The following is a 94456-nucleotide window of genomic DNA, read 5'->3' as shown; positions in this document are numbered from 1 at the left end:
GGCTCGTTGGGATGGGGCCCGCAGGGCCTCGGTCTGGGTTACCCGGTGGGCGCGGCCATTCTGTCCGCGCTGCTGGTGGCCATCTTAGTGGTGTGGGGGGGGCGCGGGCGGCCCCCCCCGCGGCCGTCGCCGACCGGATCGCTTCGTCGGCGTCCCGATCGGCGCTGGTACTGCCATCGGTGCCATCGGTGCCATGGTTGCCAGCGGTGCGGGTGGTGCCAGCGTTGGCCGCTCGCGCGGCGTGGACGGCGTCCACCGTCGCCCGCACTGTCGCGGCCAGCGCCTCGCCGGCGGTCACCAGGTGCCGGGCGACCTCCGGCCGTTCGGCGACGAAGGTGGCCAGCAGCTGGCACCACGGGCAGCCGGGGCAGCTCCACGCCGCCCCGGCCGGCCCGGAGCCGGAGCCCGCCGGCCCGGTCTGGTCGTCAGCCGCTGGCGCGTCGTCGGCGGCCGCCGCGTGGCAGTCGCAGGTGCGCTCCGGCGGCGCGGACGGCTCGCCCGGGCCGCCGGCGGCCGGCGCGGTGCTCGTCCGTCCGGCTGTTCGTGGGGACGCGGGCTGCTCGGAGCCGGACTTGTCGGGCACCGGACGGCCAGGGGTGGTCGGCACCCCGATCAGGGCGCTGGCGCCCGCGGCGGCGACGTCGGCGACGACGCTCCAGAGCCGCCGGGCCGGCGTGGCCCGCGCCGGTTCGTCACCGGCGAGGGAACGCAGGGCGTCGGCGAGCAGTGCCGCCTCGACCGCCAACGACCCAGGCGCAGGTGCGCGCCCCGGCCCGGCCGAGCCCGCCGAGCCCGCCGAGCCCGCCGAGCCCGCCGAGCGACGTGCCCCGGCCTCGTCGGCGGCCCCGGCGGCGGAGCTCATGCGCGCACCCAGCGATCCGGGTCGGGAACGAACGAGACGACCAGTCGGTCACCGCGCAGCCGGGCGGCACTGACATCGCAGCGGCGCAACGCGGCGGGCAACGGCACGGCCCGGCGGAACGCGCCCACCGTCACCACCAGGTCGTCGCCCAGGCGGGCGAGATCCACCTGCGAGCCGTCGACGAACGGCAGGCCGAACGTCAGCGCGAACCCGTCCTCGGTGCGTTCGACCCGCGGCTGGTCGCCGCCCACGGCCAGGCCGGAGCCGAGCACACTGGCCGGATCCAGCTCGCCGTAGGCCGCGGCACCGAACGCGGCCAGTTCCTCCAGGCCCACGGGTTCGCCCGCGCGGTAATGGACCGGCAGGACGGGCGTCGGTGCGAAGGCGCTGGTCAGCTCGGCGAGTTCCTCGCGATGGGCGGCCGCCCAGCCGGCCCGCCAGGCATCCGCGCCGATCGGCGACAGAATCCGGTTGACGACCACACCGTCCAGGGTGAACCCGTGCAGCGCCAGTGCGGTGAGACTGCTCTGGGCGGCCCGCAGCGCGCCACCCTGTGGGGTGAGCACCAGTCGCACGCTGGTGGTGGCCTGATCGGTCAGGATCGCGCGCAGATCGATCGCGGCCCGGTGAATGCGCGAGACGGTGTCGTAGGCGGGGGCGGCGAGGCTCCCCCACCGGCCACCGAACACGGATCTGCCGAACCCGGGTCGCAGCCAGCGGGCGAAGGCGCCGTCGGGCGGCAGAAGCCGCCGGCAGTACCAGGACAGCGTCTCCGGGAAGGCGAGCAGCCGCAGCATGCCGGCCAGCGGCCCACCGTCGACGACGACGACGTCATGGTGACCGGCGGTGAGGCCGTCCCGCAGCTCGAGCAGGGTGAGCGTCTCGATGGCACCGGGCAGGAAGGCGAGCTCCTCGAGCTCCATCGGGTCGATGGCGACGCTTGGCCAGGTGTGCGCCAGCACCGCCCGGACCGCCGGCCAGCGGGCCTCCACGGCCTGGCGCAGGTCGACCTGCCGGCCGGTCAGATTGGGTTCGAGTTCGGTCTCCTGCGCGCCGACCGGATGGTCGAGCACCCCGGAGAGCCCGGCTGCGGGGTCGACGGACAGCAGCAGGGTGCGGTGCCCGCGCTGGGCGGCGAGCACCGCGGTCGCCGCCGCCACTGTCGTCGTTCCGGCCCCGCCCTTGCCGGTGACGAGCACACACCGCACGTGAGCTCAGCTCTCGACGTGCTTCTTGAGATCCTTGAGCGCGGCGTCGACGATGCCGCTCTGCACCTTGCGCCGCAGCATGCCCGGGATCTTGACCTTGGTCTCGGCGGTGAGGTCGTAGGTGACCTCGGTGCTGCCATCGCCCAGATCACGCAGCGTGTAGCTGCCGTCCTGCGACGACATCGCCTCGCCCTGCACCATCGACCAGCTGACCTGCGAGTTGTCCGTCCACGTGTACTCGTTGACGAACTCGTCCTTGATGACGATGGCGTTGATACGGAAACGGGCGCGGCGCGGGCGGCCGTCGGGGCCGATCTCGAGCACCTCCGCCTCCTCGATCTGCCCGACCCAGACCGGGTAGGCGGGGATGTCGGCGATCGCGCCCATCACCGCGGCCGGCCGGGCGTTGATGACGATCGTCGATCGGGCGTGGTCCGCCATGGCGAGTAGCACCTCCACATTCGTCTGACATGTCTTGTCGGACACGTCTGCAGGAGCACGGCGTCGCCGGCTCGCCGGTTTTCCGGGCATCCTCGCGGAGCCGGATGATTCCCCGACCGATCGCCTGAGGCTACCGGAAGCCGGACCGGCCACCACGGAGCGGCCGGCTACCACTCGAGGACGAACGGCCGGCCGGTGGCGTTGAAATGCCCCACGTTCACGCACCGCGTGCCACCGATCTCAATGCTGGCCAGCAGCGGCTGGTGCACATGCCCGAACAGCACGTAGCGAGGTCGGGTGTCGTGAATGGCGGCCAGGATCGCGGTGCTGCCGCGTTCGAACCGGCCAGCGACCACGTCGTAGACGAGCTCCGGCAGATGCGGCGGAATATGACAGCAGAGCACGTCCACGGCTCCCAGAGCGGCCACCTTGGCCGCGAAGGTCCCCTCGTCGATCTCATACGGGGTACGCATCGGACTGGACAGCCCCCCACCGACGAAACCGAAGCGCCAACCGTCGAGCTCGACGGTCTGCCCGTCCAACAGGGTGATGCCCGAACGCAGGAAGTCGGGATACAGGTGGGGCAGGTCGACATTGCCGAACGTCAGGTAGGTGGGGGTCGGGAAGGCGGCGAACAGCTGCGCGTACTGGCGGCGGACCGCGTCCTCGACGATCTGCGTGCGGTCCCCGCCCAGCTCCGCCCACAACGACTGCGACCACGCCCGGGCCTCGTCGAACCGGTTGTCGGTACGCAGTCGCACCATCCGGCGGACGGCCTCGGCGCCGAACAGGTCGCCCATGATGCCCCCGCCGGGGTTGGCATAGTCGGTGAACAGCACGAGATCACCCAGACAGATGAACGCATCGGCGCCCCGCCCCGCCGCGGCCAGCGCATCGGCCCGCCCGTGTACGTCGCTGACCACATGCACCCGCATATCCGAAGCTTAGGGCCCTGACAGTCGCCTACCCGACGCTCGACGGCTAACGTCTGATGACCCGGGACGGTCAACGCCGCCCCGGGTATCCGCATCCGCCGGGCATCTCCATGCGTCCGATCGCACGCCCGCGAACCAGTAGGAGTACCTGTGCGTGAGTACACCTCCGCCCCTGCTGTCAGCATCGCGGACGACGCGACGTTGACAGATGCCGTCCTGCGCAACGCCGGCCGCGATCCAGACCATGTCCTGCTTCGTCGCAAGGACGGCGACCGGTTCATCCCGATCACCCAGGCGCAGTTCCGGGACGCGATGCACGCGACCGCCCGGGGCCTCGTCGCCCGCGGCGTCACCCCCGGCGACCGGGTCGGCATCCTGTCCCGCAGTCGCTACGAGTGGACGGTGCTCGACTACGCGATCTGGGCGGCCGGGGCGGTCACCGTGCCGATCTACGAGACGTCCAGCCCCGACCAGATCGAGTGGATTCTCGCCGACGCCGGCGTCGAAGTGCTGGTCGTCGAGGACGCCGAACTCGCCGGCCGGGTCGCGTCGATCCGCGCGGACGTGCCGGCGCTGCGCGATGTCCTCGTCATCGAGGCCGAGCCTTCGGCGACATCGACGGACGATTCCGCCGGCTCCTCGTCCGCCGCGGGGGCGCTGGCCATCCTGGCCGAGGCGGGGGCCGCCGTCGACGAGGGCCAGCTCACCGCCGCCCGGGCCACCCAGAACGCCGACAGCCTGGCCACGATCATCTACACCTCCGGGACGACGGCTCGACCCAAGGGCTGCGAGATCACCCACCGGGCGCTGCTGTTCATCGCCGATGACACCGTCGCGATGCTGCCGAGCATGTTCACCCAGCACTCCTCCACCCTGCTGTTCCTGCCGCTGGCGCACGTGTTCGCCCGGATGCTGCAGGTCGGCGTGGTGCAGGGCGCGTTCGAACTGTCCTACTCCCCCGACACCCGTGATCTGCTGGCGGATCTGGCACACACCCGGCCGACGTTCCTGCTCGCCGTCCCCCGCGTGTTCGAGAAGGTGCACGCTGGCGCCCGCACCAAGGCCCACGGTGAGGGACGCGGGCGGATCTTCGATGCCGCCGAGCAGACCGCCGTCGACTACAGCGAGTCCCTCGACCACGGCGGTCCGGGCCTCGGACTGAAGCTGCGGCACCGGGTGTTCGACAAGCTGGTGTACGGCAAGCTGCGGGCCGCCCTCGGCGGCCGGGCCCGGATCGCGGTCAGCGGCGGGGCACCGCTGTCGCCGCGTCTGGGCCACTTCTACCGGGGCATCGGCTTCATCGTCCTCGAGGGCTACGGCCTGACCGAGACGACGGCGCCGGCCACCGCGAACCGACCCGGCGCGATCCGGATGGGCACCGTGGGCCAGCCGCTGCCCGGGGTGACCGTGCGCATCGCCGACGACGGCGAGGTGCTCATCCGCGGACCCCTGCTGTTTCGCGGCTACCGCAACAACGAGACGGCGACGAAGGAGGCGCTCGACAGCGAGGGCTTCCTGCACACCGGTGACCTCGGCGAACTCGACGACGACGGGTTCCTGCGGATCGTCGGCCGCAAGAAGGAACTGCTGGTCACCGCCGGCGGCAAGAACGTCGCACCGGCACCGCTGGAGCACATCATCACCAGCAGCCCCCTGATCAGCCAGGCGATGCTGGTCGGCGACGGCCGACCCTACATCGCGGCGCTGGTGACCCTCGAACCGGACGCGTTCGAACGCTGGCGTGACCAGGCCGGCCGGCCCGCCACCGCGAGCCTCGCCGACCTCGCCGACGACCCGCAGCTGTGCGCCGAGGTGCAGAAGGCCGTCGACACGGCGAACGCGACGGTCTCGCGGGCCGAGAGCGTCCGCCGGTTCGTGATCCTGCCGGAGGACTTCACCGTGGAGGGCGGCGAACTCACCCCGAGCCTGAAGGTCCGCCGCTCGCTCGTCCTCAAGCGCTACGCCGACGCCGTCGAGAGCCTCTACCCCACGGGCGAGCACCGCTAGGCGGCCGAGGGTGGCGGGGCGTCGTCCGGGTTCGTTCCGGTGGCGAGCAGGTGGCGTAGGCGGGCGGCGAGGACGTCCCAGCGCCAGTGCTGTTCCACCCAGGCCCGGCCGGCGGCGCCCATCGTGGCGGCGCGGTCCGGGTCGGCGAGCAGGTCACCGACCGCGGTGGTGACCGCGGCCAGATCCGTCCCGTCGATGACGGTGCCGGTGTGCCCGTCACGCACCGCGTCGGGCGCGCCACCGCTACGCCCGGCCACCACCGGCAGCCCGGCCGCCGACGCCTCCAGGTAGACGATGCCGAGCCCCTCGACCTCGAGGCCACGCAGCCTCGTCCGACATGGCATGGCGAACACATCGCCGGCCGCGTGGTGGGCGGGCAGTTCCTCCCAGGGCACGGACCCGGTGAACGTCACGTCGGCCTCGACGCCGACCGCACGGGCCAGCCGCGCGAGCTCCGCCCGGTGCGGCCCACCGCCGACCACCAGCAGCGCCGCCTGCGGTACCCGCCGGCGCAGCGCCGGCAGGGCTCTGATCAGCATGTCCTGACCCTTGCGGGGCACCAGCCGGCTCACGCAGACCACCACCCGACGCCCGGTGAGCCCGTACCGGCGGCGGATCTGCTCACGCCCCACACCCGGTCGGAACACCGTCGCGTCCACCCCGCTGGGCAGCCGGGCGAGCACCGGCCCGTCACCGACCGCCGGCGCGATCCGGGCCCGGGTGTAGTCGGTGAGGTAGGTGATGACGTCGCTCGTGGCCCCGACACGCCGCAGAGCCTGGCGGGCCGCGGGCAGCGCCGCCCAGCCGACCTCATGACCATGGGTGCTGGCCACCACCCGCTCGACCTCCGTGCCACGGCGCAGGGCCGCACCCAGCAGGCCCAGCGGCGCGGCCGCCCCGAACCACACCGTGTCGCAGCCCTCGGCCCGCGCGAGATCGCGGACCCGGCGGGCGACAGCCGGGGTCGGCAGCAGCAGCGACGTGGGATGACGCACCACTGGGAACGGCTGCGCCGCATCGAACCCGGCCGCGCCCTGCCAGCCCGACGCGTACACGACGACCTCGCCCGCCGGGAGCCGGGAGGCGAAGGAGTGCACATACGCCTGGATGCCCCCCGGCCGCGGCGGAAAGTCGTTGGTCACGACCAGTACCCGCATGCGCCCATGCTGCCGCATCCACCTCCGCACCCACCGCGCCGGGGCCGCCGCGGCGCGCACGCCGGGTCAGTCTCCCCAGGTGCGCACGGCGGGCTCAGCCCGCGCGGCGTGGCGGCGGGGCATGCCGGGACCCGCGTTCCAGGATCGACCCCGCGAGTTCCTCCAGCGGCGGCAGCAGACCCGCGGCGCCGAGCAGCCGCAGTGCCCGCCGCTCCTGCTCGTCCCACCCCCCGCTCACGGCGGGAGCCGCACGGCCCGGCATCCCACCGGCGGGAACCGGGCCGTGCCGCCGATCGCCGCCGGCGGGCGGCGACGCGTCACCCGTGTCGGCGAGCATGACGGTGACGACGCAGTCGGCGCAGCGCACGCCACGAGCCACGCAGGAATCGCAGTCGATCAACATCGCTTTCACCTTCCCGAGCTCCGGACGAGCACGGCCGCCGACGGCAGGCCTTGCGCGCCGACATCCCGACGTCACCGACGGTAGGACCCGGGTCTGACAGTTTTTTTGCCCACCGACCGGCGGGCGAGCAGTCGAGGCGGGCCAGCGGGTCGAAACGGGCTAGCGGTCGAGGCGGGCCAGCAGGGCGGCGGAGGGGACCGCGCGCGCCCCGGCGGCCGCACAGTTGTCGACCACCTCACGGTCGGAGGTGACGACGACCACCGGCCGCCCCTGCGGTTCCAGCTTCACCAGCCGGACGATCTCCTCGTCGGCCAGCCGCCCGGGCCGGCTGAACAGCACGCGCACCCCGCGGGGCATCGCCACCCCGACCGGGCGGGCCACCACCGCCGTCGCGTCGAACACGACGGTGACCTCGCTGTCGGGGTGCCGTCCGACCAGGGCCCCGAGCCCGGACAGCAGGCGTTCCCGCTGCGAATGCAGGGGAAGTTGGCCATAGCCGCGCTTGGTCACGTTGTAGCCATCGATGATCAGATGGACGCCGGGGACGGCCAGTACCTCGTCCAGCAGGGTCGGGTCGTCGTCGGGTCGGCCCCGGGCGCCGACGAACGCGTGCGGCCCATGGCTTGGCCCGTCATGCGCCCGCGCGTGCAGGTCCGCCGGGCGGCCGGCGGTGGGGGGCAGGTCGAGCTCCCGGCGCACTCCGTTCGCCGCGCCCATCAGCGTGTCGAGCAGGACCCGCAGCCGAGCGTCGCCGACGCTGCGGGACTCGCGGGTGTCGCGGCGAGCCCCCGTCAGCGCCGACTCCAGCTCCCCGATCCGGGTGCGCAGCCGGCGCGTTTCCGCTTCCGCCTCGCGGGCGGCGGCGAGGGCCTCGTCCCGCTCGGTCCGCGCGGCGCTCACCGAGGCGTCGGCTGTCTCCTGCGCCCGCCGAACCCGATCACCGGACGCGCGGAGTCGGCGCCTGACCTCGTCGGCATCGGCACGCGCGGTGGCCACCTGGGCGCGCAGCCGTTCACCCTCGGCGGCGGCGACGCGGGCGCTGGTGGCGAGCTGCTCGGTGAGCCGGAGGATGGTGCGGTCGGCCTCGTCGGCCCGGTGGCGCGCCTCGTCCTCGCTGGTCGAGGCGGCCGCCGCCTCGACCAGCTCCCGCCAGCCCGACACCCGCAACAGGTAGGCGACCGCGGCGACCTTCTCCGGTGGCGCTGCCGGCGGCGGCCCCTGCGCCGACTCGACGGCCTCGGCCAGCTCCGGCTGATGCCGCCGAATCCACTCGGCGACGCGGGCCCGGAAGGTGTCGCCGTCCACCGCGGCGGCCAGCGGCAGCGCCCCCAGCCTGACCCGCTTGGACGGAGTGAACCGCCGCACGGCGATCAGCGACGAGGGCACCTCCGCCTCGGACAGATCGGCGAGGGTGTGCGCGGCGAGCTCCACGACATGCTGACGCACCGGGGCGGGCAACGGCTCGCTCATCACGCGACCGCCGCCCGGTACCGAACCCCGGCCCAGACCGTGACCACCGTCGAATCCGACGCGCGCGTTGGCATCGGCGCCGGTGTTCGGGTCGGTGCTGATGTTCGAGTCGGTGCCGACGTCGATCCGTATGCGGTCAACCTGCGGGAACGCGTCAGAAATGCGACCATACGTACCCGGATCGGACCCGGTGGGCCAGGGTGGATCCGAACATGCGCCCCTGCCCCGGTATGCCCCGATCCGACCGCGACCGCGGCCGACCGACCGTTCGCACCGCGATACCCCACCGCTTCCGGAGCACAACGGTATGAGGACGAACCGCGCTTCCGGCGGCTCGCCCGACCGGCCAGGCAGCAGGGCACGTGGGGACTCCGGAGCCAGCGGGAACAACGAGGACGGCCCAGCCTATCGGCCTCGTCGGACAAGGTCTGCGGGGGTCGTGGGCGCGGATCACGACCGGCCACCCGTAGCTGGGCGGGCATTGTCTCATGTGATAGTCGACTTATGTAGCCTGACGTGGCGCGCACCCTACGCGGCATTATTCCGAAATACGCAGCTCCGGCTGCGCTGGAAAGGACCACCGTGACCGACCAGAACCCCCCTCACCAGCCCCCCAGCGGGGACGGGAGCCGGGAGCCGTGGGCCGGTGGGCCCGACCAGTCGGATGAGCAGACCCGGCTCGCCTGGTCGGGCTCCGCACCCCCGCCGCAGCAGACGCCCAGTGGCCCGCAGGCGCCACCACCGAACCCCGGCGGCCAACCGAACGCCGGCGGCCAGCCCACCCCCGGCCAGTGGGGCACCGGTCCGCAGTCCGGCCCAGCGCCGGGCTGGCCACCGCAGGCGGCGAGCGGCCCCGGCTGGGGCCAGCCCGGTGCGGCGAGCCAACCAGGTGCGGCCCAGCAGAACTGGCCCCAGCCCGGCGCCGAGCAGCAGAACTGGGGCCAGCCCAACGCCGACCAGCAGGGCTGGGGTCAGCCCGGTGCTGGTCAGCCCAGTGCCGAGCAGCAGGGCTGGGGTCAGCCCCATGCCGACCAGCAGAACTGGGGCGGCCCGGGCCAGGCCGGCGGTTGGCCGCAGACCAGCGGCTACCCGGCGGGCGGCAGCGGTCCCTACCAGGCCGGTACGGGCTACCAGCAGCCCGGCGGCTACCCGGCGGGAACGGACTACTACCAGCAGCAGAACCAGTATCCGCCGGGCCAGTACCAGCAGCCGGGCGCCTACCCACCGCCCGGTGGCTGGCAGCAGCCCGGGCAGCCACCGCACCAGCCGCCCAAGCGCAATCCGCTGCTCATCATCGTGCCGATCGTCGTGGTCGCCGCGATCCTGCTCGGCGTGGTGATCATCCTCGCGGTGGGCGGTGGCGACGACAAGAAGGACGACGTCACCTCCCCGATCCCCGGCCCCTCGCTCACCGCGCCGGCCGTGCCGACCGTCCCGGCGCCGTCCGCTCCGGCCACGACCGGCCCGGCCGGGGTGTCCAACTGCGTGCCGCTGAACCCGCAGGCCCCCGCCGCGGGAACCGCGGGCATCGGTGGCGCCGGGACCGTCGTCGGCGAGGCCAACTCCTCGGTCAGTGACTTCGAGGCCAAGGTGACGCTCAACAGCGTCTGCTCGACCACCGGCACGGTGACCAGCTACGGCGACCCGCCGAACCAGGGTGCCTACTACATCCTCAACGTGACCGTCGAGGTGAGCCGGGGCGACACCTCCGCCTCACCGTCGGACTTCTACATCCAGACTCCGGACGGCACGCGCTACGACGGCAGCTACGACAACGTCGAGCCGCGCCTGTCCGCCTCGACGGTCAAAGCCGGCCAGCGTGTCCGCGGCAATGTCGTGATCGACGCACCGCCCGGTCACGGGGTCCTGAACTGGGAGCCGCTGTTCGCCGTAACCCCGGCGAAGTTCCAGCTCTGATCCATCCCCAGCTGTGATCCGTTCCCGGTGCCGGTGGGATGACCGGCACCGGGAGCCGTCACGACAGTGCGGCCGTCTCAGGACAGTGCGGCGCGGATCCGGGCGGCGGCGGCGTCGAGGTCGGCGGGGTCCGGGCTGGGGTCGGCCAGCGCGAAGTCCAGCTGCGACTCGTTCTCGATCGGCAGCAGGTGGACGTGGGCGTGCGGCACCTCCAGCCCCGCGACCATCACTGCCACCCGCTGCGGCTGGTAGGCCCGCGCGATGGCCCGGCCCACCGTCGCCGCGGTGGCCCAGACGCCGGCCTGGACGTCATCGGGCAGGTCCGTCCATCGGTCGATCTCGACCCGCGGAACCACCAGGGTGTGCCCCGGACGGATCGGCGCGATCGTGAGGAGGGCCACCGTGTGCTCGTCGGAGTACACGATCCGCCCCGGCAGTTCGCCCTTGATGATCCGGGTGAAGACGCTCGCCATGACCCATGACCCTATCGACCCTGTCCCCGACGCCGTCCGCGCCGGGCCACGACGGCGACGGGCCACGACGGCGACGGGGCGTCACAGCCCCTGCCGCCCAGCCGACACCCGTGATCCACGAGCGACGGCTCAGACGAACGGACGGGAGAAGCCGGCCTGGCCCGCGGTCATGACGCGGAACTCGTTGCCCTCGGGGTCGGCCAGGACGTAGCCCCGCTCGCCGTCGTCGTCGTAGCGACCGACCCGACGCGCGCCGAGGGTGAACAGCCAGCCCAGCACCCGCTCGGCGTCGACGGCATAGAGGTCGAGGTGCAGCCGGCTCGGCCCGCCACCGTCGCGGGCGCCCGGGCGCAGCAGCAGCTTCGGGCCGGCGCCCGCGGGGTGACGCAGCACCGCCGCGTCCCCGTCCCGCCAGAGGACCTCATAGCCCAACGCGGCGGACCAGAATCGCACCATAAGATCCACATCCGCACAGTCCACTGCCACGCGCCCCACCCGGATCCCGTTGGTCTCAAACCACGCCACCCGGGCATGATTCCGCATTCCCGGCGGGTTGGCTCGCCGAGTGGGCCGCAGAGGTCCGTGTCGCGACCTCCTCGGCGCTTCCATGGACACACCAGGGACCATCAACGGACAGCGGACGGGCGATTCTGTCGGTGGCTGGTCATAGCGTGACCGCGTGCACCGAGACCCCGTTCCTGCCGCCGGTACCACCCCCGCCACCGCGTCCGCCGGCGTGACGGCGTCCGCGAAGGGTGCGCGCGCGGGAGCGGGCGGGGCGCCCAGGCAGGCGAGTCTGGAGGAGCTGGGGCGGCCGCTGTCGGACCTCACCTTCGTCGTGGTGGACCTGGAGACGACCGGTACCGCCGCAGCCACCTCGGAGATCACCGAGATCGGCGCGGTGCGGGTGCGCGGTGGTGAGGTGCTGGCGGAGATGGCGACGCTGGTCCGCCCGAGCGGGCCGATCCCGGCGCTGGTGTCGGTGCTGACCGGCATCACCGACGCGATGGTCGTCGAGGCGCCCGGCGAGGCCGAGGTCGTGCCGACGTTCCTGGAGTTCGCTCGGGGCGCGGTGCTCGTCGCCCACAACGCTCCGTTCGATCTGGGCTTTCTGCGGGCCGCACTCGAACGCTGCGGGTACCCGCCGCCGACCTGGGAGCATCTGGACACCCTGCGCATCGCGCGGCGGGTCATCAGCCGGGACGAGTCGCCGGACTGCCGGCTCGGCTCGCTGGCGCGGTTGTTCCGCAGCACCACCGAGCCGTCCCACCGGGCGCTCGCCGACGCCCGGGCCACGGTGGACGTGCTGCACGGGCTGTTCGAGCGGCTCGGTAACCTCGGCGTCCACACGATCGAGGAGCTGCACGACTTCAGCGCCCGGGTGTCCCCGGCGCAGCGGCGCAAACGCCACCTCGCCGACGGGCTGCCGACCGGGCCCGGGGTGTACGTCTTCCGCGACCCCCAGGGGCGGGCGCTCTACGTCGGGACGTCCCGCTCCGTGCGCACCCGGGTACGCAACTACTTCACCGCCAGTGAACCCCGCACCCGGATGGCCGAGATGATCGCACTCGCCGACCGGGTGGACGCGATCAGCTGCGCGCACGCGCTGGAGGCCGAGGTCCGGGAGCTGCGCCTGATCGCCGAACACAAGCCCCCGTACAACCGGCGCTCGCGCCATCCCGAACGGGCGATCTACCTACGCCTGACCGACGAGCCGTTCCCGCGGCTGTCCCGGGTGCGCGACCTGCGGGACGACGCGGTGGCGCTCGGGCCGTTCACCAGTGTGCGCGACGCCCAGGACGCCGCCGACGCCCTGCACGCCGCGGTGCCGCTTCGCCAGTGCACCGGGCGGCTGAGCCCCCGCGTGCAACGGCCCGCCTGCGCGCTGGCGGACCTCGGCCACTGCGGAGCACCGTGCGACGGCCGGGAGGACGTCGCGACCTACGCCGGTCATGTCACGGCCGCGCGGGCCGCCATCACCGGTGACCCGACCCCGGTCATCGACGCCGCGACCCGGCGGATGGACCGGCTGGCCGACCAGGGCCGCTATGAGGAGGCAGCCCACGAACGCGATCGGATGGTGAGCTTCGTGCGCGCCGCTGCCCGCGGTCAACGACTGGCCGCGCTGACCGCGATCACCGAACTCGTCGCCGCCGCCCCGACCGCGGACGCGGGCTGGGATCTCACGGTCATCCGCCGCGGCCGGCTGGTGTCGGCGGTGACGGTCGCCCCCGGCATCGACCCACGGCCCTGGGTGGACGCGGCGGTCGCCAGCGCCGAGACGGTGCTGCCCCGACCCGGTCCCGCGCCGTGCGCGTCGGTCGCCGAGACCGAGCGGCTCGCCCGCTGGCTGGCCGGGCCGGGGGTGCGGCTCGTGCGCCTCGAGGGCACCTGGAGCTGGCCGGTCATCGGCGCCGAGCGGGCCGCCGGCCGATTCGCGGCCCTCACCCGCGCGGCGACCGCCACCGCCACCACCACCACCGGCTCTCGCTGAGCTGGGCTGGGCTGGGCTGACGTCAGGCCGTCCGGGGAAAGGGCCGGGCCGGTGCCGACGCGTGGTTCGCGGTCGGCACCGGCCCGGGTACAGCCAGTCGTGCGGTGAAGCTCAGTGCTTGGTGGTGCTGTCCGGCTCGGCGCCCTTTTCCTTCTCCTCGACGAAGAAGCCGCTGACGGCCTTGCCGGCCCGTCGGGCCAGCCCGGTGCCGTGGCTGTCGCCGTGGCCGTTCGCCGCCGGCAGCGCGTACCGGTCGTTCGGCACCTGCGGGTAGTCGGGGACGGGGGCCGGCTTGGGCCGGTGGTCCTCGACGAACTCGCCGTTGGGCAACTGCCGGATGATGCCGGTCTCGATGCCGTGGTGCTCGATCTCGGTGTCCTTGTCCTGCAGGTTCAGGCAGAGCTTCTTCGTCACCGCGTAGGCGATCGGCGGGACGATCAGCAGGCCGATCCGGCCCGCCCAGGTCATCGCGTTCAGCGAGATGCTGAAGGTCTTGGCGATGACGTCGTTACCGCCGGAGATCCACAGCACCAGGTAGAAGCTGATCGCCATGGCGCCCAGCGCCGTCCTGGTCGGCGCCTCACGGGGCCGCTGCAGAAGGTTGTGCGACTTCGTGTCACCGGTGAACCGGGCCTCGAGGAACGGCCAGATCGCCAGCAGCGTGAACAGGATGCCGGGCAGTACCGCCGTCGGCCAGAACACCGCCGGAACGGTGTGGCCGAGGCCGCGGAACTCCCACGGCGGCATCAGTCGGGTCGATCCGTCCAGGAAGCCGATGTACCAGTCGGGCTGGGACGCCGAGGACACCTTGGACGGGTCGTACGGACCGAACATCCAGATCGGGTTGATCTGCGCCAGACCGCCCAGCAGCGCGATCATGGAGAAGGTCATCATGAAGAACCCGCCGGACTTCACCGCGAAGATCGGGAAGACCCGGTGGCCGACGACGTTGTGCTCGGTCTTGCCCGGCCCGGGGAAGTCCGTGTGCTTCTGCTGCCACAGGATGGCCAGGTGGGCGCCGATCAGGGCGAGCAGCACCCCCGGCACCAGCAGGATGTGCACCACGTACAGCCGGGGCAGGAAGTTCGCGCCCGGGAACTCGCCGTTGAACAGCATGAACGACGCCCACGTCCCGATGATCGGGATGGACTGGGCGATCGACGCCGCGATCCGCAGACCGGTACCGGAGAGCAGGTCGTCCGGCAGGGAGTAGCCGGCGAAGCCCTCGAGGATGCCGAGGATGAGCAGGCCGACACCGATCAGCCAGTTGACCTCACGCGGCTTGCGGTAGGCACCGGTGAAGAACACCCGCATCAGGTGCACGATGATCGACGCGACGAAGATCAGCGCGGCCCAGTGGTGGATCTGGCGGAAGACCAGGCCCGCCCGGACGTCGAAGCTGATGTCGAGGGTCGACGCGTAGGCCCGGCTCATCTCCACGCCCTTGAGGGGCACGTAGGGGCCGTTGTAGATGACCTCGGTGTTCGACGGGTCGAAGAACAGCGTGAGGTAGATGCCGGTGAGCAGCAGGATGACGAAGCTGTAGAGCGCGATCTCCCCGATCATGAACGACCAGTGGTCGGGGAAGACCTTGTTCAGGTTGCGCCGCAGCCCGGCCTGCGTGCCGAACCGTTCGTCGGCGGCCCGGTTGAGTTTGCGGACCGGACCGGGCCGCTTGACGAAGTCCGGTGGGGCTGCGGTTGTCATGAGCGCTCCCAGAAGGCGGCACCGACAGGCTCGTCATAGTCACCGTTGCGGGCGTACAGGTACCCCTCCGCGTCCGCGGCGATGGCCAGCTGCGGCAGCGACCGGCTCGCCGGGCCGAAGATCGCCCGGCAGCCGTCCAACACGTCGAAGACCGACTGGTGGCATGGGCAGAGCAGGTGGTGGGTCTGCTGCTCGTAGAGGCTCACCGGGCAACCGGCGTGCGAGCAGATCTTCGAGTAGGCGACGTGGCCGTCGACCGACCAGTTCTCCCGGCCCTTGCGCGGCCGGTCGACCCCCGGTGGCAGCCGGATGAGAATGGTGGTGCTGTCCGCCTTGGTCTGGATGTCGGTCTTCGCGTCGTAGGACACCTGACCGCTGGCACCGGTGACCGGAACGGCCGGGAAGACCGTCTCGATTCCACCGATGGACACATCGCCCAGTTTGACGTACCGGCCCTCCTCCGTCACCAGCCGGGCGCCCTTGACCCAGGACGTGTGGTCAAGCTTCTTGCCGGGCTTGGCGTTGGTGAGGTTCAGCAGTGGCACCACGACCAGTCCACCGAGCACCGTGCTCGCCCCGAGCAGGGTGCGGCGCAGCAGCGGGAAGCGGGTCAGGCCGGTGTCGGCGAAGCCGTCGGCGACCTCCGCCTCGGTGACCGCGATCTCCTCCTTGCTGGAGGTGAACTCGTGGCGCTCCTGGACGGCGTGGTCGTGCGGCATGAGCCGCTTGGCCCACAGGATCAGGCCGATGCCGAGTCCGCCGACCGCGATGCCCAGGGCGGAGCCCAGGCACGGGGTGTAGTACTCCTTGTGCTTGTCACCGACGAAGTTCGTGATGACGAAGCCGACCGTGCCGACCACCGAGACCATGAACCACAGCGCGATCACACGCTCGGCTCGCCGCTCGGCGCGGCGGTCATGGTCCTCGGCCCGCGGGCGACGGGGGGTGACCCCGCCGTCGCCGGCCCCGCCCCGCATCACCGTGTGCTGCGGGTCGCGGGTGGAGTCGGTCTGGTGCGGCGGGGTGCCCAGCGCCTCCGGACCGTCATGGGTGCCGGCGGAGACATCCGGTCCCCCGGCGGAGACGTCCGACCCCTTGGCCGGCGCACCGGAGGTGTCGACCGGGTGCTTGGCCCGGTGGAAGATGCTGCTCATCGAGTCCTGATCAGCCTTGTCCGCCGGCTCACCCTGGTAGCCGGCGTAGTGCATGCGCTCGGATGCGGAGTCCCCCGGGCCGTCGGGCTCACCCGATCCGCCCGGTCCCGGCCTGCCCGGGCCCGTCTGGTCGCTCATCGCTTCTGCCTCGCTCCGATCCACAGGCACACGGCCAGCAGACCTCCGATGCCGACCAGAATCGCCAGCAGACCCTCGGGCACCGGACCGTACTTGCCGAGGCTGAAGCCACCGGGGCTGGGCGCGTCGGTCAGGTGGCGGACGTAGGCCGCGACCGCGACCGCGTCCTCTTCGTTGATCTGACGGTCACCGAAGACGGGCATCGACTCCGGTCCGGTCCGCATCGCCTCGATGATCTGAGTCGCGGTCGACCCGTCCAGCGAGGGCGCGAACTTGCCGTAGGTCAGTGGGGCACCCTGGGCTACCGCCTGATGGCACTGCGCGCAGTTGGCCCGGTAGAGCTCGCCACCCTTGGAGAGCGCCGCGTCATCCAGTGCGGTGTCGTCGACCTTGGGGATTTCCGGACCGCCACCGAGGCTGTCGATGTACGCGGCCAGCTGGGCGATCTGCGTGTCCGAGTAGATCGGTGCCTTGCGGTCGGCCTGCGCGGCCGGGGCGGCCAGCGGCATCCGACCGGTGGAGACCTGGAAGTCCACGGCGGCGGCGCCGACCCCGATCAGGCTCGGCCCGGTGCTGGAGCCCTGGGCGCCGAGCCCGTGGCAGGTGGAGCAGCCCTGGAGGTACAGGGCCCGGCCCTGGCGGACCGCCTCGTTGGAGTCGGACGCGGACGCGGCGTTGCCGCCGGGCGCCAGCAGCGTCCACAGCACGCCGGTGGCGAGAAGGCCAAGGGCGAGCACCAGGGCGGACGAGCGACGGCGCCGCTGCGAGGTGGACACCCGACGGCGCGCACGGCGGCGGCCGAGCAGGCCGGGACGGCCGGCGACCGGCTTCGCCCCCGAGCCCGCCGTCTCCGTGTCGGCCTCTTCATCGGCGTCGGCCTCATCGGCGTCGGCTGTCACGTCGGCGTCGGTCGCCACCTCGGCGGCAGCGACATCGGCGTCGACGGGTTCGACGTCACCGGGTTGGACGTCGGCCGCGTCGGCATCTGCGTCGGCGTCGGTACTCGCGGCCGCCCTGGCCCGGGTCGACGTCCCGGTCGACTCCGGCGAGGCGGCGGCGTCCCGCGGCGGGGTGGCCGCGGTACTCGCCGGGATGACCGGGGTGGTTTCCGGCGGCGTGTCCGACGATGTGCCTGAAGATTCAGTCATGTCGCTCACTGGAGGAGGTAGATGGTCGCGAAGAGGGCGATCCAGACGACGTCGACGAAGTGCCAGTAGTACGACACGACGATTGCCGATGTCGCCTTCTCCGGCGTGAAGCGCCCATACGTCGACCGGCCCAGCACCATGACGAAGGCGACCAGTCCACCGATCACGTGCAGCCCGTGGAAACCGGTGGTCAGGTAGTAGACCGAACCGTAGGCGTGCGACGCCATCGTGAACTCGTTCTCGCCGAAGTACTCGTTCACCTGGCCGCCGATGAAGACAGCGCCCATGATCAGCGAGATCAGGTACCAGCGTCGCAGGCCGAACACATCACCCCGCTCGGCGGCGAACACGCCGAGCTGACAGGTGACGCTGGACAGCACCAGGATCACGGTGAAGAACAGCGCGTACCCGACGTGCAACTCCACGGGTCCGTGTTCGGACCCGATGGGGTCCCCGGTCGTCGGCGGCCAGTTGCCGCTGTTGACCGAACGGATCGTGAAGTACATCGCAAACAGGGACGCGAAGAACATCAGCTCCGACGACAACCACACGACCGTGCCGACCGAGACCATCGAGGGACGGTTGGCCGTCGGGTGTGGTGGTGGAGCCTTCTCGAGGACGGGGGCTGAGGCCACGTCGGTCATTCTGACACGCGCCGCCCCAAGCGCCACCGTAGGTTCGACGTTCGGTAGGACTACGACTCGTCGATGACCGGCGCCCGGCACCGACGCAGCCGGTGTGCGCCGGGTGCAAATTCCTGTGCCGCAGGGAAAACCGCAGCTCGGGAGGCTGCCCGCGAAGCCGCCCGCACCCTTGGGCCGAGTGGGAGCGTCCCGGCGGATGTTGCGTGCCTCACCCACCGCGGGTCCTCCTCAGGAGCCGGGTCGGGCGGCACGGCGACCCTGGGCCGGTTGGCACACCACCCCCGCGGGCCATACCCGTCCACTCCCAGGTGGGGCTGCCCGCAAAGCGAAGCCGGCGGCGTGGGTGGGACGTCGCGTCCCCACCCACGCCGCCGGCTGGCGACCAGACCCTGTCAGCCGAACATGACGGTTCCGGCCGGATATGACGGTCTTATCCGGACATGGCGGTTCAGCTGGACATGGCGGCCAGGGCGCGCAGCCCCTCCGCCGGCAGCGCGATGCCCGCCTCGGAGCCCGGGTCGACGGCGAGCAGGAGCTCGTCGGACGGCCAGATCCGACCGAGCGTCGCGATCTGGACCGTCCGGTAGCGATCGACCTCGGGCAGGGCCGCGGCCAGCCGCTGCTCGGAGGTGAACGTCGGGACGAACTGGGTGCCGTCCTGGCGCTGCGCGACCGGAAGCTGCAGGACGTCGCCGTCGGCATCGGACAGGTCGGTGACGTCGTCGCCGAGGTCGGGCAGCAGGACGTCGGCCAGCGCCAGATCGCCGAGCGCGGAGCGCTCGTTCTCCCCGTCGGCCAGCCGGCACAGCGCGGCCCGGGCGGCCGTGCCCCGTTCGGCCTGCGGACCGTCGGGCCCGCCCATGCTGTCCGCCCCCGTCAGGGTGTCTGCTCCGGTGCGGCCATCCGGCTCGGCTGTCGCGTCCGGCCCGGTGAATGCGTCGTGCGCGGGACGTAGCTGGTCATCGGTCATGGGTTGACTCCCTTGACGTGGACGAGCGTGCTGACGTGTCGTGCCGTAGGTCTTTCGCGTACCCCGCCACGGTCACGCCGAACGGATGCCCCCGGACAATGTGTCCGGCGTCTCGGCACCCGGCATCGCGGCGTCCGGAGTCTCGGCCGCACTGCCCCTCGGCCGTCCTGTCGTCCGTCGTCCGTTGTCGGCTCGTTACCGTCGTCCCGCAGGACCGGTGCAGCGGTTGGAGCGGATCGGCGGATCGGCGCTCAGCCGCGCAGGGCCAGGTCGGCGATGAGGGCACGGCGGGTGGCGCCGGTCAGCGGTGTTCCGTCGTTGTAGGCGGGATGGTCGATGACCAGTTCGGCGGGGACGTCCGGGTCGCGGAAGAGATCACGAACCTGCTCCCCGAGCGCGAAACGCACCATGTGCACCGAGACGGTCTCGCTGGGGACCTCCGGGTCCTCGTCCGGGCCGGGGATCTCCTGCCCGGCCACCCGCGTCCCGCCGATCTCCAGGAGGACGCTGTGTTGCAGGCCGGCGAGCCGGCGCAGTTCGTCACGCACCGTGGCGAGCACGTCGAGCTCGAGGAACAGCGTCGCCGTCAGGGCATGACTACCTGGCAACAGACGCGAGTAGGCGTCGATCTCGTGGGCGACGTCGGCGGGCGCCGTCAGTCGCTCGGTGTAGACCATCTCCTGCACCTGGTAGCGCAGCGTCTGCTCGTTCTCGAACTCGGCGACCACGATGTCCCCGACTCGGACGCGCCGTTCGGCCCGCACCGGGAGCATCTGTCGGCGCAGGTCGGGCCGCCGCTGCGCGTACGCCTGATGGTCGGTGATGATGTCGGCGACGGTCAGCGCCATGGCGCGGCCTCCGGGTATCGGTAACGGTCTGGTCCGGGCGGTGGGACGGGCGACAGACGGGCAACGGGACGGCGGACGAGACCGGCGACCGGTCAGGACGCGCGGGGCGCGGGACCGGTCGCCGGAGTGTCGCCAGGGGTGGTGCGGCCGTCGGCCTGGGGCCGATCAGGCGTCGGCGGTCTCCTCGGCCTTGAGCGCGTCGAGGGCACGCTTGAACCGACCGGCGTGGGTCTTCTCCGCCCGGGCCAGGGTGGAGAACCAGTCCGCGATCTCCTCGAAGCCCTCGTCACGAGCGGTCTTCGCGAAGCCGGGGTACATGGCGGTGAACTCGTAGGTCTCACCGGCGACGGCGCTGGCCAGGTTCTTCGTCGTGGTGCCGAGCGGCTCGCCGGTGGCCGGGTCGCCGACCTCGGCCAGGAAGTCCAGGTGCCCGAAGGCGTGCCCGGTCTCCCCCTCGGCGGTGTCGCGGAACAGCGAGGACGCGTCGGTCAGGCCCTCGATGTCGGCGCGACGGGCGAAGTAGAGGTAACGCCGGTTGGCCTGGCTCTCCCCGGCGAACGCCTCCTTGAGGTTCTCATGCGTCTTGGTGCCGTCAAGCTTGGGCATGTCACGCTCCTTTGCGATGAGTGTTCCCCGCTGAGGTCTTCCCAGCTGGGATGATCACTGTGGGCTGGCCGGACCCCCGACTCGGACCGAGCCCGCGCCCTGGGCCTGACAGTCCGGACAGATTCCCCGGAACTGCAGGTCGTACCCGGTGATGGCGAAACCCGAGCGCCGCGCGATCTCCGCCATCATCCCGTCGGGAACCGGATGGTCGAGATCGACCGCGCGGCCACAGCCTTCGCAGACCGCATGATCGTGGCGGCAGGTGTTGGCGTCGTACCGTGCCGCCGCACCGCCACCGAGGCTGAGTTCCAGCGCCTGACCGGTCGACACCAGCAGCGCCAGGGTGCGGTACACCGTAGCGCTGCCGATCCGCGGCGAGGTGCGCCGCACCCGCTCGTAGACCTCGGCCGCGGTCGGATGGTCATGCGCGGCGCGCAGCACCTCGAGGACGGCCATCCGCTGGGGGGTCAGTCGAAGATCGGTCTGGTCGGTCATGGATCACGCCCGTCGATTGAGAACGAATCTCAGTATCACTCAGTCGGCCGGCGCTGGCAATCTCGGGTCGATGGGCCGGCTCCACGGCCACGGCGGGCGTGAACGAGTAATCTTCGGACGGATCGCGCCGGTCAGCCGCACGGGAGGGCAGCACGCCATGCAGGTGGAAGCTGGGCACGACACCACCCCGAAGACCATCCTGGTGTACGCCGACCGCGCCGAGGTACGGGCCCGCGTCATCGCCGCCCTCGGCCGTCGTCCGACGCGGGATCTGGCCCCCCTCGAGTTCGTCGAGGCCGCCACCGCCGCGGAGGCGATCGGCGTGGTCGACCACCACGAGGCCGACCTGTGTGTCTTCGACGCCGAGGCCACCCCGAGCGGGGGCATGGGCCTGTGCCGGCAGCTCAAGAACGAGGTCACCGACTGCCCGCCGGCCGTCCTGCTCATCGCCCGCCCGGACGACCGGTGGCTCGCGACCTGGTCCCAGGCCGACGCCGTCGTGGCACATCCCGTGGACCCCGCCCAGCTCACCGAGGCGGTCGTGACGCTGCTGCGTGCCCGCGCCGGCGGTGCGGCGGCGCGCCGACCGCTCACCGGCGCCCAGCTCGCCGGCTGAGCGGCCCCACCATGACCCTCGAGACCGCCGTCTCCCCCACCACCGCCGCGGCCCCCTCCGCGACCCCGGCCGCCTCCGCTCCTGCCACCTCAGCCACCTCAGCCATCTCGACCGATGCGACCGCCTCGGCTTCAGGCGTCGTGAGCCCTCCCGGCGGCGCGAGGGCGGCTGCCGCGCCCACCTGGCCCGACCTGATCGGCACCCTGCTGGCGGGCACCCCGCTGGACCGGACGGGCACCGCCTGGGCAATGGACCAGATCATGGCCGGGGCGGCCTCAGCCGCGCAGATAGCCGGCTTCGTGGTGGCGCTGCGGGCCAAGGGCGAGACCCCGGCGGAGATCGACGGTCTGGTCGAGGGGATGCTCGCCCACGCCGCCCCCCTGGACGTCGCCGCCGAGCTGCGCGTACGCGCCGTCGACACCTGCGGCACCGGTGGGGACCGCTCCAACACGGTCAACATCTCCACGATGGCCGCTCTCGTGGTGGCCGGCGCCGGCGTCCCGGTGATCAAACACGGCAACCGGGCGGCGTCGTCGTCCTGCGGGTCCGCGGATCTGCTCGCCGAACTCGGGGTGGTCGTGGACCTGCCGCCCGCCGGTGTCGCCACCTGCCTGTCTGCGGCGAACATCGCGTTCTGCTTCGCCCGGACGTTCCACCCGGCCATGCGGCACGTCGGCCCGATCCGGGCCGATCTCGGCGTGCCGACCGCGTTCAACATCCTCGGCCCGCTGACAAACCCCGGCCGCCCCGGGGCCCAGTCCATCGGGGTCGCCGACGCGCGACTCGCGCCGGTCGTCGCCCGGGTGCTGGCCGACCGCGGCACCCGCGCCCTGGTCTTTCGCGGCGACGACGGGCTGGACGAGCTCAGCCCCGTGACCACCTCCACCGTCTGGGTCATCCCCGGCAACCCGGTGGCCTCGGCGGACCTCGCGGGCTCGGCGGGCTCAACGGGCTCGGCGGGCTCAACGGGCTCGGCGGAGCAGGCGCCGCCCCGACGCGAGCGCTTCGACCCACGTGAGGTCGGCATCCACGTCCCCGACATCGCCGCCCTGCGGGGTGCGGACGCCCCTCACAACGCCAGGGTCGCGCACGCGGTGCTGGCCGGTGAGCCGGGCCCGGTCCGCGACACCGTGTTGCTGGCCGCTGCCGCCGCCCTGGTCGCCGCGGACGGCCCCACCCGGGCACCGGTCGCCGAGCAGATCGCCGCGGCCCTCACCCGCGCCGCCACCGCCGTCGACTCCGGCGCCGCCCGCACCGTGCTGGACCGCTGGATCAGCACCAGCCAGGCCGCCGCGGCCGCGCCCGACCACGCCCCACAAACCACCTGAGACACCGACACGGGTAACCATTCGGGGACGTGGGGAAGCCCCCCGGCCCGACAGCAGACCGCACCGCCGCCCAGACCCGCACTTTCCCCGCCCCGCGCGGCGGCCAGCCCACCGCCCAGGCCATACGCCGAGGGATATTCGACCTCGCGCCGAGGACTCTTCGGCCTGGGACGGCCCGAATCCCGAACAAGCCTCGGCATCCCATGATCACGGCCGTGACCTGGCAGCGATTCGACCACCGTCGAGGGCCCGAACGCGGAGACGGGGCGCCGCAACGGGCCGTCGAAACAAGCGGGAACAAGCGGGAACAAGCGGAAGAGGGCAGAAAGCGGAAACGAGCGGAAACGGGTTGGGGCCGGCATCCACCAGTGGCGGATGCCGGCCCCAGCCGTCGAAAGGGTTCGGCTCAGTCCTCGGGCACGGGGGGGTGCCAGAAGTTCTCGAACACCAGGCAGGTCACGAAAGAGACCACCAGAACGGCGCCGAGCACGATCAGCCAGACCCCGAACACGAAGCCCATCGCGGCGGTGACCGCGCTGGCGCCGATGAAGAACGGGTAGTAGCTGCCGGGGGTGAAGTGACCGAGTTCGCCGGCGCCATCGGCGATCTCGGCATCGGGCAGGTCCTGCGGACGCATGCCGATGCGGCGGCCGGTGAACATCAGGTAGCCACCGACGAGGAAACCCAGACCCGTGGTGAGGGTCAGGGCCGCGGTGCCGGTCGGGTCCTTGGACCAGAACCAGTAGACCAGCGCCGCCGCTCCGGCAAACAGGCCGAAGAAGCTGAAGATGATGCCTTCCACCTTCATACGATCGCCGCTCTCCTAGCTGATCTCGGGTGTCGCATGGTAGTCGACCCGGCCGACCGCGGCCGGGAAGTGCAGGTCGAACGCTGGCCGCTCGGAGCGGATCCGGGGCAGTGAGGTGAAGTTGTGCCGCGGCGGTGGGCAGGAGGTCGCCCACTCCAGCGAGTTGCCGTAGCCCCAGGGGTCGTCCACGATGGCCAGCTGGCCCTTGCGGTACGAATGCCAGAGGTTGTACAGGAACGGCAACGTCGACAGCGCCAGCAGGAACGATCCGGCGCTGGAAAACGTGTTCAGTGTGGTGAACCCGTCGGACGCACTGTAGTCGGCGTACCGGCGCGGCATGCCCTTCAGGCCCAGCCAGTGCTGGACGAGGAAGGTGGCGTGGAAGCCGATGAACACCGTCCAGAAGTGGATCTTTCCGAGGCGGTCGTTCATCATCCGGCCGGTGACCTTCGGGAACCAGAAGTAGGTCCCGGCGTACGCCGCGAACACCACCGTGCCGAACACGACGTAGTGGAAGTGGGCGACGACGAAGTAGCTGTCGCTCACGTGGAAGTCGATCGGCGGGCTGGCCAGCAGCACACCGGTCAGACCACCGAACAGGAACGTCACCAGGAAGCCGATGCAGAACAGCATCGGCGTCTCGAAGGTGAGCTGGCCCCGCCACATCGTGCCGATCCAGTTGAAGAACTTCATCCCGGTCGGCACCGCGATGAGGAACGACAGGAAGGCGAAGAACGGCAGGAGCACCGCACCGGTGACGAACATGTGGTGCGCCCACACCGCGACCGACAGGGCGCCGATGCCGATGGTGGCGTAGACGAGGCCCTTGTAGCCGAACAGCGGCTTGCGGGAGAACACCGGCAGGATCTCACTGACGATGCCGAAGAACGGCAGCGCCAGGATGTACACCTCGGGATGCCCGAAGAACCAGAACAGGTGCTGCCAGAGCAGCGCCCCGCCGTTGGCCGCGTCGAACACGTGCGCGCCGAAGCGGCGATCGGCCTCGAGCCCCAGCAGGGCCGCGGCGAGCACCGGGAAGGCGATCAGCACGAGGATCGACGTGACCAGGAAGTTCCAGCAGAAGATCGGCAGTCGCCACATCGTCATACCGGGGGCGCGCAGGCACAGGATCGTGGTGATCATGTTGACACCACCGAGGATGGTGCCCAGACCCGACACCACCAGGCCCATGATCCACAGGTCGGATCCGGCGCCCGGGGAGTAGACGTCGTTGCTCAGTGGCGCGTAGGCGAACCAGCCGAACGACGCGGCGCCGTTCGGGGTCAGGAAGCCCGCGACCACCGTGAGGCTGCCGAACAGGAACAACCAGTACGACAGCGCGTTCAGCCGCGGGAAGGCGACGTCCGGCGAGCCGATCTGCAGCGGCACCAACAGGTTCGCGTAGGCGAACGCGATCGGTGTCGCGAACATCAGCAGCATCAGCGTGCCGTGCATGGTGAACAACTGGTTGTACTGCTCGTTGCCGAAGTACTGCAGCCCTGGCCGGGCGAGCTCGGCCCGCATCAGGACCGCGAGCACGCCTGCGAACAGGAAGAACCCGAGCGACGTCACGAAGTACATCACTGCGATGTCCTTGTGTGACGTCGTGCGCAGGTAACCAAGCAGGTTCGTCCGCTTGGGTAGGTGGGGTAGGTCGGGCTCGGCGTGGCCGACGCCCGTTTCGTGCACCAGGGTCACTGTCCGCTCCCGGAGGTGGTGGCGGTGACCGCGGTGGGCGCTCCCGCGGCCTGCGTCTGCGTGCTCGACGACGATGCCGTCGACGACGACGCGGACGACGACGAGACGGGAGCGTTCAGTCGCTCCGTGATGAACTTGTCGTACTCGGCCTGGGGCACGACCTTGACGTAGAAGTTCATCCGGTCATGGTCGGTGCCGCAGAGCTCGGCGCAGCGGCCGATGAACGTGCCGGTCTTGGTGACCGTCAGCTCGAACTGGTTGATCCGACCAGGCACGACGTCCCGCTTGAAGAGGAACTCGGGGACCCAGAAGGAGTGGATGACGTCCGGGGACGTCTCCACGAACCGGATCGAGCGGTTCTGCGGCAGCACCAGCACGGCGGGCTCGCCCGGACGGCCGGTGACCTCGATCTGGTTCTGGTTCGGGGTCTTCGGGCCGACGCCGGGGTCGAGGTACTTGAACTGCCAGTTCCACCGGAAGCCGACGACATTGACCGTCACGTCCGGGCTGGCGGAGAGCTTGGTGACCTCCGACTCGTCCCGGGCCGTGTAGTAGAACATGCCGACCACGATGACCACCGGCACGACCGTGTACAGAATTTCGACCGGCAGGTTGTAACGAATCTGCCGGGGAAGCACGTCGCTGCGCTTACGGAACGCGACGACGGCGTAAAAGATCATGCCCCAGACGATGACGCCGACGACGAGCGCCGCGATCGCCGACCCCTGCCAAAGATTGAGCAGGCGCGGCGAGTAGTTCGTCACACCATCGGGATAACCGAAGTTGGGTCGCTCGCAGGCGGTCGCCGCGACGCCCACGAGCGCAAGCGGCCCGACCATACGCAGGGTCCGGCGGCCATGCGAGCGCTGGTGCGCACGCTGCCCGCCGCCGTGCGCGCCGGGCGCCCCGCCGGATTCAGCCGGCATTGTCGGCGTGCCTCCGAGCTGCGCGGCCGGGACCTCCGCGACCGGAACATCCGCGACCGACGGCCGGGTCCGACCGAAGGATCTGCTCACCAGGTCCTGCCTCCCACGACTAGCGGCACGCGGCGACGGCGCGAACGCTGTCCTCCGCCATCCCGCGAAACCCCTGCAAACGCCATGTCACCCCGGTCGATCCCTCCGGACGACATGCTGTCTTCGACACGCTGTAGATGGTGCGGCAGCAGCGTATCTCAGCGGCCCGACAGCTTCTCGCCTCAGGCCCCATCAAGGGGCTGTGATGCACGCCCCGCCCGGCACGTCAGGGCGGTAGCGTCAGCGCCGTGCCGGCCTATCTCGACCATGCGTCGACCACGCCTCTGCACCCCGCCGCTCGACAGGCTCTGCTGGTGGCACTGGATGAGGGCTGGGCTGATCCGGCTCGGCTCTATCGGGAGGGCCGCCGCGCGCGGATGCTGCTGGACGCGGCCCGTGAGTCCGTGGCGTCGGATCTCGGGGCCCGTCCAGACGAGATCAGTTTCACCTCCAGTGGCACCGCCGCGGCCAGCGCCGCACTGCTGGGCACGGCCGCCGCCCGCCGCCGCGCCGGTGATGTGGTGGTGGTCAGCGCGGTCGAGCACTCGTGCGTCCTGCACGCCGCCGCCCACCACGAACAGGCCGGCGGACGGGTCGTCCAGGTCGGCGTGGACGCGTTCGGCCGGGTCGACCCCGCCGCCTTCACCGCCCCGCCAGGCACCGCGGTGGCGAGCCTGCAGCACGCCAACCACGAGGTCGGCGTACTGCAGCCGGTCGCCGAGGTGGCCGAGCGGCTGCACGCGGCCGGCGTCCCGCTGCACACCGACGCGGCCGTGACGGTCGGGCATATCCCGGTGGACCTGCGTGCCCTCGGGGCGGACCTGCTGACCGCGAGCGCGCACAAGTTCGGCGGTCCGGCCGGGGTGGGCCTGCTGGCGGTGCGCACCGGCACCCGCTGGCGCTCCCCCGGCCCGACGGACGAACGGGAGGGCGGCCGGGTCCCCGGCTTCCCGGACGTCCCGTCGATCGTCGCCGCCGCCGCGGCGCTGGCGGCCCGCGGCAGCGAGCTCGACGCGGAGGGTCCGCGGCTGGCCGCGCTCGGCGCCGAACTACGCGGCCGGCTCCCCACGCTGATCGACGGGGTCGAACTGCTCGGCGATCCCTCGCCCGACGGGTCCGTCCGCCACATCTGTGCCTTCTCCTGCCTGTACGTGGCGGGAGAGGCCCTGCTCGACGGGCTGGACCGGGCCGGGATCGCGGTCAGTTCCGGCTCCAGCTGCACCTCGGACGCCCTCACGCCGAGCCATGTGCTGGTGGCGATGGGCGCCCTCACCCACGGCAACCTGCGGGTCTCCTTCGGCCGGGACTCCACCCGCGCCGACGTCGACGCGCTGCTCGCCGTCCTGCCGGGCGTCGTGCGTGAGGTCCGCGCCCGTTTCGGCGCCGCGGACCTGGACCCGACGCTATGACCCCGACGGCATGACCCCCGACGGCATGACCCCCGACGCCACGGGCCCCGACGGCACGACCATGGTGGACGCGCGTGGTCGGCGCTGCCCGCTGCCGATCATCGATCTCGCCCGGGCCATCGTCACCCTCGCCGACGGCGACACGATCACGCTGTGGGCGGATGATCCCGCCGCCGGCCCGGACGTCGCCGCCTGGTGCCGGCTGCGGCGCCAGGAGCTGGTGTCCTCACGTCCCCTGCCCACCGGCGGCGAGGAGTTCGTCGTCCGCCGTCGGAGCTGAGCGGCCCCGACGGCGGACGACGACGGACCCCGCACCGGGCAGGACGTCCGGTGACCCCTGGCCGGGCCGCACGCCTGGCCGGGCAGGCAAGACCGGGCAGGCCGGGCGTGTGATCAGGCGGTGGGCAGGTGCTCGGCGATCTCGGCGGCGGCGGACTCGCCGTAGGCCTCGGCGAGGCGCTTGACCGCCTCGGCCGGGTCGACCTCGTACTCCTGCGGGCCGACGGTCTCGAGCACCAGGGTGGCGATGAGCGCGCCCACCTGGGCGGACCGCTCGAGTGGGAGACCCCAGGACAGGCCGGCGAGGAAACCGGCGCGGAAACCGTCGCCGACACCGGTCGGGTCCGGGGTGTCGCGGGCGGGGACGACGGACACCCGGATCAGGTCCTGACCCGGCGCCTCGATCACCACGCCGTCCTTGCCGTGGGTGGTGACCCATACACCGACCACGCCGCGGATGTCCTCGTCCGACCAGCCGGTCTTGCTGGCCAGCAGCGCCTTCTCGTACTCGTTGCAGAACAGGTAGGCCGCGCCGGTGATGAGCTCCCGGATCTGCGGGCCGTCGAGCAGGGCGAGCTGCTGGGACGGGTCGGCGGCGAACGCGTAGCCGCGCTCACGGGCCTCCTGCGCGTGGCGCAGCATCGCGACGGGGTTGTTGGGGCTGACAACGACCAGGTCCAGCCCGCCGAACCGCTCGGCGATCGGCGCCAGCTCGATGTCGGCGGACTCGTCCATCGCGCCCGGGTAGAAGGAGGCGATCTGGTTGAGGTCGAGGTCGGTGGTGCAGACGAACCGGGCGGTGTGCGCGCTCGAGCTCACCCGCAGCACGCTGGTGTCCACCCCGTGGCTGTCCAGCCAGGCGCGGTAGTCGCCGAAGTCGGACCCGACCGCTCCGACGAGGATCGGGCGAAGGCCGAGGCGGCCCAGGCCGATCGCGATGTTGGCGGCGACGCCGCCGCGTCGCACCACGAGTTCGTCCACCAGGAACGACAGCGAGACCTTCTCGAGCTGGTCGGCGAGCAGCTGCTCGGCGAACCGTCCCGGAAAGCGCATCAGGTGGTCGGTAGCGATCGAACCGGTAAGGGCGATATCCACGATCGTGCAGCCTACCGGTACGACGAAGCCCGCCGTGACCAGGGTTGGTCACGGCGGGCTTCGAGGCGATGCGGGGTGCGGCGGCCCGCGAGGGCCCGCCGGGTGGTGCTAGTTGAACGAGTCGCCGCAGGCGCAGGAACCCTGCGCGTTGGGGTTGTCGATCGTGAAGCCCTGCTTCTCGATCGTGTCGACGAAGTCGATCGTCGCGCCACCGAGGTACGGGGCGCTCATCCGGTCAACGGCGACCTTGACGCCGGCGAAGTCCAGGACGGTGTCGCCGTCCAGGGACCGCTCGTCGAAGAACAGCTGGTAACGCATGCCCGAGCAACCACCCGGCTGTACCGCGATGCGCAGCTTGAGGTCATCCCGGCCCTCCTGCTCCAGCAGGGTCTTCACCTTGCCAGCGGCCATCTCGGTGAGGGTGACGGCCGAGGACTGCGTCGCGGTCTCCGTCGTGTCCTGAACGGTCATAGAGACTTCTCCTGCCCATGCTGTGATGTGGCCTGGCGGGGCCGGGCCACTGGTTCCGGTCGGGTAGTGCGTTTCCGGTCGGTCGCTTTCCGGTCAGGTGTCGCTTGCGGTACTGCCCGCGACGCCTCCACTCCCGGCAGACGCCCCGGACACGGCACAGCCAGTGCGCCGACATCCATGCCCAACACCATCGGACGGGATCCGCTTCCCATGGTAGCGAGACCGAGCAGGACCGACCACGGCACGATCCGGTCCACCACGAGACCCCCGTCACCTTGGGTTACGTCCTCGGTGGTTACCCACCCGGCCCATGGCCGTGGGACACCTGGCCCACCAGCGGGGGCAGACCGGCGCCTTGACCCCTGCGACGTGGGACATCACGCGTCACAGGGGCGCGAACAGCGCCCCCGGGAGACCGGCTGGCACCCGCGCGAGCGGGGCCCCGCCGAGCCGCGACCGCCGCTCGGTGACCCCCACGACGAGTCGCCCCCGAGACACCACATCCGCGCATACGATGACACCCAGGGGAGTTAGAGTCTCATCGACCATTCGCGGACGGCCCCGGCGGGTGCGCTGGCCGGCCGGCACACATGGCAGGCGGCCAGGCTCACGGGCCGGCCGACCGGAGGAGTGTCATGACCATCAACCCGGCCCTCGAGCACAACCCGTCCCGCACGCCGTCCGCCCTCGTCCAGCCGAATCCGAACCCGGGGCCGAACCCGGGGCCGAACCCGGCGCCGAGCCCAGGGCCGAACCCGGGCCCGGATCCTGGTCTCGCGGCAGTGGGTACCGCCCCGTCACCCCTGGCGCTGCTGCTGCTGGGGCGCGGCGCGGATCCGACCAGCGAGCGCGGTGTCGACTGCCCGGGTGACCTGCCGCCGGCCGCGGACCCGGACCTCGCCGCCCGGGCCGCCGCCGCGAAGGCCACCCTCGGGGAGAGGGTGTTCATCCTCGGGCACCACTACCAGCGCGACGAGGTGATCGCGTTCGCCGACGTCACCGGCGACTCGTTCAAGCTCGCCCAGCTCGCCGCGGCCCGCCCCGAGGCCGAGGCGATCATCTTCTGCGGTGTGCACTTCATGGCCGAAAGCGCCGACATCCTCACCGGTCCGCACCAGAAGGTGATCCTGCCGGACCTGGCCGCGGGCTGCTCGATGGCCGACATGGCCACCGCCGAGCAGGTCGAACAGGCCTGGGACGACCTGGCCGACGCCGGGGTCGAGGCCACCACCGTGCCGGTGAGCTACATGAACTCCTCGGCCGCGATCAAGGCGTTCACCGGCCGTCACGACGGCACCATCTGCACGTCCTCGAACGCACGACGGGCACTGGAGTGGGCCTTCGGCGCACGCGGCGGCGAGCGGGTGCTGTTCCTGCCCGACCAGCACCTCGGGCGCAACACCGCGATCGCCGAACTCGGGATGACCGAGGCCGACTGCGTCGTCTACGACCCGCGGCGCCCCCGCGGCGGGCTCAGCCAGGCCCAGCTGCGCGACGCGAAGATGATCCTGTGGCGCGGCCACTGCTCGGTACACGGGCGCTTCACCAGGCAGAGCGTGGACGAGGTGCGCGCCCGGGTACCCGGTGTCACCGTGCTGGTGCACCCGGAGTGCCGCCGTGAGGTGGTGACCGCGGCGGATCGGGTCGGCTCGACCGAGTACATCATCGCCGCCGTCGACGCCGCGTCCCCCGGCAGCGCGTTCGCCATCGGCACCGAGCTGAACCTCGTGCGGCGGCTTTCCACCCGCCACCCCGACAAGACGATTGTCTTCCTGGACCGTACGGTGTGTTTCTGCTCCACCATGAACCGGATCGACATGCCGCATCTCGTCTGGGCGCTGGAGTCCCTCGTCCGCGGGGAGACGCCGAACCAGATCACGGTCGACCCGGACGTGGCCACCCCTGCTCGGAAGGCACTCGATCAGATGTTGGCTCTGCCCTGATGGCCCTGCTCAAGCGCCGTGGGGGCGCCGATCCCGACCTGTCCGACGCCCCGGCGGTCCTCGACGAGCAGCTGGCCGACGACGACCCGCGCCGCTCGGGTGGCAAGGGCCGTCCGACGCCCAAGCGCTCGGCCGCCCGGGCCGCCCGCACGCAGACGGTCTCGACCGCGAAGAAGCCGGCGAACAAGCAGGAGGCCCGGGCCGCCCGGCGCAAGCAGAGCCAGGACTACCGCTCGGCGATGATGTCCGGGGACGTCAGCCGGCTGCCACCGCGTGAGCGCGCCCCCGAGCGGGTGCTGGCCCGCGACTACGTCGACACCCGGATCAACGTCGGCCCGTTCTTCCTGATCGCCGCGGTCATCTACTTCGTCGGCGGGCTGATCCCCGTGGGAGCCATCCGGCTGGCCGCGACGCTGCTGATGCTGGTCGGCATCGTCGCGGTGGTGGTCGACTCGGTCCTGCTGTCCTGGCAGGCCAGCAAGCGGGTCACCGCCCGCTACCCCGACTCCCGGGTGCGGGTGCGCGCCTACGCCGCCCAGCGCGCCCTGCTGCCGCGCCGCTGGCGCCTGCCCCGCCCGCGCGTCTCCCGCGCCAACCCCACGCCGTAGCCCGCGGCCGCGCGGACGGCTACTGGTTCCAGGCTCCGTTTCGGGCCCGGTCGCAAGGCACCTCAGGCGACCGGGCCCGACCCATGGACTCGTCAGGCCAGGATTCCGACGTCGGACGGGCTCCGCTCGCCGCCACGTCGGCCATGACCTGCGGCACTAGGACCAACGGCCAAACCCGCCCTGGTCAGACATGTCTGGCTAAAAGTTGAACCGCCGCTTTCACTCCAAATAGGATACTGACAGTAGAGAGATTGCTTCGCAGCGCAATCATCCCGATCTGGAGGTAGCCGTGAGACTACTCTGCCGACAGGCGACCCTCGTGTTGATGGCCAGCCTTCTCCTCCTTGCACCCGCCCTCGTGCACTCGACGTCGTCAGCCGCCTCAGCGGCCAACGGCGCCACCATCGTCGACAGCTGGAAGGACGCCAAGGGGCGGACCATCATCCTGCGAGAGGGCACCTACAACGGCAAGAAGGGCTTCGGCTGGACAAAGATCACCAGAAGGCATGCGATCAGGTCGCTGAAGACCTTGCGCTTCATCTCCAGAAACCCGAACGGGGGCGAGCAGCAGGGAACCGCGCGCAGGTACGAGGCGTACGCGAACCGCCAGGAGTGCAAGAACGGCTACTGCCACTACACCGACAGCCTTCTCGTCACATTGATAGTCGATTTCAAGCAGGTCAAAGACTACTATGACGTCAATGTCAACGGCGTTCTTGGCGTGCAGACCGCCTATTGCGTCAACGACAACAGGGAGCTCGACTGCCCCTCATGGGTGGACCAGGCCCTGGGAAAATAGCCGGGCCGAGCCGCCCTTCAACGCTGCTGGCACGGCGCACCGGACCCCACCCGCACTGGGCGGTGGCGACGAGGAAGAGGAACAGCCATGAAGCATGATCCGAAACTCCTCCTCGAACTGGTTCGCGATCGGGTCCTGAATCCTCATCGGATACTCGGAAAGAACGTCATCTGGGTCGCCGGTCGCGTTCTTGACGCCGACAGCGTGGTGATGCTGTACCGAGAAGGACCCGGCGGCCCCGTCATCGGCCAGCGTTACGTCCTCACCGAGTTCGCTTCGATGTTCGATCCGGAACTGACCACGGATGATCTCGCCGAGATCATTTTCACCAACGAGATCACCGACCCCGGCGGGCCCGGCGAGTCGCTCAACGTCGACTGGGCGGACGGCCTGGTTCCGGACCCGACTGCCGTCACCTGGTGGACGTGAGGTCACGGCCTCCTTCCTGCGATCACCGGGCCTCACAACCGGATCGACGGCCCACCGGCAGAGTCGTGGCTGGTCGGCCGTTTGGCGAGTGGTAGCTACCTGATCTCATTGGTCATAGGTTGTTCGGGTGAGACATCGACGTCTGGGACGTACTGGCCTGTCGGTAAGCGAGATCTCCTACGGGAACTGGCTCACCCACGGGGACAAGATCGAGGCCGAGGCGGCGACCGCCTGCGTGCGCGCCGCCTTCGACGAGGGCATCACCACCTTCGACACCGCTGACGTGTACGCCGCCACCAAGGCCGAGAGTGTGCTCGGCGAGGCTCTGGACGGCGTCCGGCGTGAGTCGTACGAGCTGTTCACCAAGGTCTTCTGGCCGACCGGCCCCGGCGAGAACGACAAGGGCCTGGGCCGCAAGCACATCATCGAGTCGGCGAACGCCTCACTGCGCCGGCTGCGCACCGACCACATCGATCTCTACCAGGCACACCGCTACGACGAGACGGTGCCGCTGGAGGAGACGCTGCGGGCGTTCGACGACCTGGTCCGCGCCGGCAAGGTGCTCTACGTCGGGGTGTCCGAGTGGACCGCCGAGCAGATCAGCGACGCCGTGCGGATCGCCGGCGAACTCGGCCTGGACCGGATCATCTCCAACCAGCCGCAGTACTCGATGCTGTGGCGGGTGATCGAGTCCGACATCGTGCCCACCTGCGAGCAGGCCGGCATCTCGCAGATCGTCTGGTCGCCGATCGCCCAGGGTGTGCTCACCGGCAAGTACCTGCCCGGCCAGCCCCCGCCGAGCGGCAGCCGCGCCACCGACAAGTCCGGCGCCCAGATGATCTCCCGGCTGATCGCCGACGAGGTCCTGGCCGCGGTGCAGAACCTGCGGCCGATCGCGCAGGACGCGGGCCTGTCGATGGCCCAGCTCGCCGTCGCCTGGGTGCTGCAGAACGACAACGTCGCCTCGGCGATCATCGGCGCGTCCCGCCCGGAGCAGGTCACCGAGAACGTGAAGGCCTCGGGCGTCACGCTGGACCCGGCGATCCTCAAGCGCATCGACGACGTCCTCGCCGACGTCATCACCCGTTCCTGAGCCGCGCCCACCCCTGACAATCCGCACTTCCCTGACCGGCCGTACCCTCTGACCGGCTATGCGGCGAACGCCTCGGCGAGCGCCGCATAGGTCCGGTCGAGGTCGGAACCCGGCAGGTAACGCTCCTCGAGTTCCAGCAGGACGGCCCCATGGGTGGCCGCCCACAGGGCCTGCGCCCGGTACGGGTCACCGGTCGCCCGGTAGAACGGCTCCCCCGCCCACTGTTCGAGTCCGCTCGACAGTGCGGCGCGGGGCAGCCTGCCGGCGGTGAACATCCGATAGAGGTTCGGATGAGCCAGGGCGTAGCCGCGGTAGGCGCCGATCAGCGCCGCCGCCACCGCGCCGGCGTCAGCCTCGTCCACCGCCCTGTGCAGATGCTCGCCGACCTCGGCGAGGGCGACCTCGGCGAGCCCCGCCGCCAGCGCGTCCTTGCTGGCCAGATGCTTGTAGAGCGATGGCGCCCGGATGCCGAGCACCTCGCCTATGCGGCGCATCGTGAGCGCGTCCGCGCCCTCTCGCTCCAGGATGTCGCGGGCCGCCACGAGGATCTCCGCGACCCGCGCCGGGGGACGCGCCGGCTCCGGCCGCACCGCGATCCGCGGCAGCGGCAGCGGCAGCGGCAGCGGCAGCGGCAGCGGCAGGGTCGACGTCATCGCGGGGTGAGGGCGAAGACGGGGTGGCGGGGAGCGATCCGGCGGATCTGCTCGTCGGACGAGTTCGGCCCGACGCCCTCGAAGAACGCGCCGACCTCGGCCTTCCAGCGGGCCAGATAGGCGCGCAGCACGTCGACGCTGTCGTCGGGGGCGACCTCGCTGGCCAGGTAGCGGGTGCGGCCACGGCCGCGCAGCAGGGCGAGATCCCCACCGGCGGCCCGCACGTTGCGCACCCACTGCCCGTGCCCGCGGGCCGAGACCAGGTACTGCCGCCCGTCCAGGGTCAGCAGGTTCACCGGCGTGCGCCGCGGCTCGCCGCTGGAGCGCCCGCGCACCTCCAGCACCCGGCTGCCCAGCACGCTCACCCCGGCCCGGGTCAGACCCGCGACCGCCCGGTTGGCGACGTTACGGGTGAACCATCCCGGCGCACGGTAGTGATCAGCCATGATCGCAACACCTCCGAAGCGAAGCCCCAAGCCACGGCTAATGCCGTTAGCCACGCCTTCAGCTAACAGCGTTAGCCGCCGGGCTGTCAACTCCGTCCCGCGACCAGCGCGGCATCGTGCGATCAGGTCACGGGGCGCAGGGACATCGGGCCGTAGATGCGGCGGCCGGCGTCGAGCAGCGTCACCTGGATGACCCCGGCCTCGAACAGTTCCCGCCAGGTCTCGCCGAGCCAGGTCTCGGCGTCCCCCTGACTGGTGAACGACTCGGAGCCGGCCGCGCCACCGACCGTTGCCGTCGCGCCGTCGTCACCCTCATAGCGCCAGGTCCAGGTCATCCGCCGGCCCCTCCCCACTGCTGTGGACGCCCGTAAGGCGGGTCGCCCTCGACCATCGACCGATCGGCCGATGTGCTCATCCAACCGCGCCCCGAGCCGCCGGACGCACCGACCGACGCTGTACCAGTGCCGAACGCCACCCGCGGGCCGGTCACTGCGACCGAACGCGGGGTCCCACCCGCTACTGGCGCGGACGGGGCCCGGCAGGTCAGGATGTCTGCGACGCCGGTAACGTCGGGCCGGCCACCCCGTCCGTCAGCTTTGGGAGGAACGACCCGAGTGGGCACCACCACCATCAACGCCGCCGTCCTGGCCGCCGAAACCGCCGAGCACGAGCCGCCGCTGTCCTGGTGGGCCGCGACGATCGTCACCTTCGTCGCAATCCTCATCCTGGCCGCCGTGCTCGCGCTGATGACGCGCTGGGAGCGTAAGCGCAACCCGCACAGCCACAGCTGAGCACCGATGCGGCTGAGGCTGCTCGGCACCGGTTCCGCGGACGGCTGGCCGAACCCGTGGTGTGACTGCGCGTCCTGCGCCTGGGCGCGCGGTAGCGGCGTGGTCCGCGGTCAGACCGCGATCCTCGTCGACGACGTGCTGCTCGTCGACTGCGGGCCGGACGTGCCCCGGGCCGCGGCCCGGTCCGGGGTACGCCTGTCCGGGCTGCGCCACCTGCTGGTCGGTCACGCCCATCCGGACCATCTCGGCCCCGAGAGCCTGATGTGGCGCTCCTGGTCGACGGCGGCCGGACGACCGCTGGACGTCGTCGCGCCGCCGGCGGCGCTCGAGGTGTGCCGCGCCTTCCTGGCCCGCTGGGAGGGCAGCGACCCCGACCGCGAGGGCAACCCGCTGCGTTTCCTCGAGGCCGTGCCAGCCGGACCGGCCGAACCCGACCGGACGGGTGAGGCCGGCGGGGCTGGCGGGACGCTGTGGCTGGGTGAGGCCGGGGCGCGGTACGAGGTGCGCCCGCTCGCCGCCCACCATGGCGACGCCAGCATCGGCCCCGCCGTCCTCTACGACATCACCGCACCGGATGGCACCCGGTTGCTCTACGGCTGCGACACCGCCGTGCCCCTGCCCGTCAGCACCCTGGACGCGGTCGTGGACCGGGCGTACGACGTGGTGGCGCTCGAGGAGAACAACGGCGACCGGCCTGGTTTCGGCGAACACCTCGGCCTGGACACCTTCGGCGAGCTCGTCGGCGAACTGCGTCGCCGGGGCGCGATCCACCAGGGCACCGAGATCCTCGCCGTCCATCTGAGTCACCGCAATCCGCCCGGCGACGAACTGGCCCGCCGCCTCGCCCACGTCGGCGCCCGCGCTCCCCACGACGGCGAATCCCTCGACATCACCCCCGGTGCCCGCCCCACCGCGGCGGTGGTGCCGAGGCGGACGCTGGTGCTCGGTGGCGCCCGGTCGGGGAAGTCGGCCGAGGCCGAGCGGCGGCTGCTGGGCGAACCGGCGGTGGTGTACGTCGCGACCTCCGCACCGGCGGACGCCTCCGACGCCGAGTGGTCGGCCCGGATCGCGGCGCACCAGGCCCGCCGGCCCGCGGCCTGGACCACGGTGGAGTCCCTCGATCTGGTCGGCCTGCTGAGCACGGATGGTCCCCCGCTGCTCATCGACGGCATCGGCCTGTGGATCGCCGCCCATCTGGACCCGCCGGACGCACCGGCCTCGCCGGACGGCGACGGGCTCGAGGCACGCACGGCGGAACTGGTCGAGGCGTGGCGCAACACCGCGAGGCGGGTGGTGGCGGTCTCGGACGAGGTCGGCTCCGGCGTCGTCCCGGCGACGCCCGCCGGACGGCGTTTCCGCGATGCCCTCGGACGGGCCAACGCCGCACTCGCCGCTGCCTCCGACGAGGTGTGCCAGGTCATCGCCGGCGTCGCCGTCCCCCTGCGGCCCTAGCCAGGTCGACCTCCCCGGCGGACAGGTCGGCTGTCCCGGGAGACCCGGCTGGGATGGGTGGACCGGGTGACCCGGGTGGGACAGCTGGGACGGCTCAGGGCTCGTAGTCGTAGCGGAACAGGCCGGCGGAGCTCGCGACGATGATGCCGCGGCCGAGGTCGGCGGGCAGCCAGGCGCAGGAGCGGGCGGCGCCGTCGAAGCGCATCATGGTCACCGGCCGCCAGCTGGCCGTGTCCCAGATCCACAACGCGCCGTCGCCGCCGGCGGTGGCCAGCAGGGAGCCGTCCGGAGAGAACCGGGCGTCGCGCACGGTGTGGTTGTGGCCGGTCAGCGTCGCGACGGGATCGCCGTCGTCCAGCCGCCAGATGCGCACCGTGTGGTCGGCGCCGGCGGTCGCGAGCAGCCGGCTGTCGGGGGCGAAGTCCGCGCCGAGCACGTTGTCCAGGTGACCCGAGAGTGTCCGGTGGCAGACCAGGGCGGTGGTCCACAGCCGGACGAGGCGGTCCTCGCCGCCGGTGGCGATCCAGCGGCCGTCCGGGCTCACCGCGCAGGCCACCGCCATTCCCACATGCGCGGGCAGGGCCGCCGACAGTGGCCGTCCACTGATCGCGTCCCAGCGTTGCAGGGTTCCATCAGCGCAACTGGCGGCGATCCAGGTGCCGCTGGGAGCAACGGCGAACGCCTTGATCTCGGTGGTCGCGGTCATCGTGGAAAGCACGGCTCCGGTGGCCGGGTCGACGCGGCGCAGGGCGGCGAGGCTGCCCGGCACGACCACCCAGGACCCGTTCGGCGCGGCCCCGACACCACGGATCATGTCGACGTGACCGGCCAACGTCACCCCGGTCGGCTCGCCGGTCTCCAGATCCCAGACGGCGGTGTTGCCACCATCGGTGTAGGTCACGACCACCGGCCGGCCCCGTTCCCCGGTGGATGCGGGGTCGTCCGAGAGGTCGGAGGTCGGGGTGGGGCGGATGCGCACGACAGCGGCGCCACGCATCTGGTGCTCACGCCCGGTGGCGGACGGCCGGGGCAGGTCGACGTCGGTGGACCACAGCCGGATCGTCCCGTAGCGACCCGAGGCCGCCACCCAGCTTCCGTCCGGGGACAGGACGCAGTGGCGGCTGCCGATCGCCCCGGTCAGATCCACGCGGTGTGCTCCGCTGCGGACATCCCACAGGCGGACCGCGCCCTCCCAGCTCGTCGTGACCAGCAGGTTCCCGTCCCGTCCGACCGCGGCGGCGCGGATCGCCCCGGCCTGCTCACGGATCATCCACACCTCCCGCCAGCCCCTGGACGGCGACCGGTCACAGGACGCGGTCCGCGTGGGGTCCGGATCGTTCGTCCAGCGGCGGAAGGTGCCGTCGGCGCCGGACGAGCCGACCCAGGTGCCGTCCGGGGGCGCGGTCAGCGACAACACCGCGCCGGTGTGGCCGACCAGCCGCGCGTTCGGACGGCCGGTCCTCGGGTCGCAGATCCGCACGATGCCGTCGTCACCCGCGACCGCGATCCAGCGGCCGTGTTCGGCCGCCAGGCAGCACCGCAGCGGCGCGTCGGTGACCGCCACGGTGAACACGACCGCGCCGTCGCGCACCTGCCAGCAGCGCAGCACCCCGTCCACACCCACCGCGAGAATCCGCTGCCCGTCGGGTGTGAACGCGCAGTCGGTGACCGCCCCGGCCGGGCCCCGCAGCACCCGTGGCCCAGCGGACGAACCGTCGGCGCCAGCGGTAACAGCCACACCAGCGGCCTTGCTCTCCTCGGCCGCCTTGCTCTCCTCGGCGACGTCGGTGGCGAGGGGTGGCGCGTCGTCCCAGGTGGAGGGAGCCGGCCACAGCCGGACGGTGCCGTCGGCGCCGGCGGAGGCGACCAGAGTGCCGTCCGGGGACAGGGCACAGGCGTGGACCGCCCCGGTGTGACCGTGCAGCACCCGGCGGCCCGGACCGTCGGGGACCTGCCAGAGCCGCACGGTGCCGTCGGTACCGGCGGAGGCGAGCAGGCCGCTGTCCGCGGCGGCCGCGAGTCCCCCGATCGTGCGCCGATGGCCGACCAGGGTGCGCCGCAACGCGGGATGCGGCTGGTCGGGTCGGGGCCAGCGGCCGGTCAGCCGGGGGGTGGGCACATGGCGGGCCAGGGCGCGGCGGGCGGCGGCGAGCTCGGGGCTGCCGTCCAGGCGGCTGAGCAGGATCGCGCCAAGGAACGCCGGTGGGTCGGTGGGCGAGAGCAGATGGGCGTTCTGCCGGATCACCCGGTGCAGTGCCTCGAGCCGGGGATCGCCCGGGCGGGCGGCCGCGGCGAGGGCGAGATCGGCCTCGAGTGCCACCGGTCCCAGCTGCGGGCGTTGCAGTTTGGCCAGCGTCCAGCGCAGATCCCCCAGCAGCGCCACCGCCGCGTCAACCCGTCCCGCGCCGAGGAGATGCCCCACCAGGTACGTCCAGGCATAGCTGGCGGAGGCCGGCAGCAGCCACCACGGATCGCCGCTCTCACGCGCCAGCGGGAGGTGGGCGTCGCGCAACGCGTCGCACAGAACGGCCTCGAGTTCGGCGAGCCGGGGCGCGCCGACCCGAACCCGCAGGTAGCCGCGCAGCACATCCTGGAGCAGCAACGCGGCGGGGGCCCGCCGGTAGGTGACGACCAGGGACAGATCGGCGAGTTCCTGGCACAGATCGTCGACCTCGTCCGGATCAAGGTCTCCGGTGCGTCCCCAGTAGACGTCCAGGATCGCGCGGGGCACCTCGACGTCCTCGGGGAAGACCGCGAGCTCCAGGTAACGCTGTAGGCGATGGCCGGTGAGCAGGTCAAGGCTCGCCGCCAGGGTCACCTCGACGGCTTCGGCGCGCTGCCCCGCCCGGGTGACGTCCAGGCCGGTGGGGCCGCGGCGTTCCATCCGGCGGCGCACCCGTTCGACGGCGCGGGCCGGGCTCATGCCGTCGCGCACATAGCGCACGAGGGCCCGGTTGACGAGGCTGAGCAGCACCGGCCAGCGTCCGGTGTGGGCCAGCAGCCGTTCGGCTCCCTCGGCCAGAGCACCGTCCGCCACCGGGCCGTCCGCCACCGGGCCGTCCAGCACCACAGCGCCGCCGGTGGACGTGCCGGCGGGCAGCGATCCGGGGGGCAGGTCACGCAGCAGCAGCGCCATGGCCTCGGCCCTGCGCATCGCCGGGATCTCGATCATGCGGCAGCGGGGCAGGACGTCACGAAGCCGGGTGGTGACCAGCCGCATCGTGTTCGGGCCGCCCTGGAGGAACGGCTCCACCTGGTCGCGGCTCCACACGTCGTCGATGACGAGCAGGCGGTCGTCGCCGGCGAGCAGGGTGCCCAGGTGGAAGCCGGCCTGTTCGGGATCGGACAGGGTCGGGCGCACACCGGCCAGGGCCTCGCTGAGATCGTTGATCCGGTCGGCGAGCTGCGCCCCGCGCAGCGACTCACCCACCGTCACCCACAGCAGCCCACCCGGAAACCGGGGTGCGATCTCCACCCGCTGGCAGACCTCCCGGGCCAGGGTCGTCTTGCCGATCCCGCCGGTGCCGTGCAGCACGACCGGCCCGGCGCCCGGCCGCAGCTCGGCGAGCACGGCCGCGGCCAGGCCCGGACGGGGGACGAACCCGTCCCGCAGGACCGGCACCATCCAGGGTGCCGGTGGACGTGCGGCGACCATCGCCTCCGTGGACGCCCCGGCGCTGGTCGTGTCGGCGATGTCGGCGGTCACGGCCGCCGCGGCTCGCCGTTCGGCCTCGCGCAGCTTGACCAGCGCGTCAAGGACGGCGGTTTCCAGCTCCCCGGCGTCACGGAAACCGGCGGTGATGATGCCGGACTCCCGCAGCCGCGCGCGGAAGGCCCGTTGCCGTTCGGCGTAAGCCTCGTCGACGAAGTCACCGAAGGGAACCTCGGCGTGGTAGTCCAGCAGGAACACCAGCCGCGGTATCCCCGCCGCGGTCGCGGTGTCGAACTCGAGCTCGGTGTACGACACCTGCGCCTGCCCCGGGACGGTCGTGCCGTACCGAAAGGCGATGAGCCCCAGGTAGACGTCGGACGACCGCACCGCCCGCACGCAGAACTCGGCCGGATCGGCGTCGCGGGCACCGAAGTACTCCATGTCGATGACCTGGTCTCCGGCGAGCGCCACCGCGCGCTCGGCCGCCGCGACGAACGACCGCTCCCGCGGAAAGCCCCGCAGCTCGGCGGTGTGGCTCAGGAACACCCGCCGAGCGATCCCCTCGCCCGGCCCACCCATCGTCGCGCCGATCGGCCGCCGCGCCGGCTCGGCCGGTGACCGCGAGCCCGACCTGCGACCAGGCGACGCATCAGCCGATACCGACACAACCCGAAACGTATCCGATTCCCACCGTCACCGTCACCATCGCGCACACATCCGGCGAGCGTCCGCTCCGAGCACCACACCCCGGAGCGCCATGATCACCGTGGGCGGCCTGGCCAGCCCGGTGGCCCGGACGAACCCGCGTCGGAGCCGACCAGGTGCAGCAGCCAGTCCGGATAGGTCATCGCCATGAACAGCAGCGTCACCACGGTGGTCAGTTCGACGAGGCCGCCCAGGACATCCCCGGTCAACCCTCCGAGCCGGCGGACGAAGTAGTACCGCAGCGCCACCGAGACCGCGGCCCCGACACACACCGCGATCACCGCGCGGGCGGCCCGCTCGAGATCACCGCCGTCGTAGTCGAACCGCCCGGCGAGGGCTGCCACTCCGCACACCCCGACAAAAGCCACCAGCGCGTCGCGGGTCCGGACCGAACCGGCCACGAACGCGCCGAGACCGTTCGGGTGCGCGGCGGGCGCGGAACTGGCGCAGGCGAGGGTCACCGCGAGCCGCCCGGTCATCACCGCGACCAGCATCGACACGGTGCCCCGGTGCACCGTGATCGCCGCGCCGAGCGCGGTGACCTGCAACAGCACCACGAACAGCACGGCCACCACGCCGAAGGCGCCGATGGTCGGCTCACGCATCACCGCCAGCGCCCGCTCCCGACCACCGGCGTGCCGGGCCCCGAGCCCGTCCGCCAGATCGGCCAGACCGTCCAGGTGCAGGCCGCGGGTTGCCAGCGCCAGCACCGCGATACCCGCCACGGCGGGCAGCAGCGTCTGCGTGCGGCTGCCCGGCATGCCCGTCGAGACCCGCAGGCCGAAGACCACCAGCGCGGCGACCACTCCCAGCACGAGCCCCACCAGCGGAGCCAGGGCCATCGCCCGGCCGGCGACGCGCCGGTCGAGCCGCGCCGGCCCGCGCACCGGTGCGACGGTCAGCAGCGAGAAGGCCGTCCGCAGGGCGACCGTCACGTGGCGTCGCGCTCCTGCGGATGCTCGCCGGAGCCAGCCGCCCCATCCGACTCGGCCTTCCCGCTCACCCCCGCCTGATCGAAGGTGGCCATCTCGGCGAGCGTCGCCTGCGCCGCCCGCACCAGCGGGACGGCCAGCAGCGCGCCGGTGCCCTCACCCAGGCGCAGCCCGACGTCGAGCAGTGGGGTGAGCCCGAGCGCGCCCAACGCGTAGGCCTGGGCTGGTTCCGGCGAGCGGGTGCCGGCGACCCACCAGTTCTTCGCCCCCGGCGCGATGTGCTCGGCCGCCAGCGCCGCCGCGCAGACGATCACCCCGTCGAGCACCACCGGGGTGCGCCGCACCGCCGCCTGCACCAGCAGGCCGGCGAGCGCCATCAGATCCGCACCGCCGGTGACGCGCAGCACCGTGTGCGCGTTGTCGGCGAACGGCCGGCCGCGGCGCATCGCATCCCGGATCGCCGCGGTCTTCACCATCCACCGCGCGTCATCGATACCGGTGCCGCGCCCGACGACCTCGATCGGCTCCCGCCCCGTCAGCAGCGCGACGACCGCGGCCGCCGGCGTCGTGTTCCCGATCCCCATCTCGCCGGGCACCAGCAGATCGGCGCCGGCATCCACCTCCTCGTCAGCGATCATGCGCCCGATGTCGAAGGCCCGCTCCCCCTCCTCGACGCTGAGCGCGTCCGCGCGGTCGATCCGGTCACTCGCCCGCCGGACCCGGTAACGCCCCGGCGGCCCGCTGCCGTCGACCCCGCCCGGGGTGGCCGGCTCCGGGGTGTCGACCGCGACATCCACCACCCGCACCTCGGCACCGACCTGCCGGGCGAGCACGTTGACCGCCGCCCCGCCCGCGGCGAAGTTCGCCACCATCTGTGCGGTCACATCGCTGGGAAACGCCGACACACCCACACTGGCGATACCGTGATCGGCCGCGACGATCACGGCCCGCACCCGCGCGAACGCCCGCGGCGGGCACATCCCCTGCACCCCGGCGATCCAGACCGACAGCTCCTCGAGGCGCCCCAACGCCCCCGGCGGCTTGGTCAGCTGCCCCTGCCGGGCGACAGCGGCCGCCATCGCCACCCCATCCAGCACCGGGACAGCCGGCACGCCCCCCATCCCGCGCCCCGTGGCGCCCAGGCCGGCGAGGCCACCGCCGGGTTCGCCGCCCCTCTCACCATCAGCGGTGCTGGCCACGTCGCCGGAGACTCCGCTGTTCGCGGCTTGGGAATCCACGACTCCCTTACTACCCGATTCCTACGACAACTCCGCCACGCCCCCACCCCGGAAGCGGCGACCCCGGCCTCGGCCGGGCCGACCAGACGGTTTCGCGCGGCTCCAGGGGCCAGCGGCGGTCAGAGGTCGACGATCCGCGAGAGGCGACCTACCGCGGCGAGGAATCGACGAAAGGCGGCCGCACGACGGTCATCGGACTCGGGCGGCCACGGACGTCGACGTGGACGGTGGCGCCCTCGGTGATCCCGCGGTCGAGCAGGGCGAGGCCGATGCCCTCCCGCCGGGAGGGGGAGAAGGTTCCGCTGGTGACCTCGCCGATCGGATCGCCGGCGGGCGAGGTCACGGCCATGTGGGCGCGCGGGATCGCCCGTCCGGTCGCCCGCAGGCCCCACAGGAGCCGACCGGCGCCGGCCGCACGCTCGGCGAGCAGCGCGTCGCGCCCCCAGAAGGACGGCTTGTCCCAGCCGACCGCCCAGCCCGACCGGGCCTGCACCGGGGTGATCGACCGGGAGAGATCCTGACCGTGCAGCGGGTAGCCCATCTCGGTGCGCAGGGTGTCCCGGGCGCCGAGGCCGACGGGTGACACGTCGAACGCGGCTCCGGCGGCGAACAGGGCGTCCCACAGGGCAGGCGCGTCCGCCCAGCGGGGCAGCAGCTCGAAGCCCCGTTCACCGGTGTAACCGGAGCGGCAGACGATGACCGGCAGACCCTTCCACGATGCCTCGACGAAACTCATGTACGCGCCGTCGGTCGGCAGTTCGAGCGCGGCGACGAGCTGGGGGGCGGCGGGTCCCTGCACGGCGAGGACCGCCAGATCGGCGTGCCGGTTGGTGACCGTCACCGCGGGCGGTGCGGCGGCGGCCAGCAGGGCGGCGACCTCGGCGTTGTTCGCCGCGTTCGGGACGAGCAGCACGTGCTCGTCCGAGATCAGATAGGCGATCAGGTCGTCGACGACCCCGCCGTCCTCGGTGCAGCACAGGGTGTACTGGGCCTGACCGGGCTGGATGCGGGCGAGGTCGTTGGTCAGGCAGGCGTTGACGAACGCGGCCGCACCGGGACCGGTGACCTCCGCCTTGCCGAGATGACTGACGTCGAAGACACCGACCGCGGTGCGCACCGCCTGGTGCTCGGCGAGGACGCCGCGCCCCGCGTACTCGATCGGCATCTCCCAGCCGCCGAACTCCGCGAGCTTCGCGCCGAGCGCCACATGCCGGTCGTACAGCGGAGATCGCCGCAGCTCTGCCATGGCGCCCAGCCTAAAGGAGCCATCGCGATCCCGACCCGGTCGGCGGCCAACCCGGAGCGACCCCCCATAACGGCCAGCGCCGCTGTCGACACCGATGTCGGCACCGCGGCCGCGAGGGCATCGTCTCGTTCAATACGCTCACCGCATGACCAGCCTCGCGCCCAGCGCCACAGCCCTTGTCGATCTCGCGGTGGACGCGGTGGTGATCGCGACCACGACCGGAGCGGACGGGCTCGAGGTCACCACCGGCGCCGGCGGGCTGGACGAGGCCCTCGACGGGCGGCTCGTGGACGTGCTCACCTCGCTGGGCGCGACGGGACGGGTCGGGGAGGTGGTGCGGTTCGCGACGCTCGGGGCAGTGCGGGCGGCGACCGTCGTCGCGGTGGGCCTGGGGCCGAGCCCGACCGAGGACGCGCCCCTGGACTCCGAGGTTCTGCGCCGCGCGGCCGGAACAGCGGTGCGGGCGAGCGCCGGGCGCTCGAGTGTGGCACTCGCCCTGGCCGCCGCACCGGGGGCGGTCTCGACCGAGTCGGTGCGGGCGGTCGCCGAAGGCGCGCTGCTCGGCGCCTACACCTTCGACCAGTTGCGGACGGTCTCGGCGGCGGGGCGGCCGGCTCCCGTGCAGGAGCTCACCCTCGTCGTCGACGAGTCGAGCCTGCCGCTGGCCGCCGCCGAGGTCGACCGGGCCGTGATCACCACGGCGGCGGTCCGGCTGGTGCGGGACCTGGTGAACACACCGCCAAGCCACCTGTCCCCGGCGCTGCTCGCCGACCTCGCCCGCGAGCAGGCCGGCGCCGCCGGGATCGGGGTCGAGGTGCTGGACGAGACCGCCCTGGCCGAAGGTGGCTACGGCGGGATTCTCGGGGTCGGGCAGGGATCGGTGAACCCACCGCGGCTGATCCGCCTCGAGTGGCGCGGTGACGACGCCGTGCATCCGGCGATCGCGCTGGTCGGCAAGGGCATCACCTTCGACTCCGGCGGTCTGTCGCTCAAGCCGTCCACGGCGATGGAATGGATGAAGGCCGACATGGCGGGCGCCGCCTCGGTGCTCGCCGCGCTGATCGCGATCGCGCGGCTGCGCCTGCCGATCACCGTGGTCGGCTGGCTGCCGTGCGCGGAGAACATGCCCTCCGGGGAGGCCATCCGACCGTCCGACGTGCTGACGATGCGTGGTGGGAAGCGGGTCGAGGTGCTCAACACCGACGCCGAGGGGCGGCTCGTGCTCGCCGACGCGCTCGTGCGCGCGGCCGAGGAGTCACCGGCGATGATCGTCGACGTCGCGACGCTCACCGGCGCCCAGATCGTCGCGCTCGGCCAGCGCACCAGCGGGCTGATGGGCCGGGGCGACGCGCTGGACACGGTCGCGACCGCGGCGGCGGACGCCGGGGAGAGCGTCTGGCCGATGCCGCTGCCGCCGGAGCTGCGCAAGGGCCTCGACTCGACCGTCGCCGACCTCGCCAACGTCGCGCCGGGCGGCAGCCGCGAGGGCGGAATGCTGGTGGCTGCCCACTTCCTGGGCGCGTTCGTCGCCGAGGACCTCCCATGGGCGCACCTCGACATCGCCGGGCCCTCCTGGAACAGCGGGGAGCCCTACGGGCACACGCCCAAAGGCGGCACCGGCGTGATTGTCCGCACCCTCGTGCGACTCGCCGAGAACCAGGCGGTCCGCACCGACTGAACAGGTACGGGTGCGGGCATCCGCACCCGCTATCACATCTGCACCCGCATCCGCTCGCGCCCATGGCCGGCGCACGCGACGCATTGCACTCCCCCATCCGAGCGGCGGGCGGGTAGCGGCGTGAAAGACTGGCTTCGGACCGACGTGATGTGACAGTCGTGGCCCCAGAACGCCGGCCCACCAGGCAACGCACAACGAAACCGCGCGAGGCGGGCCAGTCTGGCGGGGTTTCGTGACGTCAACGAGAAGGGACCCAAGGCGTGGCGGACTCAGCGGCCGGTCCCGTCGACCTGGTCGTTCTCGGCGGCGGTAGCGGTGGGTACGCTGCCGCGCTACGCGCCGCCGAACTCGGCCGCAGCGTCGCCCTGATCGAGAAGGACAGGCTCGGCGGCACCTGCCTGCACCGAGGATGCATCCCGACCAAGGCGCTGCTGCACTCGGCGGAGATCGTCGACTCCATCAACGACAGCGAGGCCTTCGGGATCCGCGCGACCCTCGACGGCATCGACATGGCGCAGGTCCACGCCTACAAGGACTCGGTCGTCGCCGGCCTGTTCAAGGGGCTGAGCGGGCTGATCCGCTCGCGCGGCATCGAGGTCATCGAGGGTGTCGGGCGTCTGGTGTCCCCGACCGCCGTCTCCGTCGGGGACAGGGTGGTCACCGGCCGGCACGTGGTGCTCGCCACCGGCTCGCGACCCAGATCGCTACCCGGCCTCGAGATCGACCACGAGCGGGTCCTCACCAGCGACGACGCGCTGACGCTCGACCGGGTACCCGCCTCCGTCGTCGTGCTCGGCGCCGGGGCGATCGGCTGCGAGTTCGCCTCGGTGTGGCGCTCGTACGGCGCCGAGGTGACCATCGTCGAGGCGTTGGCGCACCTCGTCCCACTCGAGGACGAGTCCAGCTCCCGCCTGTTGGAACGCGCGTTCCGCAAGCGTGGCATCACGCTGGAGCTCGGCGCCCGCTTCGCCGGGGTGAAGACCACCGACCACGGCGTGACGGTGTCGTTGGAGAACGGCACGACCATCGACGCGGAGCTGCTGCTCGTCGCGGTGGGCCGCGGGCCGGTCTCGGCGGGCCTGGGCTTCGAGGAGGTCGGGGTGGCCATGGACCGCGGCCACGTCCTGGTCGACCGTGAACTGCGCACGAACATCCCGACCATCTCCGCGCTCGGTGACCTGCGCCCCGGTCCGCAGCTCGCCCACGTCGGCTTCGCCGAGGGCATCTACCTCGCCGAACGGCTCGCCGGCGGCAACCCGGTGCCCGTCGATCACGACAACATCCCCCGGGTCACCTACTCCCATCCCGAGGTCGCCTCCGTGGGGCTCACGGTGGCAGCGGCCCGGGAGCGGCACGGTGAGATCCGCACCTTCACCTACAACCTGGCCGGCAACGGCAAGGCCCAGATCCTGCGGACCGCCGGAGCGGTGACCCTGGTGGCGCTGCCCGACGGCCCCGTGGTCGGCGTCCACATGGTCGGCGACCGGGTCGGCGAGCTGATCGCCGAGGCGGAGCTCATCACGAACTGGGAGGCCGAACCGGCCGAGGTCGCCCAGCTCATCCACCCGCATCCCACCCTGTCGGAGGCCCTTGGCGAGGCGCATCTGGCGCTGGCCGGCAAGCCGCTGCACGTCCACGGCTAGCCGCGGGTCGCCGGCAACCCACGTACGTACCACCGCTGGTACGCACCACCGCCAGCGGGTCCAGACCCCCAGCACGCAAAGACACGGCGTCAAACGCTCCGGCCGGCCGCTCTCGCGGTGCATGCCGGTTGCGACGAAGGAGTCGTTCCAGCATGTCTGTATCTGTCACGATGCCCCGGCTCGGGGAGAGTGTCTCCGAGGGAACCGTCACCCGATGGCTGAAGCAGGAAGGCGAGCGCGTCGAAGCCGACGAGCCGCTTCTTGAGGTCAGCACGGACAAGGTTGACACCGAGATCCCCGCCCCGGCCTCCGGCGTCATCAGCTCGATCAAGGTCGCCGAGGACGAGACCGTCGAGGTCGGTGTCGAGCTCGCGGTCATCGACGACGGGTCCGGCGGCGGCGAGGCGGCCCCGGCCGCCGCCGCGGCCGAGCCCCCCGCGGCGCCCGAGCCCGAACCCACACCGACCCCGGAGCCGGCCAAGCCCGCGGCCGCAGCTCCGCCGCCGCCCGCTCCGGCTCCGGCTCCGGCTCCCGCCGCGCCGCCGGTGCCCGCACCCGCGCCGCAGCCGGTGCCCGCTCAGGCCGCGGCCGCACCCGCGGCCTCGGCCAACGGCGACGGCGGCATCGGCCGTTACGTCACCCCGCTCGTGCGCAAGATGGCGGCCGAGTTCGGCGTTGACCTGGCCGACGTCGCCGGAACCGGCCCCGGCGGTCGGATCACCAAGCAGGACATCCAGGACGCGGCCCGCTCCGGCGGCGCTCCGGCCACCCCCGCCACCCCCGCTCCCGCTCCCGCTCCCGCCACGGCGGCACCCGCTCCCGCGGCACCCGCCGCACCGTCGACGGCACCCGCCGCGCCGGTGCGTGGGCGCACGGAGAAGCTGTCCCGGCTGCGGGCCCTGGTGGCCCGGCGGATGGTGGAGTCGCTGCAGATCAGCGCCCAGCTGACCACCGTCGTCGAGGCGGATGTGACGCGCATCGCGAAGCTGCGGGACCGGGCCAAGGCGGGCTTCGCCACCCGCGAAGGCCTCAAGCTGTCGTTCCTGCCGTTCTTCGCGCTCGCCACCTGCGAGGCGCTGCGCGAGTTCCCGCAGCTCAACGCCAGCATCGACGTGGACGCCGGGACCGTCACCTACCACGGTGACGAGAACCTCGGCATCGCCGTGGACTCCGAGCGCGGCCTGGTCGTGCCGGTCATCCACAGCGCGGGCAACCTGAACCTGACCGGCCTGGCCCGCAAGATCGACGACCTGGCCAGCCGCACCCGCGCGAACAGGATCTCCCCGGACGAGCTCGGTGGGGGGACGTTCACCCTCACCAACACCGGCAGCCGGGGCGCCCTGTTCGACACCCCGATCCTCAACCAGCCGCAGGTCGGCATCCTCGGCACCGGGATCGTCACCAAGAAGCCGGCGGTCATCGACGACCCGGACCTCGGCGAGATCATCGCCGTGCGCTCCAGCGTCTACCTGTCGCTGACCTACGACCACCGGATCGTCGACGGCGCGGACGCCGCCCGTTTCCTCACCTTCATCAAGCGGCGGCTCGAGGAAGGTGCCTTCGAGGCCGACCTCGGCCTTTAGCCCGCCGCAGGTAGCTCGCCGGCAGGCGTGGGGGACCTGGCGACCCGCCCAGGTCCCCCACGCCTGCCCCTGTGGTCATATCTGGCTCATCGTGGCCGGTCGGCTCGCATCGCGCACCGCGACCGACCACGATGAGCAGCCATGCGCATCGTGGTGACCGGGGCGTCCGGTCTGATCGGCTCGGCGCTCGTGCCTGCCCTGCGTGACGACGGGCACGAGGTGCAGGTCCTCGTCCGGCGTCCACCCCGTGCCCCCGGCGAGATCAGCTGGGATCCGGTCGCCGGCCGGCTGGACCCGGCGGCACTCGTCGGCGTCGACGCCGCGATTCACCTCGCCGGCGCCGGCATCGGCGACCATCGCTGGACCACGTCCTACCGCCAGACGCTGCGCACCAGCCGCATCGACACCACCAGGCTGCTCGCCCGTACCCTCGCCGGCCTCAGCCCGCGACCGGGGGTGCTGCTGTCCGGCAGCGCCATCGGGTGGTACGGCACCGACGCGGGTGGCGATGCCGGCCCACTCGACGAGTCGGCGCCGCCCGGCGACGGATTCCTCGCCAGGCTGGTCGCGGACTGGGAGGCCTCGGCCCAGCCAGCCCGGGACGCCGGCATTCGCGTCTGCACCCTGCGCACCGGGGTCGTGCTCGCCGCGGACGGCGGAGCGCTGGCGCGGCAGCTGCCGCTGTTTCGGTTCGGCCTCGGTGGTCGGCTCGGCTCCGGCCGCCAGTGGCTGAGCTGGATCACTCTGAACGATCATGTCCGCGCGCTGCGCTTCCTGCTGGACGACACCCCCGACGCCCCCGGCGCGACCGTGGCCGGCCCGGTGAACCTGGTCGCACCCGAACCGGTGACCAACGCCCGCTTCACCGCGGCGCTCGCCGGAGTGCTGCACCGCCCGGCGTTCGCCGTCGTGCCCCGCGTCGCGCTGCGCCTCGCCCTCGGCGGATTCGCCGAGGAGGGCGTGCTCGCCTCCCAACGCCTGACGCCGGCCGCGCTGACCGACGCGGGCTTCCATTTCACCCAGCCCGCCATCGACAACGCCCTGCGCTCGGTACTGATCCGCGAGCCCTGACCCGCGCCCGCCGCCGCGTTCCGCCACGGCCGCTACCGCTGCCGCCGCCTCCTCCCAGCCAGCCGGCAGCCCGGTGGACGACGGCCGGTGGACGACGGTCAGCCGGTGACGGTGAACGACTGCGACACCCGCCAGCCTGCCGCCAGATGCACGAGCACGAGATCTCGCTCGGTGGGGTTCTTGGCGTTCTGATGGCTGACGACCTCACCCCCGGCGTCGAGGAAGTCGTAGGCCCCCAGCCGGTCGGTGACCCGCAGGACGGTCTGCTCGGAGGAGCTGGAACGCACCTGCAAGGCGAGGATCTCGGTGCGCAGCGGCGACGAGTGCGCACCCCGGCTGACGATCGCGCGTATCAGGGCGAGGTCGTCGTTGTGTGCCTGGCTGCCAGGCGCATCCGAACCGGTCAGCAGCGCCTCCTCACCCCGTTCGAACGCCCGACTGCGGGCGGTGTTGAGCTCACCGAGCACACCACGCCAGACCTGTTCCGCCGAGCGCCCGGCCACCGGCGAGGCCGTCGGCTGCCGGGCGGCTCCCGAGGCCGCCCCCGCCCCGCCGGACACGGCGGGATTGGTGGCGGCGGATCCCGACGGCGCGCCCCGCTCCGGGCCACCGTCGTCGGACGGGCTGGTCAGCAGCAGCACCGCGGCCACCACCGCCACGAACAACCCGACACCGGCGGTGGTCGGCAGCAGCCAGCCACCACGACGGCCGCCGTCGTGGTGCGACCGCCGGTTCCCGCCCGAACGGCCCTCACGCCTGGCCGGACCGGCCGCGGGTGGCGCCGGCCGCGCCTGCGCGTCCCGGCTGTCGCCGCCCGGTCGTTCACGATCGATGGTCGCCGCCGCCCCGGCCGCGCTGGCCGCCGGCTGGCCACGCCCGGACGGGCGGGAGCCCCGCCGCGGCGAGGTCGACCGCCGGGGCAGCGCCGGCAGCGAATCGAGCAGCTCACCGGCCAGGGGCGCGGTGGCGCCGGTGGTCGACCGGGACCTGCGCTCGCTGTCCCCCGCATCGCTGTCGAAGTCACCCCCGCCGCCCTGACCGGCGCCGCCGACCGGCGGGTCGAGACGGGCACCGGAGAGCAGCCGCGGCCGCGCGTCCCCCTGCGGTGGACGGCCGGGCAGGTCGTGCACCGTGGCGCCGCCCGCGCCGAAACCGGCTCCGGAACCCTCGGGTTCGGGCAGGTCAAGGCGCACGGGTAGCGGCGTCGCGCTGCGGGCGAGCACCGCGGCCAGATCATCGGCGCTCGGCCGGCGCTGCGCGTCGTCGACCATCGCCGTGGCGACCGCGACCGCCACCGCGGCCGCCTCCGGCCCGGTCGCCTCCCGCATCGACTCCAACAGGATGGTGGCCAGATCGTGGACATCACCAGCGGCCGCCAGGGGGAACTTCTCCGCCGCCCGGGTCGCGTCGGCCAGGGCGGCCACGCCCAGGCCGACCAGGACCGGTCGACCGGTCGGCTCCAGCAGGACGTCCTCCGGCCCGAGCCGGCCATGGACGATGCCGAGGGCGTGCGCGGCCCCCAGAGCCTGCGCGATCGGCAGGCCCACGGTGACGACCTCACCGGGATCGAGCGTGCCGCGAGCCGACAGCAGCCGGGCGAGGCTGATCGCCCCACCGACCGGTTCGGTGATCAGCGCCAGGCCATCGGAGGTCGGCAGCACCGCGATCACGGGCACCAGATGGGGATGGCTCAGCTCGGCGGTCAGTTCCGCCGCGGCCAGCGCGGCGGAACGCAGCACCGGATCGGGTGCCAGGCGCACCCGCCGCACCACGCATTCCGCGCCGGACTGCTCGATCTGCCCGGCCCACAGCTCGCCGGCGCCCGCACCCCGCAGCCGTGAGCGTACGCTCACGCCCGGCACGTCGGGTGCGCCACCAGCCCGCCGGGCCGGCCGGCCGGGGGGATCGTCCGAGAAGGTCACAAGTAGCGACGCTAGGCTCAAAACCGGCGATACAGCAGACTTCTTGGCCAGCTGTGGATAACTTTTTCCGACGCCCAGGTCCGTCCAGCAGAAAGCGATGTGCCGTGCAGATCCTCGCCACCAGCGCCGGTTTCCTCCCCGACGGCCGCTACGGAGCGCGGGTCGGTCCCGTCCTGCACCACGCCCTGGAACTCGCCGGCGCCGGCCCACGGCCACGGCTGTGCCTGTTGCAGACCGCCCTCGGCGACGACCAGAGCGCCTACGCCCGTGGCTACGCGGCCTTCAACCGGGATCGGCCGGACGTGGTGCTGTCCCACCTGGCGTTGTTCCCGATGCCCAACATCGTCGACATCCGGGCCCACCTGCTGGCCCAGGACGTCATCTGGGTCGGCGGTGGCAGCGTGGCGAACCTGCTCGCGGTATGGGCGACGCACGGGCTCGGTGAGATCCTCCGGGCGGCGTGGGAGGCCGGTGTCGTCCTGGGCGGGGTGTCCGCCGGGTCACTGTGCTGGCATGTCGGCGGCACCACCGACTCGTTCGGGCCGCAACTGCGCCCGGTGACGAACGGCCTGGCCCTGCTGCCGTTCAGCAACACCCCGCACTACGATTCCGAGCCCGGACGCCGTCCCCTCTACCAGCGTCTCGTGGCCAACGGCACCCTCCCCGCCGGCTGGGCCACCGACGATGGGGTCGGCCTGCACTTTCGGGGCACGGCCCTGGTGGAGGCCGTCGCCGACCGCCCTGGCGCCCGCGCCTGGCGGGTCGAACCCGGACCGAACGGCACCGCGGTGGAGACCCCGGTCGAGCCCAGACTGCTCCCCGGCGCACTGCCCGACACCACCCGCTGACGTCCACCCCCGCACCCGCCCCGCGCCGGACGGTCCGCGCCGCGGACCGTCCCCGCCCTACCGCTGACGGTCGCGGCTGGTTCGTACCGGCCGGGGCTGTCGGTGCTCCGGCGTACGCTTTCGGAGTGGACGTTCTCAGGCTTGCCGTCGTCCCCTACCGCGAGGCGTGGGACCTGCAGCGATCGCTCGCCGAGGCCCGGGTGGCCGATGCGGCGGACGACACCCTCATCCTGGTCGAACATCCCAGCGTCTACACCGCGGGCCGGCGCACCCAGCCCTTCGAGCGCCCCCTGAACGGTACCGAGGTGATCGACGTCGACCGCGGCGGGCGCATCACCTGGCACGGTCCCGGGCAGCTCGTCGGCTATCCGGTGCTGAAGCTGCCCCGTCCGCTCGACGTGGTGGCCTACGTCCGGGCCCTGGAACAGGCCCTGATCGACAGTTGCGCCGAGTTCGGCCTCGAGACCCGCCTGGTCGAGGGCCGCACCGGCGTCTGGACGGCGGACGGCCAGCGCAAGATCGCCGCGATCGGTGTGCGGGTGCGCCGGGCCGTCACGACCCATGGCTTCGCGCTGAACTGTCTGACCGATCCGAGCGACTTCGCTCAGATCGTGCCGTGCGGCATCTCCGATGCCGGGGTGACGAGCCTGTCCGCGGAGCTCGGCAGGCCGGTGACCGTCTCCGATGCCCGCCCGGTCGTCGAACGGCACACCCTGGCCGTCCTCGCCCGCTATCTCGGTGGCCGCCACCTGGGCGACCGGATCACCGCCCGCGTCGAACCCGTGGCCACGTCCACCCCAACACCATCCACCCCAACACCATCCACCGCAGCACCGTCCACCGCAGCACCGTCCGAGATATCACCGTCCGAGGCCGCCGGCCGTGAGCCGCAGGCCGCCGTTCGTCGCGAGGAGCTGGTGGGATGACCGTCGCCCCGGAGGGCCGCCCGCTGCTGCGCCTGGAGGCCCGCAACGCGCAGACCCCCATCGAACGCAAGCCACCGTGGATTCGCACCCGGCTGCGCACCGGCCCCGAGTACCAGGACCTCAAAGGCCTCGTGCGCGGCGCCGGGCTGCACACCGTGTGCGAGGAGGCCGGCTGCCCGAACATCTACGAGTGCTGGGAGGACCGGGAGGCCACCTTCCTCGTGGGTGGGGACGTCTGCACCCGCCGGTGTGACTTCTGCCAGATCGACTCGGGCCGCCCCACCGCGCTCGACCGGGACGAGCCGCGGCGGGTCGCGGAGTCCGTGCGCACCATGGGCCTGCGGTACGCGACCGTCACCGGCGTCGCCCGCGACGATCTGGCCGACGGCGGCTCCTGGCTGTACGCCGAGACGGTTCGCCAGATCCACGCGCTGTCGCCCGACACCGGGGTCGAAGTGCTGATCCCCGACTTCGGCGCCCAGCCCGACCAGCTCGGCGAGGTCTTCGCCGCCGCGCCCGAAGTGCTCGCGCACAACCTCGAGACCGTGCCGCGGATCTTCCGGCGCATCCGCCCCGCCTTCCGCTACGAACGCTCGCTCGACGTGCTGCGACAGGCCCGGTCCGCCGGCCTGGTGACCAAGTCGAACCTCATCCTGGGCCTCGGCGAGACCCCGGACGAGGTCCACGAGGCGATGCGCGACCTGCACGCCGCCGGCTGCGAGCTGCTCACCGTCACCCAGTATCTGCGGCCCACCCCGCGCCATCATCCGGTGGAGCGCTGGGTGCGCCCCGAGGAGTTCCTCGACTGGGAGCGGGTCGGCGCCGAGCTGGGCTTCGCCGGGGTGATGTCCGGCCCGCTGGTCCGCTCGTCCTACCGGGCGGGCCGGCTCTACCAGCAGGCCATCACCGCACGTGGCGAAGATCACACTCTCTTGTCCGGATTTCCCCAAGCGTACCCGTGACTTCTCACACGCAGTGACGGTGAGCCTGGTGGGCACCCACGCGGGGGCGTTAGGGTGGCGCTACAGCTTCACCGCAGGTCACCACCGAGCTCGCTCCAGGTCGCGATGGGGCTTTCGTCGCGGCTGAACGCTTCGCGCGCACATCCCTTCTCCACCCGTGCCTATGATCGCGCCCGGGAGGTCGTTCCCATCGTGATCCGTTCACTACTCAGTGTTCTCGAAGAGGCCACTCTGCTCGTGCTGCCCCAAGGTGGCCAGAAGACCGCCCGGCGTAATGCCTGGCGGGCCGCCGCTGATCTGCAGGGTTCCCGAGGCAGCAGCTGGCTCGAACCCGTCCCCATCACCCCGGTGCGCCCCGCGCCAGGCCCCCTCCTCGCCGACCTGCGCAGACCCGAGCCGGCGCTCGGGCTCGCCGATCTCCCGCGGGCCGACCTTCCTCGACGCGACCGCTCTCGTCGTGCCGGCATGCGGTTGCTGCCGTCGGCCGCGGCCGCACCCAGCTGACCGTCCGACCCCTCGCCCGCATCATCAGCACCGCTGCGTGATCGCCGTCGTGGCAGCGGGCCTGCTGTGACGCGGCCGTAGGCCGTAGGCTCGCGGACATGGCACTGAGGAAGCAGCCACGGGACACCGCCCCCGCGGCACCGCAGAAGAACGCGTCCGCGGGAGCGGCCGCAAAGAACGGATCCAGCCGGGGCGGTGCCACCGGGCGGGGCGGCAGCGCCGGCACGGCGGGGCGCGGGGCCGCCAGCGCGAACGGCCGCGGCGGGCCTGCGGAAGCCGCGGCGGCTCAGGGCAAGGGTTTCCGGGCCCGCTTCGCCCAGCTGCGCCTTGTCTTCAAGCTGACCCGGGAGCGGGACCCGCAGGTCCTCTGGATCACCCTCGCCGGGCTCCTCGGCCCCCTCGCTCTCGGCATCCTCCTCGGTCTGTTCGTCGGCCCGCTTTACATCTGGCTCCCGATCGGCATCCTGCTCGGCGCGGTGCTCGCCCTGAACCTGTTCAGCCGGCGGGTCCAGCGCACCGCCTATGCCGAGATGGAAGGCAAACCCGGCGCCGCGGCCGGCGTCATCGAGCGCATGCGCGGTGACTGGAGAATCACTCCCGCCGTCGGTATCAACCGCAACCAGGACGTGGTGCACCGCGTCGTCTCCCGAGCCGGCGTGATCATCATCGCCGAGGGTCGAGGCCGCGGTCCCCGCGAACTGCTGGCCGCCGAGAAGCGCCGCATCCGCAAGGCCGTCGGAGACACCCCCGTCACCGACATCATCATCGGCAGCGGTGAGGGCGAAGTACCTCTTCCGAAGCTGCAGAGCACCCTCATGCGGATGCGCCGCACGCTCCCCCGCGGCGAGGTCGACACCCTCGACCGTCGCCTTCGGGCGCTGGGGGGCGCGGCGCTACCGATCCCCAAGGGTCCCATCCCCCGCAACATCCCTCGCGGTGGCCGCCCCCGCTGATCACGGTGGTCCCCACCGGTCGGTGCGCATCCCGGCGTCCGGCCGACGCCACCGCGACCCGCGTCGGTGGATCCTGCTTCAGGGGTGATCGCGTGGCGTGGCGGTGGCGCGGGCTGGGTCGCCGTGCGCGCGGGTAGACCGGGCTCACGGCAGCGGGATCATGCCGCTGCCGTGTCGCCACCGACCTGACCGGCCAGAGTCCGGGTTGCCCGACGGAGTCCGCCGTGGGGGCGCACCGCACGCGCAGCCCCGCGGCGCGGACAGCTGGATCCAGATCTCCAGGTACGTGCGGAGAGGGCGAGACGCGCCCGCACACCGGCCGCCACCCTCCAGCGGCGAACCAGACGGGCCGGCGAACGGGGCTCAGGTGGTGGCGTCGGGCCGGGCCGGGTCGCGCACCACCACGGTGCCGGCGGCCCGGTCGTGCGTGCCGCGCTGGTCACGGTCCCAGATGAAGACCGGGACCAGCAGCGCGAGCAGCAGGGTGCGCAGGGCGATCCACGGCCAGGACTGCAGCGCGCGGTCCCGCAGCCGGATCACCCGGATGCCCATCAGGCGCATCCCGATCGTCTGCCCGGAGGCGCTGATCAGGATGAACTCCTCCAGCAGGAAGATCAGATAGATCGCCAGGCCGCGGACGTTGGTCGAGTACCGCACGCCGAGCAGGAACAGCACCCCGACCATGAGGTTCGCGACGACGGCGTCGATGAGGTAGGCGGCCAGGCGTGGGCCGAAACCCACCACCGAGCCGCGGCCGTGCTCCGGCAGCCCCAACCGCACGCCAGGCGGCTCGTCATGCGGCAGGCCTGGCCCCTCGAGCCAGCCTCCAAGCGCTCGTCCCACGACGCAAGCTTATCCGTCACACCAAGCTGCGCCCAGGAGATCACCAAGAGTGATAAAGTCGGTTGCCGTAACGTAATCGAAACGACTTTGTGATGTCATCCGCCTACCGGGACATGACCAAAGACATCTCGACATGCCGTGGTCCACGGACCGGGAAGCGTGACAGGAGGCTGGAGGACGAATGTTCACCAAGGCCGAGGACGTGCTCCGCTATATCCGCGACGAGAAGGTTCAGTTCATCGACGTCCGATTCTGCGACCTACCCGGGATCATGCAGCACTTCACGATCCCGACCCAGGTATTCGAGGAGTCGGTGTTCACCGACGGGCTCATGTTCGACGGCTCGTCCATTCGGGGATTCCAGGCCATCCACGAGTCCGACATGCTGCTGCTCCCGGACCCGCAGACGGCTTTTGTCGACCCGTTCCGTGAACACAAGACACTCGCCATGACGTTCTTCATCCACGACCCGATCACGAAGGAGCAGTACTCGCGCGACCCGCGCAACATCGCCAAGAAGGCCGAGACCTACCTGCGCGGCACCGGCATCGCCGACACCGCGTACTTCGGCCCGGAGGCGGAGTTCTACATCTTCGACGACGTCCGGTACGACTACAACCCGTATGGCTCCATGCACCAGGTCGACTCGGTCGAGGCGGCGTGGAACACCGCCCGCAAGGAGGAGGGGGGCAACCTCGGTTACAAGCCCCGCTTCAAGGGCGGCTACTTCCCCGTCCCACCCACCGACCACTTCACCGACCTGCGTTCCGAGATGACCCGGGTGCTCTACGAGACCGGTATCACCGTCGAGATGCAGCACCACGAGGTCGGCACCGCGGGCCAGGCCGAGATCGACATCCGGTTCGACACGTTGCTGAAGACCGCTGACAACCTGATGCTCTACAAGTACGTCATCCGCAACGTGGCCCGTAGCCGGGGCAAGACCGTCACGTTCATGCCCAAGCCGCTGTTCGAGGACAACGGTTCCGGCATGCACGTGCACTCCAGTCTCTGGAAGGACGGCGAGCCGCTGTTCTACAGCGCCAACGGCTACGGCGGCCTGTCGGACACCGCCCGCTACTACATCGGCGGACTGCTGCACCACGCCCCGGCGCTGCTCGCCTTCACCAACCCGACGACGAACTCCTACCGGCGGCTGGTGCCCGGCTACGAGGCCCCGGTGAACCTCGTCTACTCCGCGCGTAACCGCTCCGCCTGCTGTCGCATTCCGCTGGGCGGTGACTCGCCGAAGGCGAAGCGGGTCGAGTTCCGCGTGCCGGACCCGAGCTGCAATCCGTATCTCGCCTTCGCCGCGATGCTCATGGCCGGCCTCGACGGAATCCGCAACAAGATCGACCCGCCGGACCCGATCGACAAGGACCTCTACGAGCTTCCCCCGGACGAACTGGCCGCCGTTCCCCAGGTGCCCGGGTCCCTGGAGAAGGTGCTCGACGCGCTCGAGGCGGACAACGAGTTCCTGCGTGAGGGCGACGTCTTCACACCCGACCTGATCGAGACCTGGCTGGACTACAAGCGACGTAACGAGGTCGACGCGATCAGGCTTCGTCCGCATCCTTACGAGTTCACGCTCTACTACGACATCTGAGCCGGGCAGTCCGTCGGCGGAATGTTTCGGGCGGGCCGTGCCGACCAGGTTCCGAAAAATGCCGGACACCGGTCCGGTACATCCGGCGCCGGGCCGGCACGACATCCCGTCACGCTGCCGACAGCAATGCCGACAGTCACCCACGAGAGACAAAGAATTAACAATTACGGAACGGTTCGGTAACCAGGCCCGACGAAGCTCCGACCGAACCCTCCGTCACCGCGGCCTGGGTCGGCCTCCCCCAGGCCGATCACAAAGTCGCTCCGTCAGGTGCAGGATCAACAGCGGGGAGTAGTTGAGTGAGTTATCAGGCCGAGTACATCTGGATCGACGGCACCGAGCCCGACCCCCTGATGCGCAGCAAGACGCGCATCGTCAAGGACGGCCAGGAGCCGGACATCTGGGGCTTCGACGGCTCGAGCACCAACCAGGCGCCGGGATCGAACTCGGACTGCGTGCTGCGTCCCGTCTTCGTGACGCCCGACCCCCTGCGGGGCGGCGACAACCGGCTGGTGCTGTGTGAGGTCGAACTGACCGACTTCACGCCCCACCCGACCAACACCCGGGCGTTCAGCCGCAGTGTCGCCGAGAAGTACGCCGACATGTCGCCGATGTTCGGCATCGAGCAGGAGTACACCTTCTTCAAGGACGGCCGTCCCTACGGCTGGCCCGAGGTCGGCTTCCCCGCGCCGCAGGGCCCGTACTACTGCGGCGTCGGCGGCTCGAAGATGCCAGGCCGCGAGATCGTGGAGCGTCACACCCAGGCGTGCCTCGACGCCGGCCTCGCCATCGAGGGCACCAACGCCGAAGTCATGATGGGCCAGTGGGAGTTCCAGATCGGCGTGCTTCCGACGCCCGAGATCGGCGACCAGATCTGGCTGGGCCGGTGGCTGCTGCACCGCATCTCCGAGGACTACGGCGTCGAGGTGTCCTTCGCCGCCAAGCCGATCCTCGGCGACTGGAACGGTGCCGGCGCGCACACCAACTTCTCCACCAAGCAGACGATGGCCGGCTGGGACGCCATCGTCACCTGTTGCGAGGCCCTGGGCACCCGCGTTCTGGAGCATGTCACCCACTACGGGACGGGCATCCAGGACCGGCTGACCGGCAAGCACGAGACCGCCCCCTGGAACAAGTTCTCCTGGGGCGCCTCGGACCGCGGCGCGTCCGTCCGTATTCCGTGGGCGGTCGAGAAGGCGAAGAAGGGCTGGCTGGAGGACCGTCGTCCGAACGCCAACATGGACCCGTACCTGGTCTCCGCCCTGATGGTCGACACCTGCTGCAGCGCGCTGGCCGGCGACAAGCCGACTCTGTTCGTGCCGGAGCAGGGCACCCCGACCCTCGTGGGTGTCACCGCCGGCGCGAGCGTCTGACCCTCCTCTCCGCTCCACTCGGCCTGATCCGAACCTGATCTGCGATCTGATCTGATCTGGCCAGCCGGACCCAAACCGGGGCGCTCGTGCGGGGGAGCACGTCGCCCCGGCTTCTCGATGTACTCCGCGGCGCCGCGACGGTGTGTACCGCGACGTGAGGCGACAGCCGAAGGCCGGCCGTCCGGGACTCCTGCCCTCGGACGGCCGGCCTTCGGCGATCCTGGACGGCACTGACCCTGGACGGCACTGACCCTGGACGGCACTGACCCTGGACCGCACTGACTCAGCCGAAACCCGCGGTCTGCTCGCGGGCGAAGATGGCCTGCACCACCCGGTCGGCGCGCCCGGTAAGCCGCTGGTGTTCGGCGAACAGGTCCGCGCCTCCCCCGGCGGGCCACCCGGCGGCCCGGGCCGTGCGTTCGGCTTCCTGCGGGTCGGTCGGGACGAGATCGGGGTCGCGTCGCCCGGCCAGGGTGCCCGCACCGCGGATGCGTGCGGCCGAGAGCCAGGCCGCCTGCAGATCACCGGCGTCCCCCTCGCCGAGCAGACCGGTACGGACCGCCGCGCGCAGCCCGTCCAGGGTCGAGGTGGTCCGCAGCGACGGCAGCGCGCGGGCATGCCGCAACTGCAGGACCTGGACGGCCCACTCCACGTCGGTGAGGCCGCCGGGCCCGAACTTCAGGTGCCGCCGCGGGTCGACGCCACGGGGCACCCGTTCACGTCGCATCCGACCACGCAACCGGACGATCTCGGCGAGCGCCGTCGCCGGCAGTGCCTGCGGGTAGCGCACCGCGTCGATGAGGCGGCAGAACCCGTAGGCCAGCTCCGGATCGCCGGCCAGCGGCCTGGCCCGCAGCAGGGCCTGCGACTCCCAGTCTCGTGACCATCGCCGGTAGTAGGCCTCGTAGGCCTCGAGTGTGCGTGTGAGCGGACCGCTGCGGCCCTCCGGACGCAGCGCCGTGTCCAGGCGCAGCGCCGGATCCGGTCCGGGCAGCGACAGCAGCCGGTGCAGCTCGCCGACGACCGCGGCGGCGGCCCGCCCCGCCTCCTGCTCGCCGTATCCGTCCCGGGGCGCGTGGACGAAGACCACATCGGCGTCACTGACATAGGACATCTCGTCCCCGCCGAGGCGTCCCATCGCGATGACGGCCATCCGCGCGGGCAGCCGATCGGGGTCGCCCCCGGCGACCCGGCGCTGCGCGATGAGCAGGCTGGCCGTGACGGTGGCCGCCGCGGCGTCGCTGAGCGCCCGGCCGACCGCGACGACGTCGAGCAGGCCCAGCAGATCGGCGCAGGCGACCCGGACCAGCTCCACCCGACGCACCGCCCGTCCACGTCCGACCGCGTCCGCCGAATCCGGGTTGCGGTGCACGATGGCCAGCAGCGTGCGCGACAGCGCCTCGCGGGACACCGGCACCAGATCGGCCTCGGTCCGCAGCAGCCGCACCGACTCCGGGGCCTGCGCCATCAGATCGGCGACGTACGGGCTGGTCGCGAGGACCCTGGCCAGCCGGTCGGCGGCGCCGACCGAGTCGCGCAGCAACCGCAGGTACCACGGCACCCGGCCAAGCGCCTCGCTGACCTGACGGTAGGCCAGCAGCCCCGCGTCCGGGGCCGGTCCGTCCGCGAAGGTCGGCAGCAGGGTGGGGAGCAGATGCCGTTGGATCGCCGCGGTCCGGCTGACTCCGCTGGTCAGCGCCTCGATGTGGCGCAGCGACCGTTGTGGTGTGACGAATCCCAGCGCGGTCAGCCACTGCGCCGCCTCGGCGTGGGAAAGCCGGATCTCCTCGGTGGACAGCCGGGCCACCGCCTCCAGCAGCGGCTGGTAGAACAACCGCTCGTGCATCGAGCGGACCGTGTGCGCGATCCTGGTCCGGGCGGCCTCGAACTCCGCCGCCGTGCGCATCCCCATCGACCGGGCGAGCCAGCGCAGCTCGGGCTCGCCCCTGGGCAGGGTGTGGACGCGGCGCAGGTTGCGCAGCTGCAACCGGTGTTCGGCGGTGCGCAGGAAACGATAGGCGTCGGCGAGCGCCGCGGCGTCGCGGCGCCCGACGTACCCCCCGCGGACGAGGCCGTCGAGCGCGGCCAGCGTGGCGTTCTCCCGCAGCTTCGGGTCCGCCCGGCCATGGACGAGTTGCAGCAGCTGCACCGCGAACTCGACATCACGCAGCCCCCCGGGGCCGAGCTTGAGGTTACGGTCGGCCTCCGCCCGGGACAGCGTGGACTCGACCCGACGGCGCATCGCCTGGACGTCGGCGACGAAGTTCGGCCGGGCGGACGCGGTCCAGACCAGCGGGGCGACCCGCGCGCAGAACTGGTCGCCGAGGTCGCGGTCGCCGGCGATCGGCCTGGCCTTCAGCAGCGCCTGGAACTCCCAGGTCCGCGCCCAGCGGCGGTAGTAGGTCAGATGGCTCTCGAGCGTGCGTACCAGGGCGCCGTCGCGTCCCTCCGGGCGCAGGTTGGTGTCGACCTGGAACAGCGCCCCCACCGACGTCACCAGCCCCGCCGCCCGCACCAACCCCTCGGCCAGCCGCGCCGCCGTCCGCAACGTCGCCTCGAGACCACCCCCGGCCCCGGCCCCGGCATCGGTTTTGGCATCGGCATCGGCATCGGCATCGGGGCCAGCCCCGGTGTCAGCCTCGACGTTCGGCGGCTCGGCGACGAACACGACGTCCACGTCGCTGACGTAGTTGAGCTCGCGGCCGCCGCACTTGCCCATCCCGATCACGGCCAGGCGCACCGGCGCGGACTCGGCCGGCAGACCCGCCCGGGCGATGGCCAGGGCCGCGTCGACGGCCGCGCCGGCGAGATCGGCGAGTTCGGCGGTCGCGTCGTCCAGGGCGACCGCGCCGGTCAGGTCCCGGGCGGCGACGGTCAGCAGTTCACGGCGGTAGGCCAGCCGTAGCTCGTCGAGGATCTCGGTGGTGTCGGCCGCGGCCCGAGGAGTCGGCGCGTCCGGGTCGGCGCCGACCGCCCGCAGCAGCATGGCACGGGTCCGGGCCGCGTCGGGCCGTCCGGTCGCCAGGTCGTCCGCGTCCAGTACCTGCCAGTCCCCCGGCCGGCGCGCCAGATGATCACCCAGGGCCCGGCTGGCGCCGAGCACCGCGCACAGCCGTTCCCGCAGGCCCCGCCGCGCCGCGAGCCCGGCGAGCAGCCCCGGTCCGTCCACCGGACCCAGCGCGTCGAGCAGCCGTTCCAGCCCACCGAGCGCCAGATCAGGATCGGCCGAGGCCGCGAGGGCGGCGACCACCGGGTGGCTGAACCCGCCGGCTCCGGCGTCAGTTCCGCCGCCGCCGGCTTCAGCTCCGGCTCCGGTTCCGTCCGCGGGCAGCAGCGCCAGCCGTCGCATGGCGGCGGCCACCCGGTCGACGTCGGTGAAGCCGAGGCGGGCGAGACGAGCGCCGACCGAACTTCCCCGTGGATGGTCGATCCCACCGGCCGCAGCGCCGTGCCGTTGCGAGGTCACAGCACGGGCAGGTACCGGTCGATCTCGAACGGTGTGACCTGCCGCCGGTAGTCCTGCCATTCGGCCCGCTTGTTGCGCAGGAAGAACGCGAACAGTTCGTCGCCGAGGGTCTCTCGCACCAGCGCCGAACCCTCCATCACCGTGATGGCGTCCGAAAGCGATCCGGGCAGGGCGGCGATCCCCCGCTCGCGGCGCTCCTCGTCGGTGAGCATCCAGACGTCGTCCGCAGCCGGTGCGGGCAGGTCATACCCACCCTGGATGCCACGCAGCCCGGCGGCCAGCACCAGAGCGAAGGTCAGGTACGGGTTGCAGGCGCTGTCCGGCAGCCGGAACTCGACCCGGGTCGCCTGCGTCTTGTGCAGCTTGTACAGCGGGACGCGGACCAGCGCGGAACGGTTGTTGTGCCCCCAGCACACGTACGCGGGCGCCTCCAGCACCTCACCGGCCTGCTGGTCGCCGATCAGCCGCTTGTAGGAGTTCACCCACTGGTTGGTGACCGCGGTGATCTCCGCGGCGTGGGTGAGCAGCCCGGCGATGAACGACTTCGCCACCTTGGACAGCTGGTATTCGTCCGTCGGGTCGTGAAAGGCGTTGCGGTCACCCTCGAACAGGCTCAGATGCGTGTGCATCCCGGAGCCCGCCTGGTCGCCGAACGGCTTGGGCATGAACGTGGCGTAGATGCCCTGGCGCAGCGCGACCTCCTTCACCACCTGCCGGAACGTCATGATGTTGTCCGCGATGGTGAGCGCGTCCGCGTATCGCAGGTCGATCTCCTGCTGCCCCGGCGCGACCTCGTGATGGCTGAACTCCACCGAGATACCGAGCCGTTCCAGCATGCTGATCGCCTGCTGGCGGAAGTCGTGGCTGATGTCGTTCGGGGTCAGGTCGAAATATCCCGACTCGTCGACCGGCGGGGGCATCGGCCCGCCGCGCCTGGGCGGCTCCTTGAGCAGAAAGAACTCGATCTCCGGATGGGTGTAGAAGGTGAACCCGGCATCGGCTGCCCGCGCCAGCGTGCGCCGCAGCACCCAGCGTGAGTCGGTGGCCGCCGGCCCCCCGTCCGGCATGACCAGGTCACAGAACATCCGGGCGGTCAGCGGATGCTCGCCCCGCCAGGGCAGCACCTGGAACGTGGACGGGTCGGGCCGGGCGAGCATGTCCGCCTCGTGCACCCGGGCGAAACCCTCGATCGCCGAACCGTCGAACCCGATGCCCTCGGACAGTGCCCCCTCAAGTTCGGCCGGGGAGATCTCCACGGATTTCAGGTACCCGAGGACGTCGGTGAACCAGAGCCGCACAAAGCGGATGTCCCGCTCCTCGAGAGTTCGCAGCACGAACTCCTGCTGTTTGTCCATGACGCCTCCGCACTGAGGTGAGGACTCGACGATACGGGCCCGTCCGACCTGAACCGACCATAGCGAGCGCCCCACCCGCCAGCCCGGCTATCCCCTGCGACCAAACCACCCCTCACCCGCACAGACAGCAACCCGCCCCCCACCCCCACCACTCCCCGCAACCAGCCCCCAGCAAGATCCGCCTACACGGGTCGCCGTGGGGGGCAAAACGGACACGAACGCCCCCACGACGACCCGTGTGCATCCTGCACACCCGCAGCCCCCGGAAACAGCGCTACAGGGCGTGGGCGATAGATGGCACCGTGTCGCATGAACGGGCCAGCGGGGTCCATCCGGTCCGGTGGCAGGACGGCCCGCGGGAGCCCCGCCGACAATCGCGACGCACACGGCACACCTACCGTCCTACGCTTATTCTACAAGTTGTAGAAGATTGGCAGACGAGGGAGATGTCGTGCGACCGATGGCGGGTGCGGTCCGGCGTGGGGTGGGGCGACATGTCGTCCCGATGCTTCTGGTGGCGGTCTGTCTGTGCCTGGCCAGCTGCAGCACGGGGGCCACGGCAGCCGACGGGGACGGGGGCACCGGGCGGTCGCGGCTTACCTTCACCGCGCCGAGCGAGCGCAGGTCCGCGCCGCGGACCAGCGGCCTGACACCGTCGGGGCAACGGGTCGATCTCGCGGCACTGCGGGGGCGTGTCACCGTGGTCAACTTCTGGGCCTCCTGGTGTCCGCCCTGCCGGGCGGAGACACCCGCCCTGGTCACGCTGGCCCACCAGCGTCCGACCGTTGCCTTCCTGGGCGTGGACCACCAGGAGCGGGCAGGCACCGCCGCGGCCTTCCTACGCGCCTTCGCCGTGCCCTACCCCACGATCGTCGACGAGGACGGCACCCTGGCCGCACGCTGGCCCGGCGTCGCCGGTCTGCCCATGACCTACGTGCTCGACCCCCGCGGCCGGATCGCCGCCCGCTTCATCGCCGGCGTCACCACAGATGATCTTGGTGGCGTCCTTGACCGACTGTCCACCGAGGCATAGCCGCTGGACGCGGAAAAGTCCGGACGGGCATCGTGAGCGGCGGAGGTGCCATGCGCACGCAGGAGATCGAGTACAGCTACGAGGATCTGCGCCTGATCGGCGAGTTCGCCGTCGACGACGCACGGGACGACGGGCCGCGGCCAGGGGTGCTGGTCTGCCATGGCGGTGGCGGCCTGACCGACCACACCCGCGACTGGACCCGCCGCCTGGCCGCGGCCGGCTACGCGGCCTTCGCCCTGGACTACTACGGCGGTGGGGGACGCTCGGACACCGAACGCTCCGGCGACCGCTACGCCGGGCTGCTGGCCACGCCCGAGCGGCAGCGGGCATTGGCCCGGGCCGGCCTGGACGTGCTGCTGGCCCGGCCGGAGGTCGCGTCCGGGCAGGTCGCCGCGATCGGGTTCTGCTTCGGGGGGACGATCGCGCTGGAGCTGGCCCGCGCCGGCGCCGACCTGCGCGCGGTCGTCGGCTTCCACGCGGGCCTGGCCACCCGGCAGCCGGCACGGCCGGGCGCGATCACCGGACGGGTCCTGGTCTGCCTCGGCGCGGAGGACCCCATCGTCCCGGCGGACCAGCGCCTCGCCTTCGAGCAGGAGATGCGCACCGCCGAAGCCGACTGGGAGCTACGCCTGTACGGCGGCGCCGAACACGGCTTCACCGACCCGATCACCGACGGCATCATCCCCGGCGTCCGCTACGACCAGCGCACTGCCGACCGCGCCTGGACCGCCATGATCAACCTGTTCACCGAGGTCTTCGAAACCCGGCCCTGACCGCCGTCGGCCTCGGCGTAGGACGGGACGGAGATCCCGTCCTACGCGGGCGGCCGTCGACAGCCGGGTCTGCGTCAGACCTGGATGCGGCGGGTGACGGCGTCGAGGATCTCGGCGATCGCGTCATCGACGGGGACACCGTTGCGCTGGGTTCCGTCGCGGAAGCGGAAGGAGACGGCGCCGGCCGCGACGTCGTCGTTGCCGGCGAGGAGCATGAAGGGAACCTTCTGCTTCTGCGCGGTGCGGATCTTCTTCTGCATGCGCTCGTCCGAGGCGTCGACCTCGACGCGAATGCCCTGGGTGGACAGGCGCCGGGCGATCTCGTCCAGGTAGGGCACATGCTCGTCGGTGATCGGGATGCCGACGACCTGCACGGGGGCGAGCCACGGCGGCAGGGCACCGGCGTAGTGCTCCAGCAGGATCGCGAGGAACCGTTCGATCGTGCCGAACAGGGCCCGGTGGATCATGAACGGGCGTTTGCGGGTGCCGTCCGCGGCCTGGTATTCGAGGTCGAACCGCTGTGGCAGCTGGAAGTCGACCTGGATGGTGGACAGCTGCCAGGTACGGCCGATCGCGTCGCGCGCCTGCACGGAGATCTTCGGGCCGTAGAAGGCGCCGCCGCCCGGGTCCATGACGAGTTCGAGGTCCTGCTTCTGGGCGGCCTCGCGCAGCAGGTCGGTGGCCTCGGCCCATTCCTCGTCGGTGCCGACGGCCTTGCCCTCGGGGCGGGTCGACAGCTCCAGGTAGAAGTCGTCGAGGCCGTAGTCGCGCAGCAGGCCGAGCACGAAGCTCAGGGTGCCGTCGAGTTCGGTGGGCAGTTGTTCGCGGGCGCAGAACAGATGGGCGTCGTCCTGGGTGAGGCCACGCACCCGGGTCAGGCCGTGCACCACGCCGGACTTCTCGTACCGGTAGACGGTGCCGAACTCGAACAGCCGCAGCGGCAGCTCCCGGTACGACCGGCCGCGCGACCGGTAGATCAGGATGTGCATCGGGCAGTTCATCGGCTTGAGGTAGTAGTCGGTGCCGCCGTCGAGCTGCATGGGCGGGTACATGCCGTCGGCGAACCAGTCGAGGTGCCCGGAGATCTCGTACAGCTCGGACTTGGTGATGTGCGGGGTGTTGACGAACGAATAGCCCGCCTCGGTGTGCCGACGCCGCGAGTAGTCCTCCATCGCGGTGCGCACCGCGCCACCCTTGGGGTGGAACACCGACAGGCCGGGGCCGATCTCGGTCGGGAAGGAGAACAGGTCGAGTTCGGCACCGAGGCGGCGGTGGTCGCGCCGCTCGGCCTCGGCGAGGCGGGTCTGGTAGTCCTTCAGCGCCTCACGGGATTCCCAGGCGGTGCCGTAGATCCGCTGTAGCTGCGGGTTCTTCTCACTACCGCGCCAGTAGGCGGCCGCCGAACGCAGAATCGCGAACGCGGGAATCGACCGGGTGCTCGGCACGTGTGGCCCGCGGCAGAGGTCCTTCCAGCACAGATCGCCGGTCTTCGCGTCCAGGTTGTCGTAGATGGTCAGCTCGCCGCCGCCGACCTCGACGCTCGCCTCGGCGTCGTCACCGGCGCTCGATTTCAGGCCGATCAGTTCCAGCTTGTACGGCTCGTCGGCGAGTTCGGCGCGGGCCTGGTCGTCACTGACGACCCGACGGGCGAACCGCTGACCGGACTTGATGATCGCCTGGGCCTTCTTCTCGATGGCCTTCAGATCGTCCGCGGTGAACGGGGTCTCGACGTCGAAGTCGTAGTAGAACCCGTTCTCGATGGGCGGGCCGATGCCCAGGCGCGCCTTCGGGAACAGGTCCTGCACGGCCTGGGCGACCACGTGCGCCGCCGAATGCCGCACGATCGCCCGCCCGGCCGGCGAGTCCAGCGCGATCGCCTCGACGACGGCCCCGTCAGTGAGGACATGAGCGAGGTCGCGCTGCTGGCCGTCGACCACCGCGGCGATGACCGAACGGTCGTCGGCGAACAGGCTGGCGGCCGTCGTACCGGTCGGCACCACCCGCGGCTCGCTGCGCTGGTCATGCTGGACGGTCACGCGGACGTCGGACACCGAGACTCTCCTGTGTGCGCTGGGACGCTGAGCGCGGGCAATCATCCCGCGGCCGGCGGGTAACCGCCCCGAGGGCGGCCCACGGCAGGTTTTCCTGACCCGCTCGCGATGCTACCCGCGTCCCGGCCGAACCCCCCGAACACACACACTCACGGTGACGACTCTGGCGCGCGCACGTCCACCACCCGCGGCTCGTCCGACGGGACGCCGTCCGCGTCGCCATGGCCGTGGTCCGCCGCGTCCACCCCGCTGACGGACGCACCAGCCAGCGGCGTCCCGGCCTCGGACGGGCTGACGTGGGACGGGCCTGCGTGGGACGGGCCTGCGGTGGACGAGCTGGCGTCGGGTGTCCCGGCGTCGGGTGTCCCGGAGGCGGGCGTACCCGTGCCGGGCGCCGAGGCCGGGTACCGGCCGAGGACCGGATAGGTCTGGCCCAGCGCGAAGGGAGCGCCCACCGGATAGGCCACCAGGCGAGGCGTCGCCAGCTGCCCACCCGCCGGCTGCGGACCGGCCACGACCGCGCCGCTGAACGTGGCGACACCGCCCGACGGCACCACGCCATGGGACGGCGGCGCAGTACCCGACGCCGGGGCGCCGTTGGGCGCGGCGGCTACAGCGGGCGCGGCCGGGAGCTGGCCCGTGCCGCCGGCGGCAGTGGCAGCGGCAGCAGTGGCAGCGGCAGCAGTGGCGGCCGTGGCGGTGGCAGTGGTGATCGGGTCGGTGTCCGATGCCGGGGCGCGGATGCCGACGAGGATGACGTCGACGATGCGAGCGGTGCGGCCGCCGCTGACCTCACGGTCGCCGCTGAGGTACTGACGGTAGGAGACCGGGCCGATGAGCATGTCGACGATCAGGTCAACGTCGACGTCCGCCGCGAGTTCACCCGAGTCGATGCCACGCCGCAGCAGGTCCGCCGCCCACCGGCGGGATGGTTCCAGCACCCGGTGTGAGTAGGTGGCGAACAGGTCGGGGTGGGTGGTGCGCTCCGCGGCGAGCTGGGGCATGATCCGCCCGGCCAGGGAGTGCATGTTGCGGCGGCGCAGGGCGTTGAGCCAGGCGACCAGATCGTCGCGCAGGGAGCCGGTCTCGACCGTGTCGACCTCGTCGGCGAGGGTGTCGAGGGCGTCGCCGATCAGGGCGTCCTTGGTCGGCCAGCGCCGGTAGACGGTGGCCTTGCCGACGCCGGCGCTCGCGGCGACGGCCTCCATGGACAGCCCGGCGAACCCGACGGTGGCCAGCTCGTGCAGCGCCGCGGCGATGATCGCCTCGTCGGTCCGAGGGTCGCGGGGGCGGCCGGGGGCACGCGGAATCCGTACCCCGGAGGGGGCCCGGTCCGCTGGCCGACGAGGCTGCGGCGGACGGGCGTCCGACGTTGTCATCGGACGCGCCTTCCGCTCACCGCGGCGATCTGGTCGCCGTACCTGTGCGTCCGCATGGATAGGCCACCCGCCACCTGGTCGAGCCGCACGTTGCTGTCGATTGTCCGGTGTCATTTCAAGATCAGCATACGTGGCCCGGGCGCCAGACGCATCCGTTTGCCATGGCAGCGGCGTGGTGCTCCACGTCCGACGTCGGACGCCCGGGGACGGCGGGCCTGGCCGGGACATCCGCCGGGACCCGCCCACGAAGGTCGGCGGGGCTGCCCCGAGGGCCGGCAGGAGGCCGTCGGCGGTGGCAGCATGGATGGCACGCCGGGACGCCCCGTCGCCCGGACGGACGGATCAGGAGTGCCCATGACGTCGTCAGACACTGGTTCCCACAGCGCCGTCTCCCCCGCCGCAGGTTCCCCTGGCACAGGCTCCTACGTGGCTCCCGAGGAGGGTGCCACCACGGCCAGCCAGCCCCGTGGCCGGACCCGCTTCACCGTGCGCGATGTGGCGGCGGCCAAGGCCCGCGGGCAGAAGTGGGCGATGCTGACCGCCTACGACTTCACCACCGCGGGCATCTTCGACGAGGCCGAGATCCCCGTCCTGCTGGTCGGTGACTCGGCCGCCAACGTCGTCTACGGCTATGACACGACGATCCCCGTCACGGTGGACGAGCTGATTCCGCTGGTCCGCGCCGTGGTGCGCGGGGCGCCGCACGCGATGGTCGTCGCCGATCTGCCCTTCGGGTCCTACCAGGCGGGGCCGGCGCAGGCGCTGGAGACGGCCACCCGTTTCCTGAAGGAAGGTGGGGCGCAGGCGGTGAAGCTCGAGGGCGGCCAGCGGGTCGCTGAGGCGGTGCGGACGCTCACGGCCGCCGGCATCCCGGTCGTCGGGCATCTGGGGCTGACCCCGCAGAGCGTGCATGCCTTCGGGGGTTACCGGGTACAGGGACGGGACGCGGCCGGTGACGTGCTGCTGGCCGAGGCGTTGGCGATCGAGGCGGCCGGCGCGTTCGCCGTCGTCCTGGAGGTGGTGCCCGCGGAGCTCGCCGCCCGGGTCACCAAGGAGCTGCGGATCGCCACCGTCGGGATCGGCGCCGGCGCGGACTGCGACGCCCAGGTGCTGGTCTGGCAGGACATGGCCGGTCTCGGCGCCGGACGAGCCCCTCGTTTCGTCAAGCGGTACGCCGATCTGCGCACCGCCCTCGGCACGGCCGCGCGCACCTACCGCGACGAGGTCCGGGACGGCCGCTACCCCACCGTCGAACACAGCTACTGACCGCAACGGCCCGTGACGACGGTGCCGTCCCTGGGCGTCCGCGGGCAGCGCGCCAGCGGCTAGCGGGCGAGCGCGGCGGCGAGTTCCGTGCGCGCCGCCACCAGGGACGGGCCGTACCAGGTCAGCAGGCGCCCCGAGACGCACACCGCCGGCGCGGTGAACGCCTCGGGGCCGTCGGTGGGGCTGAACGCGTACGGCTCGTCCGGCAGGACGACCAGGTCGTGCGGGGGCACCGTGGCCGGGTCGAACCGGGGATAGCGCTGGTCGGCGTCGGCCAGCACGTTGTCGACGCCGAGCCGGCGCAGCACGTCCCCGGTGAAGGTGTCACGGCCCACCGCCATCCACGGCCGGCGCCAGACGGGTATCAGGGCCCGGCGGCGCGGTCCCGGCGGTGGGGGCGCCGACCAGAGGGCCCGGGCCTGTTCCCACCAGGGGGGACGCTGCAGGCGGCAGGCCAGCCGCAGCATCCGGTCGAGGCTGTGCAGTGCGCCGTCGACGGTGGTGGGCGCGGTCACCCATACCGCGAGTCCGGCGTCCCGCAGGGCGGTGAGGTCGGGGGCCCGGTTCTCCTCGGCGTTGGCGAGCACGAGGTCCGGGGCGAGGGCGACGATCGCCGCCAGATCGGGGTTCTTCGTGCCGCGGATGCGGGTGACCTCGAGCCCGGGTGGTTCGCCGCACCAGTCGGTCGCCCCGACGAGCAGCCCGGGGGCGCTGCGGGCGACCGATTCGGTGAGGCTCGGCACCAGCGAGACCACCCGCTCGATCCGGTCGGGAACGGCCACGGCGAGCCCGAGGTCATCGAGGTCCGTCGACGTGGCCCGACGGTCCGGCGCTCCCCGCGTCACAGTCAGTCCGATCCCGGCTCGTCCAGTCCGGTCAGACGTCGGTGACGCGCAGGCCGGCGTGGGCCTTGTACCGGCGGTTGATCGAGATCAGGTTGGCGGTGAGCGCCTCCACCTGACCGGCGTTGCGCAGCTTGCCGGCGTAGATGCCGCGCATCCCGGGGATGCGCTCCGCGAGTGCGGCGACCAGGTCGGTGGCGGCGCGGTCGTCGCCGAGCACGAGGATGTCGGTGTCGATCGACTCGACCGTCTCGTCGGCGAGCAGGACGGCGGAGACGTGATGGAAGGCACCGACGACCGTGCTCTCGGGCAGGACGGCGGCGGCCTGCTGGGCGGCGCTGCCCTCCGGCACGGGCAGGGCGAAGGCGCCGCCCTTGTCGAAGCCCATCGGGTTGACACAGTCGATGACGATCTTCCCGGTCAGCGGGCCGCGCAGCGACTCGAGCGTCTCGCGGTGCCCGTCCCAGGGGACGGCGACGATGACGACGTCGGCCCGCGCGGCGACGGTGGCGTTGTCGGCGCCCTCGATGCGCAGGCCCGGTCCGGCGAGCTTGGCGGCGGCTTCCTCGCCACGCTCGGTGGAACGCGAACCGATGAGCACGAGGTGCCCGGCCTGGGCGAAACGCAGCCCGAGGCCGCCGCCCTGCGGTCCGGAACCGCCGAGAATGCCGATGGAGAGGTCGGGTACGTCCGCGGGAACATGCTTGGGCGAGGTCACCCTGCCATCCTGCCCGAGTCGTCCGCCTGCCGCGCGTTTCGGCGACCGGGAGTGAACCCGCAGGCCGGCGGACTGGACGGCCGGAACCAGATCGTTCACCCTCCGGCGCACCGACTCATGGCACCCCCACCCGCCGACGGACAGCCGGGGGCAATGAGGGACTATGCATGAACAACGGGACAGCTACGTGTCCGATCATCCCGCGCTCGCCGGCCGGGACCTTCGACCGGGCAGACGGGTTCCCACACACGTCGCTACCGGCAGAGGAGCAGCGCACGTGACAGAGAGTTACAGCTCGTGGATCACCACCGTCAGCGAGCGGAACGGTACCCATGGCGATGCTCCGGGCGGGTCCGGTAACCCCGGGCGTGCGTTGGCCGGAGATGGGCCGTACCGTTCGGTTTCACACGCAACGGGTAGATCTAACGAAACAGGCGAGAGAGGTCGAGCAATGGCGGACGTATCGGTTCGCTTCGCGATGACGAACGACAGCGAAGTGGTACTGAACCTGTCGCTGCCGCAGGCGCTGCGCCTGATGGAGGCGATCGCGCGCAAGGTGGGCGAGACGCTCGCGGAGCGCAGCACCCAGGCGGTGGGCGGCGTCGGCGGGGTTCCCACCTCGGCACCCTCGAACGGCATGCCGAGCCTTGGGCCGTACACCCCGTCCTGAACCCGCACCCGGGTGACCCTCCTGGCGCTGGCCGCACCGCAGCGCGCCACGCCGGAGGCTGACGTCCAGCTCACCGCAGCCGATCCACGGCAGGCGCGCCGGGTCAGAACCTCGCGGTGGGCTCGCTGAATCCCCGGGCGGGACGATCCACGGCGGGACCCTCATCGCCCGGGCGGCCACGCGTGGCCGGGCCGCCGGTGGCGAGCGCACGTGGGTGTGATGTGGCATACACCTCACGGAGCCGGTCGACCGTCACGAGGGTGTAGATCTGGGTCGTGCTCACCGAGGCATGACCCAGCAGCTCCTGCACGACCCGGACGTCCGCGCCCCCGTCGAGCAGGTGGGTGGCGAAGGAGTGCCGCAGCACGTGCGGTGACACGCCGTCCACCCCCGCCGCCGCGGCCGCGGTGCGTAGCTGTGTCCACGCACTCTGGCGGGACAGCCGGTTGCCGCGTCGCGACAGGAACACCGCCGCCCCCGAGCGGGCCGCGGCCAGACGCGGCCGCGCCGCCCGCAGATAGTCCGCCAGCGCCAGCACCGCGCAGCGCCCCAGCGGGACGACCCGGTCGCGCCCCCCTTTGCCGTGCAGGCGCACGGACGCGGCTTCGAGGTCCAGATCGTCGAGGTCGAGGCCGACCGCCTCGGAGATACGCGCGCCGGTCCCGTAGAGCAGCTCCAGCAGGGCGGTGGCCCGGAGCCGACGGGCGGCCTCCAGCGCATCACCGCTGCCACCGCCACCACCGCTGCCACCGGAGGTGGCAGGGGCCGTGGCGTGCTGGCCGCCCGCGGCGGCCAGCACCGCGCTCACCTGGTCGACGGTGAGCGCCTTGGGCAGACGCCGCGGCGGCGCCGGCGGCCGTACCGGCTTCGAGACGTCCTCACGCACGTCCCCCTCCTCGGCGGCGAAGCGGTGCAGTGACCGCACCGCGACGAGCATCCGCGCCACGGACGCGGCGGCCAGCGGCGGATGCTCGTCGTCCCCCGCGCGCAGCGCCGCGGCGAAACCGGCAACCTCCGCCTCGCCCACCGCGTCCAACGAGGGCAACCCCCGCGCGGCCAGATGGACGAGATACCGCCGCAGATCGCGACGGTAGGCGAGGACCGAGTTACGGGCGAGGCCACGCTCGCCTTCGAGGTGGTGGAGATAACGGGCGACCACATCCGCCGGCCCGACCTCAGCGAAGGACCCGCTGCTGGCGAGAGGCCCGGCGCTGGCGAGAGGCCCGCTGCCGGCCAGGTCTACGGCATTGGCGACGGGCACGTCAGGACGCTCCCGGAGGGGTTCGTCGCCGTCGGCCGCCATCATCAACCTGATAGTAGGACCTGCTGGCAGTTGTCTGCGGTTGCCCGTCCACATGCCGCGATTCGACGGCTATTCTGGCGATCTGTGCGGATGGCCACCGGACCATCACGTCGCGCCGCACGGCTGGGGGTCACCATCATCGACGTCACCACGCCACCCCGCGGTCCGCACCCTGCGTCACCCGGGTCGCTGAGGGGGCCATCGCCACGGCGGTCGGCGCCGTCGGTGCCATCCGGGGCCGTCGCACCGGTTTCGTCTGCGGCTCAGGCGGTCGCGGTATCGCCGGTGTCGCGGCGCCGGGCGCGGGTGCACCTGCGGCGGCGGGGGCTCGTCCTGCTGGTCGGGTTCGTGCTGGGAGCGGAGCTGCTGTCCTCGTGCGGCGGGTCGGGGGGGCCGCAGGGTGCCGCGCTCCCCGTCCATTCGGGGGCCGGTGGTGCGAGCCCGACGGCGAGCGGCACCAGCGCCGCTCCGACGCCGGATGTCAGCGCTCCCGCCGCCGTGCGTACCGTCGCGGCGTACTTCCAGGAGATCAACGATGCCACCCGAGCCGGGCGCCTCGCGGTGATCACAGCGACGGCCCTGGAGGGCTGTCAGACCTGCGCCCTGGACGTCGGGGTGTCGCGTTCGCTGGCCCAGCGCGGCCTGCACGCCGACGCACCCGCCTACCAGCCCAGTGACCTCACGGCCCAGCCGTACGCGGGCCTGGCCGCCACCGCCTCCTTCACGCTGCGCACGGCGACCGTCGGCCTGCTCGACGCGGCCGGGCGGCACGTCGAGGACGCCGCCGGTGTCCCCGCCCGCGCCGCGACCGCGCAGCTCACCCTCACCGCGGGCGGCTGGCGCATCCAGACCCTGCGCTACGCGGCGGGCCCCTCTTGACCGCGCCCACCCCCGCCAGCGCCGGCGGCCGGCACACCGGGCGGCGGGCGGCGCTGATCCTGGTGGTGGCCGTGGTGATGACCTGCACCGGCGTGGCGATGCCCACCTGGCCGGGCGGGTCGAGCTGGCCGGGTGGGTCGGACGGCTCGGGGTGGTCGGGCGGTCTGGGGGCCGGCCGGGCCGTCGCCGCTCCCAACGACACCGTGGTTCCCTGCGGTGACGTGCTGTGGGGAGCCTGCGACACCCGGGCCACCGCGCAGGGTTATCAGTACCGCTACCACGACGGCAAGCTCGAACGAATATCGGACGCCACCGACGCCGGCACCGGCACCGGGCGGTGGGCGGCCCACTGCGGCGAGTTCTGCCAGGACGATCCGACCGTCATCTGCGAGATGCTCGAGGTGCTCGGCAAGAACACCCAGATGTCCCCCGAGGTACGCGCGCAGTGGGAGCAGCAGTCAGCGGGCTGCCTCAACTTCAACTATCTGATTCCGGCCACGAACGCCGTCCCGCTCGCGGCCGTGCAGGCCGCGCTCAACGACTACCTGCGCGAGAAGATCCTGCCGAAACCGACCATCGTGATCTCCCCGTCCGGCCGCAGTTTCGCGGGTCTCGCGACGATTCTCCACACGCCCGTCCCGAACACGTACACGTTCAACGTGGAGGAGCCGGTGGTCGCCACCATCAGCGCGGTCCCGCACTACCGGTGGGAGTTCGGTGACGGTGACATCGGCCCCGACGCGCCAGGGCGCCCGTACGACTCGGCGATCTCTCCCCGGGAACACCCGGACGCCTATGTCAGCCACACCTACGACCATGCCGGTGACCACCAGGTGACGCTGACCGTCACCTGGCAGGGCACCTTCACCGTTCCCGGCGTCGCGCAGGCCTTTCCGCTCGACGCCGTCGTCCTCGCCGCCGTGCAACCTCTGGTCGTGAACGAGGCGTCCGGCGTCCTCGTCCACAACGACTAGCGCGCTGCCCACGAACGCTCGGGGACAGCGCCGCCGTCACGGGCCGCCGATGCCCCCGGACCTCGACCTGCCGGGCCGGTCGGTCAGCCGCTGTGGGCCGGACGGGCGGGCCAGGGCGCGTCGAGCGGGCGCAGCCCGGTGAAGCCGGCGGACCGGCAGCGGTCGGCCGCCAACAGGCCGATGACCGCCATCCCGTTGGTGATCTCGCCGTGCAGGACCCGACGCACCGCCTCGTCGAGGTCGATCCGGGCCACGCCCATGTCGACCTCCTCGTGTTCGGGCACGTGCCGCTGCTCCACCGGGATCTCGTGCAGGCCGCGGGCCAGGAACACCCGGTAGGCCTCGTCGGTCATCCCCGGTGAGGACCAGGCGTCGACCAGCAGGTCATAGCGGTCGGCCCACAGCCCCGTCTCCTCCGCCAGCTCCCGCGCGGCGGCCACGCTCGCCGGCTCGCCGGCCACGTCCAGGATGCCGGCGGGCAGTTCCCACAGGGGGCCGCCGACCGGATGCCGGTACTGGTGGACCAGCACGACACGCTGGTCCTCGTCGAGCGCCACGACCCCCACCGCGCCGGGATGCACGATCACGTCACGCTGGGAGACATCCCCGTCCGGCATCCGGACGAGGTCGCGCCGCACGGCGATGATCCGCCCGGTGTAGGCGACCGAACTCTCGGTGGTCTCGTAATGATGCTCGGTGGATGTCACGGCGACACCAGCGCGCCGCCGTCGCCCACCACCACGCCGTTGGACGAGGCCACCCCGTTGGACGGCGCCACACCACCGGACGGAGCGACCCCGTTGGACGGCGCCACACCGTTGGATGGGGCCACGCCGTTGGATGGGGCCACGCCGTTGGAGGCCGTCGCGCCGGAGCGTCCCGCGCCCGACCCACGCCGTCCCGTCCCTCGGCCAGCGGCCGTCCCCGCCGCCGGTGCCGCCGGTGCCGTCGCCGGCGCGGAGGCCGACGGCGACGCGGAGCTCGCGCTCGCCGCCGGTGATCCCGTGGTCACCTGCGCCGCGGGCTCGGTGAACGACTCGATGGCCGGCTCCGCGGGCAGTCCGACGGGCAGGTCCACCGGCAGGACGCCCCGGCGCCGGTCGGCGTGCAGCAGGGCCGCCGCGACCAGGCCACGGAACAGCGGATGGGCCCGGGTCGGACGGGAACGGAACTCCGGATGGGCCTGCGTGCCGACGTAGTAGGGATGCACGTCCGCCGGCAGTTCGACGACCTCCACCAGGCGACCGTCCGGCGAGGTCCCGGAGAAGACCAGGCCCGCCGCGGCCAGCTGGTCGCGGTAGTCGTTGTTGACCTCGTAGCGGTGCCGGTGGCGTTCGTCCACCTCTGCGGCGCCGTACTCGCGTCGCGCGATGGTGGCGGGCTCCAGTACGCAGGTGTAGAGCCCGAGGCGCATCGTCCCGCCCATGTCCCTGGTACCGGCGACGACCTCGTGCTGGTCGGCCATCGTCGAGATGACAGGGCTGTCGGTGTCCGGCGCGAACTCGGTGGAGTTCGCACCCGCCAGACCCGCGAGGTTGCGGGCCGCCTCGATCACCATGCACTGCAGGCCCAGACAGATACCCAGGGTCGGGATGCGGTTCTCCCGGGCGTGGCGCAGCGCGCTCAGCTTGCCCTCGATACCGCGGATGCCGAATCCGCCGGGCACGATGATCCCGTCGACGCCGTGCAGCAGCGCCGCGGCCTGCTGCGCGGAGTCACACTCGTCCGAGGTGATCCAGCGCAGTTCCACCCGGGTGTCGGTGGCGAACGCACCGGCCCGCAGCGCCTCGGTGACCGACAGGTAGGCGTCCGGCAGGTCGACGTACTTGCCGACGATGCCGATCGTCACGGTGTTCTTCGGCTGGTGGACGCGGCGCAGCAGCGTGTCCCACTCGGTCCAGTCGACGTCGCGGAACGACAGTCCCAGGCGGCGCACCACGTAGGCGTCGAGCCCCTCCCGGTGCAGCACCCGCGGGATGTCGTAGATCGAACTCGCGTCCGGTGCGCCGACCACGGCCTCGTCGTCGACGTCGCACATCAGCGCGATCTTCTTCTTGAGGGCGTCGGGCAGCGGCCGGTCCGACCGGCACACCACCGCGTCCGGCTGCAGCCCGATGCTGCGCAACGCCGCCACCGAGTGCTGCGTCGGCTTGGTCTTGAGCTCACCGGACGGTGCGAGATACGGCACGAGGCTCACATGCACGGTCAGCGCGTTGTCCCGGCCCACCTCATGGCGGACCTGCCGGATCGCCTCCAGGTACGGCAGTGACTCGATGTCGCCCACCGTCCCACCGACCTCGGTGATGACCACGTCGACGTGGTCACCGGCCAGCCGGCGAATCCGGTCCTTGATCTCATCGGTGATGTGCGGGACGACCTGCACCGTCTGCCCGAGGTACTCCCCGCGCCGCTCGCGAGCGATCACCGCCGAGTACACCTGGCCGGTGGTCACGTTCGCGCTGCTGTCCAGGTTGACGTCGAGGAAACGTTCGTAGTGCCCGATGTCCAGGTCGGTCTCGGCGCCGTCGTCGGTGACGAACACCTCTCCGTGCTGGAACGGGTTCATCGTGCCCGGGTCAACATTGAGGTAGGGGTCGAGCTTCTGCATCGTGACGCGCAGGCCACGAGCCTTCAGCAACCGGCCCAGGCTCGAAGCCGTCAGCCCCTTGCCCAGGCTCGAGGCGACCCCGCCGGTGACGAAGATGTGCTTGGTGACATGCGACTGGCCCACACGAAACTCCCGTGGTCACGCCGCCGGTCCGGACCCGGCGTCTCCACGGGACTTCACGGTAACAGCTCTCCGCCGCCCTGCCATCGCCGGCCACCCCCGCCCACCATCACGGCCGGCGACAGGACACCGGAGCAGGATCCGGTCACACCGGCCGCCGCGGCGGACAAAAAGGACGCGACCACCCAGCGGGCCGCCCGGCCGGCTCGAACCCATCGGCCCCCGGGCGGCGTGAGAAGATCGGTTGGTGACGGATCGACGAGACGTGGCCACGGACGGGCAGGTGGTCTCGGCGGACGGCACGCGGATCGGGGTGCGCCGCGTCGGGGCCGGGCAGCCGGTGGTGCTGGTACATGGCTCATACGGCGGGCTGGACTCGTTCCAGGCTGTCGCCGAGGGCCTCAGCGACAGTTTTGAATGCTGGCTCATGGCCAGGCGCGGTCATGCTCCCAGTGACACGCCGAACCAGGCGAACACGTTCGCCGCCGAGGTGCACGACGTGCTGGCGGTCCTCGCCGCCGCGCACGACCGGGCGGGCACGGGCCGCCGACCGCATCTGGTCGGCGGCTCCTACGGGGCGACGCTCGCGCTGCACACCGCGCTTACCGATCCGCACGCACTCGGCGCGCTCGCACTGTTCGAGCCACCGCTGTTCGCCGCGGGGCCGGGGCTGGTGCCGGTCCTCAGCCAGTACCGGGCCCTGCTCGCCGCCGATGACCTCACCGGCGCGTCCCGGCTGTTCGCCCAGCAGGTCGCACGCGCCCCGGCGACCCTGCTGGCCGGCTCCGACGATGACGACCCGCCGGACGGCGACCCGGACGTAACCAGTACCGGGACGCGGGTCCCGGTGGACGATCGGGATCCCGCCGGTGCGGCGGTGCGGCTCCGGATCGCCCGCGCGGCGCTGCATGATCTGGAGGCGATGACCACTGACAGCGAGGATGTGACCCGGTGGTCAGCCATCGGATCACCGACTCTGGTGATCGGTGGCTCCGAGTCCTGGACGCCCCTTCCGGAGACGATGGACGCGCTCGTCGGCACCCTGTCGCAGGTGGAACAGGTGGTTCTGGCCGGGCAGAACCATTTCGTCACGGCTACCGCCCCCGACCTGGTCACGCGGGCGCTGCACCCGTTCCTGCAACGCTGCTCCTGACCGGCGGCGGCGCGGCGTGACCGGCCAGCGGGCCGCTCGGCTGATCGGTTCCTCGACCGCCACCGCTGGCCTGGCCTGGCTGGTGGCGGTCGAGGTCCGGGCCTGGTCATGGCCCCGGCGGGTGGTTACGCGTCGGCGGTGAGCGTGCCGGCGATCGCCCAGCTGTCGGTGGGCACCTCCTGGATCCACACCTGGACGGTCTCGGCGGGGAGCGCGAGGGTGTCGACGAAGGCATCGGTGATGCGCCGGACGAGCTGGCGCTTGAGTTCGATGTCGCGCGGTCCCTGCTGCACGGTGACGATCGGCATGGGGTTCTCCTGTCCTGGGACGCTTCGCCATCGGAGCGGCGGGGCGTCAGGGCGGCGGGCGCGGTCGCGCCGAGCACCGGTGACCGGTCAGGTGCGGCCGGTGTCACCAGTTCATCCCGGTCGCGGCCGTCCACAAAGACGCATTCGGAGCTGGCCGTCATCACGAATCGTGATGCCCCGCGGCGGCGCAGGCGTCCAACAGCAGCGGCAGGTACGGCGTCGGGGCGGTGGCGCGCACGCACAGGGAGGTGGGCACCGACAGTCGGGTGCCACGCGGCGTCCGGAAGGCCACCCGCGGGGCGTGCAGTCCCTGAGCGTGCGCCGCGTACAGAACCGTCCAGGTGGGGGTGCCCGCGCCGATCGCGGCCAGGGTGTCCTCGAGGGTGCTGCCGGTCAGCGGGCTCGGCACCGGCTGGAAACCGGCGTCGCGGCAGGCGTGCAGGACCAGGTCCACCAGGACGGGATTGCGTGCGCGGGGCACCAGGCGCAGCGGCAGAGCGGCCAGGTCGGCGAGCGCGACACCCGGGTCGGCCTCGGCGTCGGCACCGGTACCGAGGCCGGCACCTGCGCCGAGCTCGTGGCGGGCCGGTAGGGCGACGACCAGCGGGTCCTCCCACACCTCGATGGCCCGGCAGGCGCCGTCCACATCCGTGCCGCGCAGGAAGGTGGCGTCCAGCGTGCCGGCGGCCACCTGGTCGAGGCGCACCCGGGTCGGCGCCGCGACCAGGTCGACCTCCAGGTGCGGGGCACGCCACCGCAGCCGTTCGAGGACGGCGGCCAGCCGCTCGCCGAGACCACGGCTGGTACCCAGCCGCAGTGTTCCGGTGTACTCGCCGGCGAGCCGGGCCGCCACCGCCCGCGCCCGGTCCTGGGCGGCGAGGACCGCGCGGGCCTCGGGCAGGAAGAGCTCACCGGCGGCGGTCAGCCGCACCCCGCGGGGGGTGCGGTCGAACAGGTCGATGCCGAGTTCACGTTCGAGGCGGCGCACCTGCTGGCTGACCGCGGGCTGCCCGGTGCACAGCCGCTCGGCGGCCCGGCCGAAATGCCCTTCCTCCGCCACGGCGACGACGTAACGCAGCTGGCGCAGCTCCATGCCGGACGGTCAGCGCCGGGCGGTCAGGGTCGGGCCTTGTCGGCGGCGGCGGCGGCGAGGAGCTCCTCGGCGTGGCCGCGGGCCAGCGAGCTGTTCTCCTGGCCGGCGAGCATCCGGGACAGTTCGCGGACCCGGCCGGCATCGTCCAGGGTGATCACGCCGCTGCGGGTGACCGAACCGTCGTCGGCCTTGTGGACGACCAGGTGGCGGTCGGCGAACGCGGCGACCTGCGGCAGGTGGGTGATGCAGATGACCTGATGGGTGCGGGCGAGGCGGGCGAGGCGCCGGCCGATCTCGACGGCGGCCCGGCCGCCGACACCGGCGTCGACCTCGTCGAAGACCATGGTGGAGCCGGTGTCGGCGGCGGCGAGCACCACCTCGATCGCGAGCATCACCCGGGAGAGTTCACCGCCGGACGCGCCCTTGTGCACCGGGCGGGCCGGTGCCCCGGGATGGGGGACGAGGCGTAGTTCCACGTCGTCGACACCGGAGGGCCCGTAGGCGACGGTGCGCTCGGCGATGGGCAGCCCGGCGGGGTCGTCGCGTTGGGAGACCACGGCCTGGACGCGGGCGCGGGGCATGGCGAGGCCGGCGAGTTCGGCGGCGACAGCCGCACCGAAACGGGTGGCCGCGGCGAGACGGGCAGCGGTGATCTCGCCGGCGAGGCCGGCGAGCTCGGCGGTCAGCTCGTCGCGGCGGGCGGTGAGGGACTCGGCGGACTCGGCGCTGCCGTCCAGTTCCAGCAGGCGACGCCCGGCCTGGTCGGCCCAGGCGAGGACACCGTCGATGTCGGTGCCGTGGGCGCGGGTGAGGCTGGTCAGGGCGGCTTTGCGGGCCTGGGCGTCGCCGAGACGGACCGGGTCGGCGTCGATGCCCTCGGCGTAGGAGGCGAGGTCGGCGGCGACGTCGGTGAGCAGCATCCCGATCTCGGTGAGGCGCGCGCCGAGAGCGGCGAGTTCGGGGTCGAGGTCGGCGTCGCCGTCGATGACGCGGCGGGCCACCGAGACCAGATCGGCGCCGCCCGGCTCGTCGGAGCCGGACGCCGGGTCGCTGAGCAGCGCCGCGTGCGCGGTGCGGGCGGTGCGGACCAGGGTCTCGGCGTGTTCGAGGCGGTTGAGTTCGGCGCCGAGGGTGCTGTCCTCACCGGGTTCGGGCTCCACCCGCTCCACCTCGGCGAGGCCGATCCGCAGCAGTTCGGCTTCCTGCTCACGCTCGCGGGAGCGTTCGGTGATCTCGGTGAGGGCGCGGCTGACCCGGGCGAGCTCGGCGTACACCGTGGCGTAGCGGGAGCGGGGTTTCGCGACCGTCTCACCGGCGAACCGGTCGAGCGCCTCCCGCTGGGTCGATGGACGCAGCAACCGCTGTGCCTCGGACTGCCCGTGCACGGCGATGAGGTCCTCGGCGATCTCACCGAGCAGGCTCGCCGGCACCGACCGGCCCGCCACCTGGGCCCGGGAGCGGCCTTCGGCCGTCAACGTCCGCCCGACGACGAGCACGACGCCGCCGGGGTCGTCGTCCAGGTCGCCGCCGGCTTCGCGGACCCGGGCGGCCACGCCGGAGTCGACCGGGATGACCAGGCGCCCCTCGACGAAGGCCCGTTCGACCCCCGGCCGGATCAGCCCGTAGTCGGCCCGGCCGCCGGTGAGCAGCCCCAACCCCTGGACGATCATGGTTTTGCCCGCGCCGGTCTCGCCACTTACCACGGTGAGGCCGGCGGCGAGACCGAGGGCGGCGTCGTCGATGACTCCGAGGCCGCGAATGCGAATCTCCTCGAGCACGACCCGAACTCTAGCCGCACCACCGCATTCCCCGACATCCTCACCGCCCGACACCCGCAACGCCCCACATCCTTGGCCGTCGTGCGCCCCCGTCCGCCCCCTGCGGCCCATGGCATCACCGGACGTGGCGGGTTCGACGCGGCGGGACGTCAGCGTTCGGCGCGACCCCGCCAGCCGGCCACCGGCAGGTCGAACTTGGCGACGAGCCGGTCGGTGAACGGCCGCGGATGCACCACCGCGAGGCGCACCGGCCGTCCGCCGCGGACCACCTCGACCCGTGACTGCGGCGGCACCTCGAGCAGCCGCCGCCCGTCGCAGTACAGGATGCCGGGCACCGGTTCGAGCACCTCCACGGCGACGGTGGCACTGGGCGCGAGCACCAGTGGCCGGGCGAACAGCGCGTGCGCGCTGATCGGCGCGACCAGCAGCGCCTCGACCCCGGGCCACATCACCGGCCCGCCCACGGAGAACGCGTACGCCGTCGACCCGGTCGGCGTCGCGCAGATCACCCCGTCGCAGCCCCAGCGCGACAGGGGACGCCCGTCGATCTCCAGGACGCATTCGAGCATCCGCGCCCGCTCGGCCTTCTCCAGCGACATCTCGTTGAGCGCCCAGCCGGTGTAGAGCAACGTCCCCTGCCGGCGGACGGTGACGTCGACGGTCATCCGGTCCTCGACCGTGTAGTCCTTGCGCACGACATGGTCGATGGTGGACGCGAGCGCCTCCGGTTCGGCCTCGGCGAGGAACCCGACATGCCCGAGGTTGACGCCCAGCAGCGGCACGTCGGCGGTGCGGGCGAACTCGGCGCCGCGCAGCAGACTCCCGTCCCCCCCGAGGACGACGACCAGTTCCACTCCGACGGCCGCGTCCGGGTCATGCGGGACGACCGCGGCGCCGGTGAGGTCAAGCTGCTCGGCCTCACCGCGCAGCACCCGCGGGCTGATCCCCGCCGCGGTGAGCCCCTCGATGACCTGCTGCGCGCTGTCCCGCACCACCGACCGGCGCGGATGGGTGACCAGCAGCACCTCCCGCGTCATTCGGCCGCTCCGGGACGCGCGTGGCCCGCGGGCACGGCCTGGCCGCTCGAGCCGCTCGGTCCGGCCGGACCAGCCGAGCCGGCGGGACCGACGGGACCGACGGGACCGACGGGACCGACGGGGCCGGCGGCGATCGCGGCGGTGAGGTCGTCCGGAACGAGGGGTGGGGCGCCGGCGGTCAGCCACAGCAGGTACTCGACGTTGCCCGCGGGCCCCGGCAGCGGACTGGCCGTGACCCCCCGCACGCCCAACCCCAGCTGCCCCGCGGCGGTGGCGACGTCACGCACGGCGGTGGCGTGCAGGCCCGGGTCGCGCACCACGCCGCCGGCGCCCAGGCGGTCCCGTCCGACCTCGAACTGTGGTTTGACCAGCAGGACCAGGTCCGCGTCCGGGGTGGCGCAGGCGCGCAGCGCGGGCAGGACGAGCGTCAGCGAGATGAACGACAGGTCGCCCACCACCAGCTCGACCGGCTCGCCGACGGCCGCCGCGGTCAGCGCCCGGGCGTTGGTCCGGTCCAGCACCCGCACCCGCGGGTCGGCCTGGAGCCGCCACAGCAACTGCCCGTAGCCGACATCGACCGCCACGACGGACGCGGCCCCGTGGCGCAGCAGCACATCGGTGAACCCACCGGTGGACGCCCCCACATCCATGCACCGCCGCCCCGCCACCACCAGCACCGGCCACTCCCCCACCCCGCCAGCCACGCCACCCCTAGCGGCGTCACCTGCCACAGCGGCGCCGTCCACCTCCACCGGCTGGGACGAACTCGGATCCGCGCCCGGCCGATCGGGGTCGGCGAGCGGAGGGACCCCGAACGCCGCGAAGGCACCGAGCAGCTTGTGCGCACCGCGGGACGCCCAGCCCGGGTCGTTCCCCGCGGCCAGCGCGATCGAGGTGGAGCCATCGACGACGGTCGCCGCCTTGGTCGCCGGGATGCCGCCGACGAGCACCCGGCCGGAGCTGATCGCGGCGACCGCCTGCTCCCGGCTGCGGACCATCCCACGCCGGACGAGCTCCCGGTCCAGCCGCACGCGACGCGAGGGCATGTCCGTGACCCGGTTCAGGGCGCCGGACGGGCCGCGCCGGACGCCGTCCCGCCGGAGCCGTCCAGGTCGGCGAGGGCCTCGGCCAACAGACGGTTCATCTCCTCGAAGACCTCCACGTGTGCCGACGTCGCCACGACGTCGAGGGTGTCCAGCCGGGCAAGGGCAGCCTGGATCTCGGCGGGCAGACTGTCGGTGTTCACTCTGTCAGCCTCCCGCACTTTCGGTCGTGGATGCGACGGTCCGCTCCGACAGATGGCATGCGACGTATCTCATGCCCGCGGCGTCATGACCGTCAGCCCCGCCCGCCCGGCGCGCGCAGCCCCTCGCAGCCCGGCGGCCGCTCGCCGGCGACCCGCTGGACGGGCACCCCCGCGTCGGCCGCCGCCCACCCCGCGGCGCACGCGGCCCGCAACCCGTCCAGTCCGTCGTCCCCCTCGGACGCACTCCCAGCCGGCTCGGACGCACTCCCAGCCGGCTCGGACGACCAGGTCAGCGTGCCGTCCACGACAGTGGCCGTCCAGCGCCCGCAGGTGGCGGCGAACCCCCCGTCCGCCGCGCCGTCCGAGACCGACGCTGGGACATCCGGTGCGGGACGGGTCGGGACGGCGGCGGTGGCAGTGGCGGGGCGCAGCAGGCCGCGCAGGTCGTCGGCGATGTAGGTGGGACGGTGCTCGGGCGGGGCGGCGAACAGCTCGGCGGGGGTGGTCACGCCGGTGAACACCAGCAGGGTCGGTGTGCCCGAACGGGTACCGGCCTCGATGTCGGTGTCGAGACGATCACCGACGATGATCGGGGTGCGGGCCCCGCTGCGGCGCATCGACTCGGCGTGCATGGCCGCCTCCGGTTTGCCGGTGACCAGAGGTGTTTGGTCGGTCGCCGCCGAAAGCAGCGCGGCGATCGAGCCGTTGCCCGGCGCGATGCCCCGCTCGGTGGGGACGGTCCGGTCGGCGTTGCTGGCCACCCACCAGGCACCGGCGCGGATGGCGTAGGCGGCCTCGGCGATACGGGCGTAGGTGAGCTCGGGGTCGAAGCCCTGGACGACCGCGACCGGCTCGTCGTCGGCCCGCTCCACCGGGGTGAGCCCCTCGGCGGTGACCGCCTCGCGCAGCCCACGTCCACCGAGCACCAGCACCCGGCTGCCCGCGGCGAGCCGCCCCGCCAGGACATGTGCGGCGGCCTGGGCGGAGGTGACCACGTCGGAGGCCTGTGCCGGCACGCCGAACCCGGTCAGCCGGTCGGCGACCGCCTCCGGTGGGCGCAGCGCGTTGTTGGTGACGTACACCGTGCGCAGTCCCCGCTCGGCGGCCCGGGCGATCACGTCGGCGGCGTGGGGCACGGCGGCGCCACCACGGTTGACCACGCCGTCCAGATCCATCAGCGCCACGTCGAACAGCTCGACCAGGGCCTGGTCGCTGCCCTGCAACGGGGCGCGCCCCGCCCCCGCGGCGTTCCCCTTCGTGCCGTCCGACGTGTTCGTGTCGTCCGATATGCCGTCCGACCTCGTGCCGTCCGACGTGCCGTCCGACCTCGTGCCGTCCGACGTGCCGTCCGATGCGATGACGGTGTCCGCTCCGACAGCCACGAATGTCTCTCCTCTGTTCGGTCCGGCGGGAAGGTCGTCCGCTGGGAAGGTCGTCGGACGGGGTCGTCCGGTGGGAGGGTCGTCCGGTGGGAGGGCGCTCAGGCGCGGGCGAGGGCGGCGCGGGCTCCGCGCAGCGCGACGCCGTAGTGGCTGATGTCCGGACGCATCGCCACGGCCAGGGCCAGATGCTCCACCGCGGCCCGCAGATCGCCGAGTTTGCGGGCCGACAGGCCCAGGCCGAACTGGGCGTAGTCGTCGGTGGGATGGCGATCGACGATCCAGGCGAAGGTCTCGCGGGCCGCCACGTACTGCCCGGCGCTGAACTGGGCCCGGCCAAGCGCCTCCCGCACGCTCGGGGACGCCGGCTCCGCCGCGACCGCGTGCGCGAGCAGCTGTACCGCGGCGTTCGCATCGCCGTGGCCGAGCAGCGCCATCCCCCGGGTGTACCAGTCGTAGACCTCGCCGGCGGGGCCCGAACGGGCCCCCTCGGGGGGTGCGTGGCCACGCTCGACGCCCGCGAGGGGATCGTCCGGTCCGTGTGTCGGGCGGCTGGTGTCGTCAGCCATTTCCACCTCCACGACGTAGGCGTTCACCGTCCGGCGATCCGCTGGCAGACCCGTCCCTGCGGACCAACACCGCCGCACGCACGGGCACTCCCGGACGCCCCCACCGGCCCGTGGTCCAGGGCCCGATCCCCAGTGTCGCCGCACGTCGTCCCCCAGACCCCCGGATCGGATAATGATCACTTTCGTGGCGTGACCGCGGTCTGCCCCGCGGTGACCGCCGGCGGTTCTAGCATGCGGCTCATGGTGAACGCCGACGCCCACGGACCCAACCCAGGTGTGCCAACCGCGTCCGACCCCGCGCCACCGGCAGCCGCGCCACCGGCAGCCGTGCCGGGGCCGACCTCCGTCCCGGAGCCGGCGGGTCTTGTCCTGGCGCCGATCCGGGCGGCCAGGTTCGACGTGGACGGGGCGGCCCTGGCCGCCCGCACCTCACCGCCCTACGACATCATCGACGAGGCCGAACGGGCCCGGCTCTGGGCCAGCGACGAGCACAACGTGGTGCGGCTGATCCTGCCCGGCGACGACTACCCGGCCGCCGCCGCCACGCTGCGCGACTGGCTCGCCTCGGGGGTGCTGCGCCGCGACGAACGGCCGGCGGTGTACGTCTGCGAGGAGGAACAGGACGGGCATGTCCAGCGTGGTCTGATCGGCGCGGTCGCCCTCGCCGATCCGGCGGCCGGGATCATCCTGCCGCACGAGAACACGATGGCCGGCCCGGTCGCGGACCGGCTGGCCCTGACCCAGGCCACCGAGGCCAACCTCGAGCCGATCTTCCTGCTGTACGCGGGTGGCGGCCCGACCAGTCGGCTGGTGGCCACGGTCGTCACGACCACCCCGACCGTCGAGACCACCACCGACGACGGTGTCACCCACCGGCTGTGGCTGGTGGACGACCCGGCGACCCTCGACGCCGTCGCCGCGGACCTGCTACCCCGGCGAGCCGTCATCGCCGACGGTCACCACCGCTACGCCACCTACCGGCAGTACCAGGCGCAGCGGCACGCCGCCGGCGACGGTCCCGGCCCCTGGGACTTCGGGCTCGCGTTCCTCGTGGATGCCACCGTCTCCGGCCCGCGGGTACACGCGATCCACCGTTCGATCGGTGCGCTGCCCCTGGCCGAAGCCGTCCGCCGCGCCAGCGCGGCCTTCACCGTCCGTCCACTCACCGCACCGCCCGCCGCCAGCGGTGCCACCGCCGACGGGGACTGGCTGCTCGCGGAACTGGCCGCGGCCGGACGGCACGGGCCCGCCTTCGTGCTCACCGACGGCGCCACGTCCCACCTGCTCACCGCGCCCGACCCGGCGCTGCTCGCGCGCAGCCTGCCCGCCGACCGTTCCGAGGCCTTCCGACGCCTCGACGTGACCATCGCCCACCTCGCCCTGATCGTGGACGTGTGGGGTCTGCCCGACACGGTGGATGTCGTCGACTACCACCATGACGTGCCCGCGGCGATCGCGGCCGCGGCCGCGGCCGGCGGCACCGCCCTGCTGCTCAACCCGACCCCGGTCGAGGACGTCACCGCCGTGGCACAGGCGGGTGAACGGATGCCACGCAAGTCGACCCTGTTCACCCCCAAACCCCGCACCGGCCTGCTGCTACGCCCGCTCGTCTCCTGAGGTCCCCGCCTGCGGCGTCTCCCGCGTGCCGGCGGCCGGCGCTTGCGGCGCGTCGACCGCTACCGACCCGCCGTCCTCACCGTCCTCGTCCTCACCGTCGTTCTCATCGTCGCCGTCCTCGAAGCCTTCGCCGTCCGACGCGGAGAGATCCTCGAGCAGGCTCTCCTGCGCGTCTTCGGCGTCGAACTCCCCGTCGAGGTCCTCGCTGGGCTCATCGGTGACGTCCTGCTCGAGGTCCTCCGTGGGGTCCTCGGTGTCCGATGTCGCGTGGTGCTCGAGCGACACGTCCTCGTCGGACGGGTCGTCGTCGAGATCCTCGTCCTCGTCCTGCGGCAGGAGTTCACCGGTGGTGATGAAGTACGCCCGGGCGGCCGCGTCGGTCTCGCCCTCGTCGATGGCCGCGGTGGACGTGAACCAGCGGGCCGCCTCCTCGTCCCGTCCGGCCGCGAGCAGCGCCTCGGCGTAGGCGTACCAGAGGCGGGGGGCCCACGGCGGCGGCGTGCCCTTGACGTTGGCCAGATCCCGCAGCAGCAGCACGGCGGCGTCCGGCTGACCGAGGTCACGACGGGCGCCGGAAACCACGATCAGCAGCTCCGCGCGGGCCGCCGGGTCGAGGCTTTCGGCCTGGGGATCGCGAAGATAGGCGATCGCCCGGTCAGCCCGGCCAAGACCTCGTTCGCTGTCCGCCATGAGCGGCAGGTTGTGGGCCGAGCCATCGATCCGCCGGGCCGCCCGCAGTTCGAGCAGGGCGGTGGCGTACTCCCCCGCGTGGTAGGCCGCGATACCGACGGCTTCCCGGACTGCCGCGAGTCGCGGCACCCGGTCGGCCGCTGCCCGGGCATGGTTGAGCGCCGTGGCCGGATCGTCGTCGAGCAGCAGAGCCGTCGCGACGAGATGCCGGGCGATCGTGTCCGCCAGACTGGACGGCAGACCACGCAACGACCGTCGGACGTCCTGGTCGAGCAGGTCCGCACGGGCCTCCTCCGGCAGCGGCGGCGTGACCACCCGCGGCCGCCGGCTACCCCCCTCGGGCCGCTCCGGACGGCCCGGCCGATCCCCACGATCCGGCCGAACCGGTCGGGACGGGCGATCCGAACGCGCCGACCGATCAGGTCGAGCGGCGCTGTCCGGACGAGCCGGTCTGTCGGACCGGAAGGGCCGATCGGGACGCGACGAACTGTCAGAGCGGAACGGCCGATCGGGACGCGACGAACTGTCAGAGCGGAACGGCCGATCCGGACGCGACGAACTGTCAGGCCGGAAGGGCCGATCCGGACGCGACGAACTGTCAGGCCGGAAGGGCCGATCCGGACGCGACGAACTGTCAGAGCGGGCCGAGGGCTCGGGGCGAGACGTCCGAGCATCGCCGTGGGGACGTCCCGAGCCCGCCCGTTCGGACCATCCGTCGCGACGCGGAGCTGCCTCCCGCGCGGGCCCGGAGGATCGCTCCGGGCGCGGCGACCACTCCGGGCGTGCCGGGCGATCCGAGCGCGGCGCCGTGCGGTCGGGCCGGTCATAGCCACGGTCGGGACGCGCCGTTGAGCGCTCCGGCCGGTCCGTGGATCGGTCGGGCCGAGGCGAGGTCCGCTCCGGGCGCACCGACCACGGGGGCCGAGCCGAACCTTCGCCGCGGTCCGAGCGAGCGCCATCGTCGCGACGCGGCGGACGCGATGTGCGGACCTCAGCCTGCTCGGCCCGGTGGCTCCCACCCGCGGACGGCCCCGATGGCCGCTGCCACCGGTTGGTCGACTCGGAGCGGTCACGGTCCGCACCTGGTGGCCGCCGATCCGCGGCCGGTCGCGCACCGCGCTCGTCCCGTGCGGACGTCGAGAAGCGACTGTCCTGACCACCACGCGCTCCGCGTCGGTCGCCGTCCCCCGAGAACGATCTCCCAGCCGACGTCCCCGGCTGAACCCGGTCCGTGCGACGCGCGCGCCATGCCGCCTCCGCGGCCAGCTTGGTGCGACCACCGGCCGCCTCCGGCCTGCCCGGGCTCACGCCAGCGGCACGATCATGCGGGACACGCGTGTCGCCCGCCCCACGGTCACGGCGATCCACCGGTCCCCGGGCACGCTCGGGCCGGTCGGCCCGCTCGGCTCGGTCAAAGCGTGCGGGCCGGTCGGGTCGGGCCTGGCCGCCGTTGGGCGGACCCTGCCATCTGCCCCGATCGGTCTGTGGGCGCCCAGCTCCGCCGGCGCTCGGACGACCTGCGCCGGCGTCTGGACGACCTCCACCGCTGCGATCCCCACGGTCCCCACGGTCCCCACGATCCCCACGGGCGCCGCGGTCCGTCCAGGTAGGCCGATCCGGGTTACCGGGGCCCGAGGGTGCGCCGCCCGAGCCTGAGCGAGCCGGGCCACCACGGGCTGTCGACTCGAACCGGCGAACCTGCGCGGGACGTGCCCGACCAGCCCCGCCCGCCGCATCCGCCCGCCCGCCGGCGCGGGGGGCACCCGACCAGCTGCCCGCTCCACGAGTACCGGCCCCACGCACGGCGTCGCCACCGCGGCCTGATGCGCCCGCGGCGCCGCCGCGCGCAGGCCGCCCGGAACTCCCACCGTCCCGGCCGGACCAGCCGCCGCGGCGCTGACCTCCGTCCGGTCGCCCGGACCCGCCGGCCCCGGCGGACCGTCGCCGGTCGCCCCCATCAGCTGCTTCGTCCCTTGCCATGAACGGTTGTTCCCCTTCGTTTACCCGCCACCACTGGTCTGCCGCCCGCACCACCGCAGGTACCGCACACCCCAGACTTCTACCCGCGCGATCACCCGCGCACCCGTCGTATCCGCGCCGCGGAGCCCACCGGGCCCACGGCTTCCTCTCCACCGCACGACGACCGGATCTACAGTACGGGGACGGTCAAGCCGGTCCCCATCACGGTCATCCCCGTCATCCCCACCCGCGTCCCCCGCGATCCAACCGACCGCGCAGCGCGACTCCGCCTCACCCCACCTCGCCCGCTCGGCGCCTGCCTGTTCCCGCGGCGCAGCGGCACCCCTCGGATCACTGCCACGATCCGCGACGCCTCCCGCAGGCCTCATGGTCATGCGGGTGCAGATGGGTCGTTCACGCCTGCGACTTCGCCCGCAGCAAAGAAAAAGGGCCGGCGGCAAACAAGCCGACAGCCCACGGAACCCATCCACACC

General features: G+C 72.4%; 82 protein-coding genes. 33 read left to right on the top strand and 49 right to left on the bottom strand.

The window, feature by feature from the left end:
- The 4 genes from MXD59_RS18945 to MXD59_RS18930 all read right to left on the bottom strand — a co-directional run.
- Positions 1 to 862: hypothetical protein (locus MXD59_RS18945; protein WP_248825994.1), on the bottom strand; the 862-nt coding region annotated here is incomplete at its 3' end.
- On the bottom strand, positions 859 to 2070 hold the full coding sequence (locus MXD59_RS18940; RefSeq protein WP_163548962.1) for an ArsA family ATPase: 1212 nt from the start codon (positions 2068 to 2070) through the stop codon (positions 859 to 861). The genes MXD59_RS18940 and MXD59_RS18945, both read right to left, overlap by 4 nt.
- 6 nt (positions 2071 to 2076) lie before the next feature.
- The gene (locus MXD59_RS18935; protein ID WP_248826000.1) at positions 2077 to 2511 is read right to left on the bottom strand and encodes an SRPBCC family protein; all 435 of its coding nucleotides are present in this window, start codon (positions 2509 to 2511) and stop codon (positions 2077 to 2079) included.
- Positions 2512 to 2678: 167 nt separating this feature from the next.
- On the bottom strand, positions 2679 to 3446 hold the full coding sequence (locus MXD59_RS18930; protein WP_248825993.1) for a metallophosphoesterase family protein: 768 nt from the start codon (positions 3444 to 3446) through the stop codon (positions 2679 to 2681).
- Between the two features lie 150 nt (positions 3447 to 3596).
- On the opposite strand from MXD59_RS18930, the gene MXD59_RS18925 reads away from it, so the two are divergent.
- Positions 3597 to 5453 (top strand): AMP-dependent synthetase/ligase, encoded by a 1857-nt coding sequence (locus MXD59_RS18925; protein ID WP_248825992.1) that lies wholly within the window; start codon positions 3597 to 3599, stop codon positions 5451 to 5453.
- Here the strand turns inward: MXD59_RS18925 and MXD59_RS18920 are convergent.
- The 3 genes from MXD59_RS18920 to MXD59_RS18910 all read right to left on the bottom strand — a co-directional run bounded on the left by MXD59_RS18920 (position 5450) and on the right by MXD59_RS18910 (position 8483).
- Positions 5450 to 6610, bottom strand: coding sequence for a glycosyltransferase family 4 protein (locus tag MXD59_RS18920; protein ID WP_248825991.1), 1161 nt, complete (start codon positions 6608 to 6610; stop codon positions 5450 to 5452). The genes MXD59_RS18925 and MXD59_RS18920 overlap by 4 nt on opposite strands.
- A gap of 94 nt (positions 6611 to 6704) precedes the next feature.
- On the bottom strand, positions 6705 to 7013 hold the full coding sequence (locus MXD59_RS18915) for a hypothetical protein (protein ID WP_248825990.1): 309 nt from the start codon (positions 7011 to 7013) through the stop codon (positions 6705 to 6707).
- Between the two features lie 159 nt (positions 7014 to 7172).
- Positions 7173 to 8483 carry an NYN domain-containing protein gene (locus tag MXD59_RS18910; RefSeq protein ID WP_248825989.1) on the bottom strand — a complete coding sequence of 437 codons (1311 nt, stop codon included), beginning with the start codon at positions 8481 to 8483 and terminating at the stop codon, positions 7173 to 7175.
- Positions 8484 to 9065: 582 nt separating this feature from the next.
- Here MXD59_RS18910 and MXD59_RS18905 point away from each other — a divergent pair.
- Positions 9066 to 10400, top strand: coding sequence for a DUF4352 domain-containing protein (locus MXD59_RS18905; RefSeq protein WP_248825988.1), 1335 nt, complete (start codon positions 9066 to 9068; stop codon positions 10398 to 10400).
- A 77-nt stretch (positions 10401 to 10477) separates the two neighbouring features.
- Here the strand turns inward: MXD59_RS18905 and MXD59_RS18900 are convergent, their stop codons facing one another.
- Together MXD59_RS18900 and MXD59_RS18895 are read right to left on the bottom strand one after the other, a co-directional pair.
- A complete protein-coding gene (locus tag MXD59_RS18900; protein ID WP_163547401.1) occupies positions 10478 to 10873 on the bottom strand; it encodes an HIT family protein in 396 nt (131 codons plus the stop codon).
- 129 nt (positions 10874 to 11002) lie between these two features.
- Positions 11003 to 11416, bottom strand: coding sequence for a VOC family protein (locus tag MXD59_RS18895; RefSeq protein ID WP_163547400.1), 414 nt, complete (start codon positions 11414 to 11416; stop codon positions 11003 to 11005).
- Positions 11417 to 11609: 193 nt separating this feature from the next.
- Between MXD59_RS18895 and MXD59_RS18890 the strand changes: the two genes are divergently transcribed.
- Positions 11610 to 13367, top strand: a complete 1758-nt coding sequence (locus tag MXD59_RS18890; RefSeq protein WP_248825999.1) for a DEDD exonuclease domain-containing protein — start codon at positions 11610 to 11612, stop codon at positions 13365 to 13367.
- A 111-nt stretch (positions 13368 to 13478) separates the two neighbouring features.
- Here the strand turns inward: MXD59_RS18890 and qcrB are convergent, their stop codons facing one another.
- From qcrB to MXD59_RS18850, 8 genes are all read right to left on the bottom strand, one after another.
- Positions 13479 to 15074 carry a cytochrome bc1 complex cytochrome b subunit gene (gene qcrB, locus MXD59_RS18885; RefSeq protein WP_248825987.1) on the bottom strand — a complete coding sequence of 532 codons (1596 nt, stop codon included), beginning with the start codon at positions 15072 to 15074 and terminating at the stop codon, positions 13479 to 13481.
- On the bottom strand, positions 15071 to 16366 hold the full coding sequence (qcrA, locus tag MXD59_RS18880) for a cytochrome bc1 complex Rieske iron-sulfur subunit (RefSeq protein ID WP_248825986.1): 1296 nt from the start codon (positions 16364 to 16366) through the stop codon (positions 15071 to 15073). Before qcrA ends, qcrB begins: the two co-directional genes overlap by 4 nt.
- A complete protein-coding gene (qcrC, locus tag MXD59_RS18875) occupies positions 16363 to 17265 on the bottom strand; it encodes a cytochrome bc1 complex diheme cytochrome c subunit (protein WP_248825998.1) in 903 nt (300 codons plus the stop codon). The genes qcrA and qcrC overlap by 4 nt, the downstream gene beginning before the upstream one ends.
- Before the next feature lie 254 nt (positions 17266 to 17519).
- Positions 17520 to 18158, bottom strand: coding sequence for an aa3-type cytochrome oxidase subunit III (ctaE, locus tag MXD59_RS18870; protein WP_372512132.1), 639 nt, complete (start codon positions 18156 to 18158; stop codon positions 17520 to 17522).
- A 448-nt stretch (positions 18159 to 18606) separates the two neighbouring features.
- On the bottom strand, positions 18607 to 19128 hold the full coding sequence (locus tag MXD59_RS18865) for an SseB family protein (RefSeq protein WP_248825985.1): 522 nt from the start codon (positions 19126 to 19128) through the stop codon (positions 18607 to 18609).
- 251 nt (positions 19129 to 19379) lie between these two features.
- Positions 19380 to 19976 carry a DUF3501 family protein gene (locus tag MXD59_RS18860; RefSeq protein ID WP_248825984.1) on the bottom strand — a complete coding sequence of 199 codons (597 nt, stop codon included), beginning with the start codon at positions 19974 to 19976 and terminating at the stop codon, positions 19380 to 19382.
- Positions 19977 to 20141: 165 nt separating this feature from the next.
- Entirely contained in the window at positions 20142 to 20582 is a 441-nt protein-coding gene (locus tag MXD59_RS18855; RefSeq protein WP_163547394.1) for a rubrerythrin family protein, read from the bottom strand.
- A gap of 54 nt (positions 20583 to 20636) precedes the next feature.
- On the bottom strand, positions 20637 to 21077 hold the full coding sequence (locus MXD59_RS18850) for a Fur family transcriptional regulator (protein ID WP_248825983.1): 441 nt from the start codon (positions 21075 to 21077) through the stop codon (positions 20637 to 20639).
- A gap of 157 nt (positions 21078 to 21234) precedes the next feature.
- Here MXD59_RS18850 and MXD59_RS18845 point away from each other — a divergent pair, with 157 nt between their 5' ends.
- Together MXD59_RS18845 and trpD are read left to right on the top strand one after the other, a co-directional pair.
- Complete coding sequence (locus tag MXD59_RS18845; RefSeq protein WP_248825982.1) at positions 21235 to 21693, top strand: response regulator transcription factor; 459 nt, start codon at positions 21235 to 21237, stop codon at positions 21691 to 21693.
- Positions 21694 to 21704: 11 nt separating this feature from the next.
- On the top strand, positions 21705 to 23021 hold the full coding sequence (gene trpD / locus MXD59_RS18840) for an anthranilate phosphoribosyltransferase (RefSeq protein ID WP_248825981.1): 1317 nt from the start codon (positions 21705 to 21707) through the stop codon (positions 23019 to 23021).
- Positions 23022 to 23427: 406 nt separating this feature from the next.
- On the opposite strand, the gene ctaF is transcribed toward trpD, so the two are convergent.
- The 3 genes from ctaF to ctaC are packed head-to-tail and all read right to left on the bottom strand — an operon-like array spanning position 23428 to position 26543.
- Positions 23428 to 23829, bottom strand: coding sequence for an aa3-type cytochrome oxidase subunit IV (gene ctaF, locus MXD59_RS18835; protein WP_248815972.1), 402 nt, complete (start codon positions 23827 to 23829; stop codon positions 23428 to 23430).
- A 15-nt stretch (positions 23830 to 23844) separates the two neighbouring features.
- Positions 23845 to 25527 carry an aa3-type cytochrome oxidase subunit I gene (ctaD, locus tag MXD59_RS18830; RefSeq protein WP_248825980.1) on the bottom strand — a complete coding sequence of 561 codons (1683 nt, stop codon included), beginning with the start codon at positions 25525 to 25527 and terminating at the stop codon, positions 23845 to 23847.
- Positions 25524 to 26543 (bottom strand): aa3-type cytochrome oxidase subunit II, encoded by a 1020-nt coding sequence (ctaC, locus tag MXD59_RS18825; protein ID WP_248825979.1) that lies wholly within the window; start codon positions 26541 to 26543, stop codon positions 25524 to 25526. Before ctaC ends, ctaD begins: the two co-directional genes overlap by 4 nt.
- Before the next feature lie 248 nt (positions 26544 to 26791).
- Between ctaC and MXD59_RS18820 the strand changes: the two genes are divergently transcribed.
- On the top strand, positions 26792 to 27952 hold the full coding sequence (locus MXD59_RS18820; protein ID WP_248825978.1) for a cysteine desulfurase family protein: 1161 nt from the start codon (positions 26792 to 26794) through the stop codon (positions 27950 to 27952).
- A gap of 10 nt (positions 27953 to 27962) precedes the next feature.
- Entirely contained in the window at positions 27963 to 28232 is a 270-nt protein-coding gene (locus MXD59_RS18815) for a sulfurtransferase TusA family protein (RefSeq protein WP_248825977.1), read from the top strand.
- A 113-nt stretch (positions 28233 to 28345) separates the two neighbouring features.
- On the opposite strand, the gene MXD59_RS18810 is transcribed toward MXD59_RS18815, so the two are convergent.
- Both MXD59_RS18810 and erpA read right to left on the bottom strand, forming a co-directional pair.
- Positions 28346 to 29326 carry a carbohydrate kinase family protein gene (locus MXD59_RS18810; protein ID WP_248825976.1) on the bottom strand — a complete coding sequence of 327 codons (981 nt, stop codon included), beginning with the start codon at positions 29324 to 29326 and terminating at the stop codon, positions 28346 to 28348.
- A 108-nt stretch (positions 29327 to 29434) separates the two neighbouring features.
- Positions 29435 to 29797 (bottom strand): iron-sulfur cluster insertion protein ErpA, encoded by a 363-nt coding sequence (gene erpA / locus MXD59_RS18805; RefSeq protein WP_163547385.1) that lies wholly within the window; start codon positions 29795 to 29797, stop codon positions 29435 to 29437.
- Positions 29798 to 30432: 635 nt separating this feature from the next.
- On the opposite strand from erpA, the gene nadA reads away from it, so the two are divergent.
- From nadA to MXD59_RS18780, 5 genes are all read left to right on the top strand, one after another.
- Positions 30433 to 31740, top strand: coding sequence for a quinolinate synthase NadA (gene nadA, locus MXD59_RS18800; RefSeq protein WP_248825975.1), 1308 nt, complete (start codon positions 30433 to 30435; stop codon positions 31738 to 31740).
- The gene (locus MXD59_RS18795; RefSeq protein WP_248825974.1) at positions 31740 to 32348 is read left to right on the top strand and encodes a DUF3043 domain-containing protein; all 609 of its coding nucleotides are present in this window, start codon (positions 31740 to 31742) and stop codon (positions 32346 to 32348) included. The genes nadA and MXD59_RS18795 overlap by 1 nt, the downstream gene beginning before the upstream one ends.
- A 325-nt stretch (positions 32349 to 32673) precedes the next feature.
- The gene (locus MXD59_RS18790; protein WP_248825973.1) at positions 32674 to 33147 is read left to right on the top strand and encodes a hypothetical protein; all 474 of its coding nucleotides are present in this window, start codon (positions 32674 to 32676) and stop codon (positions 33145 to 33147) included.
- Positions 33148 to 33234: 87 nt separating this feature from the next.
- Entirely contained in the window at positions 33235 to 33576 is a 342-nt protein-coding gene (locus MXD59_RS18785; RefSeq protein ID WP_248825972.1) for a hypothetical protein, read from the top strand.
- A gap of 127 nt (positions 33577 to 33703) precedes the next feature.
- On the top strand, positions 33704 to 34669 hold the full coding sequence (locus tag MXD59_RS18780; RefSeq protein ID WP_248825971.1) for an aldo/keto reductase family protein: 966 nt from the start codon (positions 33704 to 33706) through the stop codon (positions 34667 to 34669).
- 56 nt (positions 34670 to 34725) lie between these two features.
- Here MXD59_RS18780 and MXD59_RS18775 read toward each other — a convergent pair whose 3' ends face one another.
- From MXD59_RS18775 to MXD59_RS18765, 3 genes are all read right to left on the bottom strand, one after another.
- The gene (locus tag MXD59_RS18775) at positions 34726 to 35322 is read right to left on the bottom strand and encodes a TetR/AcrR family transcriptional regulator (RefSeq protein ID WP_248825970.1); all 597 of its coding nucleotides are present in this window, start codon (positions 35320 to 35322) and stop codon (positions 34726 to 34728) included.
- On the bottom strand, positions 35319 to 35768 hold the full coding sequence (locus MXD59_RS18770) for a nitroreductase family deazaflavin-dependent oxidoreductase (protein WP_248825969.1): 450 nt from the start codon (positions 35766 to 35768) through the stop codon (positions 35319 to 35321). The genes MXD59_RS18775 and MXD59_RS18770 overlap by 4 nt, the downstream gene beginning before the upstream one ends.
- A gap of 122 nt (positions 35769 to 35890) precedes the next feature.
- Positions 35891 to 36103, bottom strand: a complete 213-nt coding sequence (locus MXD59_RS18765) for a hypothetical protein (protein ID WP_248815985.1) — start codon at positions 36101 to 36103, stop codon at positions 35891 to 35893.
- A gap of 279 nt (positions 36104 to 36382) precedes the next feature.
- On the opposite strand from MXD59_RS18765, the gene MXD59_RS18760 reads away from it, so the two are divergent.
- Both MXD59_RS18760 and MXD59_RS18755 read left to right on the top strand, forming a co-directional pair.
- Positions 36383 to 36559: a hypothetical protein gene (locus MXD59_RS18760; RefSeq protein ID WP_248815986.1), complete on the top strand. Its 177-nt coding sequence runs from the start codon at positions 36383 to 36385 to the stop codon at positions 36557 to 36559.
- A gap of 6 nt (positions 36560 to 36565) precedes the next feature.
- Positions 36566 to 38011, top strand: coding sequence for a bifunctional adenosylcobinamide kinase/adenosylcobinamide-phosphate guanylyltransferase (locus tag MXD59_RS18755; protein ID WP_248825968.1), 1446 nt, complete (start codon positions 36566 to 36568; stop codon positions 38009 to 38011).
- 94 nt (positions 38012 to 38105) lie between these two features.
- On the opposite strand, the gene MXD59_RS18750 is transcribed toward MXD59_RS18755, so the two are convergent.
- From MXD59_RS18750 to gcvT, 4 genes are all read right to left on the bottom strand, one after another.
- Positions 38106 to 42242 (bottom strand): DUF4062 domain-containing protein, encoded by a 4137-nt coding sequence (locus tag MXD59_RS18750; RefSeq protein ID WP_248825967.1) that lies wholly within the window; start codon positions 42240 to 42242, stop codon positions 38106 to 38108.
- Between the two features lie 182 nt (positions 42243 to 42424).
- Positions 42425 to 43303, bottom strand: a complete 879-nt coding sequence (locus MXD59_RS18745) for an adenosylcobinamide-GDP ribazoletransferase (RefSeq protein ID WP_248825966.1) — start codon at positions 43301 to 43303, stop codon at positions 42425 to 42427.
- A complete protein-coding gene (gene cobT / locus MXD59_RS18740) occupies positions 43300 to 44538 on the bottom strand; it encodes a nicotinate-nucleotide--dimethylbenzimidazole phosphoribosyltransferase (RefSeq protein WP_248825965.1) in 1239 nt (412 codons plus the stop codon). Before cobT ends, MXD59_RS18745 begins: the two co-directional genes overlap by 4 nt.
- A 148-nt stretch (positions 44539 to 44686) precedes the next feature.
- On the bottom strand, positions 44687 to 45784 hold the full coding sequence (gene gcvT / locus MXD59_RS18735; RefSeq protein WP_248825964.1) for a glycine cleavage system aminomethyltransferase GcvT: 1098 nt from the start codon (positions 45782 to 45784) through the stop codon (positions 44687 to 44689).
- Positions 45785 to 45929: 145 nt separating this feature from the next.
- On the opposite strand from gcvT, the gene MXD59_RS18730 reads away from it, so the two are divergent.
- From MXD59_RS18730 to MXD59_RS18715, 4 genes are all read left to right on the top strand, one after another.
- On the top strand, positions 45930 to 47462 hold the full coding sequence (locus MXD59_RS18730; RefSeq protein ID WP_248825963.1) for a leucyl aminopeptidase: 1533 nt from the start codon (positions 45930 to 45932) through the stop codon (positions 47460 to 47462).
- A 260-nt stretch (positions 47463 to 47722) separates the two neighbouring features.
- Entirely contained in the window at positions 47723 to 49105 is a 1383-nt protein-coding gene (gene lpdA, locus MXD59_RS18725) for a dihydrolipoyl dehydrogenase (protein ID WP_248825962.1), read from the top strand.
- A 152-nt stretch (positions 49106 to 49257) separates the two neighbouring features.
- Positions 49258 to 50688 (top strand): 2-oxoglutarate dehydrogenase, E2 component, dihydrolipoamide succinyltransferase, encoded by a 1431-nt coding sequence (gene sucB / locus MXD59_RS18720; RefSeq protein WP_248825961.1) that lies wholly within the window; start codon positions 49258 to 49260, stop codon positions 50686 to 50688.
- A 141-nt stretch (positions 50689 to 50829) separates the two neighbouring features.
- Complete coding sequence (locus MXD59_RS18715) at positions 50830 to 51759, top strand: TIGR01777 family oxidoreductase (RefSeq protein ID WP_248825960.1); 930 nt, start codon at positions 50830 to 50832, stop codon at positions 51757 to 51759.
- A gap of 98 nt (positions 51760 to 51857) precedes the next feature.
- On the opposite strand, the gene MXD59_RS18710 is transcribed toward MXD59_RS18715, so the two are convergent.
- The gene (locus MXD59_RS18710) at positions 51858 to 53612 is read right to left on the bottom strand and encodes a protein kinase family protein (protein ID WP_248825959.1); all 1755 of its coding nucleotides are present in this window, start codon (positions 53610 to 53612) and stop codon (positions 51858 to 51860) included.
- Positions 53613 to 53785: 173 nt separating this feature from the next.
- Between MXD59_RS18710 and MXD59_RS18705 the strand changes: the two genes are divergently transcribed.
- From MXD59_RS18705 to MXD59_RS18685, 5 genes are all read left to right on the top strand, one after another.
- Entirely contained in the window at positions 53786 to 54529 is a 744-nt protein-coding gene (locus MXD59_RS18705; protein WP_248815996.1) for a Type 1 glutamine amidotransferase-like domain-containing protein, read from the top strand.
- 125 nt (positions 54530 to 54654) lie between these two features.
- On the top strand, positions 54655 to 55455 hold the full coding sequence (gene lipB, locus MXD59_RS18700) for a lipoyl(octanoyl) transferase LipB (protein WP_248825958.1): 801 nt from the start codon (positions 54655 to 54657) through the stop codon (positions 55453 to 55455).
- Positions 55452 to 56417 carry a lipoyl synthase gene (gene lipA, locus MXD59_RS18695; RefSeq protein ID WP_248825957.1) on the top strand — a complete coding sequence of 322 codons (966 nt, stop codon included), beginning with the start codon at positions 55452 to 55454 and terminating at the stop codon, positions 56415 to 56417. The genes lipB and lipA overlap by 4 nt, the downstream gene beginning before the upstream one ends.
- Positions 56418 to 56609: 192 nt before the next feature.
- Complete coding sequence (locus MXD59_RS18690) at positions 56610 to 56921, top strand: hypothetical protein (protein ID WP_248825956.1); 312 nt, start codon at positions 56610 to 56612, stop codon at positions 56919 to 56921.
- 98 nt (positions 56922 to 57019) lie between these two features.
- Entirely contained in the window at positions 57020 to 57874 is an 855-nt protein-coding gene (locus MXD59_RS18685) for a DUF4191 domain-containing protein (RefSeq protein ID WP_248825955.1), read from the top strand.
- Between the two features lie 363 nt (positions 57875 to 58237).
- Here MXD59_RS18685 and MXD59_RS18680 read toward each other — a convergent pair whose 3' ends face one another.
- Positions 58238 to 58717, bottom strand: a complete 480-nt coding sequence (locus tag MXD59_RS18680) for an RDD family protein (protein ID WP_248816001.1) — start codon at positions 58715 to 58717, stop codon at positions 58238 to 58240.
- A gap of 181 nt (positions 58718 to 58898) precedes the next feature.
- On the opposite strand from MXD59_RS18680, the gene glnA reads away from it, so the two are divergent.
- Both glnA and glnII read left to right on the top strand, forming a co-directional pair.
- Positions 58899 to 60323 (top strand): type I glutamate--ammonia ligase, encoded by a 1425-nt coding sequence (gene glnA / locus MXD59_RS18675; RefSeq protein ID WP_163547366.1) that lies wholly within the window; start codon positions 58899 to 58901, stop codon positions 60321 to 60323.
- A gap of 299 nt (positions 60324 to 60622) precedes the next feature.
- On the top strand, positions 60623 to 61696 hold the full coding sequence (gene glnII, locus MXD59_RS18670) for a glutamine synthetase GlnII (protein ID WP_248825954.1): 1074 nt from the start codon (positions 60623 to 60625) through the stop codon (positions 61694 to 61696).
- 283 nt (positions 61697 to 61979) lie between these two features.
- On the opposite strand, the gene MXD59_RS18665 is transcribed toward glnII, so the two are convergent.
- Positions 61980 to 65162 (bottom strand): bifunctional [glutamine synthetase] adenylyltransferase/[glutamine synthetase]-adenylyl-L-tyrosine phosphorylase, encoded by a 3183-nt coding sequence (locus MXD59_RS18665; protein ID WP_248825953.1) that lies wholly within the window; start codon positions 65160 to 65162, stop codon positions 61980 to 61982.
- Positions 65159 to 66517: a glutamine synthetase family protein gene (locus MXD59_RS18660; RefSeq protein WP_248816004.1), complete on the bottom strand. Its 1359-nt coding sequence runs from the start codon at positions 66515 to 66517 to the stop codon at positions 65159 to 65161. The genes MXD59_RS18665 and MXD59_RS18660 overlap by 4 nt, the downstream gene beginning before the upstream one ends.
- Before the next feature lie 505 nt (positions 66518 to 67022).
- Here MXD59_RS18660 and MXD59_RS18655 point away from each other — a divergent pair.
- Positions 67023 to 67550 carry a TlpA family protein disulfide reductase gene (locus MXD59_RS18655; RefSeq protein WP_248825952.1) on the top strand — a complete coding sequence of 176 codons (528 nt, stop codon included), beginning with the start codon at positions 67023 to 67025 and terminating at the stop codon, positions 67548 to 67550.
- Positions 67551 to 67582: 32 nt separating this feature from the next.
- Positions 67583 to 68323 carry a dienelactone hydrolase family protein gene (locus tag MXD59_RS18650; RefSeq protein ID WP_248825951.1) on the top strand — a complete coding sequence of 247 codons (741 nt, stop codon included), beginning with the start codon at positions 67583 to 67585 and terminating at the stop codon, positions 68321 to 68323.
- 74 nt (positions 68324 to 68397) lie between these two features.
- On the opposite strand, the gene thrS is transcribed toward MXD59_RS18650, so the two are convergent.
- Both thrS and MXD59_RS18640 read right to left on the bottom strand, forming a co-directional pair.
- Positions 68398 to 70374, bottom strand: a complete 1977-nt coding sequence (gene thrS / locus MXD59_RS18645; protein WP_163550370.1) for a threonine--tRNA ligase — start codon at positions 70372 to 70374, stop codon at positions 68398 to 68400.
- 149 nt (positions 70375 to 70523) lie between these two features.
- Positions 70524 to 71753: a TetR/AcrR family transcriptional regulator gene (locus tag MXD59_RS18640; protein ID WP_248825950.1), complete on the bottom strand. Its 1230-nt coding sequence runs from the start codon at positions 71751 to 71753 to the stop codon at positions 70524 to 70526.
- Between the two features lie 354 nt (positions 71754 to 72107).
- On the opposite strand from MXD59_RS18640, the gene panB reads away from it, so the two are divergent.
- The gene (gene panB / locus MXD59_RS18635) at positions 72108 to 73019 is read left to right on the top strand and encodes a 3-methyl-2-oxobutanoate hydroxymethyltransferase (RefSeq protein WP_283097129.1); all 912 of its coding nucleotides are present in this window, start codon (positions 72108 to 72110) and stop codon (positions 73017 to 73019) included.
- A gap of 59 nt (positions 73020 to 73078) precedes the next feature.
- Here panB and MXD59_RS18630 read toward each other — a convergent pair whose 3' ends face one another.
- Both MXD59_RS18630 and npdG read right to left on the bottom strand, forming a co-directional pair.
- Positions 73079 to 73864, bottom strand: coding sequence for a helical backbone metal receptor (locus MXD59_RS18630; protein ID WP_248825949.1), 786 nt, complete (start codon positions 73862 to 73864; stop codon positions 73079 to 73081).
- A gap of 31 nt (positions 73865 to 73895) precedes the next feature.
- Positions 73896 to 74579, bottom strand: a complete 684-nt coding sequence (gene npdG, locus MXD59_RS18625) for an NADPH-dependent F420 reductase (RefSeq protein WP_248825948.1) — start codon at positions 74577 to 74579, stop codon at positions 73896 to 73898.
- A gap of 451 nt (positions 74580 to 75030) precedes the next feature.
- On the opposite strand from npdG, the gene MXD59_RS18620 reads away from it, so the two are divergent.
- Positions 75031 to 75249, top strand: coding sequence for a hypothetical protein (locus tag MXD59_RS18620; RefSeq protein ID WP_009742848.1), 219 nt, complete (start codon positions 75031 to 75033; stop codon positions 75247 to 75249).
- Between the two features lie 103 nt (positions 75250 to 75352).
- Here the strand turns inward: MXD59_RS18620 and MXD59_RS18615 are convergent, their stop codons facing one another.
- A complete protein-coding gene (locus MXD59_RS18615; protein WP_248825947.1) occupies positions 75353 to 76510 on the bottom strand; it encodes a tyrosine recombinase in 1158 nt (385 codons plus the stop codon).
- Positions 76511 to 76837: 327 nt separating this feature from the next.
- Here MXD59_RS18615 and MXD59_RS18610 point away from each other — a divergent pair, with 327 nt between their 5' ends.
- Positions 76838 to 77431 (top strand): hypothetical protein, encoded by a 594-nt coding sequence (locus MXD59_RS18610; RefSeq protein ID WP_248825946.1) that lies wholly within the window; start codon positions 76838 to 76840, stop codon positions 77429 to 77431.
- Positions 77428 to 78405 carry a PKD domain-containing protein gene (locus tag MXD59_RS18605; RefSeq protein ID WP_248825945.1) on the top strand — a complete coding sequence of 326 codons (978 nt, stop codon included), beginning with the start codon at positions 77428 to 77430 and terminating at the stop codon, positions 78403 to 78405. The genes MXD59_RS18610 and MXD59_RS18605 overlap by 4 nt, the downstream gene beginning before the upstream one ends.
- An 83-nt stretch (positions 78406 to 78488) precedes the next feature.
- On the opposite strand, the gene MXD59_RS18600 is transcribed toward MXD59_RS18605, so the two are convergent.
- Both MXD59_RS18600 and pyrG read right to left on the bottom strand, forming a co-directional pair.
- Positions 78489 to 79112 carry an NUDIX domain-containing protein gene (locus MXD59_RS18600; protein ID WP_248825944.1) on the bottom strand — a complete coding sequence of 208 codons (624 nt, stop codon included), beginning with the start codon at positions 79110 to 79112 and terminating at the stop codon, positions 78489 to 78491.
- A complete protein-coding gene (pyrG, locus tag MXD59_RS18595) occupies positions 79109 to 81136 on the bottom strand; it encodes a CTP synthase (RefSeq protein ID WP_248825943.1) in 2028 nt (675 codons plus the stop codon). The genes MXD59_RS18600 and pyrG overlap by 4 nt, the downstream gene beginning before the upstream one ends.
- A 244-nt stretch (positions 81137 to 81380) precedes the next feature.
- Between pyrG and MXD59_RS18590 the strand changes: the two genes are divergently transcribed.
- Complete coding sequence (locus tag MXD59_RS18590; RefSeq protein ID WP_248816017.1) at positions 81381 to 82286, top strand: alpha/beta fold hydrolase; 906 nt, start codon at positions 81381 to 81383, stop codon at positions 82284 to 82286.
- 125 nt (positions 82287 to 82411) lie between these two features.
- Here the strand turns inward: MXD59_RS18590 and dmpI are convergent, their stop codons facing one another.
- From dmpI to MXD59_RS18550, 8 genes are all read right to left on the bottom strand, one after another.
- Positions 82412 to 82594, bottom strand: a complete 183-nt coding sequence (gene dmpI / locus MXD59_RS18585) for a 4-oxalocrotonate tautomerase DmpI (RefSeq protein WP_163548383.1) — start codon at positions 82592 to 82594, stop codon at positions 82412 to 82414.
- Positions 82595 to 82754: 160 nt separating this feature from the next.
- Positions 82755 to 83687, bottom strand: coding sequence for a LysR family transcriptional regulator (locus MXD59_RS18580; protein WP_248816018.1), 933 nt, complete (start codon positions 83685 to 83687; stop codon positions 82755 to 82757).
- A 23-nt stretch (positions 83688 to 83710) separates the two neighbouring features.
- Positions 83711 to 85465 carry a DNA repair protein RecN gene (gene recN, locus MXD59_RS18575; RefSeq protein ID WP_248816019.1) on the bottom strand — a complete coding sequence of 585 codons (1755 nt, stop codon included), beginning with the start codon at positions 85463 to 85465 and terminating at the stop codon, positions 83711 to 83713.
- Between the two features lie 149 nt (positions 85466 to 85614).
- Positions 85615 to 86502, bottom strand: coding sequence for an NAD kinase (locus MXD59_RS18570; protein ID WP_248816020.1), 888 nt, complete (start codon positions 86500 to 86502; stop codon positions 85615 to 85617).
- Positions 86499 to 87548: a TlyA family RNA methyltransferase gene (locus MXD59_RS18565; RefSeq protein WP_248825942.1), complete on the bottom strand. Its 1050-nt coding sequence runs from the start codon at positions 87546 to 87548 to the stop codon at positions 86499 to 86501. The genes MXD59_RS18570 and MXD59_RS18565 overlap by 4 nt, the downstream gene beginning before the upstream one ends.
- Positions 87549 to 87562: 14 nt before the next feature.
- Complete coding sequence (locus MXD59_RS18560) at positions 87563 to 87748, bottom strand: hypothetical protein (RefSeq protein ID WP_163548379.1); 186 nt, start codon at positions 87746 to 87748, stop codon at positions 87563 to 87565.
- Positions 87749 to 87840: 92 nt separating this feature from the next.
- Positions 87841 to 89130: an HAD-IIA family hydrolase gene (locus MXD59_RS18555; protein ID WP_372512131.1), complete on the bottom strand. Its 1290-nt coding sequence runs from the start codon at positions 89128 to 89130 to the stop codon at positions 87841 to 87843.
- A 98-nt stretch (positions 89131 to 89228) separates the two neighbouring features.
- A complete protein-coding gene (locus MXD59_RS18550; RefSeq protein WP_163548378.1) occupies positions 89229 to 89696 on the bottom strand; it encodes a tetratricopeptide repeat protein in 468 nt (155 codons plus the stop codon).
- 240 nt (positions 89697 to 89936) lie between these two features.
- On the opposite strand from MXD59_RS18550, the gene MXD59_RS18545 reads away from it, so the two are divergent.
- Positions 89937 to 91313: a DUF1015 family protein gene (locus tag MXD59_RS18545; RefSeq protein ID WP_248825941.1), complete on the top strand. Its 1377-nt coding sequence runs from the start codon at positions 89937 to 89939 to the stop codon at positions 91311 to 91313.
- Here the strand turns inward: MXD59_RS18545 and MXD59_RS18540 are convergent.
- A complete protein-coding gene (locus tag MXD59_RS18540) occupies positions 91293 to 92318 on the bottom strand; it encodes a tetratricopeptide repeat protein (protein ID WP_248825995.1) in 1026 nt (341 codons plus the stop codon). The two genes, MXD59_RS18545 and MXD59_RS18540, sit on opposite strands and share 21 nt — an antisense overlap.
- Positions 92319 to 94456: the final 2138 nt, after the last annotated feature.

The organism is Frankia umida, from assembly GCF_023242945.1.
GTDB classification, from domain to species: domain Bacteria; phylum Actinomycetota; class Actinomycetes; order Frankiales; family Frankiaceae; genus Frankia; species Frankia umida.
The sequence above is the reverse complement of the archived record's forward strand: the minus strand, read 5'-3'. Positions and strand labels throughout refer to the sequence as shown.

Bases quoted from the DNA above. Each gene is read 5' to 3' on its own strand.
- MXD59_RS18935 (WP_248826000.1), bottom strand. From the start codon at position 2,511: ATGGCGGACCACGCCCGATCGACGATCGTCATCAACGCCCGGCCGGCC.
- MXD59_RS18930 (WP_248825993.1), bottom strand. From the start codon at position 3,446: ATGCGGGTGCATGTGGTCAGCGACGTACACGGGCGGGCCGATGCGCTG.
- MXD59_RS18920 (WP_248825991.1), bottom strand. From the start codon at position 6,610: ATGCGGGTACTGGTCGTGACCAACGACTTTCCGCCGCGGCCGGGGGGC.
- MXD59_RS18915 (WP_248825990.1), bottom strand. From the start codon at position 7,013: ATGTTGATCGACTGCGATTCCTGCGTGGCTCGTGGCGTGCGCTGCGCC.
- MXD59_RS18910 (WP_248825989.1), bottom strand. From the start codon at position 8,483: ATGAGCGAGCCGTTGCCCGCCCCGGTGCGTCAGCATGTCGTGGAGCTC.
- MXD59_RS18900 (WP_163547401.1), bottom strand. From the start codon at position 10,873: ATGGCGAGCGTCTTCACCCGGATCATCAAGGGCGAACTGCCGGGGCGG.
- MXD59_RS18895 (WP_163547400.1), bottom strand. From the start codon at position 11,416: ATGCGGAATCATGCCCGGGTGGCGTGGTTTGAGACCAACGGGATCCGG.
- qcrB (WP_248825987.1), bottom strand. From the start codon at position 15,074: ATGACAACCGCAGCCCCACCGGACTTCGTCAAGCGGCCCGGTCCGGTC.
- qcrA (WP_248825986.1), bottom strand. From the start codon at position 16,366: ATGAGCGACCAGACGGGCCCGGGCAGGCCGGGACCGGGCGGATCGGGT.
- ctaE (WP_372512132.1), bottom strand. From the start codon at position 18,158: ATGACCGACGTGGCCTCAGCCCCCGTCCTCGAGAAGGCTCCACCACCA.
- MXD59_RS18865 (WP_248825985.1), bottom strand. From the start codon at position 19,128: ATGACCGATGACCAGCTACGTCCCGCGCACGACGCATTCACCGGGCCG.
- MXD59_RS18860 (WP_248825984.1), bottom strand. From the start codon at position 19,976: ATGGCGCTGACCGTCGCCGACATCATCACCGACCATCAGGCGTACGCG.
- MXD59_RS18855 (WP_163547394.1), bottom strand. From the start codon at position 20,582: ATGCCCAAGCTTGACGGCACCAAGACGCATGAGAACCTCAAGGAGGCG.
- MXD59_RS18850 (WP_248825983.1), bottom strand. From the start codon at position 21,077: ATGACCGACCAGACCGATCTTCGACTGACCCCCCAGCGGATGGCCGTC.
- MXD59_RS18845 (WP_248825982.1), top strand. From the start codon at position 21,235: ATGCAGGTGGAAGCTGGGCACGACACCACCCCGAAGACCATCCTGGTG.
- trpD (WP_248825981.1), top strand. From the start codon at position 21,705: ATGACCCTCGAGACCGCCGTCTCCCCCACCACCGCCGCGGCCCCCTCC.
- ctaF (WP_248815972.1), bottom strand. From the start codon at position 23,829: ATGAAGGTGGAAGGCATCATCTTCAGCTTCTTCGGCCTGTTTGCCGGA.
- MXD59_RS18815 (WP_248825977.1), top strand. From the start codon at position 27,963: ATGACCCCCGACGGCATGACCCCCGACGCCACGGGCCCCGACGGCACG.
- erpA (WP_163547385.1), bottom strand. From the start codon at position 29,797: ATGACCGTTCAGGACACGACGGAGACCGCGACGCAGTCCTCGGCCGTC.
- nadA (WP_248825975.1), top strand. From the start codon at position 30,433: ATGACCATCAACCCGGCCCTCGAGCACAACCCGTCCCGCACGCCGTCC.
- MXD59_RS18795 (WP_248825974.1), top strand. From the start codon at position 31,740: ATGGCCCTGCTCAAGCGCCGTGGGGGCGCCGATCCCGACCTGTCCGAC.
- MXD59_RS18790 (WP_248825973.1), top strand. From the start codon at position 32,674: ATGGCCAGCCTTCTCCTCCTTGCACCCGCCCTCGTGCACTCGACGTCG.
- MXD59_RS18785 (WP_248825972.1), top strand. From the start codon at position 33,235: ATGAAGCATGATCCGAAACTCCTCCTCGAACTGGTTCGCGATCGGGTC.
- MXD59_RS18775 (WP_248825970.1), bottom strand. From the start codon at position 35,322: ATGACGTCGACCCTGCCGCTGCCGCTGCCGCTGCCGCTGCCGCTGCCG.
- MXD59_RS18770 (WP_248825969.1), bottom strand. From the start codon at position 35,768: ATGGCTGATCACTACCGTGCGCCGGGATGGTTCACCCGTAACGTCGCC.
- MXD59_RS18765 (WP_248815985.1), bottom strand. From the start codon at position 36,103: ATGACCTGGACCTGGCGCTATGAGGGTGACGACGGCGCGACGGCAACG.
- MXD59_RS18755 (WP_248825968.1), top strand. From the start codon at position 36,566: ATGCGGCTGAGGCTGCTCGGCACCGGTTCCGCGGACGGCTGGCCGAAC.
- MXD59_RS18750 (WP_248825967.1), bottom strand. From the start codon at position 42,242: ATGGGTGGGCCGGGCGAGGGGATCGCTCGGCGGGTGTTCCTGAGCCAC.
- gcvT (WP_248825964.1), bottom strand. From the start codon at position 45,784: ATGGCAGAGCTGCGGCGATCTCCGCTGTACGACCGGCATGTGGCGCTC.
- MXD59_RS18730 (WP_248825963.1), top strand. From the start codon at position 45,930: ATGACCAGCCTCGCGCCCAGCGCCACAGCCCTTGTCGATCTCGCGGTG.
- sucB (WP_248825961.1), top strand. From the start codon at position 49,258: ATGTCTGTATCTGTCACGATGCCCCGGCTCGGGGAGAGTGTCTCCGAG.
- MXD59_RS18715 (WP_248825960.1), top strand. From the start codon at position 50,830: ATGCGCATCGTGGTGACCGGGGCGTCCGGTCTGATCGGCTCGGCGCTC.
- lipA (WP_248825957.1), top strand. From the start codon at position 55,452: ATGACCGTCGCCCCGGAGGGCCGCCCGCTGCTGCGCCTGGAGGCCCGC.
- MXD59_RS18685 (WP_248825955.1), top strand. From the start codon at position 57,020: ATGGCACTGAGGAAGCAGCCACGGGACACCGCCCCCGCGGCACCGCAG.
- glnA (WP_163547366.1), top strand. From the start codon at position 58,899: ATGTTCACCAAGGCCGAGGACGTGCTCCGCTATATCCGCGACGAGAAG.
- MXD59_RS18660 (WP_248816004.1), bottom strand. From the start codon at position 66,517: ATGGACAAACAGCAGGAGTTCGTGCTGCGAACTCTCGAGGAGCGGGAC.
- MXD59_RS18655 (WP_248825952.1), top strand. From the start codon at position 67,023: ATGCTTCTGGTGGCGGTCTGTCTGTGCCTGGCCAGCTGCAGCACGGGG.
- MXD59_RS18640 (WP_248825950.1), bottom strand. From the start codon at position 71,753: ATGACAACGTCGGACGCCCGTCCGCCGCAGCCTCGTCGGCCAGCGGAC.
- panB (WP_283097129.1), top strand. From the start codon at position 72,108: ATGACGTCGTCAGACACTGGTTCCCACAGCGCCGTCTCCCCCGCCGCA.
- MXD59_RS18620 (WP_009742848.1), top strand. From the start codon at position 75,031: ATGGCGGACGTATCGGTTCGCTTCGCGATGACGAACGACAGCGAAGTG.
- dmpI (WP_163548383.1), bottom strand. From the start codon at position 82,594: ATGCCGATCGTCACCGTGCAGCAGGGACCGCGCGACATCGAACTCAAG.
- MXD59_RS18580 (WP_248816018.1), bottom strand. From the start codon at position 83,687: ATGGAGCTGCGCCAGCTGCGTTACGTCGTCGCCGTGGCGGAGGAAGGG.
- MXD59_RS18570 (WP_248816020.1), bottom strand. From the start codon at position 86,502: ATGACGCGGGAGGTGCTGCTGGTCACCCATCCGCGCCGGTCGGTGGTG.
- MXD59_RS18565 (WP_248825942.1), bottom strand. From the start codon at position 87,548: ATGCCCTCGCGTCGCGTGCGGCTGGACCGGGAGCTCGTCCGGCGTGGG.
- MXD59_RS18550 (WP_163548378.1), bottom strand. From the start codon at position 89,696: ATGGCTGACGACACCAGCCGCCCGACACACGGACCGGACGATCCCCTC.
- MXD59_RS18545 (WP_248825941.1), top strand. From the start codon at position 89,937: ATGGTGAACGCCGACGCCCACGGACCCAACCCAGGTGTGCCAACCGCG.